Here is a 100,898-nt window from a genome sequence, read left to right on the forward strand (position 1 = left end):
CCGCCTCCAGGTCGCCAGCTACCTCTCTACCGCCCGCAAGCACGGCGTGTCCGCCCTGCAGGCCCTACGGCTCGCGTTCCGCGGCACCCCCTGGATGCCGCCCCCAGCGATCACTGCCACCTGACCAACCACCCGCCTGACCCCGCCGCGCCGACCCACCGGCACGGCCCACAGCCACGCCCCCGAACCGCCACCCACAGCAAGATCCCTAAACCAGGTGAATGTTTACCGGTGCGATCCCGTTCGAGAAGCCGAGCCGTCACCGCAAGGTCCGGCTCGACGATCTGCTCGAATACCGCAGACGCCAGCGCAACGCCGCTGAGCTTGCCTTCGCCGACATGGTTGCCGACACCGAACGCCTTGGCCTCTACGACACTGACTCTGACGAGATCAGGGCAGTGCTGAAAGCCGCCCGCAAGAAGACGGAAGGCTGATCACGCGTGTTCAGCGCCCTGCTCGACACCTGTGTCCTCGTGCCCAGCAGGGCCCGCGACGTCCTCCTCGAGATCGCGAGCACCGGTGCGTACCGACCCCTGGGGTCCACCGAGATCCTCGCTGAGCTAGCGGGTGCGCAGGTGCGAGAGCGCTGCTGCGTGTGCGGCGGGGTCGGCGAGGGGCGCAGGGCTGAAGGCGAGCGGGTAGAGGGCTGTGCGCACGGCGATGTCCGGATCCGGGTACAGCGCGCTGCGCAGCACGCTGGTGAGCCGGCTGAGCAGGTTGCCCCGGCGACGTTCGACGTCGGTCATCCGATGGCGGCCGTCGGGATCGTTGGCTGACCAGTTCGCCGTGGACGACAACCGCAGCCAGCCGCGGACCTGTCAGCCGAGAGGCGATGCCATGGGCACCGCGGGGAACCAGCCGTTCTCGGCGTTGGCGAGCGCCTCGGCGGTGTCGACTCCGCGGATAAACGTCAGGCAGAAGATTTCACCCAGCGCGTCGCAGAGCCGTTGGGCCTGTACCAGTTCTTCCGCCACGCCCATACGCTATCCGGCGGTCTTGGTGACTCGGTGGTGTCGGCACTCTCCACCACGGTCGCACCATCGGCAGCCAGTCCGGCTCCGCATTGTTTCCGTGTGACCGGAACCATGATCGTTGTGCTCGCGGTGAGCGGGCCTTTGAGGCGTGAGGTTGTTTCGGCTGCCTGTCCACGACGCTTGCCTGCGCGACCCCTGCCCAGGTCGTCGTGCTCGTCGATGAGAACTATGTCGTCGTCGCGGCGAGATCGGCCGGCCACGCACGACCACCGTCCGCTGTCGGGCCGATGYCGACGATCGTGAGGAATGCGGCGTTGCTTAGCATTTGAACAATGCGGACACCGGGGCGTGACCAGGTGGCCACGGCGCTTCCGGGCTACGACGTCGGCGCGGAGCTTGGCCGTGGTGGTTTCAGCGTGGTCTTGGCCGCGAGGCATCGTCTCATCGGACGAGACGTCGCTGTGAAAGTGCTGGTCGACGGCGGCGGAAGTGACGACCCGAGCGACGTGCCCGAGGCCGGCGTCGGCTCGTCCACCTCCATGCGGGCCCGGTTCCTGTCCGAGGCCCGGGTGCTGGCCGGGATCGATCATCCGCACGTGGTGCGGGTGCACGACTATGTGGAGCAGGATGGCCTGTGTCTACTGGTGATGGAGCAGCTCACCGGCGGAAGCCTGGCGTCCCGCGCCAGGTCAGGGCTCGACCAGCGGGCGACCTGCGCGATCGGGCTGGCCGCCGCGACCGCCCTGGGCGCGGCGCACCAGCATGGCGTGCTGCACCGCGACGTCAAGCCGGGCAATCTGCTGTTCACCGCGGACGGTGTCCCGCGGATCACCGACTTCGGGATCGCCAAGATCCTGGAGACGATGTCGGTCTCGCCCTCGACCGGGCTGATCGGTACGCCTCGGTATATGTCACCCGAGCAGATCGGCGGGATGGAGATTGGACCGGCGACCGACCTGTACTCGCTCGGGATCGTGCTCTACGAGCTGCTGGCGGCCCGTCCGCTCTTTCCACGCACGCTGCCGGTGCCGGCACTGCTGCACCATCACCTGTCGGTGCCGCCGCAGCCGCTGCGGGAGGTCCGGGAACCGCTGGCGGCGGTGGTACTGACAATGCTCGCCAAGCGGCCGCAGGACCGGCCGGCCAGTGCGCACGAGCTGGCGCGCCGGCTCGCCACCGCCGCGACCGCGGTGTTCGGCCCAGGCTGGCTGGCCGCCAGCGGGGTCCCGGTGAAGCTGCCGGACGACATCCTCGAGGCGGCCGGGCACCGCATCGCCGCCACCCCTTCCGCCGGGCCACCCGGGCTTGTCGCGGCGGCGTCACATGGCTCACCCCCGGATCTCACGCGCGCCTCCAATGGGCCGGGGATGGCGGCCGAGCCGTCATCACCTCCGGCCGATTGGACGACGCCGAGCGCTCCCGGCGGCGCGGGCGCCCCCGGCGGCGCGGGCGGCCTCGCGGGCGCGGGCGGCGTGGCTGGCTGGCCTCGACAGCCCGGCGAGCCGGTGTGGTCCGCCGCGCGGCCCGGAGCATCGCCCCTGGCGCCGCCGATGCCACCGGGCGGCGGGCCCGCGGCGGCACCAGGGGGTCCGCATCCCTGGCCGGGGATGGGCGTCGCGGGCACAGGCCCGTACCCAGCCGGTTTCGAAGGGCGGCGTGGACCTGGACCTGCCGGCCACCGAAGCCGAGGAGTTTCCGCAGGGCTCATCGCGATCATCGCCGTAATGGTCATGGTCAGCCTCGCCGCGGTGACCATCGGACTGGTGGTCGCCAACCGCGGGGGCGGTGACGACGGCGGGCCGGCCAGCTCCCCGGCGGCCTACGCCGGCGAGGCCCGGTTCATTCCAGGGCTGGACTACGTGTCGAGGCTGGCGTTGGGCAGTGACGGGTCCGTCTATGCCACCGCGCGCCTCGACGACACCGGCCAGCCTGTCGGCCAGGTGCTGCGACTGCAGCCGGATGGTGTCGTTACACGGCTCGTCGCGAGTACCTCGACCAAGGTCGATGAGGCGGGCAGCCTGCTGATCCCAGAAGTCCCCGCCGAGGGTGTGCCCGCCAGCGAGCTCGTGCTGCTCAACCCGCATGGCATCGCGATCGGACCGGATGGCGGCGTGTACGTCGCGGACTCCGGGGCTGGCCGGGTTTACCGGATCACCCCAGACGGTCGGGCGTACGTGGTAGCCGGCGCCGGCACGGCCGGCGAGACCGATGATGACGGCCTGGCGGCCCGTGCGTACATCGTGCCGCTGGGGCTGGCCATCGCCGCCGACGGCACGGTGTACATCGGTGACGGGCCCCGGATCCGCAGGGTCACGCCGGACGGGATGATCTCCACCGTGGCGGGCAGGGACGACCGCCGGGGCTGCGAGGGCGATGGCGGCCCTGCCAGGGACGCGCTGCTCAACGACGCGAATGGGCTTGCTCTCGGCGCGGATGGCACGCTCTACGTAGCGGACTTCGCGGAGAACGTCGTTCGCAAGATCACCTCTGACGGGATCATCCGCCCTGTCGCCGGCACCATTGGCAGCTCCGGATTCCGTGGCGACGGCGGGCCGGCGACCGAGGCCGTGCTGACCAGCCCGCAGGCGGTCTTCGCCGTCGCGGACGGCACGCTCTACATCCCCGACGGCACCAACCGGATCCGACGGGTGGGGCCGGACGGGATCATCACGACCATCGCTGGGTCGGGCCAGACCGTGAGCGACCCGGACGGCCTGCCCGCCACCGCCGCCGACCTCGAAGACCCCGCCGGCCTGGTGGTCGACGCGTCCGGCGCGCTGTACGCCGCCCTACTGAACTCGGCGAGGCTGGTACGGGTCGATCCGCGCGACGGAACGGTACGGGTCCTGCTGGCGAGCTGACCAGATCTAGACCGAGCTGTTGCGCACCTTGTGGCTCCAGGTCGTCGGGTGCGCGCGCCCCGGGAGTGGCGGTGCGGCGCCCGGTCGCGGACGTGGCGGCAGGGCCTCCCTGGCGGCGCTGTCAGTTCGCGAGGGTGTAGCGCACCTCGAGCCGTCCCGGTGAGCGGTTGACGGTGATGGCCACGCTGTCGGCTGGCAGCAGTGCGTAGTCGTCGATGACCGGGCTGCCCGTGGCGGTGAAGCTGACCCGGTGGCTGAGCAGGGCAGGACTGGACTTGGGCCGGGCGAGATCGCGCGCGTCGTGTGCGTCGAGTGCCGCGGGGGTGATGGTCTCGTCCGCCCGGGCGATGGCCAGGCCGTGCTCGGCCAGGATGGTGTAGAGACCGCGAAGTCRCAGGTCCTCCGGTTCCACGACGGTGGCGAGCGCGGGCGGCAGGTAGGACGTCTGGACGATCAGGGGCCGGCCGCCCGCCAGCCGCAGGCGGCGCAGCCGGAGCACCTCGCCGGGCGCTCCGAGCCGTGCGGCGACGTCCGCGGGTGGAGTGACGGTACCGACCGCGAGTAGCTCGGTGGTGACGCCGGCGCCCTGGGCGCTGAGGTCGGCGCCGAAACTGCGCAGGCCGCCAAGGTCGTAGGCATGACGGGCGGCGACATAGGTCCCGGCTCCGTGGCGAGTCTCGATCAGGCCGTCATCGGCCAGCAGCTGAAGAGCCTGGCGCAGGGTCATGACGCTCACCCCGAACTGGGCCGCGAGCTGCTGCTGGGAGGGCAGCGGGCTGCCGGCCGGCCACTGCCCGCTGGCGATCCGATCGCTCAGCTCACGATGGATGCGCAGGTACTTCGGCTGCCGGCCGCCAAGGTCCCCGCGGCCGGGCGCATCCGCCGCCGTGCGCCCGCCGGGGGCCCGCGGATGAGGATCAGTTCCGGTCACCATGCGCCACCACGATAGCCGGTCTTCTAGTTTTCTAGTCTTCCAGACTTCTAGTCGTCTAGACTTCTAGAAGACACGAGCGACGGCGAGAAGAAGGGACGCTATGCCTGCCTCAACTGAGCGGCGCGGCGAGCGTGCTGTGACTGGTGCGGAGCGGACCGACGCGACGCGGACCCGTGCGGAGCCCCGGGTGACCCGGGTGAGCGGAAGCCCGGCCGGGTACTTCGGCGATTTCGGCGGCCGGTACGTGCCAGAGGTCCTCGTGCCGGCGCTGGACGAGCTCCAGCGCGCCTACGAGGACGCGAAGGCCGATCCGGAGTTCGCGGCCGAGTTCGCCCACCTGCTGGCGACGTTCGCCGGGCGCCCGACACCGTTGACCTTCGCCGGGCGGCTCACGGAGAAACTCGGCGGCGCCCGGATCTACCTCAAGAACGAGGGCGTCAACATAACCGGCGCGCACAAGATCACGCACTGCCTGGGCCAGGCGCTGCTGGCGAAGCGGATGGGCCGGACGCGGCTGGTCGCCGAGACCGGGGCCGGTCAGCACGGGCTCGCGACCGCGACCGTGGCGGCCAAGTTCGGGTTCGAGTGCACGGTCTACATGGGCGAGGTGGACATCGCGCGCCAGCGGCCCAACGTCTTCATGATGGAGCGCCTCGGCGCGACGGTGGTGCCCGTGCGCTACGGCAGCCGCACCCTCRAGGACGCGGTCAACGCGGCCCTGAAGGACTACATCGCGACGAGCGCGGACACGCATTACCTGCTCGGCTCGGCGCTCGGGCCGCATCCCTACCCGACGATGGTGCGCGACTTCCAGTCGGTGGTCGGGCGGGAAATCATGGCGCAGCTGCGGCAGGCCGAGGGCAGGCTCCCCGACTACGTGGTCGCCTGCGTCGGCGGTGGGAGCAACGCGATCGGAGCTTTCAGCCCGTTCGTCCCGCACGAGTCCGTGACGCTGGTCGGCGTCGAGGCCGGCGGGAGGGGAGACGGGACCGGCGAGCACGCCCAGCGCTTCCCGCACGGCCGCACCGGCATCGTCGAGGGCTACAAGTCGGTGTTCCTGCAGGACGACGACGGCCAGCTGTCGCCCACGCACAGCATCTCGGCGGGCTTGGACTACCCGGGCATCGGCCCGGAGCTGGCCTGGCTCCATGACGAGGGCCGGATCAGCTTCGCCCGTGCCCGCGATGACGCGGTGATCGAGGCGGTTGACCTGCTGGCCCGCACCGAGGGCGTCCTGCCGGCGCTGGAGTCGGCGCACGCGGTGGCCCACGTCATCGACCTGGCTCCCCGACTGGGCCGGGACGAGATAGTCGTGATCAATATCTCCGGCCGCGGCGACAAGGACCTGTTCATCCTCGCCGACGCGTTCGCGGACCAGGAGTTCTACGCGTTTCTCAGGACGGAGGCCGCGCGCCATGGCCAACAGGATTGACGAGCGCCTCGCCGGCCTCGCCGCCGGAGGGCGCAAGGGGCTCATGACCCACGTGGTGGTGGGCTACCCGTCGCTGGCGTCGACGAGCGCGCTCATCCTCGCCATGGACGAGGCCGGCGCCGACTTCATCGAACTGCAGATTCCCTTCTCCGATCCCCTCGCGGACGGCCCGACCATCCAGTCCGCCTGCGAGGCCGCGATCGCGCGCGGTGCCCGGGTCCAGGACGCCTTCACCATCGCGGCCGAGTGCTCCGGCCGGGTGCGGGCACCGCTGCTGTTCATGGCGTACGCCAACACGGTCTACCGGTACGGCACGGAGGCGTTCTGCCGGGATGCCGCCGCGGCCGGGATCAGTGGGCTCATCGTGCCGGATCTCCCTACCGAGGCCGCCCGGCATGAGGGCTACTTCGAGGCGTGCCGTCGCCACGACCTGCACAACATCGTCACGCTCGCGCCCACCTCGACCAGCGACCGCATGACGGTGAACGCGTCCGTCGCGAGCGGCTTCGTCTACTGCATGTCGCGTCAGGGCGTCACCGGTGCCCAGCTTGGCCTCGCGCCGGACATTCAGGCCTACCTCCGGCGAGTGCGGGGACACCTGGCCGTGCCGATGGCGGTCGGGTTCGGTATCTCCGACCGGGCGCGGCTGGAGCAGGTGCTGCCGTACTGCGACGTCGCGACGGTGGGCAGCGCGCTGATCGACCGCCTCGCCGGCACCGAGCCGGGCGATGTGACCGGCCAGGCGGACACCACCAGGGCATTCCTGCGGACGCTGACTCCCGCCCTCGCCTGAGGACGGGCGCGGTCCCGGTCATTGCCCCCTCGCGAGGAGGAAATGACCGGGACCGATCATCTGGACGCCCGCCGGCGAGGTGGCTCCATACCGCGAGCGTGGTGGCCGGTGTTGGCACCGGTTCGATGACCGCCCGGATTCCGATGCCGTGGCCGACGCGCGCTCATTGTGTGATCGAACAACGTGACGCTGCCCGGCGGTCGGGAGCGCAACCCAATTAGACATTGACGATCGTCGATACGCGTTCATTGTGTGCCCATTCTGGGACGGTCGTTCCGAAGATTGGCTTTCTGCGTAACTCTTGCGCGTCGCTAAAGGATTATCTATGATGTCCTGAAACTGGCGCAATTATGCGGATACCTGCATCGGGAGTCGTCCTGCCACCGTCCAGCGGGACTCGTAGAGCTGGCAGCCACCGTCCGGTCGCAGGTGAACCCGCACCGCTGGTCGCGGCCGCMTGGTTCCCAGCCAGAGCCGGTCGGGTTTCGGGCGTCGTCGTACTGGTCGCCTCGGYCGTGTTGGTTGGCCTGATCGTCGGCGTGCTGCCGCGTATCGTGGATCCGTCCCCAGCGCGCTCGACCACCGGCGATGACCCCGCGCGCCTGGTCGACCCGCTCATAGGCACCGCCCCGCAGCATGCTGATGTCATCCCGGGCGACGGGGCAGGAGGGGCCTTCCCGGGAGCGACCGCCCCTTTTGGAATGCTCCAGTGGGGCCCGGACACCAGCGGGCGATCGACGGCCGGGTCGGGCGGTTACCGGTATGCCGACTCGACGATCGACGGGTTCAGCCTCACCCATCTGCATGGCACGGCCTGCCCCGCGGCGCAGGATCTCGCGATCATGCCAGCGGTCAGCATGCCCGCGCAGCCACCGACCGGCGCGGCTGACGAGCCGTCGCCGTGGGCCGCGGGCTTCTCCCACCACGACGAGTCCGCGACGCCCGGCCGCTACCAGGTCCGGATCGCCCCACCGGGGGGAGGCGGCATCGACGTGGATCTGGCGGCTGGCACCCGTACGGCCGTCGGCCGGTTCTCCTATCCGGCGGGCAGCGAGGCGACGCTCGTCTTCGACGCCGGGCGCCGCGCGGACGGCGCCCGGCGGGCGGACGTACACGTCGACGCGGCCACCGGCATGGTCAGCGGGTCCGTCACCAGCCGCACGTTCTGCCGCCAGCCGGCCGTGAGCACCCTGTACTTCGTCGCCCAACCAGATCGTCCGCCGACAACGGTGGGTACCTGGTCCGCGGGGAAATGGTCATCAGCGCGGGACGCGTCCGACGTGGGCGGTGCCACCGCGGAATCMCGCGCCGCGTCCGCCGGTGCCTGGCTGCGACTGCCGCTCGCCGCGGACAATGYGGTGACCCTGCGGGTGGCGGTGTCCTATGTCAGCGTCGAGGGCGCGCGTGCCAACCTGGCAGCCGAACATCCCACCGCGGTCGACACGGTGGCCCAGGCCACCCGGGCGGAATGGAACCGTCGGCTGTCCGCTGTACGGGTCGCGTCGGCGCCGCTGTCCGATCTCCGCACGTTGTACACGGCGCTCTATCACGCCATGCTCGGCCCGGTCGCCGTCAGCGACGCCGACGGCCGCTATGTCGGATGGGACGGCTCCGCGGCACAGGCCACCGGGTGGGTCGCCCGCAGCGGGATCGCCGGCTGGGATGCCTATCGCGGCACGTTCCCGCTGCTCGCGCTGCTCGCTCCCGACGTCGCCGCCGACGCCACGCGGTCGCTGCTGGCGGCGGCGGCGCAGACCGGGACGGTGCCGGGCTGGACCTTGGCGACCAGCGACGCCGACATCATGCCGGGCGACGGCGGGACGGTTCTCCTCGCTCAGGCGGTCGCGTTCGGGCTGCCGATCGACCCGACGGCGGCGTTGACCGCCGCGCTGGACACGGTCAACCGACGTCCCTTCGCCGCGGAGTACGCCCGCCTCGGTTTCGTCCCCGCCGCACCCGTCGGCCCGACGGACGCCGCGTCGATCACGCTCGAATACGCCCTCACCGACTTCGCCGTCGCACAGCTGGCGTCCGCCGCCCAGCGGCCCGACATCGCGGCCACCTTCACGGCACGGTCAGCGCGCTGGCGTTCGGTCTGGGACCCGGCCGTCGGGCTGCCGGCGCCGCGTGATCCGGACGGCGGCTTCCATCGGGTCGAGCCCGTGACCATTCCGGGCTTCACCGAGGGCAACGCCGAGCAGTACGCCTGGCTGGTACCGCAGGATCCCGGCGGTCTCGCCGAGGCCATGGGCGGCTGGCAGCCGGCGACCCACCGGCTCGAGACCTTCCTGAGCCGGGTGGACGACGGTCCGACCGGCGCGCACGCGGCGATGGGCAACCAACCCAGCCAGCTCATCCCGTGGCTTGGAGACTCGTTCGGCGCTCCAGCCCTGACCGCCGCCACACTGGACCGAATCCGCCACACGCTGTACCGAGACACCCCAGACGGCCTCCCCGGCAACGACGACACCGGCGGCCTGTCCGCCTGGTACGTACTCGCCTGGCTCGGGCTGGGCCCAGCCCAACCGGGCACCGACATGCTCGCCCTCGCCCCACCCGCCGCGGCATCGATCACCGTCGCCCTTCCCAACGGGCCGCTACAGCTGCTCACTCCCGGAGCGGAAAAGGCCGAAAGCCGCGTACCCGCCGGCGTGCGACGCGACGGCCAACCGATATCCGGACCTTGGATCCGATTTCAGGACCTGACCCGAGGCACCGTTCTTGAATGGTCACTGTCCGACCAGCCAACCGCTTGGGGGACCGACAAGCCATCGCCCCTCCCGGTGTCAGGTCCCTAGGCCGAACCCCGCCGGCACGCCATCGCGGCCGCCGTCGCGTTGACCCGACACGGGCGTGACGGCCTCCACCCCGCTGGCGGACCTCGAACCTGCTGGCGGACCTCGAACCCGGGACGCGAGTCGCGGAGACAGCGTTTGGCGAACCCCTGCCGCGTGCCGCGTGCCGCTACTGCCGGATCTCGACGGTCTTGATCGATCGCCAGGCGACCAGCAGCTGGTCGCCGCTGTCCAGCGGGAGTGCCGTCACCTCGCCGCGGTTCAGCCAGCCCTGGATCTCCCGCATCAGCGCGGCGATCCGCGCCTCCCACGGTGTGGTGGCGTCGACCAGACTGGAAATGTCGACGCGGTGCTCGATGGTGCCATCGATCACGAGCACGACGACCGCGGTTGCCACCAGTCTCAGCCTTCCGTGTTGTTCGCGTTCAGCGCCAGCGCGGGGCTGGTCACCGGTGCCACCTCGTCAGCCGGGCCCGTTCTTGTCGAGTGGCACCAAAAGTATCAACCGGTCGCACCGCGCACACGTCGGACGGTCGCACCGCGCACACTCGGAGCCTCGTTTTTCCTCCGCGGGCGACCCCTGTCTCGCGCATTCGCCCGCGCCAACCTGCCCTGTGAACCGGGCGCGGCGCGGCGTCCGAGCCCATCTTCTGCGGTCCGGAGCGGAGGAGACGGCTCGTCGACGGGTATTGGATCATCGCGGGTCGCCTGCTCAGGTGTTGGCGCGCCGGTGGTGGGGAATGTCGTGGGCGTGATTAGTCCTACGTCTACTACGTCATCCGGGAGGCGGGCCGGGCCGGACGCTGTGAGTCAGGCGGGAGAGGAACGGATCGCCCCAAGGGTGGACGAGGCGACCAGCGAGGCGGTCGGCAAGCTGAGTGAGGCGCTGGAGTGGGTCGAGCGGGCCCGAGGGGCGCTGTATGAGTTCCACCAGCTGTCCGGCCACGCCGACAAGACGCTGGGTGAGGCGATCGACGCGCTGACCGCCGCCGGCCACCCTCGTGCCGCGGCCCAGCTTCGCCGGGAACTGCACGGTCGCAACGTGCTCGCCGGGCGCTGGACGTTCCAGATCGTCGAGGAGTACGACGAGCTCTACTACCGGCCGTTCGTGGATGCCGACGAGCGGATCCGGATTCGCTTCACCGGCGGTCGCCGGCACGTGCACGAGGCCCGGATGAAGGCGGCCGAACGCGAGGACGCCGGCCGCGACCCGTGGGGCCTCGGCGCCTAGCGTCATCGCGCCGCCGAGCCGCCGCCGGCAAGCCGGCCCCGTCCCGCCGCCGCGGTCATGATCGCGGGTTCAGCCTCGCGGTGGTCGCGACCCTGGAATCCGCCTGCCATGAAGATCAGCCGAGCACGGAACGCCCTGTGGCCGGGCGGTCCGTGCTCGGCTGTCGTGGGGTCAGGCGTGAGCGTCAGGCGTCCCGGCGCTTCGCGAGGCCTACCGCGAGGGCGAGGAGGGCAAGGGCGACCACCGCGAAGTAGAGCAGCGACCCCCAGGCGCCGAACGGCATGTTGGTCGGCGTGGCGTCGTTGTCCTGGCCGACCTGCTGTCCGGCGTACAGGAAGTTGTTGCCGACCGTGAACGGCAGCCACTTCTGGATGGTGTCGCCGACCCGTGGGATGGCCGGGAGCAGGTTCTCCGCGACCAGCACCCAGATCAGCAGCGCCGTGATCGCGCCGGCGGAGTGCCGGATGAGCAGGCCGATGGAGACCGCGACGACCGCCGCGACCATGTACACCAGACCCACACCGACCACGACCCGGTAGTCCTGCGCGTTGTCGAGCGCCAGCGGCGCTTCGGGCCGGATCGCCTTGGACAGCGCCCAGGCGCCCACGCCGGCCGCCTCGCCGACGAGGCCCGCCAGCAGGGCGACGACGGCGGTCTTGGCCAGCAACGCGTCGACGCGGTTGGGCACCGCGAGGAATGTCGCCCTGATCGTCCCGAACCGGTATTCCGTGGTGATCGCGAGGATCGCCATCACCATCATGATCAGGAACCCGAAGTTGTACGAGAACTGGGTCGTCGCCGGCGTCAGGTCCCCGAGATCCCCGGGGCGGATCGTCGCGGCGAGAAGTGCGGTGAACCCGACGGTGATGAAGACCGCCGCGCCCATGCACCACCACGGCGATCTGGTCGAGAACAGTTTGATCCGCTCGACCTTGAGCAACGTGAGCGCGGTCATCGCGCGTCCGCCTTCCTCGCCGCCGCCGGCGTCCCTGTCCACTGGGAGGCCGGGGCCTCGCCCGGCTGGCCGGGCACCCCGACCGGCGCGCCCGCCACGCTCGGCGCGCCCGCCACGGGGGCGAGCGCGGGATCGCCCGTGCGGTACTCGACGTCGCCGCCGGTCATCTGGATGAACGCCTGTTCCAGCGAGCCACGCTGGGCGGCGAGCTCGTGCAGCACCAGCCCGGCGCGGCCGGCGAGCTCGCCCACGGCGTCGGTGGTCGCGCCGTGCACGACGAGCGCCGCCGGGCCTTCGGCCGTCGCCGGAGTGTCGTCAGCCTTCAGCCCGCCGGAGGCCATCACCTCGCGCAGGCGGTCGAGCTCGGGCCCGCGCACCCTGACGCTCGAACCGGACGCGGCGTCGATGAACGCGCGGGTGCTGGTCTGAGCGATCAGCCGGCCTCGTCCGATCACGACGAGGTCCTGCGCGGTCAGCGCCATCTCGGAAAGGAGGTGGCTGGATACGAACACGGTCCGGCCCTCGTCGGCCAGCCGGTGCATGAACTGCCTGATCCAGAGGATTCCCTCCGGGTCGAGTCCGTTGACGGGCTCGTCGAACAGCATGACGCCGGGGTCACCGAGCAGCGCGCCGGCGATGCCGAGCCGCTGCGACATGCCGAGCGAGTAGCCCCCGGCCCGCCGATTCGCGACGTCGGTCAGCCCGACCAGTCCCAGGACCTCGTCAACCCGCTTGTCCGGCAGTTTGTTGGAGACCGCGAGCCAGCGAAGGTGCGCCCGCGCTGAACGGTTCGGGTGGACCCACTTCGCGTCGAGCAGGGCGCCGACGTGGCGAAGCGGCTCCTTCAGGTCGGTGTAACGCTTCCCGTCGATGCGGACGCCTCCGGCCGTCGGGCGGTCCAGCCCGAGGATCATCCGCATGGTGGTCGACTTGCCGGCCCCGTTCGGCCCCAGGAAGCCGGTGACCCGGCCGGCCTGCACCGTGAAGGTCAGGTCGTTGACGGCAAGCGTGCGACCGTAGCGCTTGGTGAGCCCGTTCGCCTCGATCATCACTCTCCCTCCGTTGGTGTGACCTTGCGGTCAATGTCTATCAAAGTGATATCACTTTTCCTGTGTGCAGAGAACAGGGCGAACCGGTGTGGGCGGTCGGCTACCGGACAGTGGCCGCTGGCGGCGGCCTGGAAGTGGTCGGCGTGCGGCGGTCGGCCAGTCCGGCCGGCGGGACTTCGACCGGGGCGCCCATCGCGCGGCGCCAGATCGCGGTGGCACCGTCCCGGGAGTCCAGTCAGGTTCGATCGATTACGGTGGCCACAGTCAACCGGTCGGACAAGCGGCCCACCATGCGGCTAACCCTACGATCCGCGACCCAGCCGTCCCCCGGCGTAGCCCGGAGGCGGCCGCACGTCTACCGCGGCATTGGCGCCATCACGGCATCAGTACCTGACACAGCACCAGCCATGACATTGTCGGACGTCGCCGCCAAGATGGGGCCGACGTCCGGCTCGCGCCCTGGGGCCTCGTCGCCTCGTCGCCTCGGTACGAAACGCACGGAACCATTCGGCCAGACAGATCGGTGGGGGAAGGTGCCATCCAGCAACGCTTTGCGTCCGGTCATCCGCCTCGAGCCCGCGCGCACGCCGGGCCCGGGCCCTCTGGCCACCGGCATGAAGGTCCGGAGGCCGCCCTCGAGCGGTCGTCCGGGGCCCGCGCCAACGCCGAGCCCGCGGGACAGCGCCCGTCCGGGCGGATCGGTGGGGGAGGGCGTGACCGTCCGGGCGGCGTGCGACAGGATGGCCCGGTGCCTGCCAGCCGGTCCCCTTCGTCCGTCTCCCTGGCCTCCTCGCCACCGTTCGCGCGCCTGCCGGCCCAGCCGGCCCAGGCCGACCGCGAGCCGTCGACCGGGACGGCTTCGGTGACCACCGGCCAGTCCACGCCGGACCTTCCGGATCACGACCTCCCAGATCGGCTTCGCCGATCCGGCAGGGAACCCGGCCTTCGTCGATCCGGCAGGAGCTCCGGCCGCGCGAATGCTGTACAGCAGGCGCTGCCCGTCCCGCTGCGCTCCCTCGGACAGCCCGGCCGGAACAAGCACATCCCGGTGACGGCCAGCTGCGGCGGCTGCGACCGGCGGTGGACGGAGGAGGACGCGACCCACTGCCGTGGGTGTCATGGCCACTGGCCGGATGTCGTCGGTTTCGATGAGCACCTGCCGGGATGCCCGACCTACATCCCCATCGCGCCGCCAGCCCGTAGTCGCGTCCGCAAGGCGTCCTGAGCCCGCGGCACGTCCCGCGGCTGTGAGACCGCCTCCAGGCCGAGCCTGGTCGCACTTTTCTCGTCAGGCTCGCCGCGGAGGCCCTCCGGGCGGTTCCCGCACCTTCTCGCCGCGGAGGCCCTCCGGGCGGTTCCCGCACCTTGTCAGCGCGGGGGGCGGTTCGGTGCCAGCCGGAGGGGCTTGGTGGGCGCGCTGGGGTCGTCGCCCCGGCGCCGGGCCGCGGTCGCGCATCCCCGCGCGGTCGCCCGGAACCACCAAGGGGGCGGCGGGAAGTACAGCGCCGGAACGGCCGAGCGCGGCTGAGACTCGACGCCTCCAGGCTCGCCCGTCCCGTCCGCGAGCGGGGGCGCGGGCACGTCAGCGTCGTCGCACTCGGCCGGACCCTCGCCACTGGGCTGGACCGCCGGCGCTGACGGGACCGCCGGCGCTGACGGGACCGCCGGCGCTGACGGGACCGGCGGCGCGGAGAGGGCTGACAGGGCCGACGGCGCCAGCGGGGCTGACGGTTCCAGCAGGGCTGACAGGGCTGACGGGGCGACAGCGCCCCCACTGGCGGCCGGCTCGGCCGCGGCTGGCGCCTCGCCCGCCGGGAGCGGGCTCGACCAGAGCAGGGGACTGGGAGTCAGCGCCCCCGGCCCCCGGCCGTCGCCACTTCCTGTCACGGTGATCGGGCTCGCCGGCGACGGCTCGGCGGCGCGCTGATCGTGCGCGGGCACGTGGGGCTGAGACGTGAGCCCGGGAGGCGAGATGCCCGGGGGCGGTGCCAGGCCGCCGGGTGGCTCCAGGCCTCCGGGTGGCTCCAGGCTGGTGGGCGGCTCGAGGCCGCCGGCCGGCTCGAGGCTGGTGGAGGGCGCCAGGCCGCTGGACGGCACCAGGATCGCGACCAGCTCCCCGGAGCCCGACGCGGTGAGCTCGCCGGTCGTCGCCCGTGCTCCGCTGGCGGTCGATGTTTCCTGGGGCGACGGTCCGTCCGGTCCGGCGGCGCCCACCCAGGTGGCCCTGGGCATCGCCGACGCGAGCCCCGAGCCGACGGACGAGACCTTCCCAGGCTGGGCGACCTCGAGCGCCCCGGCACTGGCCCCCGCCGCCCGGATGAAAACCGCGTCGCGCGGGGCCGCCGCGAGCACGTCCTCGATGGCGGACGGGGCGGCCACGGGAGCGGCGTCGCCGAGTTCCCCGTCGGCTGGCTCGAGAAGCTCCACGTCATCGGCCAGGCCGTCGTATGACAGTCCGACGTACCTGAGCTCCTCGTAGGTCAGGTCCTCGTAGGGCAGACCGGGGCGAGTCCCGCCCACGACGGTTGTCCTCCCCGCCGGGCCGGGGAGCATCGGACCCGGCGCCGGCGCCGGCGCCGGCGGTGGCGCCACGACCGCCACGACCGGCAGGGCCGTCGGGGTTGTYGGGGCCGTTCCCGCCAGGGTCTCCCGTCCGGCGGCGGTCGTGACGCCAGCACCGCTGGAGCCGCCGGCACCGCTGGAGCCGGTGGAGTTGCCCGGAATGCCGGGGCCGCCGCGGGGGCGGCCTTCGCGGCCAGGGGACCCGGCCCCCTGGCGGAGCGCGCCGGGCCGGGCGTGCGTCGTGACGGCCGCCCTCCTGGCCGCCGCGCCTGGGCGCATCGTCCGTGCCCTCCTGGCCACCGCCGTGGCCGACGGCCACGCGATGACGTCGCCGTCGCGAACCCGGGGATGGATCAGGCCGCCGACCGCCGCGACCGCGATGAACATCAACACGATGGTCGACCCGGCGGCGGTGATCAGCCCGAGGGCGAACGGATCCACTCCTGGTGACCACGCGTGGGTGTGGTCGGGGCTCACCCGGACCGCCGCGAGCGCCGTGTAGTACCCGCCGCGAGTGGCGGCGCCCAGCAGGAACGCGGCCACCAGCGCCTGGTGCCAGCGGACGCCGGGCCGGAAGGCCACCCAGCACAGGACGGTCGCGGTGCCCACGTTCATCACGACGGACAGCACGGCGAGCAGGATGTCGTATCCGGCGGCCTGGGCCGATCGTGCCGCGGCGATGGTCATGAACGTGGCCGCGGACCAGCCGGCGCCGCTGAACACCCCGCCGAGGAGCAGCCGCCGGGCGCTCGTCGGGTCGGCGGCGGCGATGGCGAGCCCGATGCCCGTCGCCACGGGGACGACCAGCGCGCTCAGGAGCGTCATCCGCAGGTCGAACAGGGCGGCGCCGCTGTATTCGCAGGACACACCGCCGGCCAGCTGGGTCGACCAGACGGCCATGCCCACGGCGACGGCGGCGGCGCCGGTCCACCCAGCACCGCGGACGCCGCGGGCGAGACCGGTTCGGGGGGTGGTCCTGATGCGGGCCGCGCAGGCGAGCGCCGCGAGTGCGGCGAAGATCGCGAGGAGGCAGGACGCCGCGATGCTCGGTCCGCAGGACGAGGAGAGCTGGGATGCCGCCGCCGGCACCGGGGTGGGTGACGCCAGGCGCGATAGTGAGACGGTGGCGGCAGTGATCATGTTTGTTCCTTGCCGTGTGACGTCGTTGTCACTGTGTGTCCTATCCTGACTTGGGCGCGTCAGGGTCTGGAAGACCACCAGAAGGCACTGATTCACTCCGCGCCGGGCGCTGGACCTGGGTGTCAGGCGCTTCGTCGGAGCGCGTGACGTTCCTCGATCGGGTGATTCCTGGCCCGGTCGGGCCGGGCTCCGACCAAGAGAGCCCGGCTCGGGCAAGTGGGGCCGCTTACCCCAATTCGGTCAACGGCCCGGTCGGGGACCTGTCTACCTGCTACTTTCCGTCGCTGAGCAGGACTGTCGGCGCGGCGGGAGCCGAGCCCACCGTCGTCCAGCGGTGCCCCCGGGCACCGGCCGTCTGGACGGCGACAGGGGCGCGACGGTGGCATGGGACGACGGGGAGAGGAGGCACGGGCGTGACCCTGTGCTGCGGTCTGCTACGGCTGGACGGAGACGATGTCCGCCGCTCCACCCTCACGTCGATGCTCGCCTCGTCCTCGCTGGGCCTGCCGGCCGCCCGCGGCGTGCATCTGGATGGCCCGTTCGGCGTCGTCACCGCCGCCGGCCCGGCGGGTGACCCCATCCCACCGATCGCCGTCGACGACCTGGGGCTCACGGTCGTCGTGGTGACGTCCGCCCGACCCGCCCGCGTGCGCCTCGCGGCCGGGCCGGGCGGTGGTGAGCCGGGTCGGGGCGAGCCGGATGACGGGGCCCGCGGCGGCTGCGCGGTCGCCTGTCAGGTGGCCGCCGCGTACCGTTCCGTCGGCGAGCGCTGCCTGCGGGGGCTCGCCCCGGACAAGCTGGTCATCGTCTGGGACTCGGCGGCCCGCCGCCTCCTGGTCGCCCGTACCGGCCGGCTCGCCGCGGACCTGCTGACCTGGTCGGATGGCCGGCACATCGCGTTCGGCACCGAGCCAGCGCAGCTTCTAGCTGCCTTCCGCGCCCCGCTGTTCGGCCTCATTCCCGGCCCGTCGGTCGGCGGTGCGCCCGGTCCCGCCCCCGCGCGGCCGTGGCTGGTGAGCGGAGGCGTACCCAGCGTGGCCGGCCATGAGCCCGCAGGCTCCGCGCGGCCGCGCAGGCTGGGACGGGTGCGTCAGCTCGCCCCAGGTGATCTCTTCTCGATATCGATCGCCGTCGCCCGGCGTGGGCCTGGAGGCGCCGGGTTGCGACTCGTCCCCAGGCCGTCCGAGCTTGAGCCCGGCACGGCCCGGCGTGACTGACCCGGCGACCGGGTCACTCGCCCGATCACGGCCGCCCGAGCGGCCAACGGGCAGGCGCGCCGGGGCGTGGGTCCTGGCCGAGATCAGCAGATCAGCGGATCAGCCCTGAGCGTCGGCGTCGCCGCTCGCCGCCAGGCGGCTACGCACCTCGCGGGTCACCGAGCGCTCGGCGACGAACGAGACGAACGGGATCGTGCCGGCGAGCATCACCAGGACGGCGCGCCGGAACGGCAGGCGCGTCTTCGTGGCCAGGTCGAAGGTCGCCAGCAGGTAGACGATGTACAGCACGCCGTGGAGGGGGCCGATCGTCTGGACGAGCTGCGGCGTGTCCGCGGCGTACTTCAGGGGCACCGCGACGAGCACCAGCGTGACGAGCACCACGCCGACGATGTAAGCGAGCGCCCGGTAGCGCGTGAGTGCCTTCGCGATGGCGGCGGGCGCGGCCACGGGCTTGGCCGTCGACGCGGGGGCCGGGCTGGGCGAGGGGGCCGTGGCGGCGACGGTGGCCCGGTCCTGGCTGGGTGCGGTCATCGGTGGTCTCCGGGCATCGTCGTCGTGGCCGTCGGGACGGGCAACGGGCGGGGCTGGAAGGTGACGCGTGGCGCGGGGCGCCTTCAGACCCGGTCCCGCTCGCGAAGAGCGGCAAGGTAGCTGTTGTATGCCGCGAGCTCCGCGTCATCGGGATCTTCATCGTCTGCGGGTGAGGCCGCCAAAGAAGCGAGTACGGCGCTCGTCGGCCGCTCGGCGACCTCGGTACCCGCCTCGCTGTCGCCGTCCGCCAGCTCGGGAGTGGCCGGCCGGACCTCTTCGATGATCATCTTGACCCACAGATACAGCACGAACGCGGTGAAGATCCACCACTCGATGCCGTAGAAGAGGTTCTGCAGGGTGCCGTGGCTGGACTCGCCCTTCGTCCACTGCCAGCGACCCATGTACACGAAGAAGACGACCAGGCTCCACGCCAGCGCATGGCGTAGCAGCCACCCCGGTGAGAACAGCACCCTGCGCACACGTCCGACGCTACCCCCACGCCTTCTCGCGGGTGACCGGTACTCCGTCACGTCGAGGTGGCGGCACCGACGGGAAGATCACCTGGGCGCTCYGGACCCCCGGACCGGCTCCGCGGGATGACGCGGACGCCAGGTCCAAAAAATCTTGAAAATGAGGGCAACCTTCCGACCGCCCCGAGCGACCTAGGTGTGAATGCCGATTCGGAGTTCGCGCCAGGAGGTCCGGCCCGGTGTTCTGGCCCGTCCGTTCCCCCGCTTACCCCCCCCAGCCGGGCGGGCGGGCCACCTAAGCCAGCAATCGTCGTTCAGCGGCGATCGGAACGCCCGTTTGGCAGGACGGGCGTTCCGTCCCCCACCTCTGCCGCCCGGCCCCCCAATCCCGCCCGGGCGGCAGAGGTGTCCTTGGGAGGGGGCGGCACGCAGAGGCTCGCGGCTCCGTGTCGCCCCACCCAGGGTGGCTCACTATATTCGCTGGTCACTGCCCTCTTTTAGCCGGGGGCGTCGCGCCTCGTCTCGCGACGTCGTCAGGCACCCATCAGCCCCAGCCCGCTCCGCCCAGGAGCAGCTCGCCGGGAATGACGGGCAGCCCGTCCGCGCGTCGCCAGCGGGCCGCGTCGACGAACCACCGTCGACGGACCACCACCATGGCTGATGACCTCGGCGCCGGACCTCAGCGCCGGACCTCAGCGCAGGACGGCGGCGGCCAGGGAGAACGACCTGCCGCCGTCGGTGCCGGTCACGGACACCGTGGCCGGTGTCCAGGCCGGCAGGTCGCCGAGGTCGACGGTGATGACCCCAGAGGGGTCGGAACCAGACAGCCTCAGCGTGAAGTCGCTGCTCAGCATTCCGGCGGCGCTCACTCGCACGCTGAAGCGCGTGGATCCACCGAGGTAGACGAGAAGCTTGCCGCTGTAGGGGCCTCGGTAGACGGTCAGCGCCGCCGAACGACCATTGGGAATGCTCAACCGGTCGTCGACCCGGTTGCCGTAGCTGCGCGGTGGGGTTCCCCCCGACCAGGAAACCCAGGTGTCGTAGTCGTCTCTCGCCGAGCCGACGCCAGCGAGGCGCCTGGTGTCGATCAGCGGGAACGAGATGGCGGCGCGGCTGGTGACCCCGCCGTCACCGGGCCCGAAGACCGCCCAGTCGGCGACGCCCCTGCCGGGCAGGATCAGCTGGGCGCCTCGGGGGAGCGTGTCCGCGCCCGCACCGCGCGCCGCGTGCTTCTGGCTGACCTGCCCGTTCTGCCCACCCGACCTTCCCGAGCCGTTGTCTCCTCGGCTCGGGCCGCCACCATTGCTGGGCCTGGCCGTGGCCGGGGCCGTGGCGGGCGCGGTGTCCGGTATCACCCTGGCTGTGGACGGCGGTGTGGCCGGAGCCGACTCGACCAGCGTGTCGGAACTGGGCTCCGGGGTGGATGCGGCCGGGGAGGGCGTCGTCCCCATCAGGTCCGCGGGGGCACCCGTCGGCGCGTTCACCGTGATCGGCTGCTTGTCATAAGCGGTGACCGCGATGACGGCGGTCGCGCCGAGCACACCTGCCACCGCCGCCAGCGTGCCGACCGAAACCAGCCGCGGCCGGCGGCGTCTGGGCTGGCCGGGCCGCGTCGACGCGGCCCCTCCGGCCCGGCGCGCGGTGGCCGGCGCGGCGGCACGCCGCCGCGCGTGGCGCCGCGCGGGAGTGGCCATCGGCGGCCGGGCACCGGCGGCGCCGGGACGCTCGGTCGAGGACGGCGTGCCCATCCGCGTCAGCATCTTCGACTTGATCGCGGCCGAGCTGACGTCGCCCTCGTGCAGCGACGCCTTCAGGTCGCGCACCCACTGGTCGGAAGAGCCATCGGGGCCGTCGGGCCTGGCGGGCTCGCCATGGTTCGCGGACGAGCCACCGCCGGCGGCGGGGGAGACGACGATCCTGCGCCGCCGAGGCCCATGGATCATGCCTCGCCTCCCCGCAGCCACATGAACGCGGTGCGGGTCGGTTCCGAGGGCGTACTCGCGCGGCCCTGCCGGCCGCGGCCGGCCACCTTGCGGGACGACCCACGCCCGCCTGGCCGCGACGGGTGTCGCTGGTGGCGCCCGCCGCCGTCGCTCGGCGCGCCCGCGCCCGCGCCGCCGGCGGTCAGCAGCCGCTCCAGCTCGCTCACGGCCTTGGAGGTCTGGCTCTTCACCGTGCCGACCGACACTCCCAGCCAGTCGGCCGTCTCCGCCTCGGGCAGGTCGAGTCCGTAACGCAGGACGACGCACTGGCGCTTGCGGTGCGGCAGCTGGTCGAGTGCCCACTGCAGGAGCAGCGCCTGCGGCACGTCCGGCTCGCGCGTGGCCGGGTTCTCCGGCTGCCTGCCCACCTTGGCGAGCAGGTTGCGCTGCCGGACGTGGCGGCGGACCTGGCTGGCGGCGAGGTTCGCGACGCTGCGCCGGACATAGGCCAGCGAGTTCTCCGCGGCCTGGACGCGGTCCCAGTGCATCCAGGCGGAGGTCAGCGCGTCGGCGGTGATGTCCTCCGCGTCCTCCTTGTTGCCGGTGAGCAGGAACGCGAGCCGGGCGAGCTCCCGGTGATGGTCCTCGAAGAAGGCCTCGAACGCGGCCTGGGCCGTCCGCTGGTGCTCCGGGGTCCGGAGGTGCTCGGGAACCCGGGGATCGCTGGAGAGATGATCATCGGCATCCTGAGGATCCTCGGCGTCGCGAGAATCCTCGCCACTGTGCACGCTTCCGGTGTCGTGAACGCTCTCGGTGCCGTCGAGGCTCACGGTGCCCTCGATGCTCACGGTCGGGGGCGTGGAGACCGATGGCGGCGGGAAGGCGTCACGCGGCGGCGCGCCTGTCGTCGGTACCGTCGGTACCACCGGGACCGCTCGCATTGGCGAGAGGATTGTCGGGCCCGCTGTTTGCCTTGTCCGGTGCGGCTGCGCGGCGAGCGGCGCCGACGACGGCGACCGATTGCGCGAGCGGCCAATGTGGTCGAGGTTCACGCTGTCGAGGTACACGGCACGCTCCCCACGGCTTGTCGGGCTCGCCGCACGTTACCGCGTCCGGGGCATCACGTAGAAGTCCGACAGAGCCGCCTATCAGTCATAGACCCGGAAATTCACCGGATATCGGTGAAAATCTGGGCTGCCGGAGCTTTACACGGCCGCCGTGATCTGCAGGCGCCTCGGCTGCGGGCGCCTCGGCACCGGGGCTGTGCCACGGTCAGGCCGGCCATATGATCATCGTGGCGCCGGCCTGGTTCCGCCATCGCCCGGAGTGGCCCCGTCGTGGCCTGGCCCGTGCGGGCGCCCGGGTCGGCCGGCAATACCCTGGCCCGGGTGGCAATCGCCAGTTACGGGAGGGTTGTGTGAGCAGGCCGGTGATTTTTGATCGTCCAGCCTCGGGCCGGCCGGCCCGAGGGCTGTCGAGCGCCGTCACCCAGTGGCACGCCCGGGCGGTCGCGCGGCTCACCGGCGCGCCCGCGGCCGTCCGTGCCGAGCAGTTCTTCGCCGACCAGGGCCGGGTGATCGCCGGGCTGCTCCTTCTCTCGGTCACCGGCTCCCTCGCCGTGGCGGCCGGGCCGTTCATCGTGCGGCGGCTCGTCGACGACGCCCTGCCCACGGGGAAGGTCGGGGACCTGATCCCGCCGGTATTGATGCTCTGCGGTCTGTTGGTGTTCGAATCGGCAGTGCTCGCGGCGCGGATGAAGCTGATCGCGCGGCTCGGCGGGCTGCTGACGGTGCGGATCAGGCAGGCGGTGAACTCCCACCTGCAGCGACTGCCGTTCTCGTTCTTTCCTCGTGCCCAGCAGGGCGAGGTGATGACCGTGCTGTCCACCGACGTCGTGGACGCGCAGAACGCCGTCTCGGCCACCACCCAGGCGGTGGTCTGCCGAGTCGCGGACATCGTCGTCGGCCTTGTGGTCATCTTCACGCTGGACTGGCGGCTGAGCCTCGCGGTGATGGTGTTCGCCCCGGCCACCCTCCTGATCATCCGCGGTGGCCGGCGCCGGCTCGGCGCGTTGTCCGCCCGCCGGCGCGACCTCGACGGCACCCTGATGGCCCGGGCCGCCGACACGGCGTCGGTCTCCGGGGCGCTGCACGTGCGGCTCTTCGACCGGGCCGGTTACGAGGAGGAGCGCTTCGACGAGGCCGCCGCCGAGGTGCTCGCGGCCTCCGAGGAGGAGGCGCGGCTGACCTCGCGGGTCCGCCTCCTCGTGAACCTCGGGCTGGTCGCCACGATGATGGTGGTCGTCACGCTCGGGGCGGCGCTCGTCTCCAGCGGCCACACGTCGCTCGGCACGGTCGCGGCACTCGGCGGCGCGCTGCTGGTCTCGTTCGGGCCGCTGTCGACCGCCGTCAGCCTGCGTTCCGAGCTCGCCAGCGCCGGCGCCTCGTTCACTCGCATCTTCGTCCTGCTGGACACCCCCACCGACCTCCCGACGAGCGGCGGCGCTCGGCGGCCCGCGACGGCCCGGACCGTCCGGCCGTTGTCGCACGGTCCGGCCGCCGAGCCCGGCGCGCGGCCGTCGGGCGGTGTCGCGCTCGCCCTCGGTGGCGGCGTCGAGCTCTCGTTGGACGACGCCTGGTTCTCCTACGACCTCGCCGACTCCCGCGGCCATGCCACGCCGCCTGGCCCGGCGGCGGAAGCCGGTGCCGCCGCTGGCGCTCGTACCGGCCCTGGCGCCGGCGCGGGTGAGCCGGAGTGGAGCCTGCGGGGGGTCAGTCTGCGGGTGGCGCCCGGCACGACGGCGGCTGTGGTCGGCGCCAGCGGGGCCGGGAAGACGACGATCACCTACCTGGTCGCCGGCCTGTACCGGCCCCAGCGCGGCACCGTGCGCCTGGGCGGCGTGCCGCTGGCCGACCTGGCTCCCAGCGAGCTGCACCGCGTCGTCGGCGTCGTTCCGCAGGACCCGCACCTGTTCCACGACACGATCGCCGCGAACCTGCGTTACGGCCGGCTGGACGCGACCGACGACGAGCTGCGTGCCGCGCTGGAGGCGGCATGTCTCGGCACGCTGTTCGAGCGGTTGCCCGACGGGCTGGCGACCAGGGTGGGTGCGCGCGGCTACCGGCTGTCCGGCGGCGAGCGCCAGCGGCTGGCGATCGCCAGGGTGCTGCTTCAGTCCCCCGAGGTCCTGGTCCTGGACGAGGCGACGTCCGCGCTCGACAGCGTGTCCGAGCTGGCGGTGCGCGAGGCCCTCGACGCGCTGTCGATCGGGCGCACCACCCTCGTCATCGCCCACCGGCTCTCCACGGTGCGGGACGCGGACCGGATCTACGTCCTCGACCACGGCCAGGTCGTCGAGGACGGCACCCACGACGCCCTGCTAGCCGACGACGGCGCCTACGCCCGTCTCTACCGCCCGGCGTCCGCCTGACCAGCTCCCGTCCCGAAGATCTCTATCGGGCGACAAGTCCTTCCGTATCTTCGCGCACCGCCGGGCCGGGAGCGCGCGGACGCCGGCCGAGGTGCCGTCAGACCGGTTCCGGCTCGGGAGTCTCCGGCGCGGGCTCCGTGTACGGCGACGGCTCGTGGGGCGCGGGCGGCAGGTCGTCCGGGTTGTCAGGCAGCAGCGGGCCAGGGTCATCGGGGATGGGAGCGTCGGGGTCCAGCGGCGGCGGTCCCGGCGGCCGCGGCCGGACGGTCCGCGGCTGGGAGACCCACAGGGCGCCTGGCCGGCCTAGCCGAGCAAGAAGCCGCGTCTCCGCCTGGGCACACATGAGATCGCCTCTACCCGTCGCATCAGTGCCGAAACATCCGGTCTAACCACGTACACCCCGTCCGACGGACCACCACGCCGGGCCGCTCGCCCGCCCGGCGGTTCTGGTTCTACGGTGGCCGGGTGTATGCGGTCACGGTGAAGAGTCCTGGCGGGCCCGAGGTCCTTGAGTGGCGTGAGGTGGAAGACCCGGCCGGCCCCGGGCCGGGTGAGGTCGCCATCGAGGTGGTCGCCACCGCGGTCAACCGGGCCGACCTGATGCAACGACAGGGTTTCTATCCGCCGCCGCCCGGCGCGTCGGACCTTCTGGGTCTCGAGTGCTCCGGCCGGGTCGCGGCCCTCGGAACCGGCGTCGAGGACTGGGCGGTCGGCGACGAGGTGTGCGCTCTGCTCGCCGGCGGCGGGTACGCGACCAGGGTCGTCGTGCCCGCCGGGCAGGTGCTGCCGGTGCCCGACGGCGTGGACCTGGTCACGGCCGGCGGGCTGCCCGAGGTCACGTCGACCGTCTACTCGACGGTCTTCCAGCGGGCGGCGCTCGCCGACGGCGAGACGTTCCTGGTGCACGGCGGCGCCTCCGGTATCGGCACGTTCGCCATCCAGGCGGTGCGGACCCTGCGGCCGAAGGCGTTCATCGCCACCACCGCCGGCACGCCGGACAAGCTCGCGCGCTGCCGCGAGCTCGGCGCCGACCTCACGATCTCCTACCGGGACGACGACTTCGTCGCCCGGGTGAAGGAGGCCACCGGCGGGCGCGGTGCCGACGTCATCCTCGACAACATGGGCGCGAAGTACCTCGCCCGCAACGTCGACGTGSTCGCGCCCGACGGCCGGCTGGTGGTGATCGGTCTGCAGGGCGGGATCAAGGCCGAGCTGAACCTGTCGGCGCTGCTGGCCAAGCGGGGCGCCGTCCACGCGATGTCGTTGCGGCATCGGCCGGCGGAGCAGAAGGCGGCGATCGTGGCCGGGGTACGCGCCGAGGTGTGGCCGGCGTTCGCGGCGGGCTCCATCCGCCCGGTCATCGACCGGGTGCTTCCCCTGCCCGACGCCGCCGAGGCTCACCGCGTCGTCGAGTCCCTCGGCCACGTCGGCAAGGTCCTGTTGACCACGCCGACGGCCTGAACCGACCGACTGGTGGCGTCGCCGGGTCGAGAGGGCAGGATGGTGAGCATGACAAATCAGCCGGAACAGCGGGTGGTGATCGTGGGCCCGGACGGCCAGCTGCATGCGTCGCCGGAGGGCCTCGAGGCCGGGGCAGGCCGCGGACGCCAGGGTGATGGCGACGGGGAGAACATCGACGGCGCGTCCGTCCGCTCCGCGCTCTCCTCGATGGTCTCGCAGCCGGACAAGGTCATGCGGATCGGCACCATGATCAAGCAGCTGCTGGAGGAGGTGCGGGCCGCGCCGCTGGACGAGGCCAGTCGGGTGCGGCTGCGCGAGATCCACCGCAGCTCGATCCGCGAGCTCTCCGAGGGGCTCGCGCCGGAGCTGAAGGAGGAGCTCGACCGGCTCACGCTGCCGTTCGAGGAGAACCACACCCCGAGCGACAGCGAGCTGCGGATCGCGCAGGCCCAGTTGGTCGGCTGGCTCGAGGGCCTGTTCCACGGCCTGCAGACGGCGTTGTTCGCGCAGCAGATGGCGGCACGTGCCCAGCTCGAGGAGATGCGCCGCCGCGCCCTTCCCAGCGGCCAGCAGCCCCGAGAGGAAGGCTTCGGCGGCGGCACCTACCTCTGAGGCCGCCGCCGGCGGAGCCCTTAGCTGGCCGGGCTGACCGAGCTCATGTTGAAGTCGGGAATGCGAAGTGCCGGCATTCGGCTCAGCTTGAACCAGTCGGCCCATTCACGGCCCAGGGTGCGGGTCGTGGCGCCGATCTCGGCGATGCGGCCGAGCAGGCTGACCGGGGACTCGTTGAACCGGAAGTTGTTCACGACCCCGACGACCTCGCCGTTCTCGACGAGGTAGACGCCGTCCCGGGTCAGCCCGGTCAGGAGAAGGACCTCCGGATCCACCTCGCGGATGTACCAGAGACAGGTGAGCAGCAGGCCGCGCCTGGTCGAGGCGACCATCTCGTCCAGCGTGGCCGTGCCGCCGCCGTCCATCGTCAGGTTGTCGACGAAGGGTGTGGCGGTCGTGCCGGCCGCGCGGGCGGAGGCGCGGGTGTGCACCAGCGCGGCGAGCTTGCCGTCCTCGAACCAGTCCGTCCGCCCGAGCGTGAGCCCGTTGTCGAACACACTCGACGTCGCCGACGAGTGGCCGGACGAGACGAACGGCTCGCACGACAGCTCGGGATCGGCGGGGTCGCTGAACAGCCGCAGCCCGCTCGGGCCGAAGGCCTCCCCAAGACGGGTGCCGCCGCCAGCGCGGCTGAAGACCGTTCGTCCCTCGGCGGCGTCCCGCCCGGCGGCTGACCAGTAGGCGTCGAGGATCAGGTCCGAGACCGCCGACGGCGGCAGCAGCGTCTCGTACCTGCCCGCCGGAAGCTCGACCGAACGGGCGCACCAGCCGAGGCGGCGGCGCAGCTCGGCGTCGGTCGCGGCGACGTCGACGTCCGTGAAGTCATGCGTCGACTGGCCATGCCAGACCGAACCGCCAGGCTGCCCGTTCTTGGCGTTCCACTCGACGGAGCCGGTCGGCTGGCTGTGCCGCAGCCGCAGCCCGGTCGACGTGCCGAGCCAGGTGGTCGTCAAGTCGTGCTCGGCGAAGCCGTAGAGTGCTCGGTCCTCCATCCGGGCCGCCCGCAGCGCCTCGCCGAGATCGGCGGCGAACGCCGAGAACACCGCCGTCGACGTGTGTCGCGCGGGCTCGTCGAAGGCGCCGTCGCCCGGCCTGGCGACCGCGGCTCCCGGCTGGCCAGGGGCGAGCAGCTCGGCGTAGTCCTCCGCCTCGTCGGAGTCCTTCGCCGCGGCCTCCGAGGCCCGGACGAGCTCGGCGAGCTTGTCGACGGCGACGCCCCCGGCAAGGCCGGAGTCGATCGAGCTCACGGAGCGCACCCCGAACGAGCGGCCGACGACGCTGATCACGGTGACCGAGCGGTCGCGGGTGGCCCCGTTGGTCGTCAGCGTGTTGTTCGCCCAGCGCAGGTTCACGTTGCTCGACTCGCTGGCGATGACCACACAGCCATCGGCCCGCGAGGCGGCGAGCGCCCGCTCCACGATCTCGTGGGACGCCTCGGTCACCAGAATCCTCCCGTATACGTCGCCAGTCTTAGGTTGCGAGGGGCGGTTTTGAACTCAGATGCTGCCCGTCAATTCCCATGAGGTAGCAGTCTGGCAAGTACCTCTGACCGGGTGTGGTTGGCGAGGGTCCCCCGGGGTTCCTGCCGGATCGGCGGAGCTTGCGGAGCCGATCTGGGAGGTCCGGATCTGCCTCCCCGACCTCCGAACGACGCCAAACGGACGGATGGGCACTGACCGGCAGATCGGTGGGGTAACTTCACCGGCCAGCCTCGTGGCGGGTGTTGAGGACGTTGATGCCGCGGAACAGCGACGTCGGGGCGCCGTGGCTGACGGCGGCGACCTGGCCAGGTTGGCCCTTGCCGCAGTTGAACGCTCCGCCGAGCTGGTATGTCTGCTCACCGCCGAGGCCGTCCAGGGCGCCCCAGAAGTCGGTCGTCGTAGCTTGATAAGCGACGTCGCGCAGCTGGCCGACGATGCGCCCCTTACGGATCTCGTAGAAGCGCTGGCCGGTGAACTGGAAGTTGTAGCGCTGCATGTCGATCGACCAGCTCTTGTCGCCGACGACGTAGATCCCGCGATCGACCCCGCCGATCAGTTCCGAGGTCGACGGGCCGCCGGGCGTCGGCGCGAGCGAGACGTTGGCCATCCGCTGGATCGGCACGTGCCCCGGCGAGTCGGCGAACGCGCAGCCATTGGACCGGGTGACGCCGAGGCGGGCGGCGTTCGCCGCCGCCATCCGCCGGTCGAGCTGGTAGCCGGCGAGCGTGCCGGCACGGACGATGTCCCAACGGCTGGTGGCCACGCCCTCGTCGTCGTAACCGATGGTCGCGAGGCCGTGCGGCGCGGTGCGGTCGCCGGTGATGTTCATCAGCGGGGAGCCGTAGCGCAGGGCGCCCAGCTTGTCGAGGGTGGCGAACGAGGTGCCGGCGTAGGCGGCCTCGTAGCCGAGCGCCCGGTCGAGCTCGGTGGCGTGCCCGACGGACTCGTGAATCGTGAGCCACAGGTTCGACGGGTCGATCACCAGGTCATAGCGGCCCGGCTCGACCGACGACGCCTTCGCCTTCTCCGCCAACAGGCCCGGAATCGTCTCGATCTCGGAGTCCCAGTCCCAGCACCCGGCGGCCGGCCCCGAGACCAGCCACTCCCAGCCCCGGCCCACCGGGGGCGCGATGGTGCGCATGGTCTCGAAACCGCCAGCCGGATCGACCTGGGTCGCCTCCAGCTGGCAGATCACCCGTACCCGCTGCTGCGTCGTCGAGGTGCCAGCCAGGTCCGCGTAGTACTTGTTCTCCTGGACCTCGTTGAAGTGGCCGTCGACGTGGTCGACGCTGGGGGAGCCGAGCAGCGTCCGGCACAGCCCGCCGATCCGGTCGACCTTCTCCCGCGGGTCGATCGCGAACGGGTTCACCGCGTAGGCGGACACCCAGGCGGCGTCGGCGTGCACCGGCTCGCCAGCGAGCTCGATCGGCTCGGAGTTCAGCGGCCGGGCGACCTTGGCGATCTCGACGGCCTCGCGGGCGACCCGGACGGCCTCGTCCACGGTCAGGTCCACGCCAGCGGCGAAGCCCCAGGTCCCCTCATGCACGACCCGGACCGCGAAGCCGACGGTGGAGCCGTCGTGGCTGCTCTCCAGCCCGCCATCCCGGAACGACAGCGACCCGTCGCGCAGCCGCTCGACACGGATGTCGGCGTGGCTCGCGCCGAGATCGCGGGCCGTCTGGAGAGCCGCGTCGGTGAGCGCCGCGCGTGGCAGGGCGAGAAACTCGGGGTCGACGTCATGGGGCGGCGTCGCTGGCCCTCCCGGCGAGGCGGCAATCGACATGCCTTCATCTTGGACCGTGTACGTCGTGCCACGTGCGCCGGGACGCATCGCGCCGTGCCCTGGGTGCTTGCCGACCGGTTCCGGGCAGCGCCATACGACCGCGGGGCGCGTCGCTGGTACACCAGCGACGCGCCCCGCGGACCCCGGCCCGCCCCCCGATGATTGGACGGGCCGGGGCGCCTACTCGCGGCACCTGCGTCAGGTCCGCCGCGAGTCTGATCGTTCAGTGGCTCTGATCATGCGGTGGCTTCGACGTCTCCCTCCGGCCGTCCCCTCGCGCAGGCCGGGCAGGATTGTCGGTGGTCATCTCAGTTCAGGCATGTGGCTCTATCATGATCATGGTCCCTGTGGGCGGCAGCCGTCGCCCTGGTCACCCCGCAGATCGTCACCCGAGCCGCGTTCAACGAGTAGCCAACGATGCTCGGCCTCGCCCAGGGCGGCCGACATCAGCCGCCGGTCTTGAGGAGCCGGGGCGAGGAACACATCGGTGGCGTGGGTGAACGCGGCCAGAAAGCTCTGAGTAGCCGGCGCGTCGAGGTCGATCCGGGTCTCCCTGCCTGGTCGCGGCACGACCGCGAAGACGAACTCGACGGCGAGCCGGTTCATCCGCGTGGAGAACAGATCGGTGCCAGCCGTGGGTTTCGATGCCTTGGCGGGCCGGAAACGGGGCCTGAGCTGGTCACGGCCATCGTCGACGTCCCTGTTCAGGTGTATGGCTGACCAGGTGGCGCTGCCGCTGACGGGCGGGAGATCCGGATAAGGATCGACGGCCATGCGGTCGACGCCGCGTCCGAGGTCGCCGGTGAGCTCCGCCCCGGACCAGAGAAACCCGTCCTTATCGGCGTTCCCGGCCATGGACGGCCGCCCTCGATGCCAGCGGACGACACCAGCGGCGACGATCCCCACCAGGATCGCGGCCAGCAGAGCCGTGAGCCAGACGGCCAGCGGGTGCCCCGATTCGCGGGGACCCGCACTTGTGGCCGTGACGCCGCCAGGCAAGCCCTGGTTGGAGCGAAGGCCGGCGGAAGGCGGCCCGACTATGGACCCGGCGCTGTGAGCCGTGGGCGTGTCCTCGTCGGCGCCGGTCAGCCATGCGAGCACATTGGCGGCTCCGGCGAGAAGCAATGTCGGAATAGCGAAGAATAGTACTGTTCGTCCCTTGCCGAGGCAGGCAGCCAGGACTGTCAGGCCGATGCCGGAAGCGATCAGGTCTCGCGCCGACACCCCGGATCCAAGGCCTGACAGGGCGATCTCACACATGTACCGTCCTCCCAACCGTGATGATTCTGCGGATTTCGCAACCCGCGAGGGTTCGTGGCCACGTGTCGGGGGTTGCCGAAAAGATCTTGGCGTTGGGTGRCGCCGACGTCGTCAAGCGGGRCATCGCACCTCCTTGACCTAGTGACGGGAGTTCGGTCCATCGGGCCTGCCTGAAATAGTGCGACAAGATGCCTCGACCGAGCAAGTTGTTCCCGAATATTCGTAACTTCTTCATGATCTTGTCTTGGAGTGGATGAAGTAAGACATGGCATAGCACCTATATGACGCAAAACGGCAAAAAGCCGGACCGGTGGGCTGAGGGTCGGAGCCCTCCGGCGGCGCTCCGAAAAGGCGCGTATGCGCCAATCGTTGTGCTCTAATTGACTCCCGTGGCCGATCGGCTCGTCAGGCCGTAGGACCGGGTCAACCGCGGCTGGCGAGATGGCCACATTTAGCGCTCGCCACGGGACCGAGGCAGAAGGTGAGCGCGATGCTGGTACTGGCTCATGCGTCCTGTAGCACCGGCACCTGCCCCGGCGTGTGGGCCGATCCCGAAACCGGGGATTTGTACGTGGTGGGCTACCCGGACTCGGYTGGCCTGACCGACGATGACGGCCGGTCTGTGGTCACGATGGCCGCGCCGCTCTTCGACGAGGCAACCGCGGTGCTCCGGCTCGCGGGGGCCACCCCGGTGACGTACGGGCTCACAGCGGAGATTCGCGAGGGTATGGCGTACTTGTCGGGCCGGACGGTACTGAGACCGCCCTCCGCCATCAGGCTCGCCGAGAACGAAGCCATTCTTGTGGTCGGCCGGCTCGCTCCAGCGGTACTCGACGCGATCGCGCGCCGTTGACTTAGGCCTGTGCCCCTCCGAGCTCGATGTCGTTTGGGGCTATTCGTAGCTGATGGTCAGGCTTGGCCGCGCCGTGTGGCGCGGCCGCGGCGTCCGCGATCAGTCAGATTTCACTGGCTGCCCCCCGGCCGTCTGACAGGACCTGGGCGCTGGCTCACGCGCCAGTCAACCGAAGGAACCGCTGCGGCATCAGGCTTTAAGGGTGCCGCAGCCCAGCACCACGGCGTGGCGTAGGCTCCGTGGTCAGTATGACTATTCTGGTCGGCCGGGCGATCTCAGCCGCCCGTGCGGGCCATATTCCGACATATTTGCTGACGGCCGGGACCTGGTGTAAGTTCGGGCCGTCTAGGGAGACGGAGTAGGGCGATGAGTCTCAACCCTCTGGCGACTGTCTGCAGTTCCGGAGCGTGTCCGACTGTGTACACAGAGGATGGCTCCGATGGAGACGTGATCGTCCAGGGCTATCTTCCGGACCCGCGGGTCGCCGAGGACGTGCCGCCAGGGGAAGCGCGTGTGGTCATTCCGCCGGCGTTGCTACGCGACGCGGCGCGGGAATTGCTCGCGTCCGGCTGAAAGCCGAGCTACCGCCCTTAGTCCAGGCGGTAGCTCGAACATCGAGCGGGAGGCAGCGATGGAGGCCGATGAGCCACGTCTGGACCGTCGCCATCCCGCTGATGTGAACGAGCTGCTGGGGGCCGCGCTCGCCAGACTTCGACGTGAGCGCGGCCTTACCGGCGTCGAACTCGCGAAGCGGTCCGCCGTGAGTCAGGGGCAGATCTCCAAGATTGAGAACTCGCGTACGACGCCCTCGGTGCAGGACGTCCAACGCATCGCGACAGCACTTGATCTGGAGCAGACCGTCACGGCGAGCCTCCTCGAGCAGACGCGCCATGCGCACGAGACCGCGGCAAGGAAGCGGCTTGCCCGCCGCAGCGTCGACCGGCCGGCCTCCGTGCAGCAGGAGGACTATGCGAACGAGGAGGGCGGGGCGCATCATATTCAGTCGTTCGAGCCAATTGTCGTGCCAGGCCTGCTCCAGACCAGCGAGTACACCCGGCGAGTGATCAACGGCTTCTACAAGGTCGTCTACGGTGACGACCGACAGGGCTGGCCGGACACGGCCGCCGCGGTGGGACTGYGCGTCGCCCGTCAGGAACGGCTTTACGACACGAGCAAGACATTCGAATTCGTGATCATGGAGTCGGTTTTTCGACACCGCTTCGGGCGCGTGACCTGGCCTCTGATGATGGCGGCGCAGATCCAGCGGATCGAGGACGTCCTCGAACTGCCAAATGTGTCAATCAGAATCTTGACCTTTGACGCCAAGCTGAGCTATCCGCCCGTTGAGACCTTCACGATCTTCGACGACGTGACAGTTATGACCGAGTCGACCGCCGGCGCCAGCCGTCGCGACCTCGATGGCGTCGAGCTCTACTCCCGCGCGTTCGAGGAGTTCTGGAATCTCAGCACCGAAGACGTCACCCCTATTTTGAAGCGATACAAGTCCGAGTATCTGGAAGAAGAAGCCGCCCATCCCTCCTAGACGACCTGTCTGGGACTGGGGCCGGGCCCGCCCGTCTTCGTTGTCGGCCGGGCCCGGCGGTCCGCCACGTTTCCCGCAGTCGATCAGCTGTGGCGGCCGGCGTTCGGGCCGCCGGCACCGGTCGGAACTCCGGGCGGCGGCGGCCGCCGGCTGTCGCTTCGCTGGGTGGGCAACGTCCGGCTCCGGGAGCCGCGGACCTGCCGCGGCCCCGGCTCGTCCGGGCGGCCATCCGCCCACGCGGCCGTCCCTCGCTGCAGGTCGGCGCGGACTGCTTCCCACTGCCGCTCTGCGCGACGTACCGCGTTGACAAGATCGGAGCGGGACGTCGTCTGGTCTAGTTCGTGAAGGATGGTGGCCGCGTCCAGCAGCGCTGCCGCCATCTCACGAGCCTGTTTCGAGCTGGCGTCCAGCCGGGGCAGCAGGCCCTGGCACGGAGCGACGGACCGGACATACTCCCTGGCACACCAGCAAAGACGGAATTCCAACTGTTGGGGGTTGGAGCCGGTCGCGGTGGCGTAGAAGTTCATCAGTCGAGACAGGCGACCGTGTTCGGTTGGCGCTCGCCACTCGAGCGGCTGGCTGCCGGGAGACCCGGCCAAGGCGCTGGTGGAGTCGGCCATCGTGGCCGTACCCCGCCTGGTTACTACCAAGGATTCCGTGGTTAGAGCCCCCGCGCGCGGCATATTCCGACGCACCTCCTGCTTGCAGGGCCACCTACCGGTAGGTCGGTGAGGCCATAAGCAAAAGGTAGCTGACCGCTGAAGCTCTCACAAGGCCTATTGGAGAATCTAGTCCATGATCTCTAGACTAGAGGGCTAGTAGGAATACTCTAGTCTCCCAGGGGTCATCGCCCGTTCGGCGGTTGGACGCACGAGCCAGGATGGGATGGAGGGACGTCATGAGGACCTGGGCCATAGCGGCGCGGKTGGGCATAGATCGCGACTCGGCACGATGGGCCAAGACCGGGAGTGGGTCCGGGCATGGCGGCGTTTCAGACTGGTTCGCTGCGGTCCRCGTCAACGGCCGCGAGGAAAAGCTCACGGGTGATCTCGACGAGCACCTCGCCCTCCGAGGTCCGTACCCCCGCCTCGACCGCGTCGAGCCCAGATCCCTGGATGACGACGGTGCCGCGATCGGTGAAGTACACCTGGGGGCAGGCACCGGAATTACACGCCGGYGTGGCCGGGATCAGCTGCATCGAGGCAACCCTCTCTCTGCGTGCCCCGTGCCGCCTGCGCGCACGTCGTCGTCCGGCGGGCTCGGTCAGTCGGGGGTCACCCGACCAACCGGCGGGACCTTTTACCTCATTTGAACATGACGGTGACGTCGGTGCCCCATGGTTTGAGCGGCCAACGGCAGACGGTCCTCGGCCCCCACAGCTCACCGCGATCCGGTCATCGACCGGCCGTTCGCCCTAGCGACGACCAACCATGCCCCGAAACACGCTTATCGATGATCCGTATGGGCGATCTGTGGGGGACGGACGCTCCGCCCGGCCCCCCGCGCGGAGGTCGACGCGCTGGTCAGGCGGCGCGCKGCTAGTATTCAGCCCCGAGGTCGATCACCATGCATCCTCATGATCACTATCATCCAATCTGTCATATTCYGGGCGAGCCCAATTGATCTGGGGACGGCCCGGAGAGGAAAGTAGGAGCGATGGAGCTCGTACCCCTGGCGGCGACCGCCTGCGCCGCGGCGAACTGTCCGACCGTGTTCAGTGCCGCCGACGGGTCCCTGGTCGTGCAGGGTTATGTCGTGCCTGCGCAGGCGGACGTGCCTGCCGGTGAGGCGCGGGTGCGGATTCCTCGGGAGCTTCTGCTCCAGGCCGCGCGCGAGTTGCCGGAGTGGAGCTAGCCGACTGGCGGAGAATGCCGCGTCGGCTCGGACGGAGGTGACTGGACGCTATGACGGAGGACGTTCGCTTCAGGCCGGACGCTCTTGACTTGAGCCAGCCCTCGGGAGACGTCGGCGCGGCGCTCGCTAGCCTGCGGCATCAGAAGGGGATCACGGGCGAGGCGCTGGGGTTGCTCGTCGGGTTCTCTCAGGCGAAGATTTCCAAGATCGAACGGGGTGTGCTGCGTGCATCCCCGAAGGACGCTGAGAAGATCGCTGCCGCCCTGGACGCGTCGGCCGATCTGGTGGCCAAGCTGGTCGAATGGGCCGAGCAGGCTTACGGGGATGGCGGGAACAGGCGGGCGCCGAGCCGGCGTGGCACGGCCAGCCAGCAGGAGGTCTTCGCTGAGGAGGGGACCGCGGCCCACGTCCGCGAGTTCCAGCCCATCGCGGTGCCTGGGCTGCTCCAGATCAGTGAATATGCCCGCCGCGTGATCAACGGCTACCACGCCATCATGACGACCGATCCGAGCGCCTTGTGGGCCGAGACCGCGACGATGGTGTCGCTGCGGATCCAGCGCCAGGAGCGCCTGTACGACGTGAGYAAGAACTTCGAGTTCCTGCTCATGGAGGCGGTGCTCGCCAACCGGTTCGCCTCGCCCGGTTCCATGCTCGCCCAGGTCGACCGGATCGAGCAGGCGTCCCGGCTGCCCAACGTGACGATCCGGATCGTCCCGCAGACCGCCGAACTCGGGCTCCCGCCGCTGCATGGGTTCCAGCTGTTCGACGACGACATGGTGATCACAGAGGCGGTCGACTCAACGATCTTCCGTGATCGTCGGTCGGTCGAGTTCTACACGCACTTCTACAACGCCTACGTCGAGCGCACCGTCGCGGACCTGACGCCGATCCTCGAGCATTACAAGGCGCTGTACGCCTCGCTCGCGCTCCCGAGGGACGACTGATGCCCTTCCCTCGGCCGGCCGCGCAGGGCCCCGGTAAGGCAGGCGCCTCGGGAGGCCGAGGCAGGCCGTGGCAGGCCGTGGGCTATGGGAAGAGGCGTTCCAGGACGAGGGCCACGCCGTCGTTGTCGTTGGACGCGGTGATCTCGTCGGCGGCGGCCAGGACCTCGGGATGGGCGTTGGCGACGGCGACGGCGTGGCCGGCCCAGGCGAGCATCGGCAGGTCGTTGAGCATGTCGCCGAAGGCGACGACGTCGTCGGCGGTCACTCCGCGCCTTGCGGCCACCTGGGCGAGCGCCACGGCCTTGGAGACACCGGCCCCGGCGATCTCGACCAACGTCTCGGTCGAGCGGGTGACCATGGCCTCCGTGCCGGCCAGGGCCACGATCTTCTCGTAGACGTCGGCGAGCGACTCACCGCCGCTGCGCACCAGCAGCTTGGCTGGCGGCAGCGTGACAAGCAGCTCGGCCACGTCGGCGACGAGTTCGTCCGGATCCGGCCACATCGTCAGGAAGRGTGGCTCGCGGCCAAACTTGATCCCACTCTCGACGGCGAATGCCGCCTCCGGCACGATCTCGCGGATCGCCAGCGCCAGCCGGAGGGCGGAGTCCGGGTCCAGCCCACGCTGGTCGATCATGACACCCGCGTCGAGGTCGTAGACGAGTGCCCCGTTCGCGCAGACGGCGATGCCGGCTACGGAGGTCTTCGCGACGACGTCCGCCATGACCCGGATTGGCCGTCCGGTGACGAACACGACTGTCCCGCCGTGCTCGCCGACCCGGCGCAGCGCGTGGCGGGTGCGCTCCGACACCGTGCCGTCCGATCGGATCAGCGTTCCATCCAGATCAGTGGCAACTATCGCGGGAGGGGACACAGCGACTCAGTCAACCAGCGTAGGGCGGTCCGCACCATGGTCATGGCGCCCGGGCGACCGTCAGATCCAGGTCATTTCGTGAGGAAGTGCTCATTCGGGCGGGCGCCTACGGCCGGTTCGCCTCGCCTGGTTCCAGGCTCGCTCAGGTCGACCGGATCGAGTGGGCGTCCCGACTGCCCAACGGGACGATCCGGATCGTCCCGCGGACCGTCGAACTCGGGCTCCCGCCGCTGCATGGGTTCCAGCTGTTCGACGACGACATGGTGATCGCAGAGGCGGTCGACTCAACGATCTTCGCCGACAGTGCTGTGGGCGGGACCGTGGCACCACCGAGTGCTGGCGTGAGGTAGCTGGGCCTGGCGGAGGCGCCGGGTAGCCGGTTCCGCGGAACCGTTGTCGAGACCGACTGGCTGCCGGTCCGCGCCCGGTGGATGAATTCTGTCGCTTCATGGCGTGCGCCGGCCCGCGCGGTGGGCTGACCCGCGTCTGGTCCAACAGGCCCGTCGAGCTGGCCGTCGAGCGGACCGGGGTCCGCCAACGCAACGACGGATCATGGCTGTGGCCTGCGGCGATGTCTGAAAATTGTCGGACGTGGGTGCGAGGATCGTGATGTTTCTGGCCCCTGCCCCCTGGCTGGTGATCGCGATGGCAGTAGTCGAGTCCGAGGCTGTGTCCCCGGCGTCGGTGGACGCCGAGAAGGCGCCGCTGGCGGAGTTGGAAGGCGAGATCGTCGCCTGGGCTGGGCGGCTGGCGGCGGCGACGTGTGACTGGCTTGTGCTGCTGGCGGTGTTCGACCGGCGGGACGGGTGGCGGGGACAGGGGTTCGCGTCCTGCGCGCACTGGGCGGCCTGGCGGTGCGGGCTGGCGGTGCGCACAGCGCGAGAGCATCTGGCGGTCGGGCACGCTCTGGCGAGCCTCCCGGCAGTACGGACCGCGTTCGCGGCGGGGCGGCTGTCGTATTCCAAGGTCCGCGCGGTGACCAGGGTGGCGGAGCCCGCGAGCGAGGCATCGTGGCTTAAGCACGCGTTGTGCTGCACGGCAGCCCAGCTGGAACGCCTGGCGGCGACCTGTGAGCGGCTGACTGGAGATCACGCGGAGCAGCGGGCCGGTCGGCGGGTGTCCTGGCGGACTGACCGGGACGGGATGTTGCGTCTGACCGCCGTCCTGCCGGCCGACGAGGGCGCGCAGCTGGTCGCGGCGATCGACGCGGCACGTGCCAGCCTGGACGACACCAACCCGGTGCCCGGGCCAGATGAGCCTGACCGGGCACCGGCGGACGGGGAGATCATGGCGGCCCCGCGGGGCCGGCGATCGGACGCGGATGCCCTGGTCGCGGTGGCCGCCGGGTTTCTGCACAGGCCCGCACCTGGTCTGATGTCGCTGCCGCACACGGTGACCGTCCACGTGGACATCGAGACGTTGCTGGGTGCTGGGCCACCGGGGACGGGCATCGGCCCTTCGGACCATGCGGGCACGGCTGGGGCGCGAACGCACGCCCCCGAGGACCGCGGGTCCCGGGAAGCCGGTGTGCCCGGGGACGCTGACGCACCCGAAGAAACGAGGCGAACGGACGCGGCGGTCGGGACCGATGAGTCTGGCCGTCCCGATTGCACCGTCAGAGCGCGRCAGACCGACGGCGAGGCGGCGGGACAAGGCCAGCCGCCTGGCCCGGCCCGGCGGGGGCTGTTCCGGGCGGATCTTGAACCGGGAGTCGGTCTGACCATGCCGGTGCTGCGTCGGCTGGGTTGCGACGGGATGCTGCGGGCCCTGCTGTCCGACGCCGAGGGCAATCCACTGCACCTGGGCCGGCGGCGGCGGTTTCCCAACCAGCGATTGCGCGAAGCGGTCTACGCCCGCGATCACGGGACCTGCCAGTACCCGGGCTGCGAGCACACTCGCTGGCTGCAGTGCCATCATCTCGCGGAGTGGGTCGCGGACGAGGGTGAGACCGACATTGACCTGCTCACCCTGCTGTGCACGGCCCATCACCACGCGGTCCACGATGAGGGCATCACCCTTGAGCGTGCTGTCGACGGGGCGCTCCTCGCAATTCTGGCCGACGGTCGGGCACTTCGCCCCGCGCCGCCAGTCGACGCCGGCCCTCGGCCCGCCGAGACCCTGGCCACGGTGACCAGCCATGTCGGCGAGGCCGCGATCGCGACCCGCCATGGCGGTCGGCTGCACCTCGCCGATTCGATGCTCGTCCTTACCCAACATCGCTGGAACCAGGTCGGTCAGAGTCAGACCACCGTGGAGACCGTCCCTACGCCGTCCACGGCCGGAACCAACGAGAACAAACGCTGCGTCCGACCAACCGAGGCTTCGCCAGTCAGGCCGACGCCACCGGCGGCGCCATCGTTCGACCGCCATGACCAGCGGCGTCGAGTTCCGCAGCCGCGGAAGTCCGCCCGCATGCGACGTCGCCGCGTCGAAGATCACACATGAGGTCTCTGAGAGAAGACAGCAGCGCTCCAAGAGGACGTTCCCGGTCGTGGCAAGGGAAGACTGGGCCAGCGGATGGAGGCGGCGCGGCGGACCCTCGCGTGGGCCGGACAACGTCGCTGCGCACAGAGATCCGCACAGAGATCGTGGTGGTCGAGTGACCGGGCGTCGCCAGGTAACATGCGGTTCATGAGGTCTGTCGACGCCCGAGGCCGGCGCGTGTGCCGCCACGCGGGTACGAGGACCATTCCAGGGGTCCGCCCGTCGTGAAGACCTTTGACGAGCTGTACGGCGAGCTCTCCGCGAAGTGGGAGCAGAAGGCGTCGGGGTCCGGGTCCGTGGCCRCCCTCGAGGCGGGTGTGCACCACATCGGCAAGAAGCTGGTCGAGGAAGCCGCGGAAAGCTGGATGGCGGCGGAGCATGAGAGCCGTGAGCGCGCCGCMGAGGAGCTTTCCCAGCTGGTCTACTGGATCCAGCTCATGATGATCTCCCGGGGTCTGACCCCGGCGGACGTCTACTCCCATCTGTAGCCCGCGCCTCGGGGCTCGTGTGCCCTTGGAGCGGCGCGGGCGTTGACCGGTGCGCGGGACGACGTCGCGTGCCTCGAAGAGCCCTGTGAGCCCCCGACCCGCTGTGAGCCCGATCCGCCGTGAGCGCCGGACCCCGCCACGGCCAGCCTCGATGGAATGATCATGCTGCGTATCGCGGTACCGAACAAGGGCGCGCTGTCCGCCGCCTCGAGCCAACTGCTCTGCGACGCCGGCTATCTGGCGAAGCGCGAGGGCGCCGAGCTTGTCGTCGCCGACCTTGAGAACGACATCGAGTTCTTCTTCCTGCGGCCGCGCGACATCGCCGTCTACGTCGGCTCCGGGCGGCTGGACGTCGGTATCACCGGCCGCGACCTTCTCCAGGACAGCGGCGTCGCCGCGCTGGAGCTGGTCGCGCTCGACTTCGGGCACTCGTCGTTCCACTACGCGGCGCCGAAGGGCGCCATCACCGACGTGGCCCAGCTGGACGGGGCCAGGATCGCGACCTCGTTCCCCGAGCTCGTCCGCACCGACTTCGCGGCCCGCGGCCTGCGGGCCGAGGTCGTCACCCTTGACGGCGCCGTTGAGACAGCGGTCCGTCTGGGCGTCGCCGATGCCATCGCCGACGTCGTCGAGACCGGCCGCACGCTGCGCGCCGCGGGCCTCGAGCTCGTCGGTGAGTCGGTGATGCAGTCACAGGCCATCATGATTGCCAAGCAGGGCACGGAACTCTCGCCTTCGCACGAGAAGTTGCTGCGCCGCGTGCAGGGCGTCCTGGTCGCCCGCCAGTACGTGATGATGGACTATGACGCGCCCATGGTGGTGCTTGAGAAGGCCTGCGAGATCACGCCGGGCTACGAGTCGCCGACGATCTCGCCGCTGCAGCGCGAGGGCTGGGTCGCGGTGCGGGCGATGGTGCCGAAGGACGAGGTCAACCGCACGATGGATGACCTGTGGGAGCTGGGCGCCCGCGGCATTCTCGTCTCCGCCATCCAGGCCTGCCGCCTGTAACGACGCCGTGACGGCGTGCTGGCCAGCCTGCGTGCCGGGCGAGCCGAGGACGGCAGCGGGGCCCGGGGCAAGCGCCCCGGGCCCCGCTGCCGTCGTACGCCTGTCGCTAGCGGCGGTGGCCCAGGATGAGAGACATGCCCTCGCTGCGGGTCGCCGGGCTAAGGAACTGGCCCCGGACCGCCGAGGTCACCGTGCTGGCGCCTGGCTTGCGCACGCCGCGCATGGACATGCACAGGTGTTCCGCCTCGATGATCACCATCACGCCGCGCGGCTTGAGCACGTCGACCAGCGCGTCGGCGACCTGCGAGGTCAGACGCTCCTGCACCTGCGGACGGCGCGCGTACAGGTCGACGAGCCGGGCGAGCTTGGAGAGCCCGGTGATCTGGCCGTTCTCGTTCGGGATGTAGGCGACATGCGCCTTGCCCGAGAAAACGACCAGGTGATGCTCGCACAGCGACGAGAAGTCGATGTCGCGTACCAGCACCATCTCGTCGTGGCCCTCGTCGAAGACCGTGGTCAGCACGTCGGCCGGGTCCCGGCCCAGGCCCTCGACCGCCTCGGCGTAGGCCCGGGCGACCCGGTCCGGCGTCTTACGCAGCCCTTCGCGGTCCGGGTCCTCCCCGATACCGATCAGCAGCTCACGCACGGCCGCGGCGACCCTGTCGTGGTCGAACGGGCGTACCCGGCCGTTGCCGGTGCGGAAGGCCGCGACGGCGGCGCCGGAACCTGACCTGGTCTCCGTCTCTGATCCGTCTACCTCGTCCGCCAGCTCAGCGGACGCGTCGAGGTGAGCGGACAGGACCGCCTGGTCGGTCTCGGACGTCAACGGTGTTTCCTTTCGTCGTCATTCGGCCACACCGGCGGCGCCCACGGGTTGGAGATCCGCGGAGCGTCCGGCGGAGGCGCGCCCGGCGGACCGGCCGGCCCGGTGGGACCGGCTGGGCCGCCTGTCGGGCCGCCACCGGAACCCTGGTCAGGGTCGTGACGGCCCTGGCCAGGGTCGGTGACCGGGCCCGCCCCCGCGGGCTTGGTCAGCCCCTGGGCGGCGTTCCCGTTGCCGCCGCCGTTCGCGTCATGGCCGCCGCCGGCCGAGCGCGCTCCGCCGTTGTCGCGCGGCCTCTGGCCAGGGTGGCCGTTGCCCCCGCCATGGACGAGGTCGGCCACGTCCGTGGTGACAAGGCCCAGCTCGGCGGGGGTCTGCACGGGTGGACGGTCCGACGGTACCCGCCGGCCGACGCCCGTGTAGTAGCCGCGGATCGGCCGCTTCTGAACGGTGGCGAAGGTCTCCAGCACGTCGTCCTTGCTGAGGGTCTCGGTGTCCATCAGCCGAAGCACGAGAGCGTCCAGCTCGTCGCGGTAGGTGTTGAGCACCTCCCACRCCTCGTCGTGCGCCGCCTCGATCAGCTTGCGCACCTCGCTGTCGATCTCGCCGGCGACGGCCTCCGAGTAGTCGCGCTGGTGGCCGACCTCGCGRCCGAGGAACACCTCGCCCGAGTCGCCACCGAACTTCAGCGCGCCGAGCTTGTCGCTCATGCCGTACTGGGTGACCATCGCGCGGGCGATCTGGGTCGCCTTCTCGATGTCGTCGCTCGCTCCGGTGGTCGGCTCGCGGAAGACCAGCTCCTCGGCCGTCCGCCCACCGAGCAGCACAGCCAGCTTGTCCAGCATCTCCGACCGGGTGGACAGGTACTTGTCCTCCAGCGGGAGCTGCATCGTGTAGCCGAGAGCCCGGCCGCGCGGCAGAATCGTGATCTTGTGAACCGGGTCGGAGTTCGGCAGCGCGTGCGCCACCAGGGCATGCCCACCCTCGTGGTACGCGATGCGCTTCTTCTCCCGGTCGCTCATCGCCCGGGTCTTGCGCTCCGGGCCGGCGAGCACACGGTCGATGGACTCCTCGAGCAGCGCGGAGGAGATCACCTTCTGGTCGGCGCGGGCGGCGAGCAGCGCCGCCTCGTTCAGCACGTTCGCCAGGTCCGCGCCGGTGAAGCCGGGAGTGCGCCGGGCGATGACGAGCAGGTCGACGTCCGCGCCGATCGGCTTGCCCTTGGCGTGCACCTTGAGAATCGCCTCGCGGCCCTGCAGGTCCGGGCGGTCGACGACGATCTGGCGGTCGAAGCGGCCGGGGCGCAGCAGCGCCGGGTCGAGGATGTCGGGCCGGTTCGTCGCGGCGATGAGGATCACGCCGCCCTTGACGTCGAAGCCGTCCATCTCGACGAGCAGCTGGTTGAGGGTCTGCTCCCGCTCGTCGTGGCCGCCGCCCAGGCCGGCGCCACGGTGGCGGCCGACCGCGTCGATCTCGTCGACGAAGATGATCGCGGGCGCGTTCGCCTTGGCCTGCTCGAACAGGTCGCGGACACGGCTCGCGCCGACGCCGACGAACATCTCGACGAAGTCGGAACCCGAGATCGAGTAGAACGGCACCCCGGCCTCGCCGGCGACGGCGCGGGCGAGCAGCGTCTTACCGGTTCCCGGCGGGCCGTAGAGGAGCACGCCCTTGGGGATCTTCGCGCCTATCGCCTGGAACTTCCCGGGGTTCTCCAGGAACTCCTTGATCTCCTCGAGCTCCTCGAGGGCCTCGTCGGCGCCTGCCACGTCCGCGAACGTCGTCTTCGGCGTGTCCTTGCTGACCAGCTTGGCCTTGGACTTGCCGAAGTTCATGACGCGGTTGCCGCCGCCCTGCATCTGGTTCATCAGGAACAGGAACAGCGCGACGACGAGGACCAGTGGCAGCAGGTTGAGCAGCAGGGAGACCAGGACGTTGCTGCGTTCGACCTTGACCTCGTACGTGACGTTCTTGTCATTGAGAGAGTCCGCGAGGTAGCGGCCCTGGTTCGTGACATAGGACGACTCGTACTTCTTGTTGTCCTTGGTCGTGATCTGGATGATCTGCTTGGAGTCCTGGATCGTGGCCTTCTCGACCTGACCAGCCGCGATCTTGGCCTGGATGAAGTGCAGGTTCTGCTTGGAGTACTCCTTGGGGCCCGACAGGACGTTCGTCGTCAGGAAGATCACAAGGAGGACCAGGAGAGCCAGGACCACCCAGCCACGGAAGATTCTTCTTGGAGTCATCTGCCTGGAGCGCGGGACACGCGCACTCCGCCCTCCTGACGTGTGTTCTGCCCTCGATCGGGATTCCCTTGTGCCGAGGGTACCGCCGGTACGCGCCTCTCACCCGCGCGTACATGTGAGCAACGGTTCGCCGCGCCACCGTGTTCCGGGGGCCGGGCGCCCCGGTCCGCCTCCAGGTCGTCCGACGTGGCAAGGTAACGGTGCGGAGCGGGCGGTTAGCTGGCGGTCAGACGCGGGGGCCGCGGGCTATGGCTTCTGGAGTGAGGGTTCCCACGAACGGCAGGGTCCGGTAGTGCTCGCCATAGTCGAGGCCAAAACCGACCACAAAGGCGCTCGGGATGTCGAAACCGACATAGCGGACATCGATGTCGACCGTGATRGCTTCGGGCTTACGGAACAGCGCAAGCACCTCGAGTGACGCCGGCTGCCGCGACCGCAGGTTCTTCAGCAGCCAGGACAGCGTCAGCCCGGAGTCGATGATGTCCTCGACGACAAGCACGTCCCGGCCCTCGATCGAGCGATCGAGGTCCTTGAGGATGCGAACCACGCCGCTGGACGACGTCGCCGAGCCGTAGGACGACACGGCCATGAACTCCATGGTCACCGGGGTGCGCAGCGCGCGTGACAGGTCTGCCATCACCATCACGGCACCCTTGAGCACGCCGACGAGCAGCAGCTCCCGGCCGGCGTAGTCCGCGTCGACCCGGGCCGCGAGCGTGCCGATGCGCCGCGCGATCTCGTCGGCGCTGACCAGCACCTCACCGATGTCGCCGGCGAGCGCGGGCGCGACCCCCGGCATCGTCGTCCCGGTCGCCTGGACCGACGCGACGTCCCCGTCCAGGCGGGCGTTGTCGAAGTCGGGCATGCTCACGTCAGCGTGGCTCACCTGCGGGCCCTCCTCGGCGTCTGGCCGACCGGCGACGCGCCGGCGCGGCGATGGCCGCGGGTCCGTCTCCGTGGGGTTGGCGCCTCGCGAGTCCCCATCCGCCGCCCCGCGGCGCCCGGACCCGGTCTTACCAGGTCCGACCAACGCGATCCTGTCACCTCGGCGGCGGGCGGTGACGCCCGATGGGAGTGGCACGGGCTGCTGACCGCGCCAACGCGTGACCAGCGCCTCCATCGCCCAGACGTGCTCGGCACGCAACGCCGACGCGGACGCCCCGAGCGTCAGCGCGGCCCGCCGCAGCACCCGGGTGCGCAGCGCGCTCGGCAGCTCGCCGAGAGTGCCGACGTCGAGATCAAGACCGGCCGGGACGACGGCGCCCGGCGGGACGTCCGCGAGGCCGGTGAGCTGGGCGTAGGCGTCGTCGGCGAGCGCGTCCAACGCCTCGGCGTCCGCGCGCAGCAGGTCGGCGCTGCGCGCCAGCGCCTCGGCGATGCCCGGCCCCAGCTGCTCCTCCAGCGCCGGCAGCAGGCTGTGCCGGACCCGGGCGCGCGCGAACGCGTCGTCGGCGTTCGTCGGGTCGTCCCATGGCTCGAGACGCTCGGCGCGGCAGGCGTTCCTGGTGTGGTCCCTGCGCAGGCCCAGGAGCGGGCGGCGCACCAGCCCGTCACGCGGGCTCATCGCCCCGAGCGTTCGGGCACCGGAGCCGCGGGCGAGCCGCAGCAGCACGGTCTCGGCCTGGTCGTCGAGAGTGTGACCGAGCAGCAACGCGGCGCCACCCAACCGCTCGGCGGCGGCGAACAGTGCCGCCCGGCGGGCGTCGCGCGCCGCGCCCTCCGAGCGCGCGGAGTGCGCGGTCAGCACCTCCACCGGGTCGAGCCGCAACGCCGCGCCCTGCCGCGCGACCTTCTCGGCCCGGGCCGGCGACGCCGGGTCCCAGCCGTGGTCGACGGTCAGCAGGCCGGCGCGCAGTGCCCGCCGCGGCGCGACGAACGCCGTCGCGGCCGCGAGCGCCAACGAGTCAGGGCCGCCCGAGCAGGCGACCAGCACCAGCGCGCCGGGTGGCAGGTCCGCGATGGCGTGCCGCACCGCCAGCCGCACCGCCGCCACCGCCGGCGCCGGCGACCCGGGCGGGTACATCCGCTGTTCCGAGCTGGTTACCACAGCCCCCGTCGCTCACGTCGGGCGTTGACCACGCCTGGCCAGGCGGACTCGGCCCTCGGCGTCGTCGATCGAGGCCAGACTACGGGCCTACGCCGAAATGGACGGCCGGCTGCCGAGCACGCGAGCCATCCACGCACCCGGATCGGCGATCTCGGCCTGGCTGGGCAGCGCCGCGGGTGACTCCCAGACGAGGTTGAACCCGTCGACGCCGGCCTCGGTGACCACGGCGCGCACGAAGGCACCGCCCTGCCGGTACTGGCGCAGTTTCATGTCCAGGCCTAGCAGCCGGCGGACGAACCGGTCGAGCGGTGACCCGCCGGAGCGGCGGGTGTCGAACTTCGCCCGGATGTCGGCGACAGTCGGCACCACCTTGGGCCCCACGGCGTCCATCACCTGGTCGGCGTGCCCCTCGAGCAGGGTCATCAGCGCCTGGAGGCGGTCGAGCACGGCACGCTGGGCCGGGGTCTGCAGGGCTTCGACGACGCTGGGGGCATCCTGGCCGCGGTCGCGCACGGCGCCGCGCAGCGCCGCCACGGCCGAGCGCATCCGGTCGGCGAGCACGTCGGGATCGAGGTCGGTCGCCTCGATGAAGGCGCCGATCTCGGACTCGAGATGGGCCCGCAGCCACGGCACCGCGGTGAACTGGCTGCGGTGCGTCTGCTCGTGCAGGCACACCCACAGCCGGAAGTCGCGGGGGACGACGGACAGCTGCCGCTCGGCGTGCGCGATGTTCGGCGCGACCAGGCTCAGCCGGCCCACCGGCCCGGTGCCGTCGGCCGCGACGGCGTCGTCGCGAGCCGCGGCGACGGTGGGCGTCGGCCCGTACTCCTCCGGCGGGAGAAACACCTCGTACTGGCCGAGGACCTTGCCGGCGAGGTATGCCAGTGCCGAGCCGAGCTGCACGCCGGTCACCCGGCGGCCGACCGCGGTCGACAGCGACCCGCTGCTCGCGTCGGTGACGCGCTCCAGCAACGGCGCCGTGATCATGCGCAGGCCGGCGACGTTCGACCGGGCCCATTCGGGCCGGTCGACCACGGCGATGGGTGTGACCGCGGCGGCCGGCGGCCGCAGATGTGTGTAGTCCTCGACGTGCCGCTCGGCCTCGACGGCCAGCCTGCGCAGCTCGGTCACGACCTCGTCGGCCTCCGCCCGCGTCAGCTGCGGGCCCGGACGGACGAGCTTGCGTGCTGTCGCCACCGCCAGGTCCCAGTCGACGGGCTGCCTGTCCACCGGCTGYGCATCCACAGGGCAAGGGTACCCGGTGAGTGCCATCCGATCATGTTTCCTGGCTCGTTCTCCACTCATGTGTACCAACGGGACGCTCCGCCTGGGTGTCCCTCGACCTGACCCTGTCCGGGGCCTGGCCGATCGGCTATCCGGCCGGCGGCGGGCTGGGCGCCGCGATGGTTTCCCCGGCGGACGGCGTTCCCGCGTCCGAGGCGGGCTTTCCACCGGCCCTGACGGCGTCGGCGGATCCGCAGCAGGACGCGAGCGCCGCCGCGGCCCGGTCGAGGCTCGCCTTGGCCATGGGGGACTCCTGGACGGGCGCGAAGAAGCCGAACAGGAGCAGCCGGCCGTCCGCGTCGACGAGCTCCCCGGCCAGGCTGGTGACGATGCGGAGGCTTCCGGTCTTGGCCCGGACATCGCCGGCGGCCGCGGCGGTGTCCACGCCGCCGTAACGGTCTCCGAGCGTCCCGGAGAAGCCCGCCACCGGCAGGCCGGTGAGCAGGGTGCGCAGCTCGGGGTGATGCGGCAGCGTCGCGGTCCGCAGGATCTCGATCACCGTGCGCGGCGGGATCAGATTGTTGATGGACAGTCCACTCACGTCGGCCAGCGACATCCCGGTGGTGTCGATCCCGAGATCGGCCAGCGCCTTGCCGACCGCGGCCGTCGCGCCGGCGAACGTCGTCGGCAGGGCGCGGGCGTGGGCGACCAGCCGGCCGAGGCTCTCGGCCAGGTCGTTGTCCGAGTCGGTCAGCATCCGCTCCACCAGCATCGGGATGGGGGGGCTGTCGGCTGTGGCGACCGGCCTCGCCGCCGGGTCGGCGGCTCCGGTCCCGGTCGAACCGACCGAGACGCCGGCGCCCCGCAGCGCGGTGGCGAACGCGGCGGCCGCGGCCGCGTCCGGGGTCGGGCTGCGCGGTCCGATCGAGCCGGGCTGGGAGCGGCCGGCGTCGACCTCCAGCGCGGAGACGGGGGTGACATCGCCTTCGGCGACATAGGTGTCGTTCCAGCCGGGTGCCGTCCCCGGTCCGGAGAACAGGCTGCCGTCCCCGACGACCTGGTCAACCGACGTGATCCCGGCGGCACGCACCTGGGCCGCGAGCGTCGATAGACGGGCGCTCGTACTCGCTGGGTAGCCGGTGGGGTCGGCCGCGGCGGTCAGCGTCGGGTCGCCGGCGCCCACGAGCCAGAGCGTGCCGCCGGTCGAGGCCGTGCCGGTCGACGCGGCGCCGGTCGGCGTCGCGGGGCCCGTCGCGCCGCCGGCACCCGTCGACGCGCCGGCGGGCGGAAGGTAGACGACCCGCGTGGTCAGCCGGGCGTCCGGGGCGAAGGTTCGCAAAGCGGCCGCGGCGACGGCGGTCTTCAACGTCGACGCCGGCGCGGTCGGCACGGTGGACCTGACGTCGAACAGCACCTTGCCGGACAGCGCGTCGACGACGATCCCGGCCGGGCTGCCCAGCGCCGGATTGCCCAGCGGCCCGGCGAGCCGGGCGGCCAGCGTGGCCTGGTCGGGCATGGGGCTGTCCGCCCGCGGGCCGGCCAGGGCGGGCGCCGTGACGCGCGGTACCGTCGGTGTTGGTGCCTCGCCCGGCGTGGACGATATGGACAGGGACCCGGCGAGCAACGCGCCGGTCAGCGCTGTCAGGCCGCCAGCCCGCGCACCCGTCATTGGGCGAGCTTAAGGCGCCGGCGGCGAGGTGTGTTCCCTGAACGTGGGCGGCTTTCCGGGTTTGCGATATTGCTCCGGGGGATGACCCCTGGCCCCCGATGTCGGGCTTTTGCCCGACGGGGGTGAACAACCGGGCAGGATGCCGCGGATCGGTGGAGGGCGCGGTCGAACGCCAGGGCAGGGTGAACTGGAGAGAGTTTTCGATACTTGACCCGCACGCGCGACCGCGTGGGGCGGCGCGTTCGGGGGAGTGGTCGGGTAGCGACGTCAGGGCCAGCGTTGGCGATGGAGCGGCGTCCAGGCCACCCGCGCAACCGGCGCGCGTCGGCGAAGGCCCGGTAGGTGGGATAGGCCACATCGCCGGAGCTGCGGCCTGTGGGAAGTCCGCCGACACTGGACGAAGGCACGGTTTCACGAACTTGGCCGACCAGCCGCGCTGTGTGGCGGGTCGCCCTGGACACGGCCGGCCTCAGGGTCGGTCCGCGCGGGAAGCCGGTACCGGTCGCGAGACCTGGGCCGGGACGATGGAAGACGAGCCGGCCCGCCAGGGCCGAGCCACCGAATAAGAAGGAGACAGGGAGCGGCGTGGACCTCGAGTTCGACGTGACCATCGAGATCCCCAAGGGGCAGCGCAACAAGTACGAGATGGATCACCACACGGGGCGGATCCGGCTTGACCGGATGCTGTTCACATCCACCCACTACCCGTCCGACTATGGGTTCATCGAGGGCACTCTCGGCCGCGACGGCGACCCGTTGGACGCGCTGGTGCTGCTCGAGGAGCCCACCTTCCCGGGCTKCCTGGTGCGCTGCCGGACGATCGGCATGTTCCAGATGACCGACGAGAAGGGCCCGGACGACAAGGTCCTCTGCGTGCCGGTGGCCGACGTCCGCCAGGAGCACCTGCGTGACATCCGTCACCTGCCGGAGTTCGACCGGCTGGAGATCCAGCACTTCTTCGAGGTCTACAAGGACCTGGAGCCCGGAAAGTCGGTCGAGGGAGCGAGCTGGGTCGGCCGCGCCGACGCCGAGCGCGAGATCCTCGCCTCGGTCAAGCGGATGGAGACCGAGGGACACGAGCACGCGGAACCGGCCGAGCCGGTCGTCGACGAGGCTCAGTCCGCCTGACTCGTCGCCATCTCGTATCGCGAGGCCCCGGCTGGTTCTTCGAACCACCGGGGCCTTTCCCATTTTCTCCAATTCCGTCATCCTCGCGCCGGCCGCGGTCCCGCGCGGGCATGATCGCGATTTCGAGGGTTGGGCCGGGGCGGAGCCGCGGACGCGGGCGGGTGGCTTCGGCGGTGAGCGTTACCGGGTGACCAGGGCGCGGCGCTTGTCGAGCAGCCAGCGCGTGCCGCGGCCCGCCTGTTGATCGATGGCCTGTACCGCCGGAAGCTGGGCCGCTCGCAGCATCTGGTAACGCAGGGGCGTCTCGTCGCCCTGTCGGGAGGCCATCCTGAACGCGAACGCCAGCGGGTCCGGTGCTACGTCGATGGAAGGGCGCCCGCGGTCCGCGGGCTGGGTGGTGTCACGCAGGCGGTTGAGCTCGCCGTCGACACCCTCGAACCACGACATGCTGATCCGGGCCCGCTCCTGCAGCGGTCCCAGCGCCGCGTGTCCGGAGCGGTCGAAGTCCCGCAGTGCCGTGGCGACGTCCGCGCGTCCGTGGAGGAAACGTTCCAGCATTATCGCGTCCATGATTGCGAGAGCCGTGCCAGAACCCAGGGTGAAATGGGTGGTGTGGGCGGCGTCGCCCAGCAGGACGATGTTCTCGTGCAGCCAGGTGCGAGTGGTGACGTGGGTGAACCGTTGCCAGCGTGYCGGCCGGCCATGGCAGTCGCTGATCAGTCGGTGCCCGCCGAGCGGCGCGTCGAAGATGCCTTCCAGGAGCTGGCAGCCATCCGCGTCGCTCAGCCGGTCGAGACCCAGGCCGGTCCAGGTCTGGGGGGCGCACTCGACGATGCAGGTGCTGATGTCGGCGGCCGAGGGATAGGCGTGGAACCAGATCCAACCGGGTTCCGTGCGCTCGAACGCGAACATGAAGTTCTCGAATCGGCGGTCCGTACCAAGCCAGATGTACTGGTTGGTTCCGGCTTCAAGCTGGGTACCGAAGGCGTCCTGGCCGGCTAGCCGTCGTACCTGGCTGTTCGCCCCGTCGGCCGCGACCACCAGATCGGATTCCGCCATGAGCACGCTCAGGTCGTCGGCGTCGGCCACATGCCGGCGGTACCGCACGTCGACGCCCAGCTCGATCGCCCTGCGCGCGAGCACGTCGAGCAGGGTCGCGCGCTGGATGCTGTACCCGTAGCCAGGCAGGTAGGCGGGTCGTGGGCCGCCGACGCTGACGTGCTGGCCCCGCCACAGGGTCGACGCCGCCCGCAGCTCGCGCGCGCTGACCGGGTCGCCGCGGAACAGACAGCCCAGCAGCGATTCCCAGTAGACGACCCCCCAGCCGTGGGTGGCCCCTGGCCGGTCGCGTTCGAGCACGGTGATGTCGTGGCTGGAATCCCGCAGTTTTGCCCGGATCGCGAAGTACAGCCCCGCCGGGCCGCCGCCAACACAGACGATCTTCATAGGAAGGAACCTCGGAGATAGAGGTGGCGGCGGCCGACAGGGCCACCGCCACGAGGGATGCGTCAGGGCGACGCGATTGTGGGAGGAACGGGCCTACCAGCCCCAGCCACAGCCTCCGCCCCAGCCGCCTCCCCAGCCCCAGCCTCCCCAGCCCCAGCCGCCTCCCCAGCCGCCGAAGCCGATGCCGCCAAAGCCAAATCCGTGGGTCCGCTCGCGGAAGGACCCCACGTCCTGGAGGGCCGGCGCCCTATACATAGCCTTCACAGCGGTTCCTCCCTCTGTGATGTCACCTTTCAGCGGGTCATCCAGGTACAGTCTGGTGACAACCCACCTGTTCCGATCGGCTATTCGCGCCGCTTGTAACCGACCATCAGTAGCCTTCCACCTCTCGGTTCACCAGAGGTTCACTACGCTGCGTACCGCCGCTTCGGGCTCGAAAGGATCAGTGAATTCCCAAGAGGCAACCCGAAAGGGCGGGCATCGTTGGTCAGTCGAACAACTGGTCCCCTTGGCCAGGGCCGCTGAGATGGGGGTGGCGGTGGCCGACGGCCACCGCCACGGGACGCGCGTCAGAACAGCGCGGTTGCGAGATGGGCGGGCTTACCAGCCCCAGCCCCAGCCGCCTCCCCAGCCGCCCCAGCCGCCGCCCCAGCCCCAGCCACCACCCCAGCCACCACCCCAGCCGCCGCCCCAGCCGCCACCGCCCCAGCCGTGGGTGCGCTCGCGGAAGGATCCGGCATCGAGGAGGGTGGGCGCGTGGTATGCAGTCTTCATAACGGTTCCTCCATCTGGTGGTGATGTCGCCTTTCGGTTTTCGGCCGGCCGGGCAATAAAACCGGCGGACATTCAGCCCGCCGACCAGATCATTTTTCTATGACRACTTGTGACCGACCACCATCAGCCTGCCACCGATCGGTTCATCCTCGGTTCAGCACCCTGAGCATGGTCGGCCAATCACTTTCTTTCCGCCGGCCGACCCCGCCGCCACAACCGGATCCGGCCGAGAAATGAATTCCGCGGCCCCAAACCCTCGACGCGCGATCAGCGCGTGACCCTCGGCAGGTGGCCGATGCTGATCTCTTTGACGACCGACCCGTGGGCCGGTCTCACGCAGATGTCGGCGTGCGGAGCCGGCGGCGAAGCGGATGGGATGCTGGCGGTCATCGTCCGAGATCGAGCATGAACGGCGATCTGGGGCGGCCAGGCTGCCACCCGCGCTCAAGAGCTTGCCGAATGGCGATGGCCACCGCCGAAGGCAGCACGGGAGGGGCTGGGGCACCATGACGGCCCGCGGCGAAGCAGTCCATCAGGGCTGCGAGCAGGCGGTGCGAGCCCGGGTCGGTGCTGGGAAAGCTGTGTGGTGGCGTGTTTGGTGGTGAGTTGGACCGAGCGGTACGCGAGGGGGGTCCAGGGGGCGAAGCCCCTTGGCGTGGGGTCCGGGGCTCGGCCCCGGGGCAACATGACGGCCCCCGGCGAAGCAGTCCATCAGGACTGCGAGCAGGCGGCCCCGGCGCGAGCCGAAGGCGGGGATTGAACCCGCGACCTATCGCTTACGAGGCGATTGCTCTGCCACTGAGCTACTTCGGCATGGTCCAGCGAGGCTGGCGCGGCTCCGAGTATGCCAGATGAGATGACGAAGGCGACGTGTGTGGCCCGGCCGCGTTTCTGCGATCTTGTGGCCGGCCGATGGCTCTGGTCCCGGCTCGGGTAGGCGCGTCGCCGCCGGGCCGGCGTCGTCACCGGCTGTCTCGGTCTCGATCTTCGAACTCGGTCGGCGACGGTGGGTTGGGGGTGAGCGCCGGCCGRCTGGCGCCGGGCGTCTTGTCTGGTCGCGGTGGGTCGGATGTGATGGTGGGTGTCCCGATCGTCCGGTGACGGGTTGATGTGCGGYTCGGGGTTTGGGTAGGGGATCCGTTACGGAAAGCTTTGGCTTGATCACATGTGCGTGTCGATGTGGTGTCGTCAGTCGACCGAAATTCGTCAAATGCGACCCCGCTCGCAGTGGCACTGGAGAGGTTGCGTAGGGTTTCGCCATGACCGGGGAAGCAACTGCGACGACGACGCGAGGGGCCTCGCTGCTCGTCGCGGAAGATGATGAAGCATCGCGCGTCGCACTCGCGCGCAGTCTTGAGCGATTCGGGTACCGCGTGCTGGAGGCGGCCGATGGCGAGACCGCACTCCGCCTGTTTCAGACGACGGAGATCGACCTGGTTGTACTTGATGTAGCAATGCCGCGAATGGACGGCTTCGCCGTGCTCAGTCGGCTGCGGCAGACGAGCGAAGTACCGGTGATCATGCTGACCGGTCGGGCTGAAGAGGTCGACCGGGTGGTCGGCCTGGAGCTCGGGGCCGACGACTATGTCGTCAAGCCCTACTCGCTGCGCGAGCTGGTGGCCAGGGTTCGCGCCCGGCTGCGCCGCCGCCCGGTGGAGGCGCCCCCCCAGCGCAGCGGGGATGGCAACGAGCCGCTGATCTACGGCGACGTGTCGATCGACCTGCGTGCCCGCGAGGTCGCGGTGGCCGGCGAGCGGATCGACCTGACCGCCCGTGAGTACGAGCTGCTCGCTTTCCTGGCCCGTCATCCGCGCCGGGTGTTCAGCCGGGAGGAGCTGCTCGAGCAGGTCTGGGGCACTCGGTTCCAGGACCCCGCGACCGTGACGGAGCACGTCCGGCGGGTCCGCACCAAGGTCGAGGGCCGGCCGCCGCAGCGCCGGTTGGTCACCACGCTGCGCGGCATGGGCTACCGCTTCGACCCGTGAGCCCAACTTCGTGATTCCCTGACCCGGTGGAGTCCTCCGCGCCCAGAAGGCCGGAGGACTCCACCGGGTCATAGCTGTATGGCGCCCGCCGTCTCAGTCCGAGCCGAAGTGGCGGGGACGGGCGCGTCGGCGGATCCGTCGGTGCCCACCGTCGCCGGCCGGCGGCTCCTGGCTCGTCTCGTTCCGGCTGGCCTCATCCGGCTGTGAGACGGCGCCGGGCACGGCGGCCTCCCGGGCGGCGGCGTCCGGCGTGTCCATGCGCTGGTGCGCGGCGAAGGCGTCGGGGCGCTCCTCGCCGTTCTGATCGGGGCCCTCAGTCTGACTGCCGTTCCGGCTCCCGTCCTCGGGCGTGCTGGCGGAACCGCATCCGGGGCCCACGGTGGCCGGATAGGCGGCTTCGTGGGTCTTGCGGGACGAGCAGACGTCGGCCCGGTCGCAGGCGCGCCGCCCGCCCGCGTCGAGCGCCACCGTCACCTGCTGGCGGGGCACATCGTGGCCGATCACCCTGCCCGGGCCGTCGGGAGTGCTCGCCCGGGAGCCCACGGCGGGGACGGCGGCGGCGAACTCCTCGTACAGCGGGTGCTCGTAGCGCAGGCAGCACATCAGCCGGCCGCAGGCGCCGCTGATCTTCAGCGGGTTGAGTGCCAGGTTCTGGTCCTTGGCCATCCGGATGCTCACCGGCTCGAAGTCGGTGAGAAACGTGGAGCAGCACAGCTCCCTGCCGCACGACCCGATGCCGCCCTGCAGCTTCGCGCTGTCCCTGGCGGACAGCTGGCGCAGGAGAACCCGAGTGTCCAGCGTCCGATTCAGCTCACGGACGAGAGCGCGGAAGTCGACCCGTCCGTCGGCGGTGAAGTAGATCGTGAACGTGTCCGACGCGTCGATGTGGTCGACACCGATGATCTTCATGGGAAGGCCGTGCTCACGGACCAGCCGCTTGGCCGCGACCCTCGCCTGGGCGCGTCGCCGCCGGGACACCTGGTCCCGCTCCACGTCGTCGTCGGCCGCGAACCCGGCGAGGACCGGCAGGTGGCCGATGTCGTCGCTCACCCACTGCGGCGCCCACATGCAGGTCGCGACCGCCGGGCCTTCGTCGGTGGGGACGAGCACCCGGTCGCCGACGCGGGGCGCCAGCCGCCCTGGGTCGGCGTAGTACAGCTTCCCGCGGGGCGAGAAGGCCACCGCGCACATCATCGACATGCGTGCCCGCCGTCCTGTCGTGTCCGCCGCGAGGCGCCGCGGCGCGGCCCGGCACCAGCACGAGCCGGCCATGCCGGCCACGTGGGCCCGGCCGTACATCCGGTCAGGTCACTCCGACCTCACCGAATGTGGCGGAAATCGCCGTTCGCCCTGAGCGTACGTCCGCGTTCTCGCCGAAGCACCCGGTTCGTCCGGTCTCAGGCGTCCCGGAGGGCCAGGGTCAGGGATTCGACGGCGAGCTGGGCGACGAGGCCCGGGTTGGCGGCGAGCGAGTCCCTGGTCGCCAGGACCGCCTCCAGACGGCGCAGGGTGCGTTCCGGGGTTGCCGTGGCGGCGAGCCGGCTGATCTCGGCGGCGGCGTCGGGGTTGACCGGGTCGACGGTCGCGCCGAGCTGGTGGGCGAGCACGTCCCGGTAGAGACCCGCGAGGTCCAGCAACGTCCGGTCGAGCGAGTCGAGCACCGTGCGCCGGCCGCGGCTCTTCTGCGACTTCTCCAGGTCCTTGAGCGCTCCGGCGGCGCCGCGGATCATCATCGTCCTGGCCTTGGGCGCCGCCTTCGTCGCCCGTTTCGAGCGTCCCGTGGCGCCGGACGAGGTCGCGCCGACGCCGAGCGCCGTGCGCAGGGCCTCCGTCTCCGCCTCGTCCCGCTCGGTGTTCGCCGTGTCGGCGTCGGCGTTCGCCGCGGCGACGAGATCGGCGGCGGCGCTCAGGCAGTCGGCCGCGCGGCCGAGCCGGCCAGGCACCGCCAGTACCTGGGCACGCCCCGCCCTGGCCCGCTCGTCGACGGCGAGCAGGCGGGCCCGGCCGAGGTGGCCCTGCGACGCCCTCGCCGCGACGTGCGCCGTCCGCCCGTCGACGCCGTCGCGCAGCAGCGCGTTGACGATGTCGTCGACGGACGGCAGCCGTAGCGCCACCACTCGGCATCGAGACCGGATCGTGGGGATCACATCGTCCACCGAGGGCGCGCACAGAAGGAACACGGACCGCTCGGCCGGTTCCTCCAACGCCTTGAGCAGGGCGTTCGCGGCGGAATCCGTGAGCCGGTCCGCCTCCTCGATGAGCAGGATCCGGTACCGGCCACTGGTCGGGGCGCTCGCCGCGTCCCTGACCAGTGCCCGCACGTCCTGGACGCCGAGCGAGAGCCCCTCCGCGCGCACCGTGCGCAGGTCGGCCGCCGTGTCGGTGAGGACGGTGTGGCAGCCGACGCACTCGCCGCAACCAGACGGGCCCACCGGCTCGTCGGGCACCCCCGGCTCTCCGGCCGTTCCCGCGGCTTCGGCGGCATCCGGCGCGTTGGCGGCCTCCGCCGCTCTGGCCGCCGAGGCGCGTTCGCAGCTCAGAGCGGCGGCGAAGGCCCTGGCGGCGTCGACGCGGCCGGCGCCGGAGGGGCCGGTGAACAGCCAGGAATGGGTCATCCCCGCCCTGGCGGCCGCGATGGCGCCGTCCGGGCCGCCGATGAGCGCGGCCGCCGCGGCGGCCGTGGCGAGGGTGTCGACGACCGCGTCCTGGCCGGTGAGCGCTTCCCAGACGCTCACGCCGAGCCCTCCGGGAACCGAGTGGAGCCGGGCGCTCCGGTATCCATGATCGGGCTGCGCCGGTCGCCGACGCCGTGCCGCTCGCCGCCCCCGCGCCGGTCGAGGTCGTCGCCGTGCCCGGTGCCCGTCGGACGGTCAGGGCCGGTTCCGCCCGCGGCGACGGCCGCCAGCTCCGGGCCGCCAGCGGTGGCCGTCGCCGCGGGGCTGTCCGTGTCGCCGATGGCGCTGAGAGTGGAGTCCCCGAGGCGGCGGGCGACCTCCTGGCGGATCCGGGCGCGCAGCTCGCCCGCCGGCGCGGCGCGGTCGAGCACCAGGTAGCGATGCGACTCCTCGTCCGCGAGCCGCAGGTAGGCGGCGCGGACCTCCTCGTCGAACCTCGGGCCGCGCGAGCTCGTCCACCGTCGATCGGCCGCCACCTGGCCGTCCGCCGGGCCGTTCAGGAATCCAGGGGCAGGGAAGCCAGGCTCGCTCATGCCCGCGTGCGCGTCCGCCGCCGCGGTGTCGGCGTCCATGTCCGCGTCCGTCTCCGCGTCCGTCTCGGTGTCCAACAAGACCGTGACGTCGGGGAGCAGCGACATGGTCGCCCACTGGGCCAGCACGGTCAGCTCGCCCAGGGCGGCACAGCTCGCGGCGCTCTGGTGCGCGATCGTCGAGTCGACGTAGTGGTCGGTGAGGACCACGGCGCCGCGCGCGAGCGCCGGCTCGATCACCCTGGCGACGTGCTCGGCCCTGGCCGCCGCCGCGAGCAGGGCCTCGGTGCGGGGGTGCAGCGCCGCCGACGGGTCTGCCTGCAGCTGGCGCAGGGACGCCTCCAGCGGCGCGGCGATCACCGCGTCCGAGGCGACCACCACCTCGTGCCCCGTCTCGGTAAGCCACGAGCGCAGCGCCTCGAGCTGGTCCGCCCGCGCGGCGGCGTCCGTTCCCTCGATCGCGACGAACAGGCCGGCATGGCGTGGCCGGCGGTTCTGCCTGCGGCCGCGCAGCGCGTTCCACAGCTCCGGGAGGACGGGTACCCCGGAGTGGTCGTCCATCTCCCGGTAGGCGAACAGGCCCACGACGATGGCGAGCACACCACCGCCGAGCAGCACGAAGGTCACGCCGTCGGCCCTGACGTTGACGTCGCCCCAGAGGTGCACGCTGTGCGAGCCGATCAGGCCGACCAGCGCCGGCGCGACGGCCAGCACCAGCAGCAGGTCGACGCGTACCAGCGACTGCACGAGCGCGAAGGTGCGCCCGCGCAGCTCGTCGGCCACCTCGGYCTGCAGAAGGGTGTTCCCGGTCACCCACGCCACCCCGGCGAACATGCCCACCAGGACGACGAGGATGCAGGCCAGCACCAGGTTCGGGATGATCGCGACGAACACCAGCGTGATGCCGGCGCCGGTGACGCAGACCCCGAACAGGCGAGTGCGGCTGTAGTCGCCGAGCAGCTTCGGCCCGGCGGCCATGCCCGTGGCGAGGCCGATGAAGACGGCCGCGAACAGCACGCCGTAGGCCGCGTCCCCGCCACCGAGGATCTGGACGTAGAGCTTGCCCAGTGCGATGACGCAGCCGGCGCCGGCGAATCCGCCGAGGATGCCGATGATCAGGCCCCGCACCAGCCGGTCGTTGCCGACGAACTTCCAGCCCTCGGTGATGGAGGCGAAGAAGCCCGGCTCCGGGCCGCGTTCCGGGCGCGTCGCCTTGCCGATCGACTTCAGCCCCCAGATCACCACCGCCGAGGCCAGGAAGGTCGCGGCATTGAAGTACAGCGCGATGTCGACCGACGAGTCCCGGAAGTACGGGTGATCCGGCGCCAGGCTTCGCGACAGGGTCGCCAACAGCGCGAAGATCGCCGCCGCCACCGGGGCGCTGCCGTAGGTGGTGAGCAGGCTGAGCGTGTTCGCCGCCGCCAGCCGCTCCTTCGGCACCAGGTGCGGGACGCTCGCCTCCTTGGCCGGCGCCCACAGAAGAGTCACGCACTCGATCAGGAACGACGCGATGAACAGCCAGGCCAGCGTGCCGATGATCGGGATCGACAGGAACAGCCCGAAGCGCAGCAGGTCGGTGACCACCATGGCCAGCCGGCGGTCGAACTTGTCGGCGACCGCGCCGGCCAGCGGGCCGAAGATCAGCGCGGGCGCCAGCCGGATGATCAGCAGGGAGCCGAGCGCGTACGCCTGGCCGGAGAAGCCGTGCTGCAGCTGGGTGACCATCGCGGTGGTCGCGAGCAGGCCCATCCAGTCGCCGAGGCTGGACAGCCCCAGCTGGATCCACAGCCGGCGGAACTCCGGGATGCGCAGCACCGCGCGCACGTCGCCCTCGTCGGAGCTCGCTGGCGCGCGCCGTTCCGGAGGCTCCGGCACGCTGGTGACCGGATGCTGGCCGACTGTCTTGACGGCCCAGCCGGCGCGGCGCGGGCGGCGCTCCGTTAACCCGCCGCCCGGGCCGCCGACGGACCGGGCTGGCGCGGCCCCCGCCGTCCCCACATCGTTCGCGGGCGGCCCGTCCGGGCCGCCCGCGTGTCCTGGCTCGGGCATCAGGCCCGCCGCGGCCCGATTGTCCTTCTCGTCCCCGTGGTCGGGGACCATCAGCCAGCCTCGCTGGTGCCGCCGGATCCGGCTGGCCGCTTGGTGGCGGCGCGCGTGCCGGTGCCCGCCTTCGCCGTCGTCTTGCCCTTGGCGGTGGACTTCGCCTTGGCCGCGCCCGCCGCCGGCTTGGCGGCCTTGGCGCCGGATCCCGTGCCCGACCGGCTGGACGTCCGGCGCGGGGTGGCGGGACCGCGGGCGCGTCTGTCCGCGAGCAGCTCGCCGGCACGCTCGATCGTCAGGGTCGCGATCTCGTCGCCCTTGCGCAGGCTCGCGTTGGTCTCGCCATCGGTCACGTACGGGCCGAAACGACCCTCCTTGAGCACGACCGGCTTGCCGCTCGCCGGGTCGGGCCCGAGCTCACGCAGCGGCGGGGTCTCGGCCGCGCTGCGCCGCCCGCGGGTCTTCGGCTGCGCCAGCAGCGCGAGGGCCTGCTCCAGGGTCACCGTGAACAGCTGCTCCTCGGACTCCAGGGAGCGGCTCTGCGTCCCCTTCTTCACGTAGGGGCCGTAGCGGCCGTTCTGGGCGGTGATCTCCTCGCCGTCCTCGCCGGCGCCGAGCACCCTCGGCAGCGTGAGCAGCCTGCGGGCGTCGTCGAGGGTGACCGTCTCCAGCGACATGGTCGACAGCAGGCTCGCGGTCCGCGGCGGGTCGGTGTCGGTGGTGACGTACGGACCGTAGCGGCCCGCCTTCGCGGTGACGGTCGCCCCGGTCTCGGGGTCGACGCCGAGGGCCCGGTCACCGGACGGCGCCTCGAGCAGCTCGAGCGCCTTCGGGATCGTCAGCTCGTCCGGTGGCAGGTCCTCTGGCACGCTGGCGCGCCGCTCGCCGTACTGGACGTACGGGCCGTAGCGGCCTACCCGGACCACCACCGAGACGCCGTCGTCGTCCTCGCCGAGCGGGATCGAGTTGACCTCGCGGGCGTCGATCTCGCCGAGCCGCTCGCTGACGAGGTGCTTGAGCCCCGCGTCGGCGGCGATCTTGCCGTTCGCGCCGCTGGCCGCCTTGCCGTTGCTCCCGGCGGCGGCGACCGCCGTGCCGTCGCCGGCCGCGGCGGGGGTGCCGTCGCCGAAGTAGAAGCGGGTCAGCCAGTCCGTCGAGGCCGCCGTGCCGGCGGCGATGTCGTCGAGGTCGTCCTCCATCGACGCGGTGAACCGGTAGTCGACCAGCCGGCCGAAGTGGTCCTCCAGCAGGCCCACGACGGCGAACGCGATGAAGCTCGGCACCAGCGCGGTGCCCTTCTTCCACACGTAGCCGCGGTCCTGGATCGTGCCGATGATCGACGCGTAGGTGGACGGCCGGCCGATGCCCAGCTCCTCCAGCGTCTTGACCAGGCTCGCCTCGGTGAACCGGGGCGGCGGGCTGGTGGAGTGGCCGCGTGGGGTGAGCTGCCGGGTGGCCAGCTGGTCGCCCTGGCGGACGTCGGGCAGCCTGGTCTCGCGGTCCTCGAGCTCGGCGTCCGGGTCGTCGGCGCCCTCGACGTAGGCGCGCAGGAAGCCGGGGAAGGTGATGACCTTGCCGCTGGCGACGAACTCGGCGTCCTCACCCGCGCTGGACCTGCCGCCGATGCGGATGGTGGCGCTGGTGCCGCGGGCGTCGGCCATCTGGCTCGCCACGGTGCRCCGCCAGATCAGCTCGTAGAGGCGGAAGCCGTCGGTGTCGAGCTCGCCGCGCACCTCGCCGGGGGTGCGGAAGGTGTCGCCGGAGGGGCGGATCGCCTCGTGTGCCTCCTGGGCGTTCTTGACCTTCTTCGTGTAGACCCGGGGGGCGTCGGGCACGTACTCCGGGCCGTAGAGCTGGCGGGCCTGCTCGCGGGCCGCGGCCAGCGCCGTCTCGGACAGGTTCGTCGAGTCGGTCCGCATGTAGGTGATGTAGCCGTTCTCGTACAGCTTCTGCKCGATCTGCATCGTGCGCTGGCTGGAGAACCGCAGCTTGCGGCCCGCCTCCTGCTGAAGCGTCGACGTCATGAACGGCGCGTAGGGCGAGCGCCGGTACGGCTTGGTCTCCACCGAGCGGACGGCGAAGACGGTCGCGGCCAGGCGCTCGGCCAGGCCGGTCGCGCCGGCCTCGTCGAGGCGGACCACCTCGGTCGAGGTGAGCCTGCCCACGGCGTCGAAGTCGCGGCCGGTCGCGAGGCGGCGGCCGTCGAGGGCGACCAGGGTCGCGGGCAGCGCGGTCGAGTCGGGCGCCTTGCCGTCGTGGCCGACGGTGGCGGCGAACCTGCCCTCGATGTTCCAGTAGTCCGCCGAGCGGAAACGCATCCGCGCCCGCTCCCGCTCGACCAGGATGCGCGTCGCGACGCTCTGCACTCGGCCCGCCGACAGCTTCGGCATGACCTTCTTCCACAGCACGGGGGAGACCTCGTAGCCGTAGAGACGGTCCAGGATGCGCCGGGTCTCCTGGGCATTGACGAGGTTCTCGTCGATCTCGCGCGGGCTGTCGACGGCTCGGCGGATCGCCTGCGGGGTGATCTCGTGGAAGACCATCCGCTTGACCGRCACGGTCGGCTTGAGCGTCTGCAGCAGGTGCCAGGCGATCGCCTCGCCCTCGCGGTCCTCGTCCGTCGCGAGGTAGAGCTCGCTCGCGTCCTTGACCAGTTCCTTGAGCTTGCTGACCTGCTGGCGCTTGTCCGGGGTGACGATGTAGAGCGGCTCGAAGCCGTTGTCGACGTCGACCCCGAGCCGGGCCCATGGCTTGCCCTTGTGCGCCGCCGGCACGTCGGCGGCGCTGCGCGGCAGGTCGCGGATGTGGCCGATGCTCGACTCGACCTGCCAGCCAGGCCCGAGGTAGCCCGCGATCGTCTTCGCCTTCGCGGGCGACTCGACGATCACCAGCCGGGTGCCCGTGCCGCCGGCGGTGGACCGCCGTCGTCCGGCGCCGCCGCGGGCGGTGCCGGGCGACGTCTCGGCCTCGTCGACCTGCTCGGCCGCATCCAGGACGTCCTCGTCGACGTCGAGCGGCTCGGCTAGCGGGGTGGACGACCGGGACGGGGTCCGGGCCGTCGTCTTCGCGCGCGGTGGCACTGGTCTCCTCGGTACTGCTGTTCTCGTGTCGCTGTCGGCGGTCTCATGGCTGGTGGCGTCGCTGGCTGGCGGCGTCGAAGGCTGGCAGGTGCCCGGCTGGCTGGCCGCCGGCCACCGCGATGGCCGGACGCCGTGGGCCGGATGACCGGCGGGGCGCTCGCTCGCGCCCACACCAGGCCCCACCCCACCCCAACCGGTGAGCCGTCGCCGCAACCGGTGCACGTGTCGTGCTGCACGGTACGCCGCGCCGTCCCAGCCGGCTTCTCGCCGCCCGCCGAGACAGCCGGGCGGGCGTTCGATGGTGGCACGCGGGTGCGCCGGGGGGACGCGCCCGGCCCCCCGGTCAGACTTCACCTTCCTTATCACCGTGTCACGGTCACCGCGCCGCGGCCCCTCGGCCCCGACGGCGGCGATGCCCGGCCGCCGTCACGGCCGTGCCTGTCCAGGTCCGCCGGACTGTCGTGGCCCCGGCGCGCACGGCCACCGGCCTCGCCCGCGCCGGCGTGTCCGGTGGAGCGGGTCGAGACGGCCTGGCCGCGCCGGACCACGGCGGCCCGGCGGGTGGACACCGCCGTCACGGTAAGGGCTCACAGCGCCGGTACGCCATCCCCTGGGCGCGTCACGTGACCGACCTCCCCACGCCGGGGAGGTGTCCCCATGGTGTGGGGGCGCCTAACGGCAGCGACCGCCCGCCGCCGGTGCGCCGGCTGCGGGCGGTCGGAATGCCTGCCCTGATCGGGCCTGTACGGGTGAAGACCGCCGGCTGGGTAGTCCGGCGGCTGGCCCTGGTCAAGCGGCCGGGTCCTCAGCGACGCCGGGTCCTCAGCGACACTGCCGGGTCGGGGCAGGCCGGGTGTGGATCCCCGCCGATTCGCGCCAGGCCAGGGCCGGTAGACCGGACCGGCGTGGCGCGAATCGGCGGGAAGCCGCCCGGCCTAGACGTTCACCTGGTTGGCGGTCGTCTGGTCCGGGGAGCCCGCCGCGTTCGGTCCCGTCACGGTGACGTTGGAGGAGACCGCCGTCGGAGCGTCCGAGGAGGACGGCGTCGCGTCCAGGGACGATCCCCACCGCTTGGAGATCACGATCACGGTGGCGATCACGGCCACCGCCACGACGGCGATGAGGATCCGCAGCCAGGTGTTCTTGTCCTCGCCCACCGAGAACTTCACCACGGTCGGCGCGATCAGCAGGCTGACCAGGTTCATCACCTTGATCAGCGGGTTGATCGCCGGGCCCGCGGTGTCCTTGAACGGGTCACCCACGGTGTCGCCGATGACCGTCGCGGCGTGGACCTCGGATCCCTTCCCGCCGTGCGCGCCGTCCTCGACCAGCTTCTTCGCGTTGTCCCAGGCACCGCCCGAGTTGGCAAGGAAGACAGCCATCAGCACGCCGCCAGCGATCGCGCCGGCCAGGAACGAGCCCAACGGCGGGTAGCCGAGGCCGAACCCCACCGCGATCGGAGCCATCACGGCGAGGGTTCCCGGCGTGATGAGCTCGCGCAGCGAGTCCCGGGTGCAGATGTCGACCACCGCGCCGTAGTTCGGCTTCTCGGTGCCCTCCATGATCCCCGGATGGTCGCGGAACTGGGCGCGCACCTCCCAGACGACCCTGCCGGCGGCCCGGCCGACCGCGTTGATCGCGAGCCCGGAGAACAGGAACACGACCGCGGCTCCGAGAATCACGCCGACGAGCGCGTCCGGGTAGGCCACGTTGAGGCCGCCGAGGCCGCGGGCGGGGTCGCCGCTGACCCCCGCCTTGCCCAGCGCCTCGACGATCGTGTCGGTGAACGAGCCGAACAGCGCGGTCGCGGCGAAGACCGCCGTCGCGATCGCGATGCCCTTGGTGATGGCCTTGGTGGTGTTGCCGATCGCGTCGAGCGAGGTCAGGATCGCCGCGCCCTCCTCGGTCACCTCGCCGGACATCTCCGCGATGCCCTGGGCGTTGTCGCTCACCGGCCCGAAGGTGTCCATCGACACGATCACGCCGACGGTGGTGAGCAGGCCGGTGCCGGCCAGCGCGACGGCGAACAGCGCGATCGTGACGCTGCCCGAGCCAAGCAGATAGGCGCCGAACACCGCCGCGCCGATGAGCACCGCCGAGTAGACCGCCGACTCGAGGCCCACGCCGATGCCGGCGAGGATGTTGGTCGCCGGGCCGGTGGTGGAGGCTTCGACGATGCTCCGGACCGGCTTGCGGGCCGTCTCGGTGAAGTAGCCGGTGAGCACCTGGATCGCCGCGGCGAGCACGATGCCGATCAGCACGGCGCTGATGGCGATCACCCGCGGGTTGCCGTCCTGAGTGCTCCCTTCCATGCCGGGGAAGTCGGCGAAGCTGGTCGGCAGGTAGACGAACGCGACGATGATGACGCCGATCGCGGAGATGATCGCGGAGATGAAGAACCCGCGGTTGATCGCCGCCATCCCGTTGCGGTCCTTGGCGCGAGGGCTCACCGCGAAGATGCCGATGACGGCGGTGATGACGCCGACAGCGGGGATCAACAGCGGGAACACCAGCCCGTGCGCGCCGAACACCCCGACGCCGAGGATCAGCGCGGCGACCAGGGTGACCGCGTACGACTCGAACAGGTCGGCCGCCATGCCGGCGCAGTCGCCGACGTTGTCGCCGACGTTGTCCGCGATGGTCGCCGCGTTGCGCGGGTCGTCCTCGGGGATGCCCTTCTCGACCTTGCCGACCAGGTCGGCGCCGACGTCGGCGGCCTTGGTGAAGATGCCACCGCCGACTCGCATGAACATCGCGAGCAGCGCGGCGCCGAACCCGAAGCCCTCGAGCACCTGGGGCGCGGTGTCCCGGAAGACGAGCACCACGACCGCGGCGCCCAGCAGGCCGAGCCCGACGGTGAACATCCCGACGACGCCGCCGGTGCGGAACGCCAGCCGAAGCGCGGCCTTCTCGCCACGTTCGTTGGCGGCCGCCGCCGTCCGGGTGTTAGCCCTGGTCGCCAGCGACATGCCGATGAAGCCGACGAGCGCGGAGAAGACCGCTCCGACGACGAAGAACACCGAGCGTCCAATGCGGGCGCCGGTGTCGTCCGCCGGCAGCGCCAGCAGGACGAACGGGATGACGACGACGAACCCGGCCAGGGTCTTGAACTGGCGGCGCAGATAGGCGGCGGCGCCCTCCTGTACCGCGGCACCGACCTCGATCATCTTGGGTCCGCCCTGGCTGGCCGCGAGTACCTCGCGGACCAGATAAGCGGCCACAAGCAGGGCCAACGCTGCGATGAACGCCACACCGGCGACCAATCCCAGTTGCCCGCCAGTAAGGTCGATCCCAGCAGTCGCGGGTGACTCCGCGGCTTGGATCGGGGACATGGCTCCTCCCGGTCTGCACTGTTTGTCCCCTGGACGGCCGGGCGTTCGTACGCCGTCGTGGCTCGACGCCGCACGCATGTCCAACGGTCACAGCGGGGCGCCGCATCGGGCGACGCCACGGGTGGCTATTCGGGGATGTCGTGGGTTCGCGGGTCAAACCGTGGCTGGCGGTGCGCAGGTAGCAGTAACCGACGTCGTGGTTGTCCTTTGCCGGGGAGTACCACGCCTACCGGCTGACTCAGCGCCTGCGTTGCCGTCTCGCGGAAGGTCCCTGCCCCACCTCCACCGCGCTCCACCAGGAGCACCAATTCCGGTCACGGACGACCAGCTACACCGTCTGTGAGATGCGGCGGAGTCTATCCACACGTCTGCGGCGTGCGCTCGTTTTTGCGGCCGACCRCCCTCTGCGGGTCCGTAGGGGCACATGTCGCGAGCGACGTGCCCTCCGGGACTCGCGCGGGGCCGGCCGGCGGGTTCGTCCTCAAAGGGCGGGGTTGCCCGCCGTCGCCATGCCGCCCTCCAGGCCGCCGCCGATGAAGGTCGCGGTGTCCCAGGTCATCGTCACCACCGTGCCGACGCCGTCCGGGCGACGGCGGATCTGGACGTCGTCGACCAGCCCCTCGATGAGCGCGAGGCCAATGCCCGGCGGCAGAGCCGAGCCGGCCGCGCCGGGCTCCTGGTCGCCGGGGAGAGCCGTCAGCGGGTCGCCGGCGGGGCGGGCGTCACCGGTGCTCAGGTCGAGCAGGGCCGGCGCGCCAAGCAGGCCGCCGTCCGGGCCGGGCGCCACGTCGTCACCCGGTTCGCCCGAGTCGGCGACCGCGACGGTGAAGGCGCCGTCGACGCCCGTCATCCGGATCTCGACGAGGCTCTCGGGCGCGCGGCGGCGGTTCACGTTCACCGCGCGCAGGCAGGCCTCGCCGACGGCGATCCCGATCTCGTCGAGTACGCCGGTCGGTACCCCGGCGCGGCGCGCGACCGCCATCGCGATCCTGCGGGCGGTGCGGACGTGCCCCGGCAGGGCGGCGAAGCGCAACTCGACGGTGGACATGTGGCCTCCGGGGTTCTGTCCTGTTGGTGAGCATCGTCTCTGGGGCGCCCCGACCATCTCATCGCCGAGCGACCGGGCTCATCGCCGAGCGGCCTGGCCCGGCCGGTGCCGGCGAGGCGGCGCGCGGGTACCTCGAGCCTCGTCGGGAACCCGCGCCGGCCGGTGAGGCCGATCGGTCCCGCCCCGTCGGGCGATGCTCGACCCAGGTCCCAGAGCGGCCGGGGCGAGGCCCCGGCACGACGTCCTTGGTGGGCCACCCGCGACACCACCGTCACGGGGACGGTGGGTCGGGTGGCCAGCCAGGACGTCTCAGTCGCTGGCGGAGAGCGCTTCCTCGACAGAAGCGTGGATCGGGAAGACCTTGGTCAGGCCCGTGATCCGGAAGATCTTGAGGATGCGCTCCTGGGTGCAGACGAGGCGCAGCGAGCCGTCGTGCGCCCGGACCCGCTTGAGGCCACCGACGAGGACGCCGAGACCGGTGGAGTCGAGGAACTCGACGCCCTCCATGTCGACGACCAGGTGGTAGGAGCCGGCTGAGACGAGGTCAATGAGCTGCTCGCGCAGCTTCGGCGCGGTGTAGACGTCGATCTCTCCGCCCACGACGACGACCGTGTGGTCGCCTTCCTGGCGGGTCGTGAGGGACAGGTCCACAAATCCTCCTGCGTACTACGTCGACTTGTCGGTCAGGCGTGTGGGGCGTCCGGGTCTGAGTGACCCGACTGCAGGCGCCACTACCCCGCGGCGTGGAGGGCCAATCCGACCGCTGCGTCACAGAGCCGAACGGATGACTCCACGGGCTGGCATGACCCCACACCATCATGGTCCGGTGCGCCGGAATGGCCCGACGCGCCGGACCTGACGCGTACCGACGCCACCGGAAATCTACGCCTGATCTTCCGTTGCCGTCTGCCACTCTCGGTGACCAGTCGGCCAGGCCTGGCCGGAGGACGCCAATACGGCTTTTCCGCCGGTTCGGCGCCGGCAGCGCGCCGCTGGTCCGGGGGCCGCGCGCCGCTGGTCGCGGGGCGCGGGCGGCGCCGGCCGCGCGCGGCGAACGGCCAGGACAGTGCGGCATAGCGCGGCTTGCCTACTCTTGAGAACGCCTGGGGCATCCGAGAACCACGGGAGTGGTGCTGAGGCCCGCCTGAGTCTCGCCCGTGCCTACAGGCCACCAGGCGCGAGCCGGCGGGACTGGCGGGACCGGGCCGGGCTCGGCCGGGCCGGGCTGGCGGGGCGGGGCGGGGCGGGAACAGCCCGGCAGGTTCGGCCGATTGACCACATGCGCCGGCGAGCGCGGGAGACGGGAGTCCGAGGTGGGTGACGACCGCGGGGCCGAGATCCTGTCCCGGCTGCGTTCCGACCGCCGGCGGGATCGGTGCGTGACCCACGTCGAGCGGGTGCCCGCGCGGGCTGGAACGGCGGTGGACTGGCCGGAGTGGGTGGACCCGCTGCTGCTCGGGCGGCTGCGCTCCGCCGGCGTCACGGCACCATGGAGCCACCAGGCCGCGGCGGCGGGGGCGGCGTTCGCCGGCCGAAGCGTCGTGCTCTCGACCGGAACGGCGTCCGGCAAGTCGCTCGGCTACCTGCTGCCGGTGCTCACCACGCTGCTCGCCGACCCGTCGGCGCGGGCCCTCTACCTGGCTCCCACCAAGGCGCTGGCCCACGATCAGCTTCGCGCGGTGCGCTCGCTGACGCTGACGGCCGTCCGCGCGGCCAGCTACGACGGCGACACGCCCGCCGCCGAGCGGGAGTGGGTGCGCGCGCACGCCACCTTCGTCCTGACCAACCCGGACATGCTGCACCGGGGGATCCTGCCGGGCCACCGCCGGTTCGGTCCGTTCCTGCGCGGCCTGCGCTACGTCGTGATCGACGAGTGCCACGGCTACCGCGGGGTGTTCGGCGCGCATGTGGCGCAGGTGCTGCGCCGGCTGCGACGGGTTTGCGCCAGGTACGGGTCGGACCCGGTCTTCGTGCTCGCCTCGGCCACCGTCGCCGATCCCGGTGTCGCCGCGGCCCGGCTGACGGGCGTTGACGTCGACGTGGTCGATGAGGACGGTTCCCCGCGTGGGGCCACCGACTTCGTCCTCTACGAGCCGCCACTGTTCCTCACCGCCAGCGGGCGCCAGCCGGACGCCGCCGCGGCGGGCGGGCCGGCCGGCGCGGGCGAGCTCGCCGGGATCGTCGGACGAGCCGGGGCTGGCGGTATGGGCGGGGTCGGAGGTGGGGCCGCGAGGGACGCCTCGGCTGGAGGGGATCACCCGGCCAGGGCCGGCGCCGGTGACGGAGCTGGTGGTGGCGTTGCCATGGCGGCTGAGGGCACGGGGGGCGAGGACGGCCCGGCCGCCGGCGAGAACGGGGCGCCGGTGCGGCGTTCGGCCACCGCCGAGGCCGCGGACCTGCTGGCGGACCTGGTGGCCGACGGCGTGCGCACGCTGGTCTTCGTCCGTTCGCGGCGGGCGGCCGAGGTGGTCGCGAACTCGGCCCGCCGGGCGCTGGGCCTGGTGGCGCCCGAGCTCGGCGAGCGCGTCGCGGCCTACCGGGCCGGCTACCTGGCCGAGGAGCGCCGTGACCTGGAGGCCCGGCTGCGCTCCGGTGACCTGCTCGGTGTCGCCGCGACCTCGGCACTCGAGCTGGGTGTCGACATCAGCGGCCTCGACGCCACCGTGATCGCGGGCTATCCGGGGACGCTGGCCTCGTTGCGCCAGCAGGCCGGTCGCGCCGGCCGGTCGGGGCAGGGGGCTCTCGCCGTGCTGGTCGCCAGGGACGACCCGCTCGACACCTATCTGGTGCATCACCCCGATGCGGTGTTCGGCCGGCCCGTCGAGGCGACCGTGTTCGACCCCGACAATCCCTACGTGCTCGGCCCGCAGCTGGAGTGCGCCGCCGCGGAGCTGCCCATCACCGAGAGCGATCTGGAGCTGTTCGGGGCCGCCTCGAGAACGGTGCTTGACGATCTTGTCCGGCGTGGCCGGCTGCGACGGCGGCCGGCTGGCTGGTACTGGACCCAGCGTGGTCGGCCCGACGTCGACATCCGGGGCGTCGGCGGCCCGCCGGTGCGCATCGTCGAGTCGGGCACGGGGCGGCTGCTCGGCACGGTGGACGCGGCGACCTCGCATTCGACCGTTCACCCAGGAGCCGTCTACCTGCACCAGGGCGTGAGCTTCGTCGTCGAGGAGCTCGACCTGGAGGAGTCGGTCGCCTTCGTCGTCCATGCCGCGCCGGACTGGACGACGACGGCCCGCGACCACACCGACRTCCGGATCGTCGAACAGACCAGGGCGCGGGTCGCCGACCGTGACCTGGCCGTGTACTTCGGCACCGTCGAGGTGACCAGCCAGGTGGTCGGCTACCAGCGGCGGCTCATCACCACCGGTGAGGTGCTCGGGGTCGTCCCGCTCGACCTGCCGCCGCGCCACCTGCGTACCCGAGGGGTCTGGTACGTGGTCTCGGACGGGCTGCTGGAGGACGCCGGCGTCGAGCCGGCCGACGTGCCCGGCGCGGTCCACGCCGCCGAGCACGCCGCGATCGGGCTGCTCCCGCTGTTCGCCACCTGCGACCGTTGGGACATCGGCGGTGTGTCGACCGCGCTGCACCCGGACACCGGGCAGACGACCGTGTTCGTCTATGACGGTCATCCGGGTGGCGCTGGCTTCGCCGAGCGCGGCTACGGGCGTTTTGGCACCTGGCTGACGGCGACCCGTGACGCCGTGTCCGCCTGCGAGTGCCCGGCCGGGTGCCCGTCGTGCGTGCAGTCACCAAAATGCGGCAACGGCAACGAGCCACTCGACAAGGYCGCCGCGAGCCGGCTACTCACCACGATTCTCGGCAGGCTGGACGGACCGTGACCCCGGGGGCACCAGCACTGTGACCCCGGGGCATCGGCGGCGGCCCTGGCCGGCCMGGTCATGCCCCTCGAGGGGCGCTGGGTGGCTGGCGAGGATCTTCGGGTTCGGTGATGGCTTCGTCCGAGGGCGGCCCTGCCATGATCATCCGCCGGGTCCAGCTTCGGTCGCGTCGGTCGCGCCGATCCAGGGTCCGGCGCGGGAGGTGGCGGCCAGCGGGCCGAGCAGCCTGAGGGCTGGCGGCGGCTGTACCTGGGCGACCACCTCGATCGCGTCGCCGGTGGCCCGGCAGGCGATCAGCTCGGCGCCGTTGCGGATGGCGAGGGTCCGCGCTCGGCCGCAGGCCGCCGCCGGGTCGCCCGTCCGGTCCGAGGCGGCCGCGAGAGCCGCGAGGTCCGCGCCCGTGGCCGCCTGACGTCGGGTGATCGAGACCGTACTGACCGCGAGCAGAATTCCGGCCGCCATCGCGAGGACCATCAACCAGCCCAGCAGCAGCACCGTCGCCGACCCGCGATCGGTGCCGCGCCGGGCCGGCCGCCTGGCCGCCGGAATCATCCGGGAGCCTCCTCGCCTCGCGCGCCAGCTTCGGGGCCGACGCCGGCCATGTGGTCGCCGGAGCCGGCCGCGGCTGGGCCGGCGGTGCCCGCGCCGACCGCGGCGGGTTCCGCCGGGGCGACGGCGCTGGCCACGATGTGGGCTGGTGGCAGCGGGGAGCCCGTGACGGACAACTGGATCCGTACTGTCACCGTGACCTCGTCGGCCTGCCGGGAGATCGTGACCGTGGCGTCCGCCGGGGCGGCCAGATGTGCCCACGCCGCGACCTGGCGGTCGTCGTCACCCCTCGCGGCGGCCCGAGCTCCGATCCTGGCCGCCTCCTGTGCGCGGGCCTGCGCGCCGGCCGCGGCGAGCAGCCAGAGCGCCAGCAGGACGACGGCGCCGAGGGTCGGCAGGCCGAGGGCCAGCTCGGCTGTCGCCTGCCCGCCGTCCGGCGGCCGGGCCGCCCGCGCGTGCCCGCGGGAACGTGTCATCGGGTGCCTCCGGCCGGTCAGAAGGGCAACGTCAGCGCGCGCCGCACGACCGACATGATCATCTCGTGGGTGGCCGAGCTGCTGACGACGGCGTAGAGCACGCCCGCGAACGCGACCGCGGCTACGGTGCCCACGGCGTACTCGGCGGTCGACATGCCCGCGTCGCGGCCCGCGGCGTCCCGGCGCCTCGCGACCTCGGACCGAGGACGGGTGTCGTCAGGGCGATGGGCGAGCCCATGCGCCAGCAGAGCGCAGCCAGCGAGCAACGCGGGCAGCAGGAACAGAACCGACAGCGGGGACATCGGCTGACACCTCCATGGGAATGCGAGGAGCGAACACGTGGGGTGGGTGCGGTCGTCGCGGCCTGGATGGGCCGGTGAAGCCAGCCGGCCGAAACCTGGAGCGGGAGGAGCATCGTGATCGTGTGCGGGGACTCGCGCCGATGCCATGGCTCGCCCGCGACTTGTGGATATCGCTGACGTATCCACAGGCGGTGGATCAGGTCGGCAGCGCGCCTGGCAGTGAGCCGAGAATGGTCGGGACCACGCCCAGCAGGAGAAACGCGGGCAGGAAGCACAACCCGAGCGGTGCGGCCGCGGCGACGCCCGCCCGCCGCGCGGCGCCGATCGCCTCGTCGTGGGCCTGAGCCCTGGCGCGCGCGGCGATTCTGGTGAGCCCCTCGGCGAGTCGCGCCCCGCTGGTCTCGACCCGCCCGAGCGCCTGGGCAGCCGCCATCAACGGGCGGGCGGGACTTGCGCGCTGACCCGCGCCGACTCGCCGTCGCAGCGCGTCGAGGAGGCCGGTCGGTCCCGTGCCGGCGGCCACCAGCCGTGCCGTCGCCCCTGCCGCGGTCGCCCCCAGGCGGAGCCCGCGGGAGGTCGCCCTGAGCTCGACGCCCAGCGGGCCGGCCACGCCGGCGGCCGTGGCCTCCAGTGCCGCTGGCACGGTCGCGCCCGCGGCGAGGCAGGCGGAGATCAGGTCGAGCGCGAGGGGGAGGTCGGCCAGCAGCCGCGCGCGCCGCGCCCGGCCTGGATCGGCGGGCAGCGCCGCGCCGACCAGCAGAGCCGCCGCTCCCACCGCGGCCATGGCTCCGAGCCCACGCTGGCCGAGGGCGAGGAGCACCGCGGCGCAGGCCCCCATCGCGCTGGCCAGCGCGGCCCCGAGCGCGGGCCGCCCGGCAGCTCTCCCGGATCGCTGCGTTCCCGGATGGTGGGAACCCCGCCGCCGATCCGGCAGGAGCCCCGGGCGTCTCGCCGGGCCGGCTCGCGGCCGGCGTCCCTGCTCGTCCATGTGGGCATCCCGGGGAGCCGCCGACTCGATGTCTCGGACCACGCGGTCGCCGATCCACCGCAGCCAGCGCAGGCCGAGCAGGTCGAGCGCGACCCCGGCGGCGAGGCACGCCGAGCCCGTCGGCGTGGCGAGCAGCACATGGGCCGGGCGTGCGCCGAGCAGGGCCGCGAACACGATGCCGACGACTGGCAGGCCCGCCACCAACCGCCCGGATGAGCGCGGGCCGGCCAGCGCGGCGGTGAGCTCACCGGCTCGCCGGGCGTCCGCCCGTGCCTGCGCGGCGAGCGTCATCGCGACCGGCGCCAGCCGGGCTCCGCCGGTCCGGCAGACCCACAGGGCCGCGCCGAGCTGGCGTAGCGCCGGTGTCCGGCAGCCGGCGAGCAACCAGATCGGGTCCTCGCCGGCCGCCAGCCCGGCTGAGAGCCGTGCCAGCTCGCCCGCGTCCGCGGCATGGGCATGGCCGTCCGCGTCGACGGCGGTGCCGCTCGTCCCGCTCAGGACTTCCCGGATGTCGCCAAACGCGTCGTCGGGTAGCTGTCGCTCGGCGGCGGCAGCGGCCGATCGCAGGGCCGCGTCCGGGTCGGCGCCCGCGTCGAGCTCGGCCGCGAACGCGGCCAACAGGTCCTCCGCGACCGCTCTCGCCGCCGCCGTCCGTCGCTGCGCCGCCGCCCGCCGCCCCGCCCGGGCAGCGGTGGCGGTGACCACCGTGACCAGCGCGGCGACGATGGCGCCGGCCCGCCCCGCGACCATGGCGGCGCCGAGCACGGTCCCGGCGACGGCCGTCACCCCGACCAGCCGGGCGGCCAGCCGTGGCACCCTCGCCGTGGTGCTCATGGCCGGGACCCGAAAGGTGACGGAAGAGCGACGCCGCGATCACGCAGCAGGTCGCGCAGCCACGGCAGGCCGTCCGCCGGGAGCATGCGCCCGCCGGGTGCTTCGGGCGGTGCGGGGGGCGTCGCGACCAGCGCGGGGCGGACCCGCACGAGCCCGCCCGGGTCCTGGCGCAGCACGGCCACGGCCGCGACGACGCGCCTGCCGGCGTCATCCCTGCGCAGGTGGACGGTGACCTGCACGGCGGCCGCCAGCAGGCTGTGCAGGGCGGCCCGGGACAGGCCCGCGAGCGCCCCCAGCGCCTCCATCCTGGCCGGCAGCGCGCCGGGCGCGTTTCCGTGGACGGTCGTGAGCCCGCCCTCGTGGCCCGTGTTGAAGGCGACCAGCAGGTCCAGCACCTCAGGTCCCCTGACCTCGCCGACGACCAGCCGGTCGGGGCGCATCCGTAGCGCCTGCCGGACGAGATCGCGCTGGGTGATGGCGCCCGCGCCCTCGATGTTGGGCGGCCGGCCCTGCAACCGGACCAGGTTGTCGCGCTCCAGCGCCAGCTCGGTGGTGTCCTCCACGATCACGACACGTTCGGCCGGGCTCACACAGCCGAGGAGCGCGGCGAGGAGCGTCGTCTTGCCGGTGCCCGTGCCGCCGGTGACCGCGATCGCGAGCCGGGCGTCGACGAGCGCGCGCAGTACGCCGACGAGCGCCTCACGGTCGCGTCTCGCGGCCATGTCGACGGACCGGCCTCCAGCCGCGCTGGGCCTCGCCGCCGCCGTGTGCGCCTCCGCGGAACCTTCTCCGGCGGATCGGCGGAGAAGCGTTCCTGTGGCGTCGCCGGCGTCGCCGGCGTCACCCGTGACGAACTCGGCGAGGCCGATCGGCACCCGGCGCGGCCGGCGCAGCGACAGGCAGGTGCCACCGATCGCCACCGGCGCGAGCACCGCGTGCAGCCGGGTGCCGTCCGCGAGCCGCGCGTCCGCGAAGGGCGCCGCCGCGTCCAGCCGCCGCCCGCCGCTGGCCGCGAGCCGGGTCGCCAGCCGGCGCACCGTGTCGTCGTCGGTGAACCAGACGTCCGCGCGTTCCAGCCCCCTGCCCCGGTCGACCCACACCTCGGCCGGCCCGTTCACCAGCACGTCGGTCACGGACGGATCGGCGAGCAGCTCGTCCAGTGGGCCGGCGCCGAGCAGTTCGGCGGTGACCACCCGCCGGGTCGCCTCTCGATCCTCTTCACGCAGCGGCCCGGCGACCTCGGCGAGCGCCCGGGCGACGTCCGACCGAGTGGGCGGGTGGGCCACGTCGGCGAGGCGGTCGCGCACCCCGTCGATCGTCTTCGCCGGGACGCCGCGGATGGGGGCCGTCATCGGACAGGCTCCCCGGCCATCCGCGCCGGTGACGCGGCCAGCCGGACCGGCTGCCGGCACCTGCCGGCCGCGGAGGTGACACGGCGGGCTGGAGGAGCGGTGACACCCGGCAGGGCAGTGGTGGGTGCGGCGAGGACGATCGGTGGGCCGGTGGCCATGGCGCCCAGGTCCCTTCGGAGCGGACGGTTCGGTCGCGCATCACCGTGCCCCACCAGGGCGCCTGTGGATGAGCCTCATCCACAGGCCATCCGGCGCGGTAAAAGGGAGGGTTTCCGTGCCGTCCCACCTCGCCCACCCGGACCGGCGGAGGACCCCGCGGGATCGTCCTCCGGGTCCAGCCGCGGGCGGCCGGAGCGGCCACGGCCGCCCACCACCACGAGGGCGCCCGCGCCTCGCCTCAGGACCTGCCGAGGGCCTCGCAGACGGCGAGTGAGTCGCGGGCGCCGAGCTCGACGGCGCGGGCGCAGTGCAGCAACCAGGCGCGCACGCCGTCGGCCCCGCCGCCCGCGTAGCCCGCGGCGGCGGTCCGGTAGGCGGTGTCCGGCGCGACGGAGCCGGTATCGCCCTCGCCGAGCGCGGCCTCCAGATGGCCCACGTCGCTCGCTGTGACCGCCTTGGGGTCCAGGCCGCGTCCGACGAGGACCAGCCGGGCGGCCGCGCGCGCGACCATCCCGTCCAGGCTGCCGAAGGGGCGCAGTGTGAGCAGCTCGCCGTGCACGATGGCGCTGACCACGATCGCCGGTGCCGTCGTCCGCCCCACGAGCAGGCCGACCAGCCCGTCGAGCCGGGCGGACACCTCGGCCGGACCCGGCGCCGGGCCGAGCCCGGGCAGACCGGCACCGGCCGCGCCGGCGCGCGGCCGGCCAAGCTCGCTGTCCGCGATGATGCCCCGGCCGAGCAGGGTGTGCATCCGGGCGAGCGCCTGGCGGGGCGCCCGCTCCCAGGCCGCGCTGAGGCCGCCCAGCTCGGCGTACAGCCGGACCGCCCCCAGGGTCACCGCGAGGTCATCGCTCGCGGGCGCGAGTGGTCGGCCGACCGCGGCAGGGGCATCGTCCCCGTCCCCGTCCTCGCCGGCGGTGAGGTGTTCCCGCAGCGTCTCCATCGCGACGCCGTGGCCTTCGAGCGCCGCGCTCGCCCGGGCGGAGCGCAGCGAGGCCTCGGCCGTGACCTCGGCGCTGCGCCGCCGCAGCACCCGGTGGCGCAGCAGGGCGTCGACAGCCGATCGGGCGGCCGCCACCGCCTCATCTACACCGGGAAGTGCCGCGACCCTGGCGAACGGGTCAGCCTCGATACCGGCGTGTGGGCTGGGCGCTGTCGACACGCGGCCGACGCTACCCGTCCGGCCGGGTGACTCGCGTTCCGCGCCCGCCGCGCCCCGACCGGCCATCCTGCGCTTCGTGTTCGTGACTCCCGCGGGGTACCGCCAATCGGTGGGGAGGTGGTAATCCGGGCCACACGCCCACCCGCTCGTCGCTACAGCCCCCGTCGGCGTGCCCCGGGCGTCAGACTGAAGGGCAGGGGACCGGGGAAGCGGGACCGGGCGAGGGGCGGGCCGCCCGCGAGCGCGGCCCCATGGGCGTGAGCGGGCCGGCGGTGACCGGCCGGCGTGTGCCTTTCCCGGAGCAGGGGGATGGGGAGGGGACTTCGGTGACGTTCGGGAACGGGGATCGCCGCGCGGGGAAGGAAGCCTCGCTGGGCGAGCTGGTCGCGATCGCGACCAGGGACATGTCCTTGCTCGTCCGCCAGGAGATCGATCTCGCGAAGGCGGAACTCGGCCGTCAGGCGGCGTCGGCCGCCGTCGGCGCCGGGTTGATCGGCGCCGCCGCCGGGCTGGGGCTCGGCGCGTTGATCGCGCTGACGATCTTCCTTGGTGAGCTGTTCACCTGGGCTGGGCTCGAGCGGTTCTGGTCCTTCCTGATCACGGCGGTGCTGCTGCTGGCGCTCGCCGGGCTGCTCGTGCTGGTCGGCGCGCTGCGGCTGCGCAGGCTGCGGCCGCCGCGACGGACGATCTCCTCCGTCCGCGAGGACGTGGCTCTGCTGCGGCACCCTGTCGGGTCCAGCACGGCGGGCCGTGCCGGGGGTGCGAGCGCGCCGGTGGGTGCGGCCCCGGCGATCCCGCCGTCGCGGGAGAGCGGTCAGCCGGGCCGTGCAGCCGGGCAGGAGCCGCGGGGCTGACCGCCTTCTCGGCGCCGTCCCAGGACCGCGCTCGACTCCGCGCCTGGCGTCGGGCTCGGCGTCGCGCATCGTGCGCACCGACCCGCCCCGGCTTGCTCCCGGTTAGCCTGTGAGCGAGGTCTTCGCGTTGGGCCCGCGAGCGCGGTTGTCACCCGTGGGCCGCTGGGCGTGCGGGTGGGCGCCGAACCTTCGGGAGCCGATCGGTGGGAGAGGTGTTCGCGTCGGAGCCCGCCAGCGTGCTGATCGACGGGCCGTGGCGGCATCGCGACGTCTCCGCGAACGGCACCCGGCTGCACGTCGCCGAGCTGGGCCAGGGCCCGCTGGTGCTGCTGTTGCACGGCTTCCCACAGTTCTGGTGGGCGTGGCGCCACCAGCTGGTGACGCTGGCCGCCGCCGGCTACCGGGTGGTGGCGCCCGACCTGCGCGGCTATGGGGCGAGCGACRAGCCACCTCGCGGGTATGACGCGTTCACCCTCGCGGACGACGTCGCCGGGCTGATCCGTGCTCTCGGTGAGCGCGACGCGGTCCTGGTCGGGCAGGACTGGGGCGGCCTCGCGTGCTGGACGACAGCGACCCTCTGGCCTCGGCAGGTCCGTCGGATAGCGGTTCTCGGGATGCCGCACCCRCTGCGGGTCCGCCATCAGTACGCGGTGAGCCCTCGGGGACAGGGCCTGGCTGGGGCGCATCTGTTCGCCTTCCAGCTTCCCTGGCGGCCCGAGCGCCAACTGGTCGCCGACGGCGCGGCCCGGGTTGGCGAGCTGTTGCGCGACTGGGGCGGGCCGGGATTCCCGAACGACGAGGAAGAACGGCGCTACCGCGCGGCGATGCGGATTCCAGGCGTGGCGCACAGCTCGCTGGAGTACCACCGCTGGGTGTTCCGCTCGCTGTTCCGGCCCGATGGTGCCCGGTTCGCGCAGGCGCTGCGACGGGCGGTGACGTGCCCTGTGCTGCATCTGCACGGCGGTGCGGACTCGTTCCTGTTGCCCGACACGGCCCAGGGCTCAAGCCGCTACGTCAGCGGCCATTACACCTGGCAGCTGCTTCCCGACGCCGGCCACTTCCTGCCCGAGGAGGCCCCCGCCCAGGTCGGCGACCTCCTCCTGCGCTGGCTCGCGACCCCACCCTGATCCCACCCCGGCGCCTTTTCCGCTGTGAGCTCCCCGCGGGGTCCCCGCCGATTGGCCGCCGAGCCGGGACCGGCGCCGAACCCACGGGCCGACACAAAGCTCCGCCATGGCCAATCGGTGGGGAAGGAGCAATCGGTGGGGAAGGTCCCTAGCGGCAGCCCTGGGTGCTGACCGGGGTGGTGGCGCGCTCGCCCGCCCGCGCCGTGCCGCTGACCTCGGCCGCCGTCAGCACGTATCCGGTCTCGCTGTCGTCGGTCGCGGCGGCGAAGACGACGCCGTAGACGCTGCCGCCCGTCGAGAGCAGCGGCCCACCCGAGTTGCCCGGCAGCACGGTGCCGCGCACGGCGTAGATGTCGCGCACCACGCTGCCCTGGGAGTAGATGTCGGGCGCCCTGGCCTTCTGCTGGTTGCGGATCCGCGCCGGCTCCGTCCGGTAGGGGCCGTCCTCCGGGAAGCCCGCGATGACGGCGTCGTCGTCGGCGCGCCCCGGCGGCGAGGTCTGCAGCCGCAGCGGCGGACGGTTGAGGTCGGGGACGTAGAGCACGGCCACGTCGCGCTCGGCGTCGAAGACCACCACCCGCGCCGGCAACAGCCGCCCGCTGACCTCCACTCCCGGTTCCCGCACGCCGGCCACCACGTGCGCGTTGGTCATCACGTGCTGGGGCGCGTACACGAATCCGGTGCCTTCGACCTGCCGTGAGCAGGACGGCGCGATGCCCCGGACCTTCAGCACGCTGGCGGCGGCGGACGTGACCCCGGTGGCGTTCACCACGGCGGGGTCGGGCGGGTCGGCGGCGACGATCGACTCGTTGCCGAGGCCGGAGAACACCGCCGGGAAGCCGTTGCCGTCCGCGAGCTGGCGCAGGCTGGAGAACGTGTCCCGCACGCTCGTGGGCATGCCGTCGTCGACCGTCGTCAGCACCGCCGAGTCGCGGACCTCGCGGGCGGCGGTGGTGAACGGGGAACGTTCCAGCGCGGTCGCCATGAGCCAGGCGACCAACAGCACGGACATCCCCGACAGGACCGCGCCGGCCAGCGAGTCGACGGTCTCGCCGGGCCGCCAGGTGAGCCGGCTGCGCAGGGCGACGCCGGCGCCTGTCCCGGCCACCTGGCCGAGACAGGCGAGCGTCAGGACCGTGACCAGGGCGATGACCGCGCCATGCTCACGCTGGCCGATCAGCTTGGCCAGCGGGAGGGCGATCTGGGCACCGAGGATCCCGCCGCCGATGAATCCGATGAACGACAGCGCGCCCACCACGAAGCCCTGCCGGTATCCGGACACGGCGAACGCCAGTACCACGAGCAGCAGAACGATATCCAGGATGTTCATCACGAACGGCTGTCGTCTCGGTCTCGGTCGTCTCGGGTGTCTCGGTCGGTGTCAGGCGACGTGCAGCGTCGCGGACATGTTCGGGTGCAGTGTGCAGATCACCGGATAGTCGCCCGGCGCCGTCACGGTGAAGGTCACCGACTGTGACGCTCCGGCCCCGAGGATGTCGGTGCGCGCCGCGGGGATCTTCGGGATCACGAAGTTGTGCGACGCCGAGCCGTCCGCGACGGAGAAGTCGACGCGGATCTTCCCGGGCTTCGCGTTCAGCGTGGCCGCGGAGAACCGCAGGTCGGCGAGGCCGACGAGGGGGAACACCTGAACCCCGTCGGCGACCGTCGGGGCCAGCACGGCGGTGGGCTTCGGCGTGTTCGGGTGCTCGGCCGCGCAGCCGGCACCTGCCGTCGCCAGCACCAGCGCCCCGATCACCGTCACGGCCAGCCGCCTGCCCGCCGTCGACATCCTCAAGCCGCCGAGCCCTTCGTGGGGCCGGCACCAGTCCCGGTGCCGGCGGTGTGGTCGCGGTCGCCGGGCACGTCGTCGCCGGGCACGTCGTGGCCGGGCCGGCGCGGCTGCGCCGCGGCGAGGCCGTCGGGCTCGGCGCTGTCCGGGGTGAGGTCGTCCGGGTCGATCTCGCCGGCGGCGTCCACGCCGCCGGCCTGCGCCAGCTCGATCGCGGCGCGCGCGATCGAGGCGTTGACGTCCGGGTCCTCGACCGGCGGGCCCTCGCTCCAAGGCCGCTCCAGGCCGCCGAGGCGCAGCAGCGCGTCAAGGATGCCGGCGGTGAAGCCCCACACCGTCGTCATGCCGGCCACGCGGAACGCCGGGCTTGGCTGCCCGGTCCGCGGGTGGCGCAGCCGCACCCGCTTCGCCGGGTCGACGAGGTCCGCGACCGGTACCCGCGCGACCGCCGACGTCTCGCCGGGGTCCACCGGATAGACCGGGCATGGCACGCGCCACCAGGCCAGCACGGGTGTCACCAGGTAGTTGCTGTGGGGCAGGTAGAGCTGCGGCGCGGCGCCGAGGATCTCGACGCCCGCCGGGTCCAGGCCGACCTCCTCGCGAGCCTCGCGCAGCGCCGTGTGGATCGCCGAGCCGTCCGTCGGGTCCGCGCCGCCGCCCGGGAAGGCCGGCTGGCCGGCGTGCTTGCGCAGGTCGGCCGACCGCTCGAGCAGCAGCACGTCCGGGCCGTGCTCGCCCTGGCCGAACAGGATCAGCACCGCGGCGGGCCGTGCGTCCGGGGGCGGCGGTGGCCAGCCCTCCTCGCGGACCGGCAGGCCGTCGCGCGTGACCGCCGCCGCGAGCGCGGTGAGCCAGCTGGGCGGCCCGCCGTCACGCGGGAGGCCGTCGGGATCCGTCATCTGGCCGCTTCGGCGTCGCCGCGGATCAGCCGGGCCGCGTCGGCGGCCGACGTCGGGCCCTCGCCGAACGACGGGCACAGCTTCGCGACGCCGCAGGCGCCGCAGGCCGGTCGCCTGGCGTGGCAGACACGCCGGCCGTGGAAGATCATTCGATCGGAGGCGATCGTCCAGTTCCTGCGCTCGATCAGTGCGACGAGGTCGGCCTCGACCTTGACCGGGTCGTCGTTGGTGGTCAGGCCGAACCTCCGGGAGAGGCGGCCGACATGCGTGTCGACCGTGATGCCCGGAGTGTCGAACGCGTGCCCGAGCACGACGTTGGCGGTCTTGCGCCCGACGCCGGGCAGCGTGACCAGCTCGTCGAGCCTGTGCGGCACCTCGCCGTCGAACCGGTCGACCAGGGCGGCGCCGAGCCCCATCAGCGAATTCGCCTTGGCGCGGAAGAAACCGGTCGGGCGCAGCTGCCGCTCGAGCTCCTCGCGGTCGGCGCCCGCGTAGCTCGCGGCCGTGGGGTACTTCGCGAAGACCGCGGGAGTGACCTCGTTGACCTTCTTGTCGGTGCACTGCGCGGACAGGACGGTCGCGACGAGAAGTTCTAGCGGGTTGGAGAAGTTCAGCGCGATCCGCGCGTCGGGATGCAACTCGCCGAGGATCCGCACGATCCGCCGAGCCCGCCTGGTGCGCGCCAGCGCGGTTTCGGCGGACGCGTCGACGATGGCCGGCATGTCCCGAGCCTATTCCCCCTGGCGGCACGGCCCTGAGATGCCCGGCTCGATCGGGCGGGGCGCCGGGGCTGGCGGGAGTCGGCGGGTTGCCTGAGGACGACGTGGCCGACCGGCCAGGCCGTCGCGCCTATGCCGCGCGGTGCTTGCCGGGAGGCTGACGGCGCAGGCGCCTGCGGTAACGATCGAGGGCGGCGGCCATGCCCTGGTTGACGAAGGTGTTCACCTCGTCGGGGCGGGCGTTGTCCAGGAAGCCCTCGATGCCCTTGCGGGTGTCCGCGGCGTTCAGCGGGCGCTCCACCCGCTCCATCGCCAGCAGAAGCCCGAGGAGCACCACGGGGAACGCGATGGCGGCGAAGAGAAACATGACGAGTCCATGGTGGACGATGCGCTCCCGCGCGTGAAACGGGGGTGGGGCGTGTCACGCACCGTGTGTCGCGACAGCATCCAGTGACGTTGGCCACGCTACGGCCGCGCCGGCCGCCGTCTCAGCCTGGAGAAGCTGGTTACTTATTGTGCTTCTCCGTCGCCGATCCGGTCATTTTGGGCGGGCGCGAGCAGCCTGGAGGTGCCCTGGCCGTGCTCTACGCGCGCTGTCCTGGCATGCTCACAGCGTGGACGATCTGCTTGCTCGCGTTCCGCTGTTCGTCGGGTTGTCCGACCTGGACCGCCAGGCGCTCTCCAGCCACCTGGAGCGGAGGGACGTCACCCGTGGTGACGTGCTCTTCCGTGAGGGCGAGCCCGGTGATCGCGTCTTCGTGGTGCTGTCCGGCAAGGTGAAGATAGGACGCCAGTCTGCCGACGGGCGCGAGAACCTGCTGTATGTCATGGGTCCCGGGGACATCTTCGGGGAATTGTCACTCTTTGACCCTGGCCCACGGACCGCGACCGCGACCGCTGTGACGGACGCTTCGCTCGTGTCGCTGGAGCACTCGGCGCTGCGCCCGTGGCTGCGGTCCCGGCCGGACRCCGGCTCGCTGCTGCTGCGGGTGCTGGCCGCCCGGCTGCGCCGGACCAACGACGCCATGGCCGACATGGTGTTCACCGACGTGCCCGGCCGGGTCGCCAAGGCGCTGCTCGACCTCGCGGTGCGATTCGGTGAACCGGCGCAGCCCGGTAACGAGGCCGCCGGGATCCGTGTCGAGCACGGTCTGACCCAGGAGGAGCTGGCCCAGCTGGTCGGAGCCTCCCGGGAGACGGTCAACAAGGCGCTCGCCGACTTCGCGACCCGTGGCTGGCTGCGCCTCGACTCCCGGGCCGTGGTGCTGCTCGACCGCGACCGCCTGGCCCGCCGCGCCCGTTAGCGGCGCCCGGCCGCGCCCGGCCGAGCGCACGCGGTGGTCGCGCGCGGTCCGGGCGGCCGGTGAGGTCCGTTCCCCGGATGTCCTGACTCAGGCGGACGTGATCGTCGTGACGGGGTCCGGCAGGTCGGGGCTGGTGTCGGCCTCGGGGGTGGAAGCCCGCTGACCGTCGGCCGCGAGGTCTACGGGCGGCGCGGCGTCGGCCCAGGCGAGGTTGTTCTCGCCATGCGCCGCGTGGTTGTCGCCCCGCGCTGCGCCGTCCGCTCCGCCGAGACGCGGGACCCGGCCGTTGGCGTGGACTCCCCGCGTGGCCCCGTCGTGCCCGCCGTCGGCTCCATGGCCCGGCTCGGGCAGCGCGGCCAGGAGCCGTCGGGTCTGGGGCACCTCGCTGACCGCCTCGGTCGCCGTCGCCGCCCGCAGGGCCCGCAGGTAGGCGTCCCGGCCGCCCTCCAGGTCACCGCGCCAGACCAGGACCGTGCCGAGTGCCCGCCAGGCGAGTACCTGCGCGCGTACGTCCTCGGCGTCCACGGCGACGGCCCGGCGGGCGACGGCCAGTGCCTCCTCCGGCTGGCCGGCGTCCAGCAGGGTGCCGGCCAGGTGGGCGTACGCCTGCCTGCGGGGGAACAGCAGGGTCGCGGGCTCGCTCGCGGCCAGCGCCTCCCGTAGCAGCGCGATCGCCTCATCGAGACGCCCGCGTGCCCTGGCGACCTGCGCCGCCAGCACCTTCGCGCCCAGCTGGGCGTGCGGGCGCAGATCGAGACCGACCAGCTCGCCCATCGCCGACTGGGCCGCCTGCTCGGCCTCGTCGACCCGGCCCGCGTCGAGGAGGGTCAGCCCCAGCATCAGCGACGCGAGCGCACCTACCAGTGCCTGGCCGGCGGCGGCCGCCTCGGCACACGCACCGGCGAGGAACTCGGCCCCGGCGTCCGGCTCGCCGGCGCCCCTGGCCGCGAGCCCCTGGGCCACCCTTGTCAGGATCCGCCCCCAGCTGTCGCCCGCGCCCTCGAACAGCGCGGCCGCGCGGGCCGCGTCGGTGCGCGCCGCGCTGATATCGCCGAGCTCGGCCGCCGCGATCGCCCCGATCGTCAGGCAGACGGCCATGCCCCACCGCTCGCCCATCGACTCGGCCGCGTCCACCAGCCCGCGCGCCAGCGCCCGTGCCCGCGCCAGCTGGCCCGACAGCAGCAGGACCAGCGCCTCGGTGCCGCTGCACCAGCCGATGCCTCCGGCGTCCTCGAGGCGTTCGAAGACCTCCTTGGCCTGGCGCAGGGAGCGCTCGGCCTGCGGGTAGTCGCCCCGGGTGGTCGCGCTCCAGGCGAGGTGCTGCAGCGCCCAGCCGACACCACGCGGGTCGTCGACCCGGCGGGCAAGCTCCAGCGCCTCGCGGTAGAGCTCCTCGGCCGTACGGATCTGGGCGGCGCCGTACTCGAGCGTGCCCAGGCGGCGCAGCGCGGCCGCGGCGGCCCGGTCGTCGCCGGCGGCGCGGGCCGCGTCGAGCGCGGTGCGCAGCGCGCGGGTGGCGAGCTCCGCGCGGCCCTGCTTCTGCCGAAGCTCCCCGAGCACGGCGTAGGCGGCCGCGCGCCGCGCCGGCGCGGTGACCCGCAGCGCGGGGCGCAGGGTGCGCTCGGCCTCCTCCAGCCGGCGCAGGGACACGAGCGCCTCGGCGTGTAACACCCTGGCGATGTTCTCGTCGTCGGTGTCGATCACCCCGCGGCCGAGCCGGCGGGCGTCGGCCAGCTGGTCGGCGGCCGTGCGATGGTCGTCGCGGGCCAGCGCCGCCCGGGCCAGCCGCAGCAGGGCCCGGAACCCCGGCTCACGCGCCGACCAGGCCGGGTCGGACGACGTGAGCGCCATCGAGGAGGCCAGCTCGAACGCCCGCAGGGCGTGGGTCGCGACGAAGTTCGACACCTCGCGCGACGAGCCGGTCATGGCCGTCACGCCCCAGCGGGCCGCCGTCGAGTGCCGCCGCGCCCGCTCGACCTTCGGCAGCCCGGCATAGGCGACGTCGCGTGCCATCGGGTGGACGAACCGCCACAGCTGCTCGCCCGCGCGAGGCGCGCGGACGAGCTGACGCTCGGTGAGCCGCTCCAGCGCCGCCGCGACCTCGGTCGCCGGCCGTTCCTCGACCGACGGCAGCGCCGCGGCCGGGAAGCGGCTCCCGAGCACGGCGGCGGCGCGCAGCACCGCCTTGTCGGTCGGGTTCAGGTCGTCGATCCGGGCCGCCAGCACCGACTGCACGCCGGCCGGCAGCGCGGTCTCGGAAAGCGATCCCTCCAGCACCCAGCGAGGCCCGTCGGCTCCGGCCGGGCGGGCGGGGGCGGCCGGCTCGGCGGTGACCGCTGGATCGGCGGCGGGCCTGGTGGCGGCGCTGCCCGGCGCGGTGGTGGGCTGACGGCGCAGCTGGTCGCGGTCGATCAGCAGGTTCAGCAGCTCGGCCAGGAAGAACGGGTTGCCGTGCACCCGGGTGAGCAGTGCCGTCCTGGTCTGTGAGCTGAGTGTCTCGCCGCTGAGGAAGTCCGACAGCAGCGTCGTGGCGGCGACCTCGGGCAGCGGCCCGAGTGTCATCCCGCGCGCGCCCGGCAGGTCCRACAGCCGTGGGATCTCCCGGTCGAGCAGTATCAGCATGATGGGGCCGACCATCCGGCCCGCCAGGCGGCGCAGCGCCCCGATGAGCGTGCTGGTCGCCCATTCCAGGTCGTCGACCACGACGATCAGCGGGTGCTCGGCGGCGAGCGCGGACAGCAGCAGGCCGACGGTGTCGACGGCCAGGTCGAAGGACCGTTCGCCGGTGCTCGCCTCGCCGTGCTCCCGCCCCGCCGGGTCGCCAGGGGGCGGCTCGGCCGCGCCGGAGGCCCGCCGGTCGATCGGGACGCCGAGCATCCCGAGCAGCCGGTCGGCGAGGCCCGCGGGCAGCCGCGCGCCGGTGAGCGGGTGGTTCAGGCGGCCGACGGTGCGCCGAACCCGGTCGGCGACCCGGTCGAGGCTGTCGCCATCGACGACGCCGCAGGCACCGCGGATCACGTCCGCCAGCGGGGCGAGGCTGCGGCCGTCCCCGTGGCGGACCGTGCGGCCCCACAGCACCTGCGCGCCGGCCTCGTCGTGGGCCTGCTTGGCGAGCTCGCCGGTGATCCTCGTCTTGCCGATGCCGGCCTCGCCGGTGATCACGGCGATGGTCGGGGACCCGGTCCGAAGGGTCTCGGTGAACCAGCCGCCCAGCGTCGTCAGCTCCGCGTCCCGTCCGACGAAGGTGGCGTCGTCTCCGAGGCCGGGCCTCGCCACGTTCGACGGCCGAAGGCTGACCAGCTCGTAGGCCGGCACCGGTTCACGCTTGCCCTTCAGCGTGAGGTCCGGCAGTTCCCGCCAGGTGGCGACGGAGCGGGTCGCGGTCATCGTGTCCCGGCCGGCGTAGACCGCCCCGACCGCGGCCGCTCCGGACAGCCGGGCGGCGGTGTTCACCGTGTCGCCGACGACGGTGTACGTCATCGACGCCTGGACGCCGGCGAGCACCTCGCCGGTGTTGATGCCGACCCGCAGGCCCAGGGGCGTGTCGCCGTCCTCGCTGTCCTCGACCAGGCGGCGGACGGTCTCCTGCATCGCCGCGGCGGCGCGCACCGCCCGCTCGGCGTCGTCCTCGTGCGCGGTCGGCGCACCGAACACGGCCATGATCCCATCGCCGGCGAGGTTGTCGACCCGGCCGCCGACGTCGTCGACCTCCTTGGCGAGCGCGGCGAGCACCAGGTCGGTGACCTCGCCGACCCGCTCGGGGTCGCGGTCCTCGGCCCACGAGGTGAAGTCGGACAGGTCGCCGAACAGGACGGTGACGACGCGGCGCTCGGCGGACTCCTGCCCCGGCCCGGCGAGCGAGGTGAACCGCAGCCCGCAGTGGAAGCAGTACCGCGCGGCCGGCACCGCCGGAGTGCCGCAGCGCGGGCACCGCAGCGTCCCGGAATGCGTCGGGACGATCACCATGGCGCGCGTGCCCCCGCGGTGTGCCCTCGCGTCGGCGAACCGGCGGAGGCCTCGGGGGTCACCCGCCGTGAGCAGGCTGACCCGCCTCGATCTTGGACGTATCGCACTGGCGGTCCCCCTCCGTCCGGAAAGTCTAGTGGCCGATTCACGGCCATCTGACCGCCCGTCGTCGCGGTGTTGTCGGATGCCCGGCATCGGGCGTCCCGAGGTCATCGAGCGCCAGGGCCTCGCTGCCCGGGCACGGCGGCTGGCACCCGCTGGGCACAAGGGCCCGGGCCGCCGCGCGACGGGGTCTTCCCGTTGTGACCGTGCTCACACCAACAACCTGGCCGACCGGTCTATGCCGCCGGAGTTCGAGTACTCCTCTCGGGCCCTCAACACCAGGACGTATCGGATGTTCCGCGCCGGGCGGCACGGTTGCGGGCGCGGCCTCGCCGAGCCGGTGGGGCCCCGGCGGTTCCGGGGTGGCGGCGGCGCCAAGGAGACGGATCCGTGGCCTCGAACGGCCGCCGGGTGGCCCGCGGTGGCCCGTGGTCAGCCCTGGTCGCGCAGGTAGTCCAGCTGGGCGCGGACCGAGAGCTCGGCGGCCGGCCAGAGCACGCGGTCGACGTCGGCGTAGACGCGTTCGACGATGTCGCGCGGGGTGGCCTCGGCCGGGCCGACGCCGGCCGCCGTGAGCGCCGTCCTGACCTGCTCCAGCCGCTGCGCCCGGTGCGCGAGGTAGTAGGCCGCCGCCCCGCGGGCGTCGGGCAGCTCGGGGCCGTGCCCGGGCAGGACGGCGAGGCCCTCGGGCAGCTCGGAGAGGCGGCGCAGGCTCGCCAGGTAGTCGGCCAGGCGACCGTCCGGGTGCGCGACCACCGTCGTGCCGCGGCCGAGGATCGTGTCGCCGGTCAGCACCGCGAGCGGCGCGCCGTCCGCGACCGCCGTGCCGGCGGTGTCGCCGAACAACAGGAACGACAGCGAGTCGGCCGAGTGGCCTGGCGTCGCCATCACCCGCAGCTCGATCCCGGCGGCCGCCACGACGTCGCCCTCGACCAGCCCCTCCGAACCGAGGCGGTGCGCCGGGTCCAGCGCCCTGACCGGCGCGCCGGTCAGGGCGTGCAGCACCGCCGCGCCCTCGCTGTGGTCCGGGTGGCCGTGCGTCAGCAGGATCGTGGTCACCGGCCCCGCGGCGGCCAGCGCGGCCAGGTGCCCCTCGTCGTCGGGGCCAGGGTCCACGACGACGCCGCCGGCGTGGCCGGGGGCGCGAAGCATCCAGCTGTTGGTGCCCTCGAGCGTCATCGGGCTCGGGTTGGGGGCGAGCAGGAGCGCGGCCAGCGGGTTCACCTGGCGGAGCTGGCGCGCCGCCGCCTGGTTCTCTCCGCGCTCCCCGCGCTCCCCGCGCTCCCCGCGCGTCTCACCGGCGGGGGCGGCGGGCCCGCGGCCGCGGCTCGGCTGGGTGCCGGCGGTCATGCCCCCTCCCGCCCCGCGGCCGTGGCCGGTGGTTTGTCCTCGTCGCCGGCCCACGGGCCGCCGCCCGCGCCGATGGTCGCCGCCGCGATGATCGCGGAGGCGTTCACCGGGTCGGCGGGCGGCCCGGCGGTCGCGTACTCGGGGTCGTGCGGGAGCAGGAAGTGCACCGCGTCGTCGAAGATCACGATTTTCGGCATGACCGGCGTGATCGCGCGGCCGGCCCCGGCCGCGAGCACCTCGGCGACGCTCGCGAAGCCCAGCAGGTCGGAGAGCATCCAGGCGGTCGGCGGCAGCATCGCCATCCGGCCGGCCGCGTGCCGCTCGAGCGCTTCCGCTGGATGGATCCACAGCATCTGGTCCGCCTCGCCGGACAGCTCGCCGGGCAGCTGGCCCGGCGGCAGGGCGGCCATGAAGAACCAGGTGTCGTAACGGCGAGGCTCGACCTCCGGCGTGATCCAGCGTGCCCACGGCGTCAGCAGGTCGGTCCGCAGCGCGAGCCCGTGGCGCGCCAGCAGCCCGGCGAGTGTGAGCTCGCGACGCTCCATCGCCAGGCGGTCCGCCGCCCAGCCGGGGCCGGCCGGGTCGACAGGCGCCGGCCGCGTGGCCGAGGCGGCGGCCGTGGCCGTGGCCGAGGCGCCGGTCTGCCCGGTCCCGCCGGTCTGCCCGGTCCCGCCGGTCTGCCCGGTCCCGCCGCCGGCCGCGGGGCCGGCGAGCAGCACACCGCACTCCTCGAACGTCTCCCGCACGGCGGCGTGGACCAGCGCGCGGGCCAGCGCGGCGTCCGGTTCGAGCGTGCCCATGACGTCGGCCATCGGCCGGCCGGCCCAGGGCACCTCGGGACAGCTGTCGGCCGGGTCCACCCGTCCGCCGGGGAACGCGAACACCCCGCCGGCGAAGGCCATGGTCCGCGCGCGCCTCACCAGGTAGGCCTCCGGGCCTCCTGGGGTGTCGCGAAGCAGGACCACGGTGGAGGCGTGCCGCAGCGGCGCCGGCGTGCCGGCGTTCGCGGCCATCACCCCCCGCGGCGAGGACAGCGGCAACGGCCGCCGAAGCCGCGCTGCCAGCGCGGCCCGGGGTTCCTGCCGGATCCGGGGTCCCTGCCGGATTGGCGGAGCTTGCGGACGGGGTCCCTCCCGGATCGGCGGAGCCGATCTGGGAGGTCGTGATCTGGCAGGTCCGTGATCAACCACCTGTCCGATGGTAGAGACCGCGCGGACGAGACGCCCCTGATCTGGGCTGAGGCGGCTATCCCTCACCGGGTTCGACGACGGCCACCAGCTCCAGCTCGACGGGGGAGCCGAGCGGGAGCGCGGCCACGCCGACGGCGGACCGGGCGTGGCGCCCGGCCGTCCCGAACACCTGGCCGATCAGGTCGGAGGCGCCGTTGATGACCGCTGGTTGGCCGGTGAAGCCCGGTGCGCTCGCGACGAATCCGACGACCTTGACGATCCGGCGGATCCGGTCCAGCCCGCCGGCCGCCTCGGCGGCCGCGGCCAGCGCGTTCAGCGCGCAGATCCTGGCGAGCCCCGCGGCCCGTTCGGGGCTGACCTCGGCGCCGACGAGCCCCGTCTCGGTCAGCTTCCCGGCCACCAGCGGCAGCTGCCCCGCCGTCCACACCCAGTCCCCGTCGCGCACCGCCGGCACGTAGCTCGCCTGCGGGGCCGGCACGGGCGGAAGCTCCAGGCCCAGCGCGAGCAACCGGCCCGTCGGCGTGGTCACCACGTCGCCGGGCGGGGTTCCCGCCGAGTCGGCGGACGGGGTCCCCCCAGATCGGCGGAGCCGATCTGGGCGGTCGGCGGCTCGGTCAAGAGCCGGCCTCGCCCTTCGGCCGCTTGAAGTAGGCGACCAGGCTCTCCGGGTTCGGCCCCGACACGACCTGCACCAGCTCCCAGCCGTCCTCACCCCAGTTGTCCAGGATCATCTTCGTGGAGTGGATCAGCACCGGGACGGTCACGTACTCCCACTTCTGCATGACCACGAACTCTAGTGGTCGGGCCCCGCCGGCCCCCGTCGCCGGGGTCCTCGCGGATAGCGGACGGACCGATCCGGGAGGCGCGCGGATCGGTGAAGTCCGGCACTTCGCGATCCAGGCGAGGTCRCTTGGGCGACGGCCCGCCGCGTCGATCCGCTTCGTCGACGCGCGGCGTCGATTCGCGTCGGGCACCGTCGGGCGCCCTCGGCGCCGCGAGCTCCCCGCTGACCAGCGTGTTTGCCGCCGGTCGGTCGTGGCGGGATGCCAGAGCTGGCAGCCCATGCCGGCCGAGGTGTGATCAGGATTGTCCGAAGAGGCGGTGGCGCCGAGGCGAACAGTGGGGCCGGCGCGGGTACGGTCGTGGCCGTGACGGCCTCGGAACGCGACCGCAAAGGCGAGAAGCCCGCCGGCCCGTGGCGGCGCCGGCTGCACGTGGTCACCGGCAAGGGTGGCACGGGGAAGACGACAGTCGCGAGCGCGCTGGCGCTGGCGCTGGCGACTGGTGGGCAGCGGGTGCTGCTCACGGAGGTCGAGGGCCGCCAGCAGATCGCGCAGGTCTTCGACACCCCGCCCCTGCCCTACCGGGAGCGGAAGGTGGCCAGCGCCCCCGGCGGCGGCGAGGTGTACGCGCTCGCCGTCGACGCCGAGGAGGCGCTGCTGGAGTACCTGGAGATGTTCTACAACCTGCGTAGCGCCGGGAAGGTGCTGGGCAAGATGGGCGCGATCGACTTCGCCACCACGATCGCGCCGGGCGTGCGCGACGTCCTGCTCACCGGCAAGATCAAGGAAGCCGTGAACCGGCCGGACGGCACCCGGCCGAGCGGGCTCGCCTATGACGCGGTCGTCCTGGACGCGCCGCCGACCGGCCGGATCACCCGGTTCCTCAACGTCGCGCGCGAGGTGGTGGGCCTGGCGAAGATGGGGCCGATCCGCTCGCAGGCCGACGGGGTGCTCGCCGTGCTGCACTCCGGGCAGACCGCCGTGCACCTGGTGACGCTGCTGGAGGAGATGCCGGTCCAGGAGACCATCGACGCCGTCGCCGAGCTGCGCGCCGCGGACCTGCCGGTGGGCGGCGTGGTGGTGAACATGGTGCGTCCCCCGCTGCTCGGCGCCAAGGAGCTGCGCGCGGCCCGCGCGGGCACTCTCGACGGAGAGGAACTGGCCGCGGGGATCAAGGAGGCCGGCCTCGAGCCGACCGCGGACCTGGTCGCCGAGCTCGCCAGGGAGGCCGCGCAGCACGCGGAACGGGTGGCGCTGGAGGCGGCGCAACGGGTCGAGGTGGCGGCGCTGGACCAGCCCATGTACGAGCTGCCGCTGGCGTCGGACGGGATGGACATGGGGATGCTGTACCGATTCGCGGAGATGCTGCGGGCGCAGCGGATGGTCGGATGACGCCGGCTACTGGCGGCGGCGCGCACGACGACACGGACGAGAGCGGCGGCGCGAGCCGAGGCGGGCAGGCGCCGGCCGGCGAGGCCAGGGCCGCGGGGGCCAGGAAGGCCTCGCCCGGTTCGAAGCGGCCGCCCGGCTCGGCGGCGTCGCCGCGCGCGAGGAACCAGTCCGGTCCGAAGTCGGCACAGGGCGCGAAGTCCCCCAAGGGGGCGGGCCTGTCGAAGGACGGTGCGCGTTCCGGAGCCGCCGCGGCCGCCCAGGTGCCCACCATCCGGGCCCGCGTCCGCCCGCAGCCAGGTGGCGTGCCCCGCCTGGACGTGGACGGCATGCTCGCGAGCGAGCGGATCATCGTGTGCTGCGGGTCAGGTGGGGTGGGCAAGACGACCACCGCGGCCGCGCTCGCGCTGCGTGCCGCCGAGCAGGGGCGGTCTGTGGTCGTGCTGACCATCGACCCGGCGCGCCGGCTGGCGCAGTCGATGGGCCTGACCGAGCTGGACAACACCCCGCGCGAGGTGCTGGGTGTCGACCTGTCGGCCGGCGGACGGCTCGACGCGATGATGCTCGACATGAAACGGACGTTCGACGAGATCGTCCTGGCGCACACGACCTCGGAACGCGCGGACCAACTGCTCGCGAACCCCTTCTACCAGTCGCTGTCGAGCTCCTTCGCCGGGACGCAGGAGTACATGGCGATGGAGAAGCTCGGGCAGCTGGACGCGGCCGATGACTGGGACCTGATCATCGTCGACACTCCGCCGACCCGCTCCGCGCTGGACTTCCTGGACGCCCCGAGCCGGCTCGGGGCGTTTCTCGACGGCCGGCTGCTGCGGCTGCTGCTCATGCCCGCGAAGGCCGGCGGCCGGGCGTACGTAAAGATGCTGGGCGTCGGCTTCGGAATGTTCACGAAGGTCCTCACCAAGGTTATCGGCGCTCAACTGCTGACCGACGTCAGCCAGTTCGTCTCGGCGATGGAGACCATGTTCGGCGGGTTCCGCCAGCGCGCCGAGAAGACATACAGGCTGCTGGGCGCTCCGGGAACATCCTTTGTCGTGGTCGCGGCGCCGGAGGTCGCGGCCCTGCGCGAGGCGAGCTATTTCGTCGACCGGTTGGAGACCGACGGGATGCCGCTGGCCGGACTGGTGGTCAACCGGATGCACCACAGCGACGGCCGGTCGCTCACGGCGGAGCGCAGCCTCGCGGCGGCCGAGAACCTCACCGAGCACGGGGAGCACCCGCTGGCCGCGGCCGTGCTGCGGGTGCACGCGGACCGGCTGCGGCTGGCCGAGCGGGAGGCGCGGCTGCGGGAGAGGTTCACCTCGGCGCATCCGGACACCCCGCTCATCGAGGTCGAGGCGCTCGCCGAGGACGTTCATGACCTGGCCGGTCTCCGGGAGATCGGAGATGCCCTGGCGGGTGATGAACGTCTCGCCCGAGTGGGCTGAACAGTCTACCGCCCGGATGACTCGAACGGGCGATTGTCTGATTTAAAGGTCCGTGCTAGGCGCTGGGTCCCGTGCCCTGTGTGAGGGCATTGGCGACGCGCGCCCGCGGCGAGGAGACCGGCGCGGCGCTCGTCGCCGTGCCTGGCGGTCTGGGTTTCGTGCTCGTCATCGCGCCCGCCTCGGCGCCGCCAGCGATGACAGGACGGCCACGCGGCGCGTCAGGCGGTACTCCGGGACGCGGACGGCCGGACGGTGCGGGCCACCGGAAGCCGCGGACGCGGCGGGTGGCAACGCGGGCCCTGCCCGTCGTCGTCAAGGCGTTCGGGCGGGCCTCAACCGGGATCCCGCGCGCGACGCTGCGCCGGGTTCCGGTCGGGAAGGGCTGGGCCGGTGAGAACTGGGCCGGGAACGGGGAGCGACTAACCGACCGAACTGGATCGGTGGTCCGCCTGGGCGTCCGCGAGGAGCTTCCTCCAGGAGCGGACATCCGGCCGGCGCCGAAGCAGTGCGCGGCGCTCCCGTTCGGTCATGCCACCCCAGACACCGAACTCCACGTGATTGTCGAGGGCGTCCGCCAGGCACTGGGTACGTACCAGGCAGCCGAAGCAGCGGGTCTTGACCCGGTTCTGCGCGGCACCCTGGACGAACAACTCGTCCGGGTCGACGTCCCGGCACGCCGCGAGGGCTGTCCAGTCACCGTCGGCGATGTTGCTGACGAGACTGACAGTGCCGCCACGACGAGCAGTGGTGACGGTCGGGGTTGGGCTTCTGGTCATGCCACCTGCCTTTCGAGAGAGACCGTGGTCAGGGGACCCGTGCGGGTGACGTGGCGTCGTTGGCGTCGTGCGAAACCGTACGGAGTGACGTGGCCACGGCACAGACCCCACTCGGGTGGTTATCGGTATGACTAGTCCGGGCCATTGATGCGGATCCAGACTGTGGGGCTGTTGATGACATCCGGATGTCATCCGGATGACAGCACCGTCTCGTTCGTGTCTTGTGCGTTTCTCGGCCAGTCCACCTCTCGTTCCGTTCCTCGGCGCGCCACTCGCGCCGCCTCCGCGCCGCCTCGCCGACGGCCATCAGCGATTCCTCGCGCCCGACCTGCGTGAACGCGTGCGCCGTCTCCAGGCACTGACAGGCCGCGTGATCTCCGCCGGTCGGCGCCCCCCGGCCCGGCGGCTGTTGGGCACGCCGAGCGGGCGGCGGCCGGTCGCCGGCGCCGTCAGCCGACGGACGATGGTGCTCGCCCGCCCGCCCGTGCCAGCCATAGGCTGGGGGTGCTCACGAGGTACCCTCACCCCGCTGCCTCCAGACAGCGCGCTCGCCCTGTGGTTCGCATATGGGTGGAACGATGCGTCCGTCGGGCGTCACTTGGCAAGCGGTGTGGATCCGTGGGGGATCGGGCTGGGGGCGGACGGAGGTTCCGACACCATGTGGGCACGCGCGTGAGCGCCGCGGGCGGCCCCCGCCGGGGGCGCCGGGGCTGGACGGTCATCGCGAGGCGACTGACTGGCGCACTGTTCGCGAGCATCGCCGCGGGCGTGGTCGTCGCGCTGCTCGCCGTGCCGGTGGTCGGCCTTGTCGGCCTCACGGCGAAGAGCGGGGCCGACGATTTCCTCGCCCTTCCGGAGAATCTCACCGTCACCCCGCTTGTCGAGCCGTCGAAGATCCTGGACGCGCACGGCGACATCATCGCGACCCTGGTCGGCGAGCAGTATCGCGAGGTCGTTCCGCTGTCCCGGGTGCCGCAGGTGATGCGAAACGCCATCGTGGACATCGAGGACGCGCGATTCTATGAGCATTCCGGCGTCGACTACCGGGGAATGATCCGCGCCTATCTCGCCAACCGGGAAAGCGGCGAGGTAAGCCAGGGAGCCTCGACGATCACCCAGCAGTACGTGAAGAACGTGCTGCTGCAGGGGGCGACGACCCCGGAGGAGCGCAAGGCCGCGACCGCGCAGACCGTCGACCGCAAGCTTCGCGAGGCGCGGTACGCGCTTTACCTCGAGCAGCACCTCAGTAAGGACGAGATTCTCGAGCGCTACCTGAACATCGCATATTTCGGTGATGGTGCCTATGGCATCCAGGCCGCCGCGAAACGGTATTTCAACGTGGATGTCGAGAAGCTGTCGCTACCGCAGGCGGCGCTGCTCGCGGGTCTGGTGAAGAACCCGACCGCATACAATCCGGTGCTACACCCCGAGACCGCCGCGCAGCGGCGCAACATGGTCCTGGACGCCATGGTCGARCACAAGCACATCAACGGCGGCGACCTCATGATGGCGAAGGCGGCACCGGTCACGCTCGACCAGCCGCCGCACTCCGCCGACGCGTGTGCCGACTCGCAGGCGCCCTACTTCTGCGCCCAGATCCGCAAGATGCTGCTCGACGACCGGACGTTCGCGCCGACCGAGTCCGCGGCGACCAAGCTGCTGTTCGAGGGTGGCCTGACCATCAGGACCACGCTCGACCCGACGGCCCAGGCGGCCGCGGACTCGTCCGCGCGCGAGGTCGTGCCCCCGGGCAACCGCGTCGCTGCGGGCGTCGTCACCGTGCAGCCCGGYACCGGCAACGTGCTGGCGCTGACGGAGAACCGTGACTACGGCGACCCCACCGACGGCCAGCCCCCCGCGACGACCGGCGACTTCATTCACACGAGGCAGGTCTACCCGACCAACGAAGAGTCCTTCTCGCCCGGTTCGACGTTCAAGATGTTCGCCTTGGCCGCGGCCCTCGAGAAGGGCCTGCCGCTGTCGACGACGTTCATGTCGCCGGCCTGCTACAAGGCTCCGCCGAACATCACGCCCCCAGAGGGCAGCGACTGCTTCGCCAACGCCGACCCGAACGAGGCCGGCCTGTACTCGCTGACCACGGGGACCTGGCACTCGGTCAACACCTACTACTTCCAGCTCGCGCAGCAGGTCGGCATCCTGAAGATCGCCGAGATGGCCCGCCGGCTGGGCGTCAGCTCGTGCCGGGTGYGGGAGCAGACGTCGAACCTGCAGAGCGACTCGCCCTGCCACGGCCAGAACGGCGTCGGCTCGTCGGACCTGTCGTTCGTCATCGGCTCCAACGAGATCAGCACCCTCGATCTCGCGACGGCGTACGCGACGATCGCGGCGCACGGCAAGCGCTGCGACCCGCGGTTCATCATCTCGATCACGCAGCGCGTCGGCGGCGCGGACCGGCTGCTCGACTACGACAAGCCCGACGACTGCGACCAGGTGCTCAACCCGCAGGTCGCCGACACCGTCACCTCGGTGCTCGAGGGCGTCATCAACAACGGCACCGCGACCGGCAACGGCCGCATCGGCCGGCCGGCCGCCGGTAAGACAGGCACCGCCGAGGACTTCAGCACCGCCTCGTTCGTCGGCTTCGTCCCCCAGCTGGCCACCGCTGTCACCGTCGCCGACCCGCGCGGCCCGTCGACGCACCAGCTGAAGAACGTGCTCGGCTACGCGCACGTCTACGGCGGCGACCTGCCGACGAAGATCTGGGCGCGGACGATGACCCGAACCCTCGACGGCCTGAAACTGCCGGTCGAACAGCTACCACCCCCGGACAACACCCAACCGGTGGTCCCGGTGGCGCTGGTCCCGGACGTGACGGGCCAGTCCGTAGCCGCCGCCGCCAACATCCTGCAACAGGCCGGCTTCGCCGCCGCGCTCGTCGGCGACCCGAACGGTGTGGTACTCGCCCAGTCCCCATCCAGCGGATCAAGGGTCCCCATCAACCAACCGATCACCCTCTACGCCTCGGGCGGCATCGTCGCCCAGTCCACCCCGGTAGACCCAGGCAACGGCAACGGCAACGGCAACGGCAACGGCAACGGTGGCGGTGGCGGTGGCGATGGCGGCCGCGGCGGCCCCTTCGGCGGCCCGTTCAACCGCTAGTGCCGGGTCCGCCAAGGTCGGCCCGCCGGCTTGATCGCTGTTTGAGCCCTGAAACCGGTCGCGAAACCGCTACGATTACGACCCGTCGAGGGCCAAAACGGCGATCTTCCCACGCCGAGACGGGGTCGACGTTGCCTGCCGCGGCACTGGTAACCCCGCCCCCGCGTCCACACGCGCACGCGGGAGAGGTCCTGGAAGAAGTGACCGGACCGAACGCACGCGCGGATGGGGCACGGATGTGAGAGAACGGCGTCCGGGAGCGACTCAACGCCGTCCTACGGTTCCTGGCTGCCACCGTCGTGATCGGCCCATCGATCACCCTTAGCGGGACGTTCGACTACAGCCGCATCACGATCRAACGGAACCCCATGTAGCCAGGAAGGCAAGAAAGTGGTGCCTCTACTAGACTCGATCCATGTCGATTTTGCCGGAACTGCATGGCTCGCTGCTGATACGCACAGATTTTTCAGATGACGATGCCTGGGAAGCGGTCTGCGCGGCGAGCGTCGCGACCTCGCCCGAGGGGTTCGAAGCGCACCTGCTCTTCATCAGTGACCCGGCGTTCGCGGATCTGACCGTCGAGCAGGTCATGGCACTGCCGGGCGCGCAACATTACAATGCTCTGTACATCGTCGATCACGACACGATTTCTGGTCGGGAGACGCCAATCCTTGCGGTTGACATGACTCGCGAACCTGGGCGCTCCCTTCGAGTGGTACCAGCGCAGATGCAGAGCATTGAGAACAATCTAGAGATCTTCAACATGGATTTTTCTGAGTTTGCCGACGCGGCTGACCCGGATGGGGTATTTCGCGGCTTCGCTGACATTGGCTGACCCGCGGATCAGGGCGCGGCAGCGGCAGGCCCGTTCTAGTGCGCGGAGCTGACTTTCCGCTGGTAGAGGCTCGTTGGCCACCGCGCATGTGGCGGATCGGCAACGTGCTGGAACCCCGCGCTTTCGTAGTAGCGCCGCAATGCCAGGTTGGTCCTGGCTGTCGCCAGTCGCACGTATTTCCAGCCACGCTCGGCGGCTCTGCYGGCGACCCAGTCGATGATACGAGCCCCGAGGTTGGTGCCGCTCGCGCGCCGGGCGACCGCGAGTCTGGATACGTAGAAGGCCGGTTCAGCGTCGGCTCCCCAGAGCTGCCTGTCGTCTTCGGYAACAGCCAAGGTGGCGACCGGATGTGGGACGTCTCCCACGAGGAGTGCTTCTCCCGCTGCGATCTGCCCTCGGACGGAGCTTGTTGGAAAACGCGTCGGCCACTGCACGATGCCTCGGCCACGCAACCAGGCGGCGGCCTCGGACAGCAGGTCGAGCACGATGTCCTCGTCGTCCCTTTGAGCAGGGCGAATTAGGACGTCCCCGAACAGCAGCTCGGGGTGAGCGAGGATGACCATAGTGGGATGATGCCCGGACAGGTCCGCGCCCCGAACCCATTTCCCACGACACGACTGGGACTCGCTGGTCACGGCCGCGGCGTCGCTGCGCAATGTGTTGGCGATGATCGCGCTTGCCAATTGCCACGGCAGCCGGCGTGCCGGCGCTCGCCAACAACGGCGACCTGCCAGCACAAGCTCGCCATCGTCGCCCGACCCCTACACCGGTGGCGCCCGGCGCTGTAACGGCCAGCGGAAGGTGTAGCCGACGACCCCGGGAAGCTGGCCAAAGGTCAGCGAACAGGAGGGCCCGCCACGGTCGGGTGGCGGGATTCCAACCCACGCCTCTTCGTCCCGAACTACCTGCCTGGCGGTCGTAGCAAGGCGAACGGGGTCCCGTTCGCTGTTGACTCGAGGTGGTCCCGATCGGTGGCAGGCGGGTCGTCGGGGTCCTGGTCGCGTACGTCGCGTGCGGCGCGACGCGCGATCTGGCTGGTCCAGTAGCTTCCGCACACCGCCCGGCTGTAGGGGAGTCGAATCGTGAAGCTGCCCCCGGCTGCGACCGGCTTCGGTTTGCAACCCTTGAACGCGCCGACCGACCTACGGGACTTTCTGACCGTCTGCCATCGCGCCGCCCAACGCACCGGCGGCGCGATGACCAGCACCCACCCGGCTGGCGTGACGCCGAACTTCCACACCGTCGCCATCGACTACCCCGGCCACTCAGTGGCGGTACTACGACACGCAACGCTTCCGCTGGTCGCCTTCACCCGCCCGCAGCTCACCAGCGACACCGCCCTCGCCTTCGTCGATGAGCCACCCCTGGCCGCGGCCATCCACGAGACATCCGAGCTCGAAGTTCTGGCGGTCGACCAACTCCACCTGCCGCTGGCGAGAGCCGACCTGACCGCACTGACTAGCGCCGAACTCTCCCAGATCGCCTACTGGAAACCGGAGACGGTTGGAGATCTCCTGTTCAACTTCTGGGACTGACCGTCCGAGGGCTTGGCCCTCATGGCTGGGCGAGCGTGATCCCCCTCGGGCGCCGGCATGCCGAAGGAGGTCCACACGCAGGTGTCGTCTGGCGAGGGTGGGGGAGGCGCTCGACCCGGCTCGTTCTGGAAGCTGACGACGGTCAGCAGGCAAAACGAAACGCTCGCGATCGATGCGCGTAGCGCGGGCGGGGGTGTCGGGGGCGGAGCCCCTGACCGTGGGGGTTCCAGGAGGTCATCCCCCTGGGTAGACATTGCGGGCCCCCCGGAAGCTGACCAACGGTCAGCGAACAGGAGGGCCCGCCACGGTCGGGGTGGCGGGATTCGAACCCACGGCCTCTTCGTCCCGAACGAAGCGCGCTACCAAGCTGCGCCACACCCCGGCGCCTAACGATGGTCAGCATACCCGACGGGCACGGGGCTGCGGCGATCCGGGTGCGGGGAATCCGACCGATGTGATCCGCGGGTCGCGACCCGCTGCTCGGCGGCGGGCTGGTGCCGCCTCCGCCGACGTTCGTCCGTCGGCACGCGGCTGGTAGATCGCCGCCACCGTGTCGTCGTAGTTGTGGATTCGGCCAGATCGCGACCGCGCCAACACGATGGCGGCGATCATGAGCGGGCGGTGCGGCGGTGGGCTAGCTGGCGGGGGTCAGGGTGAGCAACGTCGCTTCCGGGCGGCAGCCGAGGCGGATCGGCGCGAACGGGGAGGTGCCGAGACCGGCCGAGACGTGCAGCCAGGAGGAGCGGATGGTGCCGGTCTCGGGTGCGACGTGCCAGCGGGACAGGCCGCGGGCGCGGCCGCGGTCCAGGCCGCAGTTGGTGACCAGGGCGCCGACGAACGGCAGGCGGATCTGGCCGCCGTGGGTGTGGCCGGACAGTGTCAGTTGGACGCCGTCGGTGGTGAACGCGTCGAGTACGCGGGGCTCGGGGGTGTGTGAGAGGGTGTTCCGTCGGTTGATGTAACAGGTGAGCGGTAGCGGCTTGATGTCTGTTTCGCCTGGTCGCGGGTCTGATGGTCGGGTTGTCGGGTTGCGGTTCTGGGTGGTTGCGGTGTGCTGGAAGGTA

The 100,898-nt window shown here is 72.1% G+C and carries 83 protein-coding genes and 2 tRNA genes; 31 read left to right on the plus strand and 54 right to left on the minus strand.

Annotation, left to right across the window (positions count from 1 at the left end):
- Window positions 1-221: 221 nt before the first annotated feature.
- The gene (locus BL253_RS25320; RefSeq protein WP_076819757.1) at window positions 222-434 is read left to right on the plus strand and encodes a hypothetical protein; all 213 of its coding nucleotides are present in this window, start codon (window positions 222-224) and stop codon (window positions 432-434) included.
- 126 nt (window positions 435-560) lie between these two features.
- Here BL253_RS25320 and BL253_RS42455 read toward each other — a convergent pair whose 3' ends face one another.
- Window positions 561-746, minus strand: coding sequence for a hypothetical protein (locus tag BL253_RS42455; protein ID WP_158230417.1), 186 nt, complete (start codon window positions 744-746; stop codon window positions 561-563).
- Window positions 747-818: 72 nt separating this feature from the next.
- A complete protein-coding gene (locus tag BL253_RS42460; protein ID WP_158230418.1) occupies window positions 819-980 on the minus strand; it encodes a hypothetical protein in 162 nt (53 codons plus the stop codon).
- A 326-nt stretch (window positions 981-1,306) separates the two neighbouring features.
- Here BL253_RS42460 and BL253_RS25330 point away from each other — a divergent pair, with 326 nt between their 5' ends.
- On the plus strand, window positions 1,307-3,835 hold the full coding sequence (locus BL253_RS25330) for a serine/threonine-protein kinase (RefSeq protein ID WP_076819762.1): 2,529 nt from the start codon (window positions 1,307-1,309) through the stop codon (window positions 3,833-3,835).
- A 121-nt stretch (window positions 3,836-3,956) separates the two neighbouring features.
- On the opposite strand, the gene BL253_RS25335 is transcribed toward BL253_RS25330, so the two are convergent.
- Complete coding sequence (locus BL253_RS25335) at window positions 3,957-4,769, minus strand: GntR family transcriptional regulator (protein ID WP_081438684.1); 813 nt, start codon at window positions 4,767-4,769, stop codon at window positions 3,957-3,959.
- 100 nt (window positions 4,770-4,869) lie between these two features.
- On the opposite strand from BL253_RS25335, the gene trpB reads away from it, so the two are divergent.
- The 3 genes from trpB to BL253_RS25350 all read left to right on the plus strand — a co-directional run bounded on the left by trpB (window position 4,870) and on the right by BL253_RS25350 (window position 9,792).
- Window positions 4,870-6,201 carry a tryptophan synthase subunit beta gene (gene trpB, locus BL253_RS25340; RefSeq protein ID WP_241835108.1) on the plus strand — a complete coding sequence of 444 codons (1,332 nt, stop codon included), beginning with the start codon at window positions 4,870-4,872 and terminating at the stop codon, window positions 6,199-6,201.
- Window positions 6,185-6,994, plus strand: coding sequence for a tryptophan synthase subunit alpha (trpA, locus tag BL253_RS25345; protein ID WP_076819766.1), 810 nt, complete (start codon window positions 6,185-6,187; stop codon window positions 6,992-6,994). The genes trpB and trpA overlap by 17 nt, the downstream gene beginning before the upstream one ends.
- Before the next feature lie 515 nt (window positions 6,995-7,509).
- The gene (locus BL253_RS25350) at window positions 7,510-9,792 is read left to right on the plus strand and encodes a GH92 family glycosyl hydrolase (protein WP_241835109.1); all 2,283 of its coding nucleotides are present in this window, start codon (window positions 7,510-7,512) and stop codon (window positions 9,790-9,792) included.
- 166 nt (window positions 9,793-9,958) lie between these two features.
- Here the strand turns inward: BL253_RS25350 and BL253_RS25355 are convergent, their stop codons facing one another.
- Window positions 9,959-10,186: a hypothetical protein gene (locus BL253_RS25355; protein ID WP_076819767.1), complete on the minus strand. Its 228-nt coding sequence runs from the start codon at window positions 10,184-10,186 to the stop codon at window positions 9,959-9,961.
- 444 nt (window positions 10,187-10,630) lie between these two features.
- Between BL253_RS25355 and BL253_RS25360 the strand changes: the two genes are divergently transcribed.
- A complete protein-coding gene (locus BL253_RS25360) occupies window positions 10,631-11,020 on the plus strand; it encodes a hypothetical protein (RefSeq protein WP_096336087.1) in 390 nt (129 codons plus the stop codon).
- 184 nt (window positions 11,021-11,204) lie between these two features.
- On the opposite strand, the gene BL253_RS25365 is transcribed toward BL253_RS25360, so the two are convergent.
- Together BL253_RS25365 and BL253_RS25370 are read right to left on the minus strand one after the other, a co-directional pair.
- Window positions 11,205-11,975, minus strand: a complete 771-nt coding sequence (locus BL253_RS25365) for a hypothetical protein (RefSeq protein ID WP_076819873.1) — start codon at window positions 11,973-11,975, stop codon at window positions 11,205-11,207.
- Window positions 11,972-13,024 carry an ABC transporter ATP-binding protein gene (locus tag BL253_RS25370; RefSeq protein WP_076819872.1) on the minus strand — a complete coding sequence of 351 codons (1,053 nt, stop codon included), beginning with the start codon at window positions 13,022-13,024 and terminating at the stop codon, window positions 11,972-11,974. Before BL253_RS25370 ends, BL253_RS25365 begins: the two co-directional genes overlap by 4 nt.
- Window positions 13,025-14,072: 1,048 nt before the next feature.
- Here BL253_RS25370 and BL253_RS45500 point away from each other — a divergent pair.
- Complete coding sequence (locus BL253_RS45500; protein WP_420801718.1) at window positions 14,073-14,249, plus strand: FDXHR family putative zinc-binding protein; 177 nt, start codon at window positions 14,073-14,075, stop codon at window positions 14,247-14,249.
- Between the two features lie 143 nt (window positions 14,250-14,392).
- On the opposite strand, the gene BL253_RS25380 is transcribed toward BL253_RS45500, so the two are convergent.
- Window positions 14,393-16,726, minus strand: a complete 2,334-nt coding sequence (locus BL253_RS25380) for an MHYT domain-containing protein (RefSeq protein WP_076819771.1) — start codon at window positions 16,724-16,726, stop codon at window positions 14,393-14,395.
- A gap of 413 nt (window positions 16,727-17,139) precedes the next feature.
- On the opposite strand from BL253_RS25380, the gene BL253_RS25385 reads away from it, so the two are divergent.
- Window positions 17,140-17,943: a hypothetical protein gene (locus tag BL253_RS25385; protein WP_076819773.1), complete on the plus strand. Its 804-nt coding sequence runs from the start codon at window positions 17,140-17,142 to the stop codon at window positions 17,941-17,943.
- Window positions 17,944-18,042: 99 nt separating this feature from the next.
- Here the strand turns inward: BL253_RS25385 and BL253_RS25390 are convergent, their stop codons facing one another.
- The 4 genes from BL253_RS25390 to BL253_RS25405 all read right to left on the minus strand — a co-directional run bounded on the left by BL253_RS25390 (window position 18,043) and on the right by BL253_RS25405 (window position 21,792).
- Window positions 18,043-18,474 (minus strand): DUF3817 domain-containing protein, encoded by a 432-nt coding sequence (locus BL253_RS25390; RefSeq protein WP_076819775.1) that lies wholly within the window; start codon window positions 18,472-18,474, stop codon window positions 18,043-18,045.
- 83 nt (window positions 18,475-18,557) lie between these two features.
- Window positions 18,558-18,944, minus strand: coding sequence for a hypothetical protein (locus BL253_RS25395; protein ID WP_076819777.1), 387 nt, complete (start codon window positions 18,942-18,944; stop codon window positions 18,558-18,560).
- A gap of 692 nt (window positions 18,945-19,636) precedes the next feature.
- On the minus strand, window positions 19,637-20,887 hold the full coding sequence (locus tag BL253_RS25400; protein ID WP_076819779.1) for a hypothetical protein: 1,251 nt from the start codon (window positions 20,885-20,887) through the stop codon (window positions 19,637-19,639).
- Window positions 20,884-21,792, minus strand: a complete 909-nt coding sequence (locus BL253_RS25405; protein ID WP_241835110.1) for a SigE family RNA polymerase sigma factor — start codon at window positions 21,790-21,792, stop codon at window positions 20,884-20,886. Before BL253_RS25405 ends, BL253_RS25400 begins: the two co-directional genes overlap by 4 nt.
- A 491-nt stretch (window positions 21,793-22,283) precedes the next feature.
- On the opposite strand from BL253_RS25405, the gene BL253_RS25410 reads away from it, so the two are divergent.
- Window positions 22,284-24,296: an ABC transporter ATP-binding protein gene (locus tag BL253_RS25410; RefSeq protein WP_241835111.1), complete on the plus strand. Its 2,013-nt coding sequence runs from the start codon at window positions 22,284-22,286 to the stop codon at window positions 24,294-24,296.
- A 97-nt stretch (window positions 24,297-24,393) separates the two neighbouring features.
- Here the strand turns inward: BL253_RS25410 and BL253_RS25415 are convergent, their stop codons facing one another.
- The gene (locus tag BL253_RS25415; protein ID WP_241835112.1) at window positions 24,394-24,639 is read right to left on the minus strand and encodes a hypothetical protein; all 246 of its coding nucleotides are present in this window, start codon (window positions 24,637-24,639) and stop codon (window positions 24,394-24,396) included.
- Window positions 24,640-24,761: 122 nt separating this feature from the next.
- Between BL253_RS25415 and BL253_RS25420 the strand changes: the two genes are divergently transcribed.
- A complete protein-coding gene (locus tag BL253_RS25420) occupies window positions 24,762-25,757 on the plus strand; it encodes an NAD(P)H-quinone oxidoreductase (protein WP_076819781.1) in 996 nt (331 codons plus the stop codon).
- A 48-nt stretch (window positions 25,758-25,805) separates the two neighbouring features.
- The gene (locus tag BL253_RS25425; RefSeq protein WP_076819783.1) at window positions 25,806-26,369 is read left to right on the plus strand and encodes a bacterial proteasome activator family protein; all 564 of its coding nucleotides are present in this window, start codon (window positions 25,806-25,808) and stop codon (window positions 26,367-26,369) included.
- A 20-nt stretch (window positions 26,370-26,389) separates the two neighbouring features.
- Here the strand turns inward: BL253_RS25425 and BL253_RS25430 are convergent, their stop codons facing one another.
- The 3 genes from BL253_RS25430 to BL253_RS25440 form a co-directional block, all read right to left on the minus strand.
- Entirely contained in the window at window positions 26,390-27,811 is a 1,422-nt protein-coding gene (locus tag BL253_RS25430; RefSeq protein WP_076819785.1) for a metallopeptidase TldD-related protein, read from the minus strand.
- A 256-nt stretch (window positions 27,812-28,067) separates the two neighbouring features.
- The gene (locus BL253_RS25435; protein ID WP_076819787.1) at window positions 28,068-29,633 is read right to left on the minus strand and encodes a TldD/PmbA family protein; all 1,566 of its coding nucleotides are present in this window, start codon (window positions 29,631-29,633) and stop codon (window positions 28,068-28,070) included.
- A gap of 336 nt (window positions 29,634-29,969) precedes the next feature.
- Window positions 29,970-30,893, minus strand: a complete 924-nt coding sequence (locus tag BL253_RS25440; protein ID WP_131831569.1) for a hypothetical protein — start codon at window positions 30,891-30,893, stop codon at window positions 29,970-29,972.
- 490 nt (window positions 30,894-31,383) lie between these two features.
- On the opposite strand from BL253_RS25440, the gene BL253_RS25445 reads away from it, so the two are divergent.
- From BL253_RS25445 to BL253_RS25455, 3 genes are all read left to right on the plus strand, one after another.
- Window positions 31,384-31,746, plus strand: coding sequence for a hypothetical protein (locus tag BL253_RS25445; protein ID WP_076819791.1), 363 nt, complete (start codon window positions 31,384-31,386; stop codon window positions 31,744-31,746).
- 417 nt (window positions 31,747-32,163) lie between these two features.
- On the plus strand, window positions 32,164-32,319 hold the full coding sequence (locus BL253_RS25450; protein WP_241835113.1) for a hypothetical protein: 156 nt from the start codon (window positions 32,164-32,166) through the stop codon (window positions 32,317-32,319).
- 58 nt (window positions 32,320-32,377) lie between these two features.
- Window positions 32,378-33,289, plus strand: coding sequence for a Scr1 family TA system antitoxin-like transcriptional regulator (locus BL253_RS25455; RefSeq protein ID WP_081438687.1), 912 nt, complete (start codon window positions 32,378-32,380; stop codon window positions 33,287-33,289).
- An 83-nt stretch (window positions 33,290-33,372) separates the two neighbouring features.
- Here the strand turns inward: BL253_RS25455 and BL253_RS41870 are convergent, their stop codons facing one another.
- Both BL253_RS41870 and BL253_RS25465 read right to left on the minus strand, forming a co-directional pair.
- Entirely contained in the window at window positions 33,373-33,669 is a 297-nt protein-coding gene (locus BL253_RS41870) for a hypothetical protein (RefSeq protein ID WP_131831570.1), read from the minus strand.
- A 611-nt stretch (window positions 33,670-34,280) separates the two neighbouring features.
- Window positions 34,281-34,487, minus strand: coding sequence for a hypothetical protein (locus tag BL253_RS25465; RefSeq protein WP_076819797.1), 207 nt, complete (start codon window positions 34,485-34,487; stop codon window positions 34,281-34,283).
- A gap of 458 nt (window positions 34,488-34,945) precedes the next feature.
- Between BL253_RS25465 and BL253_RS25470 the strand changes: the two genes are divergently transcribed.
- Window positions 34,946-35,143 carry a hypothetical protein gene (locus BL253_RS25470; RefSeq protein ID WP_071052188.1) on the plus strand — a complete coding sequence of 66 codons (198 nt, stop codon included), beginning with the start codon at window positions 34,946-34,948 and terminating at the stop codon, window positions 35,141-35,143.
- 50 nt (window positions 35,144-35,193) lie between these two features.
- Window positions 35,194-36,087: a helix-turn-helix domain-containing protein gene (locus tag BL253_RS25475; RefSeq protein ID WP_076819800.1), complete on the plus strand. Its 894-nt coding sequence runs from the start codon at window positions 35,194-35,196 to the stop codon at window positions 36,085-36,087.
- Between the two features lie 82 nt (window positions 36,088-36,169).
- Here the strand turns inward: BL253_RS25475 and BL253_RS25480 are convergent, their stop codons facing one another.
- Window positions 36,170-36,958: an HAD family hydrolase gene (locus BL253_RS25480; RefSeq protein ID WP_076819802.1), complete on the minus strand. Its 789-nt coding sequence runs from the start codon at window positions 36,956-36,958 to the stop codon at window positions 36,170-36,172.
- Window positions 36,959-37,044: 86 nt separating this feature from the next.
- Between BL253_RS25480 and BL253_RS25485 the strand changes: the two genes are divergently transcribed.
- From BL253_RS25485 to hisG, 4 genes are all read left to right on the plus strand, one after another.
- Window positions 37,045-37,308 (plus strand): hypothetical protein, encoded by a 264-nt coding sequence (locus tag BL253_RS25485; RefSeq protein WP_076819804.1) that lies wholly within the window; start codon window positions 37,045-37,047, stop codon window positions 37,306-37,308.
- Between the two features lie 259 nt (window positions 37,309-37,567).
- Complete coding sequence (locus tag BL253_RS25490) at window positions 37,568-39,403, plus strand: HNH endonuclease (RefSeq protein ID WP_076819806.1); 1,836 nt, start codon at window positions 37,568-37,570, stop codon at window positions 39,401-39,403.
- A gap of 263 nt (window positions 39,404-39,666) precedes the next feature.
- A complete protein-coding gene (locus tag BL253_RS25495) occupies window positions 39,667-39,930 on the plus strand; it encodes a phosphoribosyl-ATP diphosphatase (protein ID WP_076819808.1) in 264 nt (87 codons plus the stop codon).
- A 162-nt stretch (window positions 39,931-40,092) separates the two neighbouring features.
- Window positions 40,093-40,938 (plus strand): ATP phosphoribosyltransferase, encoded by an 846-nt coding sequence (gene hisG / locus BL253_RS25500; RefSeq protein WP_076819883.1) that lies wholly within the window; start codon window positions 40,093-40,095, stop codon window positions 40,936-40,938.
- Window positions 40,939-41,044: 106 nt separating this feature from the next.
- Here hisG and folE read toward each other — a convergent pair whose 3' ends face one another.
- The 5 genes from folE to dacB all read right to left on the minus strand — a co-directional run bounded on the left by folE (window position 41,045) and on the right by dacB (window position 48,947).
- Entirely contained in the window at window positions 41,045-41,764 is a 720-nt protein-coding gene (gene folE / locus BL253_RS25505; RefSeq protein ID WP_076819810.1) for a GTP cyclohydrolase I FolE, read from the minus strand.
- Complete coding sequence (gene ftsH, locus BL253_RS25510; protein ID WP_076819812.1) at window positions 41,761-44,007, minus strand: ATP-dependent zinc metalloprotease FtsH; 2,247 nt, start codon at window positions 44,005-44,007, stop codon at window positions 41,761-41,763. Before ftsH ends, folE begins: the two co-directional genes overlap by 4 nt.
- 226 nt (window positions 44,008-44,233) lie before the next feature.
- Window positions 44,234-46,030, minus strand: coding sequence for a hypoxanthine phosphoribosyltransferase (gene hpt / locus BL253_RS25515; protein ID WP_076819814.1), 1,797 nt, complete (start codon window positions 46,028-46,030; stop codon window positions 44,234-44,236).
- 111 nt (window positions 46,031-46,141) lie between these two features.
- Window positions 46,142-47,284 carry a zinc-dependent metalloprotease gene (locus BL253_RS25520; protein WP_076819815.1) on the minus strand — a complete coding sequence of 381 codons (1,143 nt, stop codon included), beginning with the start codon at window positions 47,282-47,284 and terminating at the stop codon, window positions 46,142-46,144.
- Between the two features lie 142 nt (window positions 47,285-47,426).
- Window positions 47,427-48,947: a D-alanyl-D-alanine carboxypeptidase/D-alanyl-D-alanine endopeptidase gene (dacB, locus tag BL253_RS25525; RefSeq protein ID WP_076819817.1), complete on the minus strand. Its 1,521-nt coding sequence runs from the start codon at window positions 48,945-48,947 to the stop codon at window positions 47,427-47,429.
- A 585-nt stretch (window positions 48,948-49,532) separates the two neighbouring features.
- On the opposite strand from dacB, the gene BL253_RS25530 reads away from it, so the two are divergent.
- The gene (locus BL253_RS25530) at window positions 49,533-50,075 is read left to right on the plus strand and encodes an inorganic diphosphatase (protein WP_076819819.1); all 543 of its coding nucleotides are present in this window, start codon (window positions 49,533-49,535) and stop codon (window positions 50,073-50,075) included.
- A 180-nt stretch (window positions 50,076-50,255) separates the two neighbouring features.
- Here BL253_RS25530 and BL253_RS25535 read toward each other — a convergent pair whose 3' ends face one another.
- The 4 genes from BL253_RS25535 to BL253_RS25540 form a co-directional block, all read right to left on the minus strand.
- Window positions 50,256-51,521 (minus strand): FAD-dependent monooxygenase, encoded by a 1,266-nt coding sequence (locus BL253_RS25535; RefSeq protein WP_076819820.1) that lies wholly within the window; start codon window positions 51,519-51,521, stop codon window positions 50,256-50,258.
- A gap of 93 nt (window positions 51,522-51,614) precedes the next feature.
- Window positions 51,615-51,785, minus strand: a complete 171-nt coding sequence (locus tag BL253_RS41325; protein WP_116438882.1) for a lasso RiPP family leader peptide-containing protein — start codon at window positions 51,783-51,785, stop codon at window positions 51,615-51,617.
- 336 nt (window positions 51,786-52,121) lie between these two features.
- Window positions 52,122-52,295: a keywimysin-related RiPP gene (locus BL253_RS41330; RefSeq protein ID WP_116438883.1), complete on the minus strand. Its 174-nt coding sequence runs from the start codon at window positions 52,293-52,295 to the stop codon at window positions 52,122-52,124.
- A gap of 741 nt (window positions 52,296-53,036) precedes the next feature.
- Window positions 53,037-53,108 (minus strand) — tRNA-Thr (locus BL253_RS25540).
- A gap of 446 nt (window positions 53,109-53,554) precedes the next feature.
- On the opposite strand from BL253_RS25540, the gene BL253_RS25545 reads away from it, so the two are divergent.
- Window positions 53,555-54,280 carry a response regulator transcription factor gene (locus tag BL253_RS25545; protein WP_071052176.1) on the plus strand — a complete coding sequence of 242 codons (726 nt, stop codon included), beginning with the start codon at window positions 53,555-53,557 and terminating at the stop codon, window positions 54,278-54,280.
- Window positions 54,281-54,373: 93 nt separating this feature from the next.
- On the opposite strand, the gene BL253_RS25550 is transcribed toward BL253_RS25545, so the two are convergent.
- The 7 genes from BL253_RS25550 to BL253_RS25590 form a co-directional block, all read right to left on the minus strand.
- Window positions 54,374-55,480 carry a PSP1 domain-containing protein gene (locus BL253_RS25550; protein WP_076819884.1) on the minus strand — a complete coding sequence of 369 codons (1,107 nt, stop codon included), beginning with the start codon at window positions 55,478-55,480 and terminating at the stop codon, window positions 54,374-54,376.
- Between the two features lie 197 nt (window positions 55,481-55,677).
- The gene (locus BL253_RS25555) at window positions 55,678-57,015 is read right to left on the minus strand and encodes a DNA polymerase III subunit delta' (RefSeq protein ID WP_076819822.1); all 1,338 of its coding nucleotides are present in this window, start codon (window positions 57,013-57,015) and stop codon (window positions 55,678-55,680) included.
- The gene (locus BL253_RS25560) at window positions 57,012-59,585 is read right to left on the minus strand and encodes a bifunctional MFS transporter/dTMP kinase (RefSeq protein WP_241835114.1); all 2,574 of its coding nucleotides are present in this window, start codon (window positions 59,583-59,585) and stop codon (window positions 57,012-57,014) included. The genes BL253_RS25555 and BL253_RS25560 overlap by 4 nt, the downstream gene beginning before the upstream one ends.
- Window positions 59,585-62,605: a type I DNA topoisomerase gene (gene topA / locus BL253_RS25565; protein WP_076819823.1), complete on the minus strand. Its 3,021-nt coding sequence runs from the start codon at window positions 62,603-62,605 to the stop codon at window positions 59,585-59,587. Before topA ends, BL253_RS25560 begins: the two co-directional genes overlap by 1 nt.
- A 935-nt stretch (window positions 62,606-63,540) precedes the next feature.
- On the minus strand, window positions 63,541-65,937 hold the full coding sequence (locus BL253_RS25580; protein ID WP_076819829.1) for a sodium-translocating pyrophosphatase: 2,397 nt from the start codon (window positions 65,935-65,937) through the stop codon (window positions 63,541-63,543).
- 481 nt (window positions 65,938-66,418) lie between these two features.
- Window positions 66,419-66,985, minus strand: a complete 567-nt coding sequence (locus BL253_RS25585; protein WP_076819831.1) for an ATP-binding protein — start codon at window positions 66,983-66,985, stop codon at window positions 66,419-66,421.
- A 309-nt stretch (window positions 66,986-67,294) separates the two neighbouring features.
- Window positions 67,295-67,636: an anti-sigma factor antagonist gene (locus tag BL253_RS25590; protein WP_007516571.1), complete on the minus strand. Its 342-nt coding sequence runs from the start codon at window positions 67,634-67,636 to the stop codon at window positions 67,295-67,297.
- A 662-nt stretch (window positions 67,637-68,298) separates the two neighbouring features.
- On the opposite strand from BL253_RS25590, the gene BL253_RS25595 reads away from it, so the two are divergent.
- Window positions 68,299-70,830, plus strand: a complete 2,532-nt coding sequence (locus BL253_RS25595) for a DEAD/DEAH box helicase (RefSeq protein ID WP_096336088.1) — start codon at window positions 68,299-68,301, stop codon at window positions 70,828-70,830.
- Window positions 70,831-70,971: 141 nt separating this feature from the next.
- Here BL253_RS25595 and BL253_RS25600 read toward each other — a convergent pair whose 3' ends face one another.
- The 6 genes from BL253_RS25600 to BL253_RS25625 all read right to left on the minus strand — a co-directional run bounded on the left by BL253_RS25600 (window position 70,972) and on the right by BL253_RS25625 (window position 76,652).
- On the minus strand, window positions 70,972-71,382 hold the full coding sequence (locus tag BL253_RS25600) for an Rv3654c family TadE-like protein (RefSeq protein WP_076819833.1): 411 nt from the start codon (window positions 71,380-71,382) through the stop codon (window positions 70,972-70,974).
- Window positions 71,379-71,855, minus strand: a complete 477-nt coding sequence (locus BL253_RS25605; RefSeq protein WP_198946391.1) for a TadE family type IV pilus minor pilin — start codon at window positions 71,853-71,855, stop codon at window positions 71,379-71,381. Before BL253_RS25605 ends, BL253_RS25600 begins: the two co-directional genes overlap by 4 nt.
- Window positions 71,856-71,872: 17 nt before the next feature.
- Window positions 71,873-72,157: a DUF4244 domain-containing protein gene (locus tag BL253_RS25610; protein ID WP_076819834.1), complete on the minus strand. Its 285-nt coding sequence runs from the start codon at window positions 72,155-72,157 to the stop codon at window positions 71,873-71,875.
- Between the two features lie 196 nt (window positions 72,158-72,353).
- Entirely contained in the window at window positions 72,354-73,979 is a 1,626-nt protein-coding gene (locus tag BL253_RS25615) for a type II secretion system F family protein (protein WP_076819836.1), read from the minus strand.
- On the minus strand, window positions 73,976-75,331 hold the full coding sequence (locus tag BL253_RS25620; protein WP_076819839.1) for a TadA family conjugal transfer-associated ATPase: 1,356 nt from the start codon (window positions 75,329-75,331) through the stop codon (window positions 73,976-73,978). The genes BL253_RS25615 and BL253_RS25620 overlap by 4 nt, the downstream gene beginning before the upstream one ends.
- Window positions 75,332-75,728: 397 nt before the next feature.
- Window positions 75,729-76,652 carry a hypothetical protein gene (locus tag BL253_RS25625; RefSeq protein ID WP_076819888.1) on the minus strand — a complete coding sequence of 308 codons (924 nt, stop codon included), beginning with the start codon at window positions 76,650-76,652 and terminating at the stop codon, window positions 75,729-75,731.
- Between the two features lie 326 nt (window positions 76,653-76,978).
- Between BL253_RS25625 and BL253_RS25630 the strand changes: the two genes are divergently transcribed.
- Together BL253_RS25630 and BL253_RS25635 are read left to right on the plus strand one after the other, a co-directional pair.
- A complete protein-coding gene (locus BL253_RS25630; protein WP_081438688.1) occupies window positions 76,979-77,506 on the plus strand; it encodes a phage holin family protein in 528 nt (175 codons plus the stop codon).
- A 203-nt stretch (window positions 77,507-77,709) separates the two neighbouring features.
- On the plus strand, window positions 77,710-78,633 hold the full coding sequence (locus BL253_RS25635) for an alpha/beta fold hydrolase (protein ID WP_076819841.1): 924 nt from the start codon (window positions 77,710-77,712) through the stop codon (window positions 78,631-78,633).
- Between the two features lie 148 nt (window positions 78,634-78,781).
- Here the strand turns inward: BL253_RS25635 and BL253_RS25640 are convergent, their stop codons facing one another.
- From BL253_RS25640 to BL253_RS25660, 5 genes are all read right to left on the minus strand, one after another.
- Window positions 78,782-79,963, minus strand: a complete 1,182-nt coding sequence (locus BL253_RS25640; protein WP_076819843.1) for a MarP family serine protease — start codon at window positions 79,961-79,963, stop codon at window positions 78,782-78,784.
- Window positions 79,964-80,014: 51 nt separating this feature from the next.
- Entirely contained in the window at window positions 80,015-80,395 is a 381-nt protein-coding gene (locus BL253_RS25645) for a cupredoxin domain-containing protein (protein WP_420801714.1), read from the minus strand.
- Window positions 80,396-80,424: 29 nt separating this feature from the next.
- Window positions 80,425-81,321, minus strand: coding sequence for an NUDIX hydrolase (locus tag BL253_RS25650; RefSeq protein WP_076819847.1), 897 nt, complete (start codon window positions 81,319-81,321; stop codon window positions 80,425-80,427).
- A complete protein-coding gene (nth, locus tag BL253_RS25655; RefSeq protein WP_076819849.1) occupies window positions 81,318-82,043 on the minus strand; it encodes an endonuclease III in 726 nt (241 codons plus the stop codon). Before nth ends, BL253_RS25650 begins: the two co-directional genes overlap by 4 nt.
- Window positions 82,044-82,170: 127 nt before the next feature.
- Window positions 82,171-82,407 carry a hypothetical protein gene (locus BL253_RS25660; RefSeq protein ID WP_007512404.1) on the minus strand — a complete coding sequence of 79 codons (237 nt, stop codon included), beginning with the start codon at window positions 82,405-82,407 and terminating at the stop codon, window positions 82,171-82,173.
- Between the two features lie 247 nt (window positions 82,408-82,654).
- Between BL253_RS25660 and BL253_RS25665 the strand changes: the two genes are divergently transcribed.
- Window positions 82,655-83,344: a Crp/Fnr family transcriptional regulator gene (locus tag BL253_RS25665; RefSeq protein WP_076819852.1), complete on the plus strand. Its 690-nt coding sequence runs from the start codon at window positions 82,655-82,657 to the stop codon at window positions 83,342-83,344.
- An 87-nt stretch (window positions 83,345-83,431) separates the two neighbouring features.
- Here the strand turns inward: BL253_RS25665 and BL253_RS25670 are convergent, their stop codons facing one another.
- From BL253_RS25670 to BL253_RS40470, 5 genes are all read right to left on the minus strand, one after another.
- Window positions 83,432-87,310: an ATP-binding protein gene (locus BL253_RS25670; RefSeq protein WP_076819854.1), complete on the minus strand. Its 3,879-nt coding sequence runs from the start codon at window positions 87,308-87,310 to the stop codon at window positions 83,432-83,434.
- A 534-nt stretch (window positions 87,311-87,844) separates the two neighbouring features.
- Window positions 87,845-88,762: an MBL fold metallo-hydrolase gene (locus tag BL253_RS25675; RefSeq protein ID WP_241835115.1), complete on the minus strand. Its 918-nt coding sequence runs from the start codon at window positions 88,760-88,762 to the stop codon at window positions 87,845-87,847.
- Entirely contained in the window at window positions 88,759-89,775 is a 1,017-nt protein-coding gene (locus BL253_RS25680; RefSeq protein WP_241835116.1) for an NUDIX hydrolase, read from the minus strand. The genes BL253_RS25675 and BL253_RS25680 overlap by 4 nt, the downstream gene beginning before the upstream one ends.
- 232 nt (window positions 89,776-90,007) lie before the next feature.
- Window positions 90,008-90,484: a RidA family protein gene (locus BL253_RS25685; protein ID WP_420801715.1), complete on the minus strand. Its 477-nt coding sequence runs from the start codon at window positions 90,482-90,484 to the stop codon at window positions 90,008-90,010.
- A gap of 82 nt (window positions 90,485-90,566) precedes the next feature.
- Window positions 90,567-90,734 carry a Sp36 family protein gene (locus tag BL253_RS40470; RefSeq protein WP_096336090.1) on the minus strand — a complete coding sequence of 56 codons (168 nt, stop codon included), beginning with the start codon at window positions 90,732-90,734 and terminating at the stop codon, window positions 90,567-90,569.
- 360 nt (window positions 90,735-91,094) lie between these two features.
- On the opposite strand from BL253_RS40470, the gene bagA reads away from it, so the two are divergent.
- Both bagA and bagB read left to right on the plus strand, forming a co-directional pair.
- A complete protein-coding gene (gene bagA / locus BL253_RS25690; RefSeq protein WP_476644124.1) occupies window positions 91,095-92,126 on the plus strand; it encodes an ATPase BagA in 1,032 nt (343 codons plus the stop codon).
- Window positions 92,123-93,568 (plus strand): ArsA family ATPase, encoded by a 1,446-nt coding sequence (bagB, locus tag BL253_RS25695; RefSeq protein WP_241835117.1) that lies wholly within the window; start codon window positions 92,123-92,125, stop codon window positions 93,566-93,568. Before bagA ends, bagB begins: the two co-directional genes overlap by 4 nt.
- 419 nt (window positions 93,569-93,987) lie before the next feature.
- Here bagB and BL253_RS25700 read toward each other — a convergent pair whose 3' ends face one another.
- Complete coding sequence (locus tag BL253_RS25700) at window positions 93,988-94,344, minus strand: WhiB family transcriptional regulator (RefSeq protein WP_076819858.1); 357 nt, start codon at window positions 94,342-94,344, stop codon at window positions 93,988-93,990.
- 660 nt (window positions 94,345-95,004) lie between these two features.
- Between BL253_RS25700 and BL253_RS25705 the strand changes: the two genes are divergently transcribed.
- Window positions 95,005-97,464 carry a penicillin-binding protein gene (locus tag BL253_RS25705; RefSeq protein ID WP_420801716.1) on the plus strand — a complete coding sequence of 820 codons (2,460 nt, stop codon included), beginning with the start codon at window positions 95,005-95,007 and terminating at the stop codon, window positions 97,462-97,464.
- Window positions 97,465-97,879: 415 nt separating this feature from the next.
- The gene (locus BL253_RS25710) at window positions 97,880-98,299 is read left to right on the plus strand and encodes a DUF6924 domain-containing protein (RefSeq protein ID WP_076819861.1); all 420 of its coding nucleotides are present in this window, start codon (window positions 97,880-97,882) and stop codon (window positions 98,297-98,299) included.
- Window positions 98,300-98,334: 35 nt separating this feature from the next.
- Here the strand turns inward: BL253_RS25710 and BL253_RS25715 are convergent, their stop codons facing one another.
- Window positions 98,335-98,784 (minus strand): GNAT family N-acetyltransferase, encoded by a 450-nt coding sequence (locus BL253_RS25715; RefSeq protein WP_198946393.1) that lies wholly within the window; start codon window positions 98,782-98,784, stop codon window positions 98,335-98,337.
- Between the two features lie 597 nt (window positions 98,785-99,381).
- Here BL253_RS25715 and BL253_RS25720 point away from each other — a divergent pair.
- Complete coding sequence (locus tag BL253_RS25720) at window positions 99,382-99,834, plus strand: hypothetical protein (protein WP_076819864.1); 453 nt, start codon at window positions 99,382-99,384, stop codon at window positions 99,832-99,834.
- A 308-nt stretch (window positions 99,835-100,142) separates the two neighbouring features.
- On the opposite strand, the gene BL253_RS25725 is transcribed toward BL253_RS25720, so the two are convergent.
- Window positions 100,143-100,216: transfer RNA gene (locus tag BL253_RS25725), tRNA-Pro, on the minus strand.
- Window positions 100,217-100,468: 252 nt separating this feature from the next.
- Window positions 100,469-100,898 (minus strand): metallophosphoesterase (locus BL253_RS25730; RefSeq protein WP_420801717.1); only part of this gene is annotated, 430 nt, incomplete at its 5' end.

This window comes from Pseudofrankia asymbiotica (assembly GCF_001983105.1).
In the GTDB taxonomy this organism is placed as follows: Bacteria; Actinomycetota; Actinomycetes; order Frankiales; family Frankiaceae; genus Pseudofrankia; species Pseudofrankia asymbiotica.

Coding starts and splice junctions, on each gene's coding strand:
- hisG (WP_076819883.1), top strand. CDS start 40,093: ATGCTGCGTATCGCGGTACCGAACAAGGGCGCGCTGTCCGCCGCCTCG.
- BL253_RS25700 (WP_076819858.1), bottom strand. CDS start 94,344: ATGACCAGAAGCCCAACCCCGACCGTCACCACTGCTCGTCGTGGCGGC.
- BL253_RS25320 (WP_076819757.1), top strand. CDS start 222: ATGTTTACCGGTGCGATCCCGTTCGAGAAGCCGAGCCGTCACCGCAAG.
- BL253_RS25680 (WP_241835116.1), bottom strand. CDS start 89,775: ATGGCCGCGAACGCCGGCACGCCGGCGCCGCTGCGGCACGCCTCCACC.
- BL253_RS25390 (WP_076819775.1), bottom strand. CDS start 18,474: ATGACCGCACCCAGCCAGGACCGGGCCACCGTCGCCGCCACGGCCCCC.
- BL253_RS25470 (WP_071052188.1), top strand. CDS start 34,946: ATGGAGCTCGTACCCCTGGCGGCGACCGCCTGCGCCGCGGCGAACTGT.
- nth (WP_076819849.1), bottom strand. CDS start 82,043: ATGCCGGCCATCGTCGACGCGTCCGCCGAAACCGCGCTGGCGCGCACC.
- BL253_RS25425 (WP_076819783.1), top strand. CDS start 25,806: ATGACAAATCAGCCGGAACAGCGGGTGGTGATCGTGGGCCCGGACGGC.
- BL253_RS25620 (WP_076819839.1), bottom strand. CDS start 75,331: ATGACGGCCCCCATCCGCGGCGTCCCGGCGAAGACGATCGACGGGGTG.
- BL253_RS25440 (WP_131831569.1), bottom strand. CDS start 30,893: ATGTGTGAGATCGCCCTGTCAGGCCTTGGATCCGGGGTGTCGGCGCGA.
- BL253_RS25710 (WP_076819861.1), top strand. CDS start 97,880: ATGTCGATTTTGCCGGAACTGCATGGCTCGCTGCTGATACGCACAGAT.
- BL253_RS41870 (WP_131831570.1), bottom strand. CDS start 33,669: ATGGCGGCAGCGCTGCTGGACGCGGCCACCATCCTTCACGAACTAGAC.
- BL253_RS42455 (WP_158230417.1), bottom strand. CDS start 746: ATGACCGACGTCGAACGTCGCCGGGGCAACCTGCTCAGCCGGCTCACC.
- BL253_RS25400 (WP_076819779.1), bottom strand. CDS start 20,887: ATGATCCATGGGCCTCGGCGGCGCAGGATCGTCGTCTCCCCCGCCGCC.
- BL253_RS25650 (WP_076819847.1), bottom strand. CDS start 81,321: ATGACGGATCCCGACGGCCTCCCGCGTGACGGCGGGCCGCCCAGCTGG.
- bagB (WP_241835117.1), top strand. CDS start 92,123: ATGACGCCGGCTACTGGCGGCGGCGCGCACGACGACACGGACGAGAGC.
- BL253_RS25585 (WP_076819831.1), bottom strand. CDS start 66,985: ATGTCCACCGTCGAGTTGCGCTTCGCCGCCCTGCCGGGGCACGTCCGC.
- BL253_RS25660 (WP_007512404.1), bottom strand. CDS start 82,407: ATGTTTCTCTTCGCCGCCATCGCGTTCCCCGTGGTGCTCCTCGGGCTT.
- BL253_RS25415 (WP_241835112.1), bottom strand. CDS start 24,639: ATGTGTGCCCAGGCGGAGACGCGGCTTCTTGCTCGGCTAGGCCGGCCA.
- BL253_RS25330 (WP_076819762.1), top strand. CDS start 1,307: ATGCGGACACCGGGGCGTGACCAGGTGGCCACGGCGCTTCCGGGCTAC.
- BL253_RS42460 (WP_158230418.1), bottom strand. CDS start 980: ATGGGCGTGGCGGAAGAACTGGTACAGGCCCAACGGCTCTGCGACGCG.
- BL253_RS25580 (WP_076819829.1), bottom strand. CDS start 65,937: ATGTCCCCGATCCAAGCCGCGGAGTCACCCGCGACTGCTGGGATCGAC.
- trpA (WP_076819766.1), top strand. CDS start 6,185: ATGGCCAACAGGATTGACGAGCGCCTCGCCGGCCTCGCCGCCGGAGGG.
- BL253_RS25545 (WP_071052176.1), top strand. CDS start 53,555: ATGACCGGGGAAGCAACTGCGACGACGACGCGAGGGGCCTCGCTGCTC.
- dacB (WP_076819817.1), bottom strand. CDS start 48,947: ATGACGGGTGCGCGGGCTGGCGGCCTGACAGCGCTGACCGGCGCGTTG.
- BL253_RS25615 (WP_076819836.1), bottom strand. CDS start 73,979: ATGAGCACCACGGCGAGGGTGCCACGGCTGGCCGCCCGGCTGGTCGGG.
- BL253_RS25610 (WP_076819834.1), bottom strand. CDS start 72,157: ATGTCCCCGCTGTCGGTTCTGTTCCTGCTGCCCGCGTTGCTCGCTGGC.
- BL253_RS25600 (WP_076819833.1), bottom strand. CDS start 71,382: ATGATTCCGGCGGCCAGGCGGCCGGCCCGGCGCGGCACCGATCGCGGG.
- BL253_RS25675 (WP_241835115.1), bottom strand. CDS start 88,762: ATGACCGCCGGCACCCAGCCGAGCCGCGGCCGCGGGCCCGCCGCCCCC.
- BL253_RS41330 (WP_116438883.1), bottom strand. CDS start 52,295: ATGAAGACTGCATACCACGCGCCCACCCTCCTCGATGCCGGATCCTTC.
- BL253_RS25365 (WP_076819873.1), bottom strand. CDS start 11,975: ATGACCGCGCTCACGTTGCTCAAGGTCGAGCGGATCAAACTGTTCTCG.
- BL253_RS40470 (WP_096336090.1), bottom strand. CDS start 90,734: ATGCAGAAGTGGGAGTACGTGACCGTCCCGGTGCTGATCCACTCCACG.
- BL253_RS25435 (WP_076819787.1), bottom strand. CDS start 29,633: ATGTCGATTGCCGCCTCGCCGGGAGGGCCAGCGACGCCGCCCCATGAC.
- BL253_RS25605 (WP_198946391.1), bottom strand. CDS start 71,855: ATGACACGTTCCCGCGGGCACGCGCGGGCGGCCCGGCCGCCGGACGGC.
- BL253_RS25640 (WP_076819843.1), bottom strand. CDS start 79,963: ATGAACATCCTGGATATCGTTCTGCTGCTCGTGGTACTGGCGTTCGCC.
- BL253_RS25550 (WP_076819884.1), bottom strand. CDS start 55,480: ATGTCGATGATGTGCGCGGTGGCCTTCTCGCCCCGCGGGAAGCTGTAC.
- BL253_RS25370 (WP_076819872.1), bottom strand. CDS start 13,024: ATGATCGAGGCGAACGGGCTCACCAAGCGCTACGGTCGCACGCTTGCC.